The organism is Kitasatospora sp. GP82, assembly GCF_029892105.1.
Classification (GTDB): Bacteria; Actinomycetota; Actinomycetes; order Streptomycetales; family Streptomycetaceae; genus Kitasatospora.
In genome coordinates this window covers 57144-168657 of sequence record NZ_JARZAJ010000003.1, presented here as the reverse complement: position 1 = coordinate 168657, position 111514 = coordinate 57144, and the positions used below count along the sequence as shown (strand labels likewise).

Here is a 111514-nt window from a genome sequence, read left to right as displayed (position 1 = left end):
ACCGCTGCTGCGCCGACTGCGGCAGCCTGCGGTGATCGCCGAGATCCTCGCGGGTATCGCGCTGGGGCCCAGCCTCCTCGGGCTGCTTCCCTGGCACCTCCCGGATCGGCTGTTCCCGCAGGAGGCGCGCGCGGACCTGTCCGCCGTCGCCCAGGTGGGCATCCTGCTCTTCATGTTCCTCATCGGCTGGGAGGCTGACCTGGGACAGATCCGCACCAGGCGCACGGAGGTACTGGGAGTCTCGCTCTCGGCGATCACGGTTCCCTTCGGCGTCGGCGCCGTACTGGCGACCTGGCTCTTCACCCACCACGACCTCGTCGGGCAGCACCACATCTCCCGGACGGCGTTCGTGCTCTTCGTGGGCACCGCCATGGCGATCACCGCATTCCCGGTACTCGCCCGCATCATCGTCGACCACAACCTCCAGACGACGACGGTGGGAGTCCTGGCACTGGCGAGCGCCGCCGTCGGTGACCTCCTCGCCTGGTGCATGCTCGCGTTCGTATCGGTGGTGGCGGCATCGGCAGGCACCGGCCAACTGGTCTCGGTACTCGGCTACTCCCTCCTGTTCGCCGCGGTGCTCGCCTTCGTCGTACGTCCCCTCCTGCGGGTTCTGACCGCCCGGATGACGCGCAACGGCACCGTCTCCCCGTACCTCCTGCCGCTCATCGCGGCAGGGGTCTTCGCCGCGGGCTACACGACGAACCGGATCGGTCTCGACGCGATCTTCGGTGCGTTCGCCTTCGGGCTGATCACGCCGCGCGGTCCCAAAGAGCTCCTGTACGCCCGGGTGGCCGTACCGGTCAAGCACGTCACCGACCTGCTGATGCCGGTCTTCTTCATCACGACCGGCCTCTCCGTCGACGTCACCAGACTCGGCGGCACCGGCCTGGTGGAGCTGGTGGCCATCGTGGCCGTCGCCTGCTTCGGGAAACTGGCCGGGACGGTCGGGGCCGCACGTGTGTCGGGCATGTCCTGGCGCGACTCGTCGCTCCTGGGCTTCCTGATGAACACGCGCGGACTCACGGAACTCATCATTCTCAACGCCGGTATGAGCCTGGGCGTACTCGACACCCAGATGTTCACCATGATGGTGTGCATGGCCATCATCACCACCGGCATGGCCGGGTTCGTTCTTCCCCGCCAGGGCGTGCAACGTGCCGATCCGGGAGCCCCCGCTCTCCACGACCGGACCGTGGCGTCGGACGAGCAGGTCGCCGTCCCCGAGGTGATGAAGACGGAGCGACCGGTCGGTGCGGGCAAGCCGGACGCGGTCGTCAGCCGATAGCGTGATCGGAATCCAGGAGGAAGGCGTAGGAGAGCATGCGGGCGGCATCCGGCAAGACCACAGACCGTGACTTCCTCCAACGGGAGTTCGAGGCCCTCGGAGTGCACCAGGGCATGATCGTGATGGTGCATTCGTCCCTGTCGGCCTTCGGCAGGGTGGAGGGCGGAGCGCAGACCGTGGTGGGCGCACTCCGGCGCTGTGTCGGCGAGTCCGGGACGATCGTCGTGCCGGCCTACACCGGCCAGGTCGCCGACCCCTGCCCGCGGTCACGCGAGTTCGACGACCCGGAGGTGACGGCCGCCCGCCGGGGTGTGCCGGTGTTCCACGACGCGCTCCCGACCGCGATGGGGGCGATCCCCAACGCCGTCCTGGCCGATCCCGACCGGTTGCGCAGCAGTCACCCGCAAGCCTCCGTCGCGGCCCTGGGCGCCGGCGCACGGGAGATCACCGGCCATCAGCCCCTGGCGTACGCGCTCGGGACGGGATCGCCCTTCGAGAAGATGTACGAGCTGGGCGGGCACATCCTGCTGCTGGGTGTCGGCCACAACCGCAACTCCTTCCTCCACCACGCCGAGTCGCTGATCCCCAACCACCGGAAGAAGCTGCGACGCTTTCCCTATCTGGTCGAACGGCAACGGCTCTGGGTGGAGGCGGTCGACGTCGGGGATGACAACGACACCTACTTCCCGCGCATCGGCGAGGAGTTCGGCGAGAGCGGCCTGATCCGGAGCCGTACGATCGGATCGGCACGCTGCCTGCTCATGGAGAGCGTTCCGTTCATCGACTACGCGAAGGTGCGGCTGGAGGAGCTGCTGGCCGAGGCCGCGTCCCGGTAGCGGGCCGACCGGGCATCATTTCCAGGCCCGGTGGGTGCCGGTGGCCGGGCGAGGGGCGCCGCCCAGCATGTGCCGGTCGGCTCACCGGCCGTCGGCTGCCCGAAGGACGGCGGCGGCCAGACGGTCGTTCTCCGGCGAGCCGCCGCTCGGCGGGAAGGCGAAACGGCGACGGGTGTAGGCGTACGCGACGCCGCTGCGCGGGTCGGCGAAGGCCTGCGAGCCGGAGGCTCCGGCATGACCGAAGGCGTCCGGGCCGAGGAAGGGGTAGCGCACGCCCTGCATCTCGAAGCCGAGGCCGAAGTGGTCCTGCGCGGTGACGACCAGGTCGGGGCCCTTGGTGTGCAGGTGGGCGAACTCGGCGATGGTCTCGGGCCGCAGCAGCGGGGCCCGGCCGTCCAGCTCGCTGATGGCCGCCGCGTACATCGCCGCCACACCGCGCGCGTTCGCCACACCGCCCGCCGAGGCCTGGCCGAGGGCCCGCACCGCACGGGAGTTGGCGAACTCCACCAGGTCGGTCGGCGGGGTGGCGTTGAGGTTGAAGGCGACCGTGCGCAGAGCGTTCGGGGTCGCCCTGCTCGCCTCGAACTCGGCGAGCTGCTCCGGGGTGGGCAGCGCCGGCTGGACGTCCAGATAGCGCGGTTCGAGCGCCTCGGGCAGGCCGAGGTAGAAGTCCAGGCCGTACGGGGCCCTGATCCGCTGCTCGAACCACTCCTGGATCGACCGCCCGGTCGCGCGCCGGACCACCTCACCGGTGAGGGCGCCGATCACCAGGCCGTGGTAGCCGTAGGCCGTCCCCGGCTCCCAGTACGGCCGCCGGCCCGCCAGCCGTTCGGCGAGCAGGCGGTCGTCGGCCAGTTCCTCCGGGCTGAACCCGCCCTCCACGCCGATCACCCCGGAGCGGTGCGCGAGGAGCTCCCGCAGGGTGAGGGCCCCCTTGCCCTCGGCTGCGAACTCAGGCCAGTAGTGGGAGACCTCGCGGTCCAGGTCGAGAACGCCGTCCTGGACGAGCAGGGCGACGACCAGGTGTGCCGCGCCCTTGGTGACGGAGAAGACGCCGGTCAGGGAATCGCCTGCCAGACCGTCCCCGGCCCACAGATCGACCACCTGGCGTCCGTGCAGATATGCCGCGAGCTGGGCGCCCGGCTGGTGAAGCTCCTCGGCGAGTACGGCGGAGAACTCCTCCCGCACCCCCTCGAAGCCCTCCGCGACCGTCCCCCGCACGCTGACCCCGTTCGACATCTTCACTCCTATGGTGATCATTTGATACTCACCGGGGTCCAACCGGCCGACAGACCGTCACATTCCCTGCGGTGAAGGGATTCCACTGTCCGGCTGTCGGCGCGGTCCGGCATGCTGTCTCGTACGTACAAGGAGGAGGAAGAGGCATGCGCAAGAGGACATTGGGCAGTACGGGGCCGGAGGTCGGCGCGATCGGGCTCGGCTGCATGGGGATGACCTGGGCGTACGACCCGAACGGCCGCAACGACGAGGTGTCGGCCGATGTGGTGCGCTCGGCGCTGGACCTCGGGGTCACGCTGATCGACACCTCGGACATCTACGGTCCTTACGACAACGAGGAGTTGGTCGGACACGCGCTGGCCGGGCCGTACCGTGAGCGGGCGGTGCTGGCCACCAAGGTGGGCCTGGTGCCGGGGGTGGACGGGGCCCTGGTGGCCAACAACGGCCGGCCGCAGCACGTGCGGCAGGCGATCGACGACAGCCTGCGCCGCCTCGGTACCGACTACGTGGATCTGTACCAGCTGCACCGGGTGGATCCGGCCGTGCCGATCGAGGAGACCTGGGGTGCGCTGGCCGAGGTCGTCGCGGCGGGCAAGGCCCGGCGGATCGGCCTGTCCGAGGTGACGGTCGAGCAGATCAAGCGCGCCCAGGCGGTGCACCCGGTGGCCTCCGTGCAGAACGAGCTCTCGCTCTGGACGCGGGATTCGCTCGCCGAGGTGCTCCCGTACACCGAGGAGCAGGGCATCGCCTTCCTGCCGTTCTCGCCGCTCGGCCGGGGCTTCCTGACCGGCCGGATCTCCTCCACGGGCGACCTGCCTGCCGACGACTGGCGGTCGACGCTGCCGCGGTTCCAGGCGGAGGCGCTGGCGGCCAACCTTGCGCTGGTGGCGAAGGTCAAGGAGATCGCCGCCCGGGTCGGGGCCAGCCCGGCACAGGTGGCTCTCGCCTGGCTGCTGGCGCAGGGCCGCTACGTGGTGCCGATCCCGGGCACCAAGACGCCCAAGTACCTGGCGGACAACGCGGCTTCGGCGGAGATCGTACTGAGTGCCGAGGACTTGGCGGAGCTGGACGCCCTGCCCGCGCCGGTCGGCGGCAGGTACTAGGCGCATCAAACCACGGATCGACACCGCATCTGGTCCGCTCTGCTACGCCTCGAAGACCCCACCGCGTCCGTGTATCACGTCGAAGGCCGCGCCATCACGGTTTGACGACCTTTCGAACTCCTGCCCCCAGGCCTTGGTAGAGGTCCAATCCGCCCGGGGCGGGCCCGACATGAAAACGGCGGGCCGCCCAGGGGGATGGCAGGGCGTCAGCCGACGGGGCGTTCCTTGATCCAGATCAGTCTGCGTCCGGTCTCGGCCGGGGCGGTGGGCTCGAACTCCACCACCCGGTCGAGCCGGTAGCCGAGCTTGCGCGGGACGGCGGCGCTGGCCCGGTTGCCCGCGTCGCAGTGGATCTCCACCCGGGTGATGCGCGGCAGGGCGAGCGCGGCGTCGGACAGGGCCTCGGCGGCGGCGGTCGCCAGGCCCCGGCCGCAGTGATCGGCGGCGACCCAGTAGCCGATCTCCAGTGCACCCGCACCGATCCGCCCGTGCAGGCCGAACGCACCGATCACACTGCCCGGTCGGGCATCCGGGCCGAGCAGGTACATGAAGTCGGTGCCCGCCTCCCACGCTTCCACACCGGCCTGGGTCATCTCCCGGGTGTGGTCGAGGCTGGGCTCCGAGTCGGCCCACGCCATCCACGGCCTCAGGTGGTCGAGGTTGGCGATCACCGCCGCGTTCAGCCCCGGGGCGTCGGACGGCGCGCGGCGGCGCAGCGAGATCCCGCCCGCCAGCGGGAGCAGTTCGGGTGGGCGCTCGTCGGTGACGGCGAGGGCCTGGTGGGTGGGTTGGCTCATGACCGGATTATCGCCGCCGAGAACCGCTCCGAACAGCCGTTTTCTCGGGACACGTCAGGCTGGCAGGAGCTTTTGGGAGCGCGTTCGGGCGGCCCGCGCCGCAGCGCCGGCTGCGCCGTGGCGCCGGGTCTCGGGCCGGGTCTCGGGCCGGGCCTCAGAGCCGGACGAGGACGTCGTCCAGGCCCTTGCGGTGGAGGTCCGGCACGCGGGCGGCCTCGGCCGGGTAGCCGACCGGGATGACGTACGCGGCGCGTTCCTCGCTCGGCCGGTCGCACACCTCGTTGACGGGGACGGGGACCGAGCGTCGCGCCTACGGGCCTTCGTGATCCCGCCGCAGGCCGACGCCGGCTAGGTGGGGGAGGCCGGCCCGGGCCCGTCCTACCTTGACGCGGGCTCTGGTGGTCCTGAGAACGACTTCACCAACCGCAACACCACCTTCATGACCTGGAACCTTCTCCACCTGGCCCGGATGCTCAAGGACGCCGGTGGCATCCCCGCCCATGGCAACCAGCGGTCGGAATGGGATGCAGGCTGCCGCTTCGACTTCGAGAACCCCGAACACCGCTAGAAGGAAATGTCTGCGTAGAAACTGGAGTTGTGGCTCGGATCTCAAGCTGCGGTCGGCTCCGCTTCCAAGTGCCGGGGGCCGTCCCGGCATCGTCGAGGTCGCGCGGATCCGGCGGAGCGCCCGCGTCTTCGTCGGGCGGTGAGGACGGCGCCACGTCGGTTCGGTGTCACTCGGGGTTCCTGGACTGCGCGCGGGCGCACGGTTCCGCGCCGGATCACCGCGCTCAGGAGAGCACGGATGAGACGACTGACCGAGCGAGATGCGCGATGTCACCGTGCCAGCGGCTGAACGGCACGAGGCAAGGTAGAGCACGGTGCATCGTCCCTGCGGGGCCCACATCGGTTTTGCGCTGCCGTTGAGACCATGCGCACCGCACAATGCAGGTCAGGGTCGCTCCCGACCTGCACTGTGCTCACCGGCTCAGATCGAGACCTGGGCGCCCATGATGACGCAGCGGTCGCTGGGGAGCCCGAAGTACGCGACGGGGCTGCTCGTGTTGTTGGCGATGGTCAGGAAGAGCTTCTTGCGCCAGCGTCGCATGCCCGGCGCGTCGGTCCTGATGATCGTCATCCGGGACAGGAAGTAGGACACATCGTCCACCTGCAGCCCATGGATCTGGCCCGCGTCCGGGTGCTGCGAGGCAAGCCGTAGGACCTGCGGGATGTTCGGCTCGTCCATGAAGCCGAAGCGCGCGGTGAGGTGCGTGATGCCGTCGTCGCTGTGGCCGAGGTCGTCGAAGACGCAGCGCTCCGCCTCGGGGACGTGCGGCACCCGTTCCACCACGGCGGAGAGGATGACCACGTTCTTGTGCAGGGTGTGGTTGTGCTCGACGTTGGCGCGCAGTGCCAGCGGGGTGGTCTCGACGTTGGCGTTGAGGAACACCGCGGTGCCGTCGACCCGGTGGACGGGCGGGTCCATCGCGTCGACCTCGTCGACGAACGCACGCAGCGGGCCCTCCAGGGCCGTCCGGTTCGGGGTGACGATCTGCCGTCCCCGCTGCCAGGTGATGAGGAGCGTGAAGACCGAGAACGCGACCAGCAGCGGCAGCCAGCCGCCGTGCACGACCTTGGTGAGGTTCGCCGCGAAGAACGCGATCTCGCTGGTCAGGAAGATGGCGGCGCCGAGCACGATCATCCAGATCGGCTTGCCCATCATGATGCGGGCCACGGCCAGGAAGAGCACGGTGTTGAGCACGAAGGTGGCGGTGACCGCCACGCCGTACGCGGAGGCGAGCGCGGCGGACGAGCCGCAACCCAGCACCAGGGTCACGACCGCGCCGAACAGACCCCAGTTGATCATCGGCGCGTAGACCTGGCCGACCTCGTGCTCCGAGGTGTGCCGGATCGTCATGTGGGGTAGGACGCCGAGCTGCACCGCCTGGCGGGTGACGCTGAACGCACCGGAGATGACCGCCTGCGAGGCGATGACGGTGGCGACGGTCGCCAGGATCACCATCGGGAACTGCGACCAGCCGGGCATCAGGAGGAAGAACGGGTTCGCGATCGCCGACGGCGAGCGCAGGATCAGCGAGCCCTGGCCGAGGTAGTTGAGCGTCAGCGTCGGGAAGACCAGGAAGAACCAGGCACGGTGGATCGGCGCTCGGCCGAAATGGCCCATGTCCGCGTAGAGCGCTTCGGCACCGGTCACGGCAAGCACCACCGAGGCCAGCGCGACGAACGCGATCATCCCGTGGCCCACCATGAACTGCAGGCCGTACACCGGTGACAGTGCCTTGAGGATCGTGGGGTGGCTTGCCACCTCGACCGCGCCGGCTGCGCCGATGATGACGAACCAGACTGTCATGATCGGGCCGAACAGGTTGCCGACCAGATTGGTGCCGTAGCGCTGGAGCGCGAAGAGCAGCAGCAGCACCGCGATCGTCACCGGGATCACGAAGTCGCTCAGACCCGGTGCCGAGACCTTCAGCCCCTCGACCGCCGACAGCACCGAGATCGCCGGCGTGATCATCCCGTCGCCGTAGAACAGCGACGCGCCGAAGATCCCGAGCGCCACCAGGATCACCTTGGTGCGCACCGACTTGAAGGACAGCTTCTGGACGAGGGCGGTCAGCGCCATGATGCCGCCCTCGCCGCCGTTGTCGGCGCGCAGGATGAACGTCACATACTTGACCGAGACGATCAGGGTGATCGCCCAGAACACCAGCGAGATGACCCCGTACACCTGGTCCGGAGTCGTCCCGACCGCGCCGTTGTCGGCGGTGAAGACGGTCTGGATCGCATACAGCGGACTGGTGCCGATGTCACCGAAGACAACGCCCAGCGCGCCGAGGGTCAGGGCTGCCATGCCGGGGCGAAAGCGGTGGGGCCTGTTGCCGTCGGGCGCGCCACCGGGTTCGGGGGCAGTGGGACTGTCAGGCGCGCTCTTGGCGAGTTCTATACGCATAATGAGCGACGATGATACGCACGGCACGATCGGCGACCGAGCCTCGGCGCCCCCAGAACACAGCAGGAGCCGGTCGCCTTGAGACGGCTGTCGGACGTGGCGGAGACACCCGTCGACGCCGCTGGGACGCACGTCAGCTGCTAGGGGGCCAGTCGTCCCTTAGCGGTTGTGCCTCCCGGGCGACGTCGGGACGCCGGGGGACAGAGCCCAGCGGGAGTCGGCTGGCCCGTTATCCGTTAACGCTTCTCTAACTCTCTTTTGACGCTTCCTTGGCGGGTGGCGGTCCTTGTGTCGGGGAGGGCGCGCTCGGCTGGTCTACGAAAGGTAGTCAACCGATGACTCTCGGGTGCTTGGCGGAATCACTGCTGATCCGCACCAGCGACAAGGGCGAGCCCATGGGGAATGTCGATGCGAGTGGTCGGCTCGAGGACGGGACGCCCCCGCCGGAGCTGGTGGCCGCAGCGGTGGCGACCCCGGGGGATCAGTAGCGCTCGACATGGTCCTCGGCCACCCCGCCCGTCGTATGCCTCTGTCGCCCTTCGCCCCGACCTGCCGGCATGCGTGGAGCGGCCCGCCACGGCATGCCCTCGGGCCGCAGCACCCCGAACCGTGCCGTTCGTTCCTGTGCTCGTGCTCGGGACAGGACCGTGGACCGCTCTTGTTCCGATCGATCAGGAACGGAGAAGCCGGGCGGCGGCGCGGGACGTAGCGTGAATACGTCGCCGGGAGATCCGGCACCGGTGGTCTACTGCCGGACACCATCATCAGGAGGATCTGTGCCGTACACCGTCGACTTCGACAACGTTTCCACCATCGGCCTGGAATCGTCCCCGGTCGCGGAGGCGCTCGCAGGATTGCGCGCCAACGAGGCGCGCTACTACAAGAACAAGTACGACCACGCCTTCACCGTCCAGCCTGCGAGCGATGCGTCGGAGGTGCTCGCCTCGGTGACCCGCATCCTCTCCGAGGAGCGCGACATCGTCATCTCCGCCCGTCCGCTCGAGGTGACATCCTTTGAGGCGGGCGGATTCCGGATGGCATACGTGTTCTACGAGTCCGGCCTGTCGGTCAACGTGATGTACGGCATCGAGGATGGCACGAAGCGCGCGGTGGGGTTCAAGCTTTCAGAAGGCATGGACGTTCCCGAGGAACTGGCGTCGAGGTTCAAGTTCGCGCGCCAGAAGTCAAAGCTGGCCGGAGAGATCCGCGGCTCTTACTTCGTGATCAAGGGCGAGTACTGAGCCGTCCGCGTTCCTCGTGCAGCGCCGCGAGTGTGGGAATCGACGGGTGATCAGGATCTGTGACCGGAGCTCCTGATCGCCTTGATGAAGCCCTTCGACCCGTTGGGCCACCTCGGCCCGGCGTATGCGAGTCGGCTGTCGCCCTTTGCGCGTTGGTCATGATTATCCGGGGTCCGCGAGCGCCCGGCTTGCCGCTGGCGCTGCCGCCACGGCCGCTCCAGCACCAACACCAGGGCCGTCTGGGCATGCATCAGTCGCTGCACCATTCCCGAGGTGGATCTGCCGGAGTTGCCTGCCGGATACTTGCAGGTCAGGTATGGTGCCAGAGTGTTCCGCCGGTCTGGTGGAGGCCGGCCAGCAGTAGCCCGACGGCGATGCCGACCGACTCCTTGGTGTAGTACGGGCGCGGGGAATCCGGGCCCTTGTGCACCTCGAAGACCACGATCACGGCCGGGGCGTCCTCCAGGAAGGATTTGTGCCAGTCCGTTCCGATCGGTGCCAGGGGCGGCCAGCCACTCCTCGGAGGCGCGGTGGGCGTAGAACTCGCGCTCCTCGGCCTCGGCCGCCTCGCGCAGCCTCCGCTTGCGCTCCGGATCGGTGATCACCACGAACCGCCAGGGCTGGACGTGCGCCCCGCTGGGCGCGGTCGAGGCGGTGCGGACCGCCCACTCGATCACCTCCTCGGGGATCGGGCGGGTGGAGTAGTCGTGGACGGTGCGGCGCTGCGACATCACGTCGTAGAAGGCCCGGCTGCGGTCCACAGCCTCATGGGCGGGCACCGTCATGGGGCGGAGCGGCACGGTGGGGCAGGCGGCCGCTGCCGATGCACTGTCAACCATGGTGCACAGCACAGCACATGGCAGCGGCTCTACGGAAGGGCCCGCCCGCCGGTTTCGGCCCCTGTGGACCAGACCACTCGAATCCCGGCGTCAGTGGACCGGACCACTCGGCTCTCAGCGCTCGTGGACCAGACCACCGGAGACCTCGATCCGCCGGTTGACCGTCACCGCCTCCAGCATCCGCCGGTCGTGCGTCACCAGCAGCAGCGTCCCGGTGTACGAGCCGAGGGCGGACTCCAACTGCTCGATGGCGGGCAGGTCCAGGTGGTTGGTCGGCTCGTCCAGCACCAGCAGGTTGACCCCGCGCGCCTGGAGCAGCGCCAGGGCAGCCCTGGTCCGCTCGCCGGGGGACAGGGTGCCGGCGGGGCGCATCACATGCGCCGCCTTCAGCCCGAACTTGGCCAGCAGGGTGCGGACCTCCTCCGGCGAGAGCTCGGGCACGGCCGTCGCGAACGCCTCCGCCAGCGGCTCGGTGCCCAGGAAGAGGCCTCGCGCCTGGTCGACCTCGCCGACCACCACGCCCGAGCCCAGCGCGGCACTGCCGCCGTCCAGTTCGAGCCGCCCGAGCAGCGCGGCCAGCAGGGTGGACTTGCCCGCGCCGTTGGCGCCGGTGATGGCGACCCGGTCCGCCCAGTCGATCTGCAGGTCCACCGGGCCGAAGGCGAAGTCCCCGCGCTTGACCTCGGCCCCGCGCAGGGTGGCGACCACCGAGCCCGAGCGCGGGGCGGCGGCGATCTCCATCCGCAGCTCCCACTCCTTGCGCGGCTCCTCGACCACGTCGAGACGCTCGATCATGCGCTGGGTCTGCCGAGCCTTGGACGCCTGCTTCTCGGTGGACTCCTGCCGCATCGCGCGGCCCATCTTGTCGTTGTCGCCCGACTTGCGGCGGGCGTTGCGCACGCCGTGCTCCATCCAGCCGCGCTGCATCCGCGCCCGCGCCTCCAGGCCCGCCCTGGTGTCGGCGTACTCCTCGTACTGCTCGCGGGCGTGGCGCCGGGAGACCGCCCGCTCCTCCAGGTACGCCTCGTAGCCGCCGCCGTAGAGGTTGACCTGCTGCTGGGCGAGGTCGAGCTCCAGTACCCGGGTGACGGTACGGGCCAGGAACTCGCGGTCGTGGCTGACCAGGAGGGTGCCGGCGCGCAGGCCCTTGACGAAGGACTCCAGCCGCTCCAGGCCGTCCAGGTCCAGGTCGTTGGTGGGCTCGTCCAGCAGGAAGACGTCGTAGCGCGAGAGCAGCAGCGAGGCCAGCCCGGCGCGGGCGGCCTGGCCGCCGGAGAGCGCCGTCATCGGCAGATCGAGGCCGACCTTGAGGCCGAGCGAGTCGGCGACCTCCTCGGAGCGCTCCTCCAGGTCGGCACCGCCGAGGTCCAGCCAGCGGTCCAGGCTCACCGCGTACGCGTCGTCCGCACCAGGACGGCCCTCGACCAGCCCTTCGGTGGCCTCGTCCAGTGCCGCCTGCGCCGCCGCCACACCCGTGCGGCGGGCCAGGAAGTCGCGGATGGACTCGCCCGCGCGGCGTTCCGGCTCCTGCGGCAGGTGGCCCACATTGGCGCTCGGGGGGCTCAGCCTGATGGTGCCGCCCTCGGGAGTGGTGAGACCGGCCAGCAGCCGAAGCACAGTGGACTTGCCCGCGCCGTTGGCCCCGACCAGGCCGACCACGTCACCGGGGGCGACGACCAGGTCCAGGCCGGAGAAGAGGGTGCGGTCGCCGTGGCCGGCGCTGAGGTCATTGACTACGAGAGTGGCGCTCATGATGCCGCCGATTCTATCGGTGGCCGGGAAAGTCCCGATTGTGCGCACGAAAATCCCTTTGCGCGCACGGCGGCGGCCGCCCTACCGTTGATCCCGTTGCCGCCAGACGAGGAGAAGGCCGTTGCTCTACTGAGGTTGTGAGACACCGCCCCCACGCACCCTGATACGTGCGTGGCGTGAGCGTGCGACCTCGGTATCGAGTGGCCCTCGTGCACTCCCGGTTCCCCCGCACCCCAGCGGTGTCTCCCGTGTTGCTTCCCCCTTCCCGCAGCAAGCACACCGGAGGCCGACCATGGCACACCCGAGCACCTCCATCCTCTGCACCGATCTGGGCTTCGAATGGCCCGACGGCACCACCGTCCTCGACGGCTTCCATCTCGCAGTCGGCCCCGGCCGCACCGGTCTGATCGGCCTCAACGGGGCCGGAAAATCCACCCTGCTGCGCCTGATCGCGGGCGAGCTCACCCCGGCCGCCGGCACCGTTCGCATCAGCGGCGAACTCGGCTACCTGCCCCAGGGGCTCACCCTGGATGCCGGGCAGCGAGTGGACGAGGTCCTGGGCATCCGGGCCGCCCGCGAGGCACTGCACGCGATCGAGTCCGGTGACACCGCCGGCCGGCACTTCGCCGCGATCGGCGAGGACTGGGACGTCGAGGAGCGCGCCCGCGCCACCCTCGACAAGCTGGGCCTCGACCGCCTCGGCCTCGACCGCACCACCAGCGAACTCTCCGGCGGCGAAGCCGTGTTGCTGCACCTGGCCGCCCTCCTGCTGCGCCGCCCGGACGTCCTGCTGCTGGACGAGCCGACCAACAACCTCGACCGGCGAGCCCGCTCGCTCCTCTACGAGGCGGTCGCCGGCTGGCAAGGCGTGATGGTGATCGTCAGCCACGACCGCGAACTGCTCCGGTACGTCGACCAGATCGCCGACCTGCGCGACGGCACCGTCACCTGGTACGGCGGCAACTTCGCCGCCTACGAACGCACGCTCGCCGCCCAGCAGGAGACGGCCGAGCGGCTGGTGAGGGTCGCCGAGGCGGACGTCCAGCGGCAGAAGCGCGACCTGGTCGAGGCCAGGATCAAGCTGGACCGGAGTGCCAGTTACGGCAAGAAGCGCTCGGAGACCCGCAACGACCCGAAGATCTTCTCCGGCAAGCTCAAACGCCAGGGCCAGGAGACGGCGGGGCGAGTGCGCGGCCTGCACGCCGAGCGGCTCGCCGACGCCAGGGAGCGGCTGTCCGCAGCCGAGGAGGCCGTCCGCGACGACGCCGAGATCCGTATCGACCTGCCGCGCACCGCAGTCCCACCGGGCCGGACGGTGCTGCACCTCGACCGGGTCCGACTCCCGTACGGCACCTGGGCCGACCTGGAGCTGCGCGGAGCCGAGCGGGTCGCCCTGGTCGGCCCCAACGGCGCGGGCAAGACCACCCTGCTGCGCACTATTGCGGGCGAACTCGCCCCGCTCTCCGGCGAGATCACACTCCCCGTACCGCTGCGGCACCTGCCGCAGCGCCTGGACCTGCTGGACGACGGCCTGTCCGTTGCCGACAACGTCAAGGCGTACGCCCCCGGCGTCGGCGACAACGCGGTCCGGGCCCGGCTGGCCCGGTTCCAGTTCCGGGGCGCGCGGGCCGAACAGCTCGCCGGCACCCTCTCCGGCGGTGAGCGCTTCCGGGCGGCGCTGGCCGCGCTGCTGCTCGCCGATCCGCCGCCGCAGCTGCTGCTGCTGGACGAGCCGACCAACAACCTCGACCTCGCCAGCGTCCGCCAGCTCACCCAGGCACTCTCCGGGTACCAGGGCGCACTGATCGTCGCAAGCCACGACGTCCCGTTCCTGCGCGGGCTGGGAATCACCCGATGGCTGGAGCTGGACGGGGAGTTGAGGGCCATCGACGCCCTCTGACGGAGAACGGTCAGGAGGGGTGCCGACGTACGGCACCCCTCCGGTACCATCGCCGCATGCCAGCGCTCAACATTGAGTACACGGAGCTCGAACTCGCGGCGATCCGCGAGGCCGCCGCTGCGGACGGCAAGAGCGTCAAGGCGTATGTGCACGACCTGAGCGTCCGGGAGCAGAAGCGGCGCACCTTCGTGAGACACGCCGTGGCCTTCTGGAGAGCCCACGTCGAGGAGTTCGACGCGGCCTTCCCCGAGGACGCCCCGGAGGCCGGGAGCGCCGACGCCAGGTGCACCGATGTCAAGCGCACCGAGGCCAAGCGCGCCGACGCCCGGTGATGCTCCAGGTCGACCTCCGCTGGCTGCTCGACGTCCAGGAACTGGCCTCGCCGGAGGACCTCACCGTCCGCGACTACTCCGCCCTCCAGGCTGCCGTCGCCCGCCACCGGGTCAACACCGCGCAACTGGGCCACGATGCCGACCCGGCCTGGTGCGCCGCCGCACTGATGCACACGATCGTGCTGCTGCGCCCGCTCCCGGTCCGCAACAACCTCTATGCCTGTATGGCCACCGCCGCCTACATGGCCGCCGCCGAGGAGGGCATCGACCCGCCGTACGGCGCCCTGGTCGAACTGGCCCGCGACGTCGCCGACGGTACCTCGGACGTCTTCGCGGCCGCCGGGCGCATCCGGTCCTGGCGGATCTGACGGACAGTGGAACCCGCCCTGCCGGTGGGCCCTCCGGTGGAGCGCTCTACTGCGTCTCGGTGCCGGAAGGTGCGCCGAACCAGCGGTGGAGCGCGGTCGACAGGTGCGCGTCGTCGCTCCGGCCGACCCAGCAGACGTAGCCGTCCGGGCGGACCAGCACGGCCTGGGCGTCCGGGAAAGGGGTCGGCGCGCGGTCGACGCGGTCCGCCCAGGGGGCGAGGGCGGCGGTGAGCGACGGGTGGGCGGCGGATTCCAGCAGCAGGCCGCGGCCGGTGGGCAGTTCGATGCCCGGCAGGCGGGCGCCCAGCAGGGGGTGTGTGGGCGATCCGGGCATCTCGTAGCGGATGCCCAGGCCGGAGATCATGCCCGCGATCCGCCGATTGGCTTCCGGGAGCGTGAGCAGCTCGGCCATGGTGGCCCGCAGAGCGAGGACGTCCGGGTCGGTGACAAGGAGTACACCCTGGGCCCTGGTGTTCTCCAGCACCATCGCCCCCACCGGGTGGCGCTCGGCATGGTAGGTGTCCAACAGCCCTTCGGAGGCCCGGCCCTGGATCTGGGCGGCGAGCTTCCAGCCGAGGTTGAAGGCGTCCTGCATACCGAGGTTCAACCCCTGGCCACCGGCCGGGAGGTGGATATGGGCGGCGTCCCCGGCCAGCAGCACCCGGCCGTCACGGTAGCGCTCCGCCTGCCGCGAGGCGTCGGTGAAACGGGACGCCCAGCGCACCTCGCGCAGTCGGAGCCGGCCGCCGTGGTGCGGGCGCAGAGCGGCCCTGACCTCGTCCTCGGTGACCGGGGCGGACCGGTCGAGCTCCTGCTGCCGCGGTCCGCCGAAGAGCACCCGGTACACCCCGTCACCGAGCGACAGCAGGAAGAACAGGCCGTTGTCACCGGGTTCGAGGGACGGCAGCCGCCACTCGTCGGACAGCTCGGACGCGCCGTCGAGGACGATGTCCGCGACCACCATCGACACCCGGCCGTCCCGCCCGGGGAAGGCGGCCTTGAGCAGGTGCCGGACCGTGCTGCGGCCGCCGTCCGCGCCGACCAGGTAGCGGGCACGCAACCGCCGTTGCCCGGCGGGACCGGCCACGGTGGCTGTCACACCGTCCGAGTCCTGCTCGAAGTCCACCAGTTCGTGCCCGCGCAGGACCGGTACGCCTTCCTCGGCGAGGCGGTCCTCCAGGGACTCCTCGACCCTGGCCTGCGGGATGCCCACCTGGTAGGGGAACGGGGTGTCGAACACCCCGTAGTCCAGGGGGAGTCCGGCGAAGTGTCCGCCGGGGACGGTGGTCACCGCCCGGCTCATGACCCGCTCCAGCCAGCCCCGCAGCTGGAGGATCTCGGCCGTCCGCGGCTGGAGGTTCAACGCCTTGGACTGGCCCGTACGTTGGGGCAGTCGCTCCAGCACCAGGGCGCTGGCGCCCGCCAGTTGAAGCTCGTTGGCCAGCAGCAGTCCGGTGGGGCCCGCTCCGACGACGAGGACATCCATGTCCGCCTCCATACCCATGTCGATGCTCCTCAGACCTTCAGGCCGTGGCGGGTGATGTACCGGAAGTGGAAGAGGAACAGCCCTCCCAGCACCACCAGCCACTGCAGCGAGCTCACCAGCGGAACCGAGTCGACCGGGAGTGTGCAGGCGAGTACGACCCGGATGCCGGCGTCCAGCGTGAAGCCGGCTCCCCAGACGGCGGTGACCACCCGGATGTGCCGACGGAACTCGGGATCGTGGGTCCAGCGCTCCGCCCACTCCTGCGCGCCCGCCTCGCCGATCTTCGTCGCCACGACCGACCGTCCGGCGGTGAGCATGAACGGACGCCGGGTCGCCAGGGTGCCCAGCACCCACAGACCGAGCACGCCGAACAGCCAGCTGTCCCTGACGAGCAGCGTCCTCGGGTCTCCGGTGACCATCGACATCAGGACGCCGATGACCAGCAGGGTCAGCGTGAACACCGCCATCACCTCGACCCGGCGGAGCTTGACCGTCCCGTAGACGATCCACGGCACCACCAGCAGGCTGCTTACGAGCAGGGCCGCCCACTGGCTCATGCCGAGGCCGTGCAGCAGGTAGTAGCCGCCGAGCGGGATCGCCAGTTCGAAGACGAGCGATCGGATCAGCTGCCGGCGTGCGGCGGCCGTATTCGGTGCTGGTGCTGGTGCTGGTGCTGATGCCGGTGCGGTTGCCGGTTCTGCCGGTTCCTTCATGATGTCCCCCTCGGTGTCCAAGACGACGTCCTTCACGGCGTGCTCCCTCACGGCGTGCTACTCACGGTGTCCGGCGGGTGGCCCGGTCGAAGATGTCCGCCAACTCGCGTCCGCAGGCGGCCACATCGAGGTCGGGGTCGGTGACCGAGCGCACGACCACCCCGTCGATGGCTCCCCGCAGCGCTGTGACCATCACCCGGGCGTCGAAGTCCCTGAACTCCCCGGCGGCCTGGGCCTCGCGCATGCGCTGCTCCTGCACGTCCATGACCGACTTCACCGACTCGGTGAACCCGATCCGCTGCGGGTCGTCGCCCTTGAGGTTGGTGAGGACCTCGGTCAGCGCGGGGAGGTGCTTGGGATACACCACCAGCAGCTCGATGTTCGACTCGATGTACGCCCGCAGCCTGCCCCGGTAGCCTTCGGCCGCCCCGATCCTGGGCACCATGTACTCCCCGGCCACCCGCATCACTTCGGCGACGACCTCGTGCATCAGGTCGTCCTTGCCCTTGAAGTGGTACGAGATCATCCCGGTGCTGCTGAGCCCCGCCTGTTTGGCGATCTTCGCGAACGAGGTACTGGCGTAGCCGACGTCTGCGATGACCTCGATGGCGGCCTGCACGATCTGCGCCCGCCGTGCCGACTCGGTGAACGTCCGGCCGGCCCTGGCGCCTTTTTGCTCACCTGCGCTGCTCTTTGCTTGCATGAGCAAAACTGTAGGGCTTCTTGCCCGGCTGAGCAAGAGGTGGGGGGTCCGGTCGACGCGGAAATGCCGCAGGGCCGTTCACCTTCGAGGTGAACGGCCCTGCGGTCGGCGTGCGGTGCGGGTCAGGTGGTGGCCGGGCGGAGCTTGCGGCGCAGTGCGGTGCCGAGACGGTCCAGGCCGACCACGGCGGCGCCGAGGAGGATGAACTCGACCGTCAGCTGGGCGATCTGGCCGGCGACCCAGGCGTAGCCGTTCTGGGTGGGGTCGAGGAAGAAGTACGGGTACTTGTTGTCGAAGTGCGGGAAGAGCGCGGCGCGTAGCTCGGTCAGCCCGGCCCAGCACAGCGGGAAGGAGAGCCAGATCGGCAGGTCGCGCCAGTGCGAGACATTGCGGGGCCTGAGGCACAGCCAGTCGAGCACGACCATCACGGGCGTCACGTAGTGCAGGAAGAAGCTGGACCAGTGCTGGAGGCGGTCGGGCCCGGAGAACAGGCCCGGCAGCGGGTTCGCGCCGTGGTTGAGGATGATGTGCGCGACCAGGCCGGTGATGGTGATGTACAGCACGGCGGCGCCGCGCAGCCGGGGTGCGGGGGCGTCGGTGGTGCCGCGTTTGGCCATCCAGTACACGGCGCCCGCGAAGTAACCGAACACGATGACGTTGCTCTGGATGGTGAAGTAGACCAGTGAACCGGTGCCGAGAATCAGTCCGAGCCCGGCCGAGATCACGATGGCCAGGCGCCACCAGAGCGCGGGGCGGGTCCAGAGCGACATGCGTTCACCGGTTCTACTCGCAAGGTTCATCGGAACGCCGAACTCTACCCAGGGGTCACCGCGCGACGAAAGCCGCCGGGACCCCCGGATTCACGGCCGGCCGTGCATGCGGGATCGGCCGGGCCGCGCTTAGCGGGGCCGGACGAATCCCGACTCGTACGCGACGATCACCGCCTGTGTGCGATCCCGTACGCGGAGCTTGGCAAGCACGCTGCCGACATGCGTCTTGACGGTCTCCGGGCTCACTACCAGCCGTTCGGCGATCTCGCCGTTGGTCAGCCCGGCCGCCATCAGCCGCAGGATCTCGCCCTCGCGGTCGGTGAGCCGGGGCAGGGGGAGTGGCGCCTTGGTGCAGCGCTCGGCGTGGTGCAGGGCCAGCTCGCGCACGGCGGCGGGGAAGAGCAGCGAGTCTCCGTTCGCCACCAGCCGGACGGCCTGCACCATCTCCTCGGCGCGGGAGCGCTTCAGCAGGAAGCCGCTGGCCCCGGCCCGCAGTGCCTCGTAGACGTAGTCGTCGTTCTCGAAGGTGGTGACCACCAGGACCTTCGGCGGTGGCTGGACCGAGCCGAGAAGGTGCTCGGTGGCCCGGATGCCGTCCATGCCGGGCATCCGTACGTCCATCAGTACCACGTCCGGCCGCAGTTCGGCGGCGAGCGGTGCGACCTCGGTGCCGTCCGCGGCCTCGCCGACCACGGTCAGGTCCGGCTCGGCGTTCAGCACCACTCGCAGGCCCGTGCGCACCAGCCGTTCGTCGTCGGCGATCAGCACCTTGATCATGCTCGTCCCCCTTGGTGTTCCTCGAGTCCCTGTACGACTCTCTGTTCCCCGGGCTTGGATTCCCCGGGCGTGGATGCGTCCTTCGGTGCGGATTCGTCCGTCGGTGCGGATTCGGCCGGCAAGGCCGGGAGCGGGAGCCGGACGGAGAGCCGCCAGGTGCCGTCGGCCTGCGGGCCGGCCAGGAACCCGCCGCGCCGGGCCTCGACGCGTTCGGCGACCCCGCGCAGTCCGCGGCCGCCGCCGGGGCGGCTGGGCCGGTTGGCGCCGAGAGGGTTGGCGAGGTCGATCTCCAGCCGTCCGTCGCTCAGTTCGAGCCGCAGCCGGGCGCTGACCGGTCCGGCGTGCCGGAGCACATTGGTGAGGCCCTCCTGGACGATCCGGTACGCCTCCTGGGAGAGCTCGGAGGGCAGGTCGCCGAGTCCGGACCCGGCGTGGGACTCGACGCGTACTCCGGCGAGTCCCATCTGCCGTATGAGGGTGCCGAGTTCGTCCAGCGTCGGGCCGGTGCCGGCTCCGGCGCCGGTGGTTCCGGCGGTGGGTTCTTCGCGCAGCAGACCGAGGACGGTGTCGAGTTCGGCGACGGCCGCCCGCGTGGTCTCCTCGATCGCCCGCAGCGCCTGGGCCGCGAACTCCGGCTCCGAGTGCAGTACCTTCGCCGCCGCAGCCGCCTGGATGGTGACGGCGCTCAGCGCATGGCCGACCGAATCGTGCAACTCCCTTGCCAGGCGATTGCGTTGGGCGAGCTCGGCGGCGCGCCGCTCGACGGCGGCCAGCCGTTCGGCGGGTGTCGGGCCGAGCAGTACGGGTGCGCAGCGGGCCAGCAGGGCGCCGGAGCCGGCGTTCACCGCCAGCAGCAGGAGCAGCAGTGCGGGGCCGAGCAGCAGCCCGGACGGCAGCTGTCCGCCGAAGGCGCGGTGGATCGACTCCAGGCCGGGGTGGCCGAGCGCCTTGATCGAGGAGAGCGCCAGCAGCACGGCGGCCGGAGGCGTGGCGAGCGACATCCCGGCGACGATGCCGCCGAGGAGCAGATGGAGCACGAACCAGGCCGAGGTCCGCCGCCGCGCGGCCCAGGACTTGGCCAGCGTGACTGCCAACTCCCTTACCGCGCCCGTCCTTCCGGTGTCCGCCGCGCCCGCGCAGAGGGCACGCGCCGCCGTACCCTCAAGGACGCGCACCACCGGCACCAGGGCGGTGACCGCCGCCATGGGCAGGGAGACCGGGAGGGCCAGCAGTTGCAGCGCAAGCTGCCGGCCCGGGGCCCCGTTCCCGGCGACGGCATTCAGCAGCACCGACGAGAGCAACCAGTACGGCATCAGCAGCGCACCGCCGAGCACCAGATGGACCCAGCGCAGCGCGGCCCGGCGTCCGATCAGTGCACTCATCGCGCCGACTCTACGTCAGCGGTCGGGGCGGGTGGGGCCGGCGGAGCAGGTAGTGCAGGTAGTGCAGGTGGTGCGGGTGGTGCGGGTGGTGCGGGCAGTGCGGGCGGAGTGGCCGGCGGGAGGAGGTGCATGTGCCGACTGTCCCGGCCGGGCCCGGCCGTGCGCATCGGCCGGACCGACGATCCGGCTCCCCCCGGCGGGGGAGACCGCTCTCCTTCCGGCCTCCTGCTGGATCTGGACGCAGCGGATCGGTGTTGGGTTCAGAAGATCAGGTGGGCGCGTTCGTGGGTGCGGACCTCGATTCCGGAGGCGGCCTTGTCGATCAGTTCGTGCGCCAGGTTGGAGCAGGCGCGGGCGGCGGCCAGCTCCTCCCCGACGGTGGAGTCCGGGGTGTCGTCCGGGTTGCGCCGGGCGACCCCGAGGCCCCTGACACCGGGCGCGCTGAAGCCGCTCAGGGAGGCTGTGCAGGTGGTGCGGTTCTCGTCCTCTTCGAAGTTGAGGTCGACGATCCAGTGGTTGTGCATGGGGGCTCACTCCTTGGCTAGGTGAATGTGCTTCCTGGCGAGCTGGAGCGATCGTCAGCCCCAGAATCCGCCCGGTGACGGTGGTTGGCAAGGGGTGGCCGGGGCTGCGGGTGTTGGCCCGGGCGTCGGCCCCGGTGCTACGGCGCACCAGGTCGCGTCGCGATGCTGCGGACGTGCAGGGTGTTCGCGCACGCAGCTGATCGAGCAGAGCCGCGCGCGCCTGAGGGCGGTTGCCGTCTGCGGAACGCTTGTTACCGGCGGGTCGGATCCCTATCATCACGACTGTGACAGCCATACTGTCAAACACATCGAGCGGTGGAGGACGGCCCTTGTCGGAGCGCAGCGGCGGGCCACTGGCCGGAGTGCGGGTGGTGGAGCTCGCGGGCATCGGCCCGGGGCCGTTCGCCGCGATGCTGCTGGCCGACCTCGGTGCGGACGTCGTCCGGGTGGACCGCCCGGGCCCGGTTGCGCTCGGCCAGGACCCGGAGTACGACGTCACCAACCGCAACAAGCGCTCGGTGGTGATCGACCTCAAGTCCCCCGAGGGGCCTGATCTGGTACTCGACCTGGTCGAGCGGGCCCACCTGCTCATCGAGGGCTACCGCCCCGGTGTGGCCGAACGGCTCGGGGTCGGTCCGGAGCCCTGCCTCGCCCGCAATCCCGCACTGGTCTACGGGCGGATCACCGGCTGGGGCCAGGACGGGCCGCTCGCTCCCCGGGCCGGGCACGACATCGGCTATGCCGCCACGGCCGGAGTCCTCGGGCTGATCGGCGCGGCGGGTGAGGCGCCGGCCATCCCGGCCAACCTGCTCGGCGACTACGCGGGCGGCTCGCTCTACCTCGTCGTCGGCCTGTTGGCGGCCCTGCACCACGCCCGCGCCACCGGTGCCGGGCAGGTCGTGGACGCCGCCATCGTGGACGGCGCCGCCCACCTCACCTCCATCCTCTGGGGTCTGCTCGCCGCCGGAGGCTGGCAGGACCGGCGGGGTGTCAACCTCCTTGACGGCGGCGCACCCTGCTACTCGGTGTACCGCACCGCCGAGGGCGAGTACATGGCCGTCGGTGCGCTGGAACCGCAGTTCTACGCCGAGTTCACCAGGCTGCTGGAGCTCGGCCCGGACGCCCCTGGTCAGTTCGACCTCGCCCGCTGGCCGGAGCTGCGTGCGCGGATCGCCGCCCGCTTCGCCACCCGCACCCAGGCCGAGTGGACGGCCGTCTTCGAAGGCACCGACGCCTGCACCTCACCCGTTCTGACGCTCCGTCAGGCCGCCGTGCACGGACACCTCTCAGCGCGCGGCACGTACACCACGCATCAGGGCATCACCCAGCCGGCGCCCGCGCCGCGCTTCTCGGTGACCCCGGGGGAGCTGCGCCGCCCTCCTGCCGCACCGGGGGCGCACACCGCAGAGGTCGCCCGCGACTGGGACGTCTCCCGGCTGCTGCCCAAGTCCGACCGAGCCCCGTCCACCTGACCCCGATGGCCTTTGACCCCCGATCCCCAAGGAGGGTGCAGTGCAGCGCGAGATCTACGCCGAGGAGCACGAGGCGTTCCGGGAGACCGTCCGGGCGTTCCTCACCCGCGAGGTTCTCCCGCACAACGAACGCTGGGAGCAGGCGGGCATCGTGGACCGCTCCGCCTGGCTGGCCGCCGGCAAGCAGGGGCTGCTCGGCCTCGCCGTCCCCGAGGAGTTCGGCGGCGGTGGCACCACCGACTTCCGCTACCCGGCCGTGCTGGCCGAGGAGTTCGTCAAGGCCGGGGTCAGCGGACTGGCCATCGGCCTGCACAACGACATCATCGGCCCGTACCTCACCTCGCTGGCCACCGAGGAGCAGAAGCAGCGCTGGCTGCCCGGTTTCTGCAGCGGCGAACTGATCGGCGCCATCGCGATGACCGAGCCGGGCGCCGGTTCCGACCTCCAGGGCATCCGGACGAGCGCCGTCGACCAGGGCGACCACTATCTGCTGAACGGTGCCAAGACCTTCATCTCCAACGGGATCCTCGCCGACCTGGTGGTGGTCGTCGCGAAGACCACCCCCGAGGGCGGCGCGCACGGCCTCAGCCTGCTGGTGGTCGAGCGCGGCATGCCGGGATTCGAGCGAGGCCGCAACCTGGACAAGATCGGCCAGAAGGCCCAGGACACCGCCGAGTTGTTCTTCGACGACGTCCGTGTCCCCAAGGCCAACCTGCTCGGCGAGGAGAACCAGGGTTTCGTCCACCTGATGCGCAACCTCGCCCAGGAGCGCCTGGCGATCGCGGTCTCCGCCATCGCCGGGGCCGAGCACCTGGTCGAGCTCACCACCGCTTACGTCAAGGACCGGACCGCCTTCGGCCGTCCGCTGGCCAAGCTGCAGCATGTGCGGTTCGAGATCGCCGAGTTGGCCACGGAGTGCGCCGTCACCCGGACCTTCGTCGACCGCTGCATCACCGAGCACAACCGCTACGCGCTCACGCCGGTCGATGCCTCGATGGCCAAGTGGTGGGCCACCGAACTCCACAAGCGCACCGCTGACCGCTGCCTCCAACTCCACGGCGGCTACGGCTATATGGCCGAGTACCCGGTCGCCAAGGCGTTCACCGACGGCCGTATCCAGACCATCTACGGCGGCACCACCGAGATCATGAAAGAGATCATCGGCCGCTCCCTCCTCGGCTGAGACCTCCTCCTGCCCGGCTGAGATCCGGCTGGGAACCCTTCCGCCTCGGCTGACACTTCCTGAAAGGCATCCACCCGTGACCACCGAAGCGTACGTCTACGACGCGATCCGCACCCCGCGCGGCCGGGGCAAGGCCACCGGCTCGCTGCACGGCACCAAGCCGATCGACCTGGTGGTCGGCCTGATCCACGAGATCCGGGCCCGCTTCCCCGGGCTCGACCCCGCCGCCATCGACGACATCGTGCTGGGCGTCGTCAGCCCGCTCGGCGACCAGGGCTCCGACATCGCGCGGATCGCCGCCGTGGCCGCCGGGCTGCCGGACTCGGTGGCGGGCGTCCAGGAGAACCGCTTCTGCGCCTCCGGCCTGGAGGCCGTCAACCTGGCTGCGGCCAAGGTCCGTTCGGGCTGGGAGGACCTGATCCTGGCCGGCGGCGTGGAGTCGATGTCCCGCGTCCCGATGGGCTCGGACGGCGGCGCCTGGGCGATGGACCCGATGACCAGCTTCCAGGTCGGTTTCGCCCCGCAGGGCATCGGCGCCGACCTGATCGCCACCATCGAGGGCCTCTCCCGCACCGATGTGGACACCTTCGCCGCCGAGTCCCAGGCACGGGCCGCCAAGGCGTGGGCCGACGGCAAGTTCGACCGCTCGGTGGTGCCGGTCAAGGACCGCAACGGACTTGTGGTGCTCGACCGCGACGAGTTCTTCCGCCCCGGCACCACCGTGGAGACCCTGGCCCGCCTCAAGCCCTCCTTCGCGGCCATCGGCGAGGCGGGCGGCTTCGACGCGGTCGCACTGCAGAAGTACCACTGGGTCGAGTCCATCGACCACGTCCACACCGCCGGGAACTCCTCGGGCATCGTGGACGGCGCCGCGCTGGTCGCCATCGGCTCGGCCGAGATCGGCGAGCGGTACGGGCTGCGCCCGCGCGCCCGGATCGTCTCGGCCGCCGTCTCCGGCTCCGAACCGACCATCATGCTCACCGGGCCCGCCCCGGCCACCCGCAAGGCGCTGGCCAAGGCCGGGCTCACCGCCGAGGACATCGACCTGGTCGAGATCAACGAGGCGTTCGCCGCCGTCGCCCTGCGCTTCATGCGCGAACTCGGCTTCAGCCACGACAAGGTGAACGTCAACGGCGGCGCGATCGCCCTGGGCCACCCGCTCGGTGCGACGGGTGCGATGCTGATCGGCACCCTGATCGACGAACTGGAGCGCCGTGACCTGCGCTACGGCCTGGCCACCCTCTGCGTCGGCGGCGGCATGGGCATCGCCACCATCATCGAGCGCGTCTGAACACCCCTGACTCCCCGAGGACTTCCGACATGACTGAAGCAACCGCCATCCGCTGGGAGCAGGACGAGGAGGGCGTGGTCACCCTCGTCCTCGACGACCCGGCCCAGTCCGTCAACACCATGAACGCCGCCTTCACCGAGGCCTTCGTCGCCGTGGTCGAGCGCCTCAAGGCCACCGAGGACCTGCGCGGCGTCATCGTCACCTCCGCCAAGAAGACCTTCTTCGCCGGTGGCGACCTGCACATGCTCTCCGCCGTCCAGCCCGAGCGGGCAGGCGAGTTCTTCGAGAACACGCTGCGTCTCAAGCGGGCCATGCGCACCCTGGAGACGCTCGGCAAGCCCGTGGTCGCCGCCGTCAACGGTGCCGCCCTCGGCGGTGGACTGGAGATCGCCCTCGCCTGCCACCACCGCGTCGCGCTCGACGCCCCCGGCAGCAAGATCGGGCTGCCCGAGGTGACCCTCGGCCTGCTGCCCGGCGGGGGCGGTGTGGTCCGTACGGTGCGGATGCTCGGCATCACCGATGCCCTGCTCAAGGTGCTGCTCCAGGGCCGCCAGTACCGTCCGGCGCAGGCGCTGGAGATCGGCCTGGTGGACGAACTCGCCACCACCGCAGAGGAGATGCTCGCCAAGGCGCGCGCCTTCATCGCCGCCAACCCGGAGTCCGTGCAGCGCTGGGACGTCAAGGGCTACAAGATCCCCGGCGGTACCCCGTCCACCCCTGCCTTCGCCGCCAACCTCCCGGCCTTCCCGGCGAATCTGCGCAAGCAGCTGGCCGGTGCCCCCTACCCGGCTCCGCGCAACATCCTGGCCACCGCCGTGGAGAGCGCTCAGGTGGACGTGGACACCGCGCTGGTGATCGAGTCCAGGTACTTCACCGAGCTGGCCTGCGGGCAGACCGCCAAGAACATGATCCAGGCGTTCTTCTTCGACATGCAGGCCGTCAACTCCGGTGCGGGCAGGCCCAAGGACGTACCGGCGCGCGAGGTGCGCAAGGTCGCCGTCCTCGGCGCCGGGATGATGGGCGCGGGCATTGCGCACTCCTGCGCCAAGGCCGGGATGCAGGTGCTGCTCAAGGACGTCAGCCTGGAGGCCGCCGAGCGCGGAAAGGACTACTCCGCAGGGCTGCTGGACAAGGCGGTGGCGCGCGGGCGGACCACTGCGGCCGAGCGGGAGGAGTTCCTCGCCCGGATCACGCCGACCGCCGACGCCGCCGATCTGGCGGGCTGCGAGGCGGTGATCGAGGCCGTCTTCGAGAACCCGGAGCTCAAGCACAAGGTGTTCCGGGAGATCGAGGAGGTCGTCGCGCCCGACGCACTGCTCTGCTCCAACACCTCCACCCTCCCGATCGGTCTGCTCGCCGAAGGCGTCACCCGCAGCGCCGACTTCATCGGTCTGCACTTCTTCTCGCCGGTCGACAAGATGCCGCTGGTGGAGATCATCCGTGGCCCGGAGACCGGTGACGAGGCGCTGGCCCGCGCCTTCGACCTGGTGCGGCAGATCCGCAAGACGCCGATCGTGGTGAACGACTCGCGCGGCTTCTTCACCTCGCGCGTCATCGGCCAGTTCATTAACGAGGGCGTGGCGATGGTCGGCGAGGGAGCCGACCCGGTCTCCGTCGAACAGGCCGCCGCCCAGGCCGGGTACCCCGCCAAGGTGCTCTCGCTCCTGGACGAGCTGACCCTCACCCTGCCCCGCAAGATCCGCAACGAGGCCCGCCGCGCGATCGAGGAGGCGGGCGGCACCTGGACGGAGCACCCGGCCGACGCGGTGATGGACCGGATGCTCGACGACTTCGACCGCCCCGGCCGCAGTGGTGGCGGCGGCTTCTACGAGTACCAGGAGGGCCGCCGCACCCGCCTGTGGCCGGGCCTGCGGGAGGCCTTCGCTCGGCCGGAGGTGCAGATCCCGTTCGAGGACATGAAGGAGCGGATGCTCTTCGCGGAGGCGCTCGACTCGGTGCGCTGCCTGGAGGAGGGCGTACTGACCTCGGTCGCGGACGCCAACGTCGGCTCCGTCCTCGGCATCGGCTTCCCGGCGTGGACGGGTGGTGTGCTCCAGTACATCAACGGCTACCAGGGCGGCCCGGCCGGATTCACCGCCCGCGCAAAGGAGTTGGCGGCCGCGTACGGCGAACGCTTCTCCCCGCCCGCGCTGCTGGAGCGGATGGCGGCCGAAGGCGGCAGCTTCAAGGACTGACGGCGTCAGCCCGATCATCTTTCCGAGCACGCCGCGCCTGTCGGCTTCTTCTCGTCGCACTGCTGATATCACGGTGCGCTGTGCGGCCGCGCGCTCACTCCGGGCGCGCGGCCAGCTCGTCCGCGAGCGAGCGCTGGAAGGCCGTCACCAGGGCCTGAACCACCATCGGCTGGATCTGGTCGGTGAGCTCCTTCATCCGCTCCAGTTCCGCCGGTGGCGGATCGCTCTCCCGGTACGGCTTCCAGACCGTCTCGCGGAACAGGCGGTGCAGGTCGTGCGCCGTCGCCTGGCTGTGCAGCCGGACGACCGCGCGGGCGGCGACCAGGGTCTCCAGCGGGATGGGAACGTCCAACACCCTGACGCCGAGCGGCAGTAGACCAGGGTCGATCTTGAAGACCTCGGGGTCACCGGTGCGGTGCAGTGCCCCCATCGCGGCCAGCCGGTCCACATCGGTGTCCGAGAGCGCCCGCCCGGCCCGCCGCCCCAACTGCTCGCGGGTGGCCTCCTCGGCGGCCTCCGGAGTCCAGGACGCCACCAGAGCCCGGTGGATGGCCAGGTCCAAGGAGCTGATGTCCTCCGGCAGTTGTGCCAGATACCGCTCGATCGCCGCCAGCGTCAGCCCCTGCCGCTGCAACTCCTCGATCAGCTCCAGCCGTCCGAGGTGCTCGGGCCCGTACAGTCCGACCCGGCGCGGCCCCAACTCCGGTGGCGGCAGCAACCCCTTGGCGCTGTAGAACCGCAAGGTCCGCACCGTCACCCCGGCCCGGGCGGCCAGTTCGTCGACGGTGAGCCGCGGTGGCCCGGCCGGAGTCGTCGCTGTCATGGAAACGTAGACCTCACGCTGACCCGAGGGAACCTGATTCTGCTGCAGCAGCGCTGCTGTGACAGCGTCAGTGTGACACCGCCGCCCGGGCCCGGTCCACCGAGGGTGGGCTTGTACGTCACCCCCGGCGTGCGAAGTGGCGTGCTCGACGGCCTGCTCGACGGCCTGCTCGGCGGTCCAGTTGCGGCCCGACGCCGGCCTCGTGGAAGGCGTTGTATGACTTTGCTGAATTGGGTTTGTATGCTTCGCTCGATCTCTACAGGCTTGTAGAAGATCTCGGGGGCCGGTTCGCGCGCCTTGTTCGCCGTACTGGTCCATGAGTGGTTCGCGCCTCGGCAATCGTGACCGGCGCAATTTCGTGCCTCCGGGTGTCCCGGGGGCGGAGCGCGGCGCACGCGGTGGCCGAGTGGACAAGGGGTGTGTATGGCGGGGCAGCGGGCGAGTACGCCCTACGGCGGCGCAGAGCTGCGGCGCGAGGAGTCTGCTGTGCCCTCGCAGCGCGGGGGTGGGGCGGACGCCGACGGCGTGCGCGGCGACAGCGGGCCGGTGCGGGAGCGCGCGCGGCGCGCCGAGCCGTCCGGCAGCGGTCGACTGCCCGCAGCGCTTCCGGCGATCGGTCTGCCGGTACTGGGTGCGCTGGTGGACGAGGTGACCGGATCCGGAGTGGGCCCGGTCTTCGCCGTGTGCGCCGTGCTCGGCACCGCGCTGGCGGCGGCCGTCAGCAGCCGGGCCGGCTGGTGGTGGGTGACCGCTGCCGCGCCGGCGGTGGTGCTGGCGGTGGCCTCGGGCACCGAGTACCTCGTGCACGGGGACAAGTACCAGGGGAAGGCCCTGGCGACGGGTGCACTGCGCTGGGTGGTGCATGCCTTCCCGGTGATGGCGGCGGCCGTACCGGCCGCGCTGCTGGTGATCGTGGTCAGGAGCGTTCGGAGTGGAAGGGGCCGTCGTGGCTGAGAACAGGTCCGGCAGGCAGCGCGGCGGCAGGGTGGCCGGGTCGCGTACGTCGCCGATGGTGGTCGCGGGGCGGACGGCGGCCTGCGCCGTGTCGCTCGCGGTGCTCGGCGCCAGCGGTTTCACCTGGTACGAGGTCAAGAACCTCACCGACGGTATGACCACGTCCAACGCGCTGGGCGAGGCGAAGAAGGACGCGCCGCCGCACCTCGACAACGCGGTCAACCTGCTGCTGATCGGTCTGGACAGCCGCAAGGACATGAACGGCAACGACCTGCCCAAGCAGTTCGTCGAGGACGAACTGCACGCCGGCTCCAGCGACATCGGCGGCTACAACACCAACTCCCTGATCGTGTTGCACATTCCCCCGAGCGGGAAGGTGCAGGCGGTGTCCATCCCGCGCGACGACTGGGTGCAGACCTACGGAGCCGACGGCAGGATGCACAAGGTCAAGGAGGCCTACGGCATCGCGAAGAGCATGGCCGAGGACAAGCTCGGCAGCAAGGGGCTCTCCCAGGCGGACCTGGAGCACCAGAGCCGCGAGGCGGGCCGCTCGGCCACCATCCAGACCGTGCAGAAGCTCCTCAACATCCCGATCGACCACTTCGCCGAGGTCAACCTGCTCGGGTTCTACGACATCGCCAAGGCGGTGCAGCCGATCGAGGTCTGCCTCAACCACCCCGTGGACGACCCCATCGTGTCCAGGACGGCGACCCACGAGGGCGGTGGCACCGGTCTCAAGCTGCCCGCCGGTCACAGCCGGCTCGACGCGGCCCAGGCGCTCTCCTTCGTCCGTCAGCGGCACCACCTGCTCAACGGCGACCTGGACCGCACCCACCGGCAGCAGGCGTTCATCTCCTCCGTCGAGTACAAGCTCAAGCAGGACGGCGTCATCGGCGACCTCGGCAGGATGCAGAGCCTGTTCGACGTGGTGAAGAAGGACGTGGTCATCGACAACCAGTGGAACATCCTGGACTTCGCCCAGCAGGCGCCCAACCTCACCGGCGGCAACGTCGAGTTCAACACCCTGCCGATCGACAAGTTCGCGACCATCGGCGGCCAGGACGTCAACCAGGTCAGCCCCGACAAGCTGAAGCGGATCGTCCAGCAGCTGTTCGGCGGCCGGGAGCCCGCGCCCACCCCGGCTGCGACCGACGCGGCCACCGACCCGAACGCGGCCGCGGAGCCCTCCGCGCCCGCCGTGGTGGAGGCGGCGTTCAAGGAGCCGGAGACGGTGGACGTGTACAACGCCTCAGCGGTCACCAAGGCCGCCGCCAACGAGTCCAAGGCCCTGACCGACCTCGGGCTCAAGGCCGGAAAGACCGGCGAGGCCACCACCCGTCCCCGGACCACCACCGTCACCTACGGAACCGGCGCCAAGGACGGCGCCGAACAGGTCGCGGCCCGCTACGGGGTCACCGCGACGGCCTCCAGCGCCGTCCCCGCCGGACACATCCGGGTGATCCTCGGCACCGGCTACACCGTCCCCGCCGCCGATGGCGGAGCCCAGAGCAGCGGTGGCCAGGGCAGCGGTGGCGACAACGCCCCCGATCCCGCTGCCACGCTCCAGATGCAGGGCCCTGCCGTCCAGGCGGGCAACATCCCCTGTGTCGACTGACCGCCGCTGACCGCCACTGATTGCCGCGCCCCTGCAGCCGACCGCCGTCGGCTACAGGGGCGTCGCGGCCTTGAGCACGAGGAGGAGGGCGACGGCCGCATTGAGGGCGGAGAGCGCCGACGCCGCGGTGCCGGCGGCGGCGACCATCGCGGCGAGGCCGGCCGGGCTGTGCGCCGGGGGCCAGGTCTCGGGGAGCACCTCGGGGTTGAGCAGGGCGGCCACTCGCCGCGGGACGGGACCGGGGGCGGCGAAGGCGGCGAATCCCGGCGCGGGTAGATGGCGGGAGACCAGGGCGGCCCTGGCGACCGCGCGGGCGGTCACCCGGCGGTCGCCGACCACGTGCGCCGCCTCCTCGTCGGCCCAGCGCTCGGTGCTGTAGGCGACGGCCTGCTGGAGTGGACGCAGGAAGGGGTTGACGCAGCTGGCCAGCCGGGTCGCCATCAGGTAGCGGTGGTGGTGGTTGGCCAGGTGGGAGCGCTCGTGTGCGATCAGGGCCCGGCGCTCGTCGGCCGCAAGGCTGTCGATCATGCCGGTGGAGACGACGATCCGGCCCGGCGTCCCGGGTACCGCGTAGGCGTACGGGTTCTCGTCCGGCAGCACCGCGAGGTCGGTGTCGCGCGGCACGAACTCGAGCGCGTGCTGGGCGCGCACCCGGATCCGGAGGTGGCGTCGGAGGGTCGTCGAGCAGGTGGTGAGGACGGTGACGAGGACGATCACCGCCGCCGTGCCGACCTCCTCGTGGAAGGGCACCGCCGCGCGCACCTCGGGGTCGGACCAGTTGTCCGGCAGCGGGTTTCCCGGGATCTGCGCCGTGCCGACCACGAAGAGCAGCCCCAGGCAGAGCGTGCTGCACACCGCCATGATCACGCTGATCCAGGTCAGCAGCCGGACCGCGTTCCGCGGGTGGAGGTGGTGTTCGGCGAGACGCGCGATCGGCAGGGCCGTCAGGGGCAGGATGAGGGGGAGGAAGACGAAGACACCCATGGTTCAGCGCTCACGCCCGTCCGCCGCGCCGTCCAGCAGCGCGCGCAGCAGCTGCTCGTCCTCGGGGAGCAGTGCGCTGACGAAGCTGGCCAGTGCCGCACCGCGGTCGGCCTCGGTGTCGAGCAGTTTGCGCATCCGTATCGCGGTGAACCCGGCCGCGTCGGAGGCCGCCAGCCACAGGTACACCCGGCCCGAACGGCTGCGGGAGACCGCCTGTTTGACGAGCAGCCGGGAGAGGATGGTCATGACCGTGGTGTAGGCCAGCTCGCCGCTGAGGCGCTGCTGCACCCAGCTCGCGGTGACCGGCCCCGGGGCGCTCCTGAGTACCTCCAGGACCTGGCTTTCGAGTTCGCCCTGGCCGCGCTTGCGGGGGTGTCCGATGAGGCTGCCCCTGTCCTCGTCCATGGTGTCTCCCTTCCAGCAGGCTTGCCCATGCGCGCGACAGGCGCCCCCATCCTAGTGAGCCGACGGTTCCGATGAGCCAATGAGCCGATAATGCGGGCATCGCGCAGCCGAGGCCCGGCCTCCCCTCCGCCTTCGGCGGCCGCCCAAATCCTCTACACTGCTGTAGATTCAGTGCGCCGCGAAATGCAAACGTCTGGCCGAGTCCAGCGTGGGGAGCCGTTGGAGGGAGGCATGGGAGTCCCACCGGCCAAGGGCGCCGGCGCTTTGCCGGCCGACGAGGCGCTGCGACCGGGCGCGATGGCGACGAGCGGACCGAGGACACCCTCACCGCAGTGCCGCCCACTGCGGCGGCCACGGTTCTCGCGCCACCCAACGCATCGGGGGACAGCTATGGACGTAACTCCCCAGCTTCTGCAGCAGGACCGGGCCGACTTCGAGCGTGCGCTCGCCCAGGCACTGGCCGCCGACCGCATCCGCGAGGCGGTCGCGCGCAGCGCCGACGGCCCCGGCATCGAGGACCTCCGCACCCTGGCGAGGGCGGCCGCCGCCGAGATCGCGGCGACTGCGGCGGAGGAGTACGGCGAGTACGCGAGACTCCGCGCAGCCGCCGACCTGGCCGGCACGCTCGGCGGACGCCCGCAGGGCGGCCACGGCACCCGCCATGGTGGAGGTGGACTGATGGGCGCACTCGCGGTCTTCGCACCGGTTCTGACGGGCACCGCCGCGGTGGTGCTCTGCCTGCTCGGCTGCATCCTCAGACTTGCGGACTCCGAACGACGGCTGGCCGACTCGGTGGTGGAAGCCGCCTGGACCGCCGCGATAGTCGCCGCGGCCAGCGCCTTCGCCGGTGTGGGCGGGCTGCTCGTCACGGCGGCCCGCCAGCGCTCTGCCGCGCTGGCCGAGAATCCCGCCCCCGAGTCCACCCCGGACAGCCTTCTGCTGGCCCGCGAAGCGTGGCGGGTGGCTCTGCTCGAACGAGGCGTGGCTCCCTTCCTGCTCAGCTGCCTGGAGCCGAGCGGCAGCGGGGACTCCCCGGCGTAGCCCCGGGCGCCGGGGCGGGCGTTGCGCGGGGCCCGGGGCAAGTCGTCGCAGCAGCCCCGCCGGAGCGAGGACTGTCCACCTGCTCCGTCAGGTGCCCGTGACCGGGAGCAGGACCAGTTGCTCGGGGTCGAAGGGCATCCACTTCGGGGCCTCGCCGCTGCCGATGGTCCTGACGCGGCACCACGGTTGGCCACCGGCCGGATGCCACCACGCGTTGATCCTGCCGACTGCCCAGGTCCCGTCCTGGTGGTGGACCTCGACCGGCTGGTAGACCCGGCGCACCTCTTCCTCCGGGGGCTGCCACGGCGCGCCCCGGAGACGCGGAGTCGCACCGGAGTGTTCCTGTTGACGGTGTGCCATCTCTCTCCCTGGCTCGCGGGCAGCTGCTTCGCAGCCCGCGGCCACGGAAGCAGCGGCTTCCCATGTCACCAGAACTCTACAGACATGTAGAAGTTTCCCGGCGGGTTCGGCCGAGTACGACGGCCGAGTACGACGGCCGGGAGCGTCGGCGCCGTGCGGACGACGAGGGCTGCTGCACCAACTGCGGCGGGAAGCCCGGCTGGTTGCCTGATCCGCCGGTGAGCGGCCGTCGGGCTGCTCACCGGCGGATCGGAGCCGGAGTGCCGGGGAGGGTCAGGCCGCGGCGGTGGGGAGGAGGCCGGGGTGGTGGCGGCGGGTGACCTCGGGGTGGGCGCGGAGGTAGCCCTTGAGTTCGTTACTAAAGGGGACTACACTCCCCACCATGGCGACACCAGGGGCGGTAAGGGGCATGGCCACACACGCGGGAGTTTACACGCGGCAGTCCGAGCAGAGGGCGAATCAGTCCGAAGCATCGACCGAGGATCAGCGGGAGCGGTCCATTGAGCGGGCAAAAGCACTCGGTGCGGTAGCGATCGAATGCTACGACGAGGAGCTAGGCACGTCGGCATTTGACGGGAAAGTGCGCCCGGTCTTTGAGCGGATGCTCAACGACTGCCGCGCCGGTCGAATCAACATGATCGTGGTTTACTACGTCGCCCGCTTTTCTCGGATTGACCCGCTGGACGCTATCCCCGTGGTCTCCGAGTTGCTGAATCTCGGCGTAACCATTGTCAGTGTGAACGAGGGGCAGTTCCGCAAGGGCAACCTTATGGACCTCATCCACCTGATTATGCGGCTCGACGCCGCACACCAGGAAAGCCGAAACAAGAGCGTTGCCGTATCCGGCGCTAAGAAGCTGGCCCGGGAATTGGGCGGCTACACGGGCGGTAAAGCGCCGTACGGCTTCCGGCTGGAGCCGCACACTGTCACCCGTGAGAACGGCCGCCCTGTGGTCATCCAGAAGCTTGCGGTAGAGGAATCCGAAGCGGCCGTCATCCGGCAGATTGCCGAGGACATCACGGCCCAGCCTCTTGGCCAGGGTCAGTGGTTCAGCGGTGAAGGTGTGTCCATCACCAGCATTGCGGCCAAGCTGGACGCGCAAGGCATTCCGACGCGAGGACAGACAGTCGGAAAGAAGTTCAGCGATAGCCGGTGGGCCGCGCAGATGATCCGCCGAGTACTCAAAGATCCCCGCATCGCTGGCTACGCGGCAGAGCCGCAGTACGGCACCCGCAAGGACGGCACACCGGGAACAACCGTCGTCGGCTACAAGCTTGAGCGCGACCCGGAAACCATGAAGCCGATCACGGCGCACCCGCAGATCATCACGCCGGAAGCCTGGTACTCCATTCAGCAATGGCTAGAGACGCGCACCCGGACCGGTGAACGGATTGACCGGGGGCAGTCTCTGGTGACCGGCCTCGGTATCGCACTCTGCGAGTGTGGCGCGCTCTTGAAGACGCACGGCATGTCAAACCGACACGGTACCCATTACCGGCAGTACCGATGCTCTCGTGTCCACCCCGAACCGGGAAAGCATGCCGGGAACGTCTCAATCTCTCAGACGGCGCTGGACGACTATGTGGCGCGACGCGTGTTCGCGCTGATCCAGAACGCTGACGGCGACCCGGACACACACGACGTATTGCAGGAGGCGGCACGGCGGTTCGGGCGGGCCACTGAGCGGCCGGACAGGGCCGCCGAGCGGTCCCGCATCGTGGCCGAGCGGGCGGAGGTCGTGGCAGCGCTGGAGGAGCTGTACGACGAGCGCGACGAAGGCGGGTTCAGGACCTCTGTGGGCCGTGCAAGGTTCCTCCGGTCCGAGAAGACCCTTGAGGGCCGTCTGATGGCCGTTGAGGCCCGTCTAGCGGACCTTGAGGAGGCGGAGGCTCCGGCACTCCCGCTAGGTGAGTGGGTCGGGGACGACCCGGACGCCGACCCGATCGGCCCGGGGTCGTGGTGGCACGGTGCCAGCGTGATGGAGCGTCGCGCCTTCTTCAAGCTGTTCATCTCCCGAATCACGCTCTACAAGGCACCGCACCGTGGCGGACAGCCGCGCACGATGGAGGCGATGGCACAGCGCGTCCGGGTCGAATGGGTGCACACGCAGAAGGAGGCGGAGGAGGAGTGACCTCCGTCACCACTCAGTAACTTAGGTGACCCTAACCTAAAATCAGCCCCGGCGAACCCGTCGGGGCTTTTTCGCGTTCTCTGGCCAGCGAGGCGAGGCGCGAGCGCTCCATTTCGATATTTCTTGCCTCTCGGCATGACGGTATGACGGTTGAGACATTGATTCGTGATTCCACATAACATCTATAAGAGAAACCGAAACGGCATCCCCGAACGTCATACCGTCATGCGGCCCTCCGGCGGCCCTCCCCGCAGGAATTCCTCCCACCCCTTTATAGGTAGCGCCCCACCGACTACCGCGCACCCCTCCGCACAATGGGCGGTCTGAGTGTCGGTGCGGCGCATACAAGACTCCCGCGCGGCTCCCGGTTGACGCCCTCTCTCGTCCCGGTTTCGAGCGCGCGGGTCTCGGTTCCGTCGGCTAACGGCAGGCCGCCCGCGAGCGCGGGTAACCCCGGTTCGAATCCGGGCGGAACCCCTGTGGGGTAGCTCCCCTGTCTCGCTGCACCCGATGGCCATCGGTCACCAGCGAGTCGCCCTGTGGTGCAAATGGCTAGCACTCCACCCCTCCCGGTGGCAATGTCGGTTCAAATCCGGCCAGGGCCCTAGTCTCCCTCCACGACCACCGCCCGAATTCGGGCGGTGGCTTCTTTGCGTTCAAAAACGAAGGATGGTGACCATCCGTGTCCGCTTGCACTTCGTGCGGTGCTGCCGCCGTTGTCCAGTGGGTCCGTCGCCCTACGGTCGCCGAGATGGTCAGCATCACTGCCGCCGAGCAGGACCGCCGAGACCGGCTCACTGCACTAGCTGATCCGTCACTGCCGCCGCCTGTCTTTGGCCCCATGCCTACCGCCAGCGTCACCACTACGGCGCTGTTCGCGTGCGTGACTCACGCTATCTCGCTTGCGCAGGCTTCGCTTGTTCATGCCTCCACGTGCACCGCTCCGGTGACCGCATGCAACTGCACGCCTGAGCCTGCGCCAGCGCCGCAGTCAATCAATGCCGGTACGTCGCCGACTATGCCGGTTGGCTGGAGTGCCTAGGCGACCATGCTTGGTCTGCGGGAAGCTCACTTCCAACCCTTCTAGATGTGACCTCCACCAAGCCGAGTACCAGGCAATGCGCGATAGGCAGCGCGGTAGCGCCACCAAGCGTGGTTACGGCTCTGCCTGGCAGCGTCTATCACGCGCTGTGCTGGAGGGCCACCGGTCTATTTATGGTGAGTGGTGTCCTGGATACAGAGTGCCTGCGCACTCGTCCTCTGACCTCACTGTGGACCATGTAATCCCAAAGGCTCTCGGTGGTACTGATACCAGAGAGAACACTCAAGTCCTCTGCCGAGCTTGCAACGGTCGGAAGCGAGACAACAGAGCCTAGCGCTGGCCGCCCTACCTACCGTCACCTCAACGGCTTGGCCGCTACTAAGTGTGACTCTTGCATATATATGCGGGGGTAGGGGGGTGGGTGAATGTCTATGCATGATCGTCTTCCGGACCCGGCCCCCATGCCCGCGCGCACGGCCGCAGGTTAGCGGGTCGGTTTTTGTTGATCAAGGAAGCTCAGAGCGTGCATAAAAGGAGGCGTGCGCATGCCAGGCCCGCCCCCAATGCCAAACGAGAAGAAGCGCAAGCTCGGTAACCCTGGCAAGCGCTCGCTGCCTGAGCTGGCCTCTGTGACGCCGCTACCGGCTACCGGGGCCGACACCCCACCGGGCCTCTCGGAGGCCGGTATAGAGCTGTGGGGGGCCGTCACGGCCACCACCAAGGCTTGGTTGGCTCCGTCGGATCGCCACACGCTCACGATGCTGTGCGAGATGGCCGACCGGCGCGCGCTCATGATGGCCGCCGTTACCGAGTATGGCCTTCTGATCGAGCGTCCAGGGGACGGCCACCTTGTGGCAAACCCCGTGGTCGCCATGCTGTCCACGCTTGAGGTCCAGATGAACCGCGTAGCCGCTTCGCTCGGCCTCACGCCAGCGGACCGGACGCGTATGGGCCTCGCTGAGGTCAAGGCCCGGTCCGCCTTTGAACAGATGCTCGCCGACCGTGCTGGAAGGGTGACGAATTGACCCCCAAGCCTCTGTTCGTCACTCCGGTGAGCCTGGCGGAGATCGAGCGGGGGGACGGACCGGACTTCGGTTCCTTCTCTCAGTTCCTCAAGATCACCAAGGATTCCGTTGGTGGCCCCACGGGCGGCCCGATGGTCCTCCGGCCCTGGCAGGGCGACATGCTGGGCCGACTGTTCGCGCGACGCGCGGACGGCCGGTACAAGCACCGCCAGGCCCTCATAGGCATGCCTCGCAAGAACGGCAAGAGCGCACTCGGCGCAGGCATCGCGCTGTACGGCCTCGCCTTTGGTCCGCATGGCGGCGAGGTCTATTCCTGCGCTGCCGACAAGGAGCAGGCTCGGATTGTCTTCGGCACCGCCAAGAAGATGATCGACCTACAGCCGGAGTTTTCCGGCATGTTCAACGTCTACCGCGACGCCATCGAATTCCCTGCCACCGGCAGTGTCTACCGCGTGCTCTCGGCCGAAGCGTTCTCGAAAGAGGGCCTATCGGCCACGCTCGTTATGTTCGATGAGGTCCACGCGCAGCCAAACCGCGCGATGTGGGATGTTATGGCCCTCTCCACGGGTGCCCGCGCAGAGCCGCTGATGGTCGGCATTACCACGGCTGGCGTGAAGTCGGATTCCACCGGCCAGGACTCCCTGTGTTACGGCATGTACCAGTACGCCGAGCGCGTAGCCAGCGGGGAGGTCGTAGACCCGTCGTTCTACTGCGAATGGTGGGGCGCGCCGGAAGGCGCAGACCACACCGACCCCGCTGTCTGGGAGGCCGCTAACCCCGGTTACGGCGACATTGTGGCCGCCGAAGACTTCGAAGCGGCGGTGTTGCGTACTCCCGAGAACGAATTTCGGACGAAGCGCCTCAACCAGTGGACTTCCACCGCGCAGGCGTGGCTTCCAGCTGGCTCTTGGGAAGGCTGCGAAGACCAGTCCGTGACCATCCCGGACGGTTCCGAAGTCGTGCTGTCGTTTGACGGCTCATTCAACAACGACTCAACGGCCCTGGTGGTCGTTTCCTGCCCTCAGCACGAGGACGATAAGCCCCACATCGACGTTGTGGCCGCGTGGGAAAAGCCCACCGGAACCGGCAATGACTGGGCCGTCCCGATCATCGACGTTGAGGACGAAATCCGTAAGGCATGCCGCCGCTGGCAGGTTCGCGAAATCGTATGTGACCCTTTCCGCTGGGCCCGCTCCTACCAGGTGCTCGAATCCGAGGGCTTGCCCGTGGTCGAGTTCCCGCAGAGCCCCACGCGCATGGTTCCGGCCACACAGCGCTTTTATGAGAGCGTCATGAACCGCTCTCACACGCATTCCGGTGATCGCAGGCTGGCCCGCCACATCGGAAACGCTGTCATTCGCACCGATTCGCGCGGCTCCCGCCTCTCCAAGGATGCCAAGGGCTCTCCCCGAAAGATTGACCTAGCCGTTGCGGCCGTCATGGGCCTTGACCGTGCTTGCCAAGAGCCCGAGCGCGCGCCGGAGGCGCAGTTCTGGTCATGGAGCGACCTATAGACCCCACCGCCCGAATTCGGGCAGTGGTCCCCTGCACGTAGGAGGACGTGTGAATCACATACGCATCACACGCCGCGTGCTGTCCGAAGTCTCCGACGTGGCCGGTATCGGCTGTGTCGTTGGCGCTGTCTGGTCGTGGAACGTGGCCGCTGGCGTGCTACTGCTCGGCGTCGCCCTGATCCTGATTGGGTGGGTGATTGACCGGTGAGCATCTTCCGTCGGGCGGTAGAGAAGCGTCTCTACGCACCATCCGGCGGTGGTGACCCTTGGGCTATCCCGTCGAACGGCAGCCTCGCGGCTGTGGCCGCCTCTGGCGTGCCGGTCACCGAGGACACTGCAATGCAGCTCATTGCCGTGTCTGCCTGTGTGCGCATTCTTTCGGACGCCGTGGCTAATCTTCCCTTCGATGCCGTCCGCACGGATGGCGCGATTCGGAAGACCATCGAACCGCCGCCGCTGGTGGTCGCCGACCCGTTCGGCGGTGCGAACGACACCCGAATGCCGACGCGTCGTCTCGGCATCTCTCAGATCATGGTGTCTCTGCTGCTGCGTGGCAACGCGTACTGTCTCGTGCTTTCGCGCGACCATTTGAACCGCCCTAACCGCCTGCGCGTGCTCCATCCGGACCGCGTGGACTGTCAGTTCAACGACAAGGGCGAGCGCGAATACAAGATTGACCGGGTTCCGGTGGACGCATTCGATGTGGTCCACATCATGGGGATGACCTATCCGGAATCCCCAACCGGTATCAGCGTCATCACGCATGCCAAGCAGGCTATCGGCCTCGGGCTGGCCGCCGAGGAGTTCGGGGCCCGCTTCTTCGGGCAGGGCGCGCATATGTCCGGCATCATTCACGTGCCTGGCGACCTGGACAAGGAACGTGCGCGCGGCCTCAAGGAATCGTTTACCGCCTCGCATGGCGGGCTGAGCAATTCCCATACGGTCGGCGTGCTTTCGGGTGGCGCTGAGTGGAAACCCATTTCCGTGACCCCGGACGATGCCCAATTCCTCGGTACGCGTGCCGCGCAGAACCTGGACATGGCAATGTTGTTCGGAATTCCTCCGCACATGCTCGGCCAGGTGGACAAAACCACATCGTGGGGTACCGGTATTGAACAGCAGGGAATCGGATTCCTTGCCTACACGCTGTCCCCGTGGCTCGGTCGGATTGAGGACGCGTGGTCGGCCATGCTGGCCCGCCCGCACACCGCGAAGTTCAACGCTGACGCGCTTCTCCGCACGGACACCGCTGGCCGTTACGCCGTCTACGGCGCTGCCCGCTCCGCTGCCATCCTCACGACCAACGAAATTCGGGCGCTTGAGAACTACGGCCCCGTTGAGGGTGGCGACGACATCGCAGCCCCGCTCAATTCCAACGTCAAGCCAATGAAGGACACCGAGGCGTCGTCCTCCGCTCCCAAGGCGGACGCACTAGGGGCGGTTTTGTAATGAATGATCTTTCCGCACGCGCAGAGCGCCAGAACGTAGTTGAGACCCGCAGCGCTGCCTACCAGGGCATTGAGCTTCGGGCGCTGGACGACGGTTTTGGCGGTAAGACTCTGCGCTTCACCGGCTATGCCTCCGTCACTGAGTCGCCATACGAAATGAGCGATTGGCTCGGCGACTACAGCGAGGTAGTTCGTCGGGGTGCCTTCGCGCGCACCCTGGCCGCAGGGGCCGATGTGCCGTTCGTCGTCAATCACGGCGGGCTCACGCTCGCACGGACCAAGAGCGGCACTCTCCGCCTCGCTGAGGACTCCACCGGCCTCCACGTTGAGGCCGACCTTGACCCGCGCTCTCCGTCGGTCCTGGACCTCCAGGTGGCCATGGAGCGCGGCGACGTAGACGAGATGAGTTTCGGATTCCGCGTCACCGCTCAGGAATGGTCACCGGACTGGACTCAGCGCGATATCACGGAAGTTGACCTCAACAAGGGCGACGTAAGCGCCGTGAACTACGGCGCAAACCCAGCTACCGCTGGCGCGACTATGCGAGGCCGGGATATGGACGCGTTCCTTCGCTCCGTTCCCACTGACCGCCTGCGCCGGTACCTGGAGGAGCTGGAGGCCGAAGCGGCCCCTGCCCCCGAGGCGGCTCGTGCCGCTGACCTCTCCCTCTACAGCGCACGCCTTCGCGCGCTGAACATCTAATCCACCGCCCGAATTCGGGCGGTGCTCTCTCAAGGAGAAGTGCATGAACAAGCGCGAAGCCGTGGCCGACATTCTGGCCAAGCGTTCCGCCAAGAATGAGGAGCTGACTAAGCTTCTGGACGCCGCCAAGGGCGAGTCTCGGGGCCTCTCCGAGACCGAGTCGAGCACCTTCGATGCCCTGGAGACCGAGGTTCGCGAGCTGGACGCGCGTGCCAAGGAGCTGGACGAGCAGATTCGGGCGGACGACGCTGCCGCCGAGATGGCGAAGCGATACGCGCCGTCCCCGTCTGGCTTCCAGGTCACTGAGCCCGAGATCTACCGTTCCGGTCTCGGTGGCCGGTCGTACTTCCGTGACCTCCACATGGCCCGCAACAAGGGCGACCGCGACGCCATGGACCGGCTGGTCCGCAACGACCGGGGCCGAGCACTGGAGGCCCGTGCGCTTACCACCGTGAACGGCGCTGGTGGTGAGTTCGTCCCGCCTCGCTGGCTGGAGGACCAATTCGTCAAGCTGGCCCGCCCGGGTCGGATCACTGCGAACCTGACCCCGACTTTCCCGCTGCCGCCCGGCACCGACAGCATCAACATTCCGAAGATCAACACCGGTACTCAGGTGGCCACTCAGCAGACGCAGAACACTGGCGTCCAGCAGACCGACCTGACGACCACTTCGGTCAACTCCGGCATCACCACCGTGGCCGGTGGTCAGACGGTGTCTCTCCAGCTCATTGAGCAGAGCCCACTGAACATTGACGACGTGATCCTGTCGGACCTCGCTGCCGCCTATGCCGTTCAGCTCAACCAGCTTGTCCTGTCCGGCACTGGCTCCAACGGCCAGCCGACCGGTCTCCTGACCCTGGCGGGTACCAACGCCATTACGTTCACGTCCGCGTCGCCGACTCTGGGCCTGCTCTACAGCAAGCTTGCCGGTGCGATTCAGTCCGTGCACACCAACCGATACCTGCCGCCGGACACCATCATCATGCACCCCTCGCGGTGGGCGTGGTGCCTCGCCTCGCTGGACGGCCAGAACCGCCCGCTGGTGGTCCCGGACACTGCTGGCCCCATGAACGCCATGGCGAACGCTGGCGCGGTGGCCTCGCAGGGCTACGTGGGCCACATCATGGGTCTGCCGGTCTACGTGGACGCCACGATCCCGACCAACCTTGGTGCTGGCACCAACCAGGACGTGATCATTGTCGCCCGCATGGCGGATCTGATCCTGTGGGAGGGCAACGTCAAGGCGGAAGCCTTCGCCCAGACGTTCGCCAACCAGCTTTCGGTTTTCGTCCGGCTCTACAACTACATGTCGTTCCAGGCGGCCCGGTACCCGAAGTCCATCAGCACCATCAACGGGACCGGCCTGACCGCACCTTCGTTCTAGCCTGACCCGCCGAGTGGAGGTGTCCGCATTGATCACCCAATACGGGCACCTCCACCGGCACTTGCAGCGCGCACGCAAGACTCACACCGGCCACCGGCCGCACGCACACCAGCGCAAGCACAGTGCGCAGCACCACCTACGGCGAGCGAAGAGCGCGCACCGACGCAACGCGAAGCGCCACGCTAGCCACGCTCGCCACCGTTCCAAGGGCCTCCGGCACCTCAAGCCGTTGAGGCGACTCAAGGCGACGCGCCACCATGCGGCGCACAAGGTCAAGCGCCACCACCTGACGCACAAGCGGCACTTGACGCACAAGCGACACGTCCAGCGGCACGCAAAACACCTTGCGAAGCACCGCCGGAAGTCCGCGCATCGCCACACGCTCCGGCATCACCGGAAGCACCGCACGCACGTGCACCGGCATCACAACAGCCATGCTCGCCACCATGCCAAGCACCGTAAAGCGGCGCACCACCACCGCGCGGCGCAGCACCACCGCAGGCATGCCAGCGGGCACCATCGCCGGACCTCAAGCCACCGGCACCACCGCCGCTACCGATAGGGGGACGCATGGCTCAAGTCCTGTACTACACGGGCCAGGACGTAGGGCTGACCTCTCCCGCCGTTCTGGACGACTCGGGGAACGTCTCCACGGGGTCTCTGGCGGTCGTTCTCACGGTCACTGACCCAACGGGCCACACGACCACTCCAGCGACCGCTAGCGTGGGTTCAGGGGTCTACACGGGGGTTGTCTCATCCGTCGCGACTTCCGGTGTCTGGCTGGTCCGCTGGACGGCCACGGGGACGAATGTCGGGTGGGCCTACGAAGACCAGTTCACGGTTCGGCCTCTCGGTGTCGAGCAGTTCGTAGACCTGGTGTCGGTCAAGAAGCACCTCAACATCCGTCCGGCGGACACAACGCAGGACGACGAACTACAGAGCTTCATCCTGTCGGCTGCCGACCTCGCGCGCGATGTGTGCGGGCCCTTCCTCCCGGAGCAGCACACAGAGTTTTTCAACGGGGGAGTCACGACCATCAGCCCGGACTGGCTCCCGCTGGCCAGCGTCCAGAGCTGCACCGAGTATTACGGCTTGTCAGGCTTCGCGCTCACTGAGCAGGCACTTGGCACGCAGATGAACGCGTTTGCGTTCACGGTCGATTACCAGTCCGGGCAGATCACCCGCCGTACCTTCGGTGGCGGCCCCGCTCAGTTCGCCGTCGGCTCCAAAAACGTCAAGTTGGTCTACACGGCCGGACGTTCGGGTCAGATTCCCTTCACGGTGCGTCTTGGTGCGCTGGAGTTGATCCGCCACCTGTGGCAGCAGACGCAGCAGGGCGGACGGCCGAAGTTCGGCAACGCTGGCATGGACGGAGAGGCCATGGGCGTCTCTATGGGTTTTGCCCTGCCGGACCGCGTAGTTGAGCTGTGGGCCCCGTTCCGCCGAGCGCCAGGGATCGCCTAATGACCATTCCCACCATGACCCCGCCGAAGGCGCGCAAGTACCTTCACGACCAGTGCGCGGCACAACTCACGGCCGACCCGAGCGACCCCACGGCGGGCATTCTCGTCTGTTACGACGCCCCGGGCCCCGGCCAGCCGGACGACATTGTGGCCATCGGCAAGACGCACAACAAGATGGACCCTATGACCCTGGTGGGCGGGGGTGGCGCTGGCTGGCTCAGCGAGCGTTACACGGTCACCATCACCGTTGACGTATTCCGGGGTGGAGACGACCCGCAGTACGCCTATGAGCGCTGTAGCGCCATCTGTGACGCAATTTGCGCCATCGTCCGTAATGATCCCTCACTCGGCGGGCTGGTCCTCATTTCCCACCCGGCCGGTTGCGATATCGAGCCCGAGGAGGACCCCGGGCACATGGGCCGACGCGTCACGGCTGAGCTGGAAATTGAGTGCTTCAACCGCATCTAGCACCGCCCGAATTCGGGCGGTGGAGGGAGTGGCGCATGCCTGCCTTCACGTACACGGGTGAAACCGACCTGTATTACCCGTCCCTTGGGGTCCACGCGACGCCCGGCCTGGTGGCCGAGCTGGACGCCGCCCCGGATGCCCGCTGGGAGCCGACTCCCGGGGCCGTCCCGACCGTTCACGAGACCCTGCCCCTGGAGGGGATGTAACGCATGACTGGCATTCGCCCCACAGCACAGACGGTAATCGGTATCGCCAAGGAAGCCACTTGGGGAACTCCGGTCGCCGCTACCGCCTTCATTCCGGTGAGTCCGCCGACCCCCAAGGACGTTATCAAGCTGGCGCAGGACAAGGGTCTTCGCGGCAGCATGGTAGAGACCTACGGTGAGGTTCAGCTTACCAAGCACACGACTTTTGACTTCTCGGGCGACGTGTTCGCCGACACCATCGGCTTCCCGTTGGCTGGCGTGCTCGGCGATGTGACCGTGACCGGTGCCACCGCCCCGTACACGCACGCCATGGCCGTTTACAACTCGGCTGACGGCCAGCCCCCGAGCTACACCATCACCGACAACTACAGCCAGAACGTGCGCCAGTACCCCGGCTGCAAGTTCAGTGAGGTGGACCTCAAGTTCTCGGCTGATGGTCTACTCACTTACTCAGCCAAGGCCGTTGGCCTTCCGTCTGTCACGACCACGGCCCCAACTCCGGCATTCTCGAACCTCCAGCCGCTCGCGGCGTGGATTGGCGCTGTGTCTATCGGTGGCTCGGCGAACCTCACGGCGCTGGACGGCAATATCACCATCAAGCGGCCCGTTTCCGTCATCGACACCGTGGACGGAACGCAGGCCCCGCATGCGCTGTTCGCGGGCCCGGTCAGCGTCTCCGGCAAGCTCACGCTTGTGATGGAGGACGAGACGCAGATAACCAACTACCTGAGCAGCACTGGCGTTGCACTTGACGTGAACTTCCAGACCGGTTCGGGCGCTGCCCTCCAGCAGGTCAAGCTTCACATGTCGCAGGTCATCTACCAGACCGCTGACATTACGCGTGGCAAGGACTTCGTAGAGCTTCCGGTCGCATTCACCGCGATTGCCAACACTACCGACGTGGGCGCGTCCAACGGCTACAGCCCCGTCAAGGTCACCCTCCAGAACGCCAACCCGAGCGGAACGTACAAGTAACCATGACTCAGACCGTCACCCTGACTTCCGGCGCTGTGGCCACCCTTCGCGACGTGGCCGACATTACCGAGCGCCAGCGTCGCCCCATCAAGCGCATTCAGTCCAAGCTGGCCGCGCTCCCTACCTTCGTCGCTGCCGTCCAGGAAGCGGAGGCCGCACAGAAGGTGTCCGGCGGTTCTCTCACCACCGAGCAGCAGCTAAGCATTGCTGCGGGCATGGGCGAGGCGTTCGACCTTCTGGAGTCGCTGAATGACTTCCTGATCGTGGCCGTTGTCCGGGGCTGGACCTATGAATTCCCGGTAGACGTGGACCGTGTCCAGGATCTCCCGACCAAGGATGTGGACCAGCTCCGAGAGGTGTGCGCGCCGTTCCTCAAGGAACTGATGCCCAACTTCGAGCCGACCACTGACGCCGCTTCCCCTACCGAGCCCTCCGCCGCCTAAGCCAGCAGCTTGAGGGGATGTTTGAGCACGACGCGGGAGACCTCCCGCTAGATGAGTACCGGGCGTGGCGACTCTGCACAATGCTGCACTGCCGCCCGTCTGATCTCGAAAGCGAATCCGCCGTCAAGCTCGATTGGCTTCTAGCCGTTGACGACGCCGTGGAGCGTGCGCGCCGAAACAAGGAGGCCGCGCAAAATGGCTGACGATTGGGTCGGGGGACTGATCAAGGGTGGCGAGGCCACCAAGCTTGAACTCGACCGGATACAGCGCGACGTGGACAAGGCCACCAAGAAGGCGCTTAAGAGCGTCCAGGCGCTGACCAAGCGGTCCATTAAGGGCGGGATGCGTGGCCGCCCTCGCTGGGACCACCGTGGCGCGTCCAGTCGTACCGGCGAGGCCGTGAATCTGGACCTAAACCCCCACGTGGCCAAGAAGACCGGCGGCCCCGGCAAGTTCACCGGCAGCCTTTCCGGCTCCATTCGCGCGAGCAAGCGACCGCGCAAGAAGGGGATCGGGAATTACTCCGGCGTCGTAATGGCCGGTGGTAAGGGCGGTCCTCAGAACATCTATAAGGGCAAGGTCGAAGGCACATATCCGTACTTCAAACCGGGTGTGAAAAAGGCCGAGCCCAAGATGCCGGCCGTTTGGGAAATTGCGTGGGCTAAGGCCACAAAGACCAAGAAATAGGGGGTAATGCCGCATGGGTGCTCTGCCCCCGGTCTTTATCGAATTCCTCGGCAACGCAACCGGGTTTATGGCGACCAAGGCCGGTGTCATTTCCGGCATTAAGCAGGTTGAGGCCGAAGGAGGCGGTTCGCTCTCTAAGTTCGGTGCTGTCTCGCAGGCAGCGCTGATCGGCATTGGTGCTGCGGCCGTCGGTGCGGCCGTCAAGACAACCGAGATGGCTGCCAACTTCCAGACGGCCATGACTCGCGTTCAGACTGGCGCTGGTGAGTCCGCTTCCAACATGAAGATGGTGGGGGACGGCGTACTCTCCATGGCTGGCCAAGTCGGCCAGTCCACCGAGCAGTTGACCAAGGGTCTCTACATGGTGGAGTCCGCCGGTTATCACGGCAAGGATGCCCTGGACGTACTCAAGGTCAGCGCCATGGGTGCCAAGGTCGGCGCTGCCGAGCTAGGCACGGTCACGGACGCCGTGACCACGGCCATGAACGCGTACGGCCTCAAGGCCAAGGACACCACGTCAGTCATGAACGCGCTGGTGGCCACCGAGGGCCAGGGCAAGACCAACATGGAGGCCCTGGCCGGGAGCATGGCCAGCATCCTGCCCGTGGCCAGCGCGGCGCACGTGGGCCTTAATGAAGTGCTCGGCGCAATGGCCACCATGACCAGCCAGGGCACCTCTGCCGACGTGGCAGCAACCTACCTGCGGCAGACGATTGGTCAGCTCTCCAACCCGTCGGCCAAGGCCGCTCAGGAGATGCGCGGGCTGGGCCTGAACGCTACGCAGGTGGCACAGGATCTCGGAAGCAAGGGCCTAGCAGCCACGCTGACCGAGCTTACCGACGCAATCCAGGCCAAGATGGGGCCCTCTGGCACGGTCATGATTGAGACCCTGCGGAAGGCTTCGAGCAACACCACCGAGTTTCAGAAGGCACTGGCGAACCTCAAGCCTTCCGAGCAGACCTATATTGGCTCGCTGGCAACGATGGTCGGTGGCACCAAGTCCATGATGGGCGCGCTACAGCTCACCGGTCAGCACATGGACACCTTCAAGGACAACGTCAAAATCATTGGCGAGCACGTCAAGGAGGGTGGCAACAACGTTGAAGGCTGGTCAGCAGTCCAAGGCACCTTCAACCAGAAGCTGGCCGAAGCCAAGGGGGCCCTGGAGGCCGTAGGAATCGCTATCGGTCAGAAGATCCTGCCGTACGCCACGCGGTTCATTGGGTGGCTCTCCGAGGGTGTCACGTGGATGACCCGACACAAGACCGCTATGGCGGTCCTGGCTGGCGCTATCGGCGGCATCCTGGTGGTGGGCCTCGCTGCGGCTGCGGCAGCTGCGTGGACCTTCACAGCGGCCCTGCTGGCCAACCCGGTGACATGGGTAGTTGTCGGCGTCATGGCGCTGGCCGCAGGTCTCGTGTATTTGCTGACCCACTGGAAGCAGGTTTGGGGCTGGATAGAGCAGCACATCCCGTTTGTGGCGAATCTCTTCCGGACCGTCTGGGCCGGTTCGCTGGCTGCCTTCCACGCGATTTTCGACGGCACGATGAAGGCCGTGCACGTAATCGCGAAGTGGTTCGAAGACAACGTGATCAAGTGGATTCTCGACCGGGTCCGCGAGTTCATGAAGTTCTGGCACGACTACAACGGCGAGATCCACGCGGCGTGGAAACTGATCTGGGAGCAGATCAAGATTACGGCCGAAAACATCTGGGACTGGCTTAAGGTCGGATTCCAGCTACTCGCCGACACGCTGAAAGCAATTTGGGACGCCGTGGTCGGCATCCTGAAACTGGCATGGGACGTGATCAAGGACGTAGTCACCTTCGGAATCCACTTTGTCGAAAACATCATCAAGGTGGGCCTGGACCTGATCACCGGCCATTGGGGGCGTGCCCTCGGGGATATCTGGCACCTGATCACTCAGGCATTCGGTGATATCTGGCGGTTCCTGTCTGACCTCGGCGGGAATCTGTGGGACCTGGTGGTCAACGTCGGCTCGGACATTATCAACGGCATCGTAAACGGCATCGAAGGTGCAGCCGGAGCAATCGGCCGATCGCTGACGCGCATTGCCAAGGGTGCCCTGGACGACGTGAAGTCCTTCCTCGGCATCAACTCACCCTCGCGCGTGTTCGCTGACGAAGTCGGCCAGTGGATCTCTCACGGTGTCGCGTCCGGCATCGACCAGCACGCGGGAGTGGCCACCACGGCCGCCCGCAACATGGCCGGTGGCCTCTCCGGCCAGTTCGGTTCGATCGGCAGCCTTGAGCCCGCCTTCGCTGGCGGGGGAAGCACGACGTTCGGCAACGGCGCAGGCGCAGGCGGCGCAACGGTCGTCAACGTGACCGTGAACGGCTCTGTCCTCTCAGACCGGGACCTCACGGACACCATTCAGCGCGTGATGGGCCAGAACGGCGCGCGCAACCCGAACACCTACCAGCCTTACCGGCGCTAACAGTAGGGGGACCACTGCCCGAATTCGGGCGGTGGCCCCCTCGGAGGACCCATGGCACTTAACCCCAACTGGCCCGTACTGGATTACGCATGGGGGCCCGTATGGAACGCGAGCGGGGGCAGTGCGCCAGGCTGGGCGTACACCGCGCTGACCGGGCGCACCATGGGCAAGGTGGGCGTTGGGCGTGGCCGCCAGTACGAGACTGACCAGGTTCAGGCTGGCACCATGTCCGCCCGCTTTGCGAACAACGATGGCCAGCTTGACCCGATGAACGCGGCAAGCCCATGGAACGGCCGAATTAAGCCCTACACGCCTCTCCGTGTCCGTGTGCAGTACCCACCGACTCAGAACATGCTGACTCAGGGGGCCGCGACCGGTGGCGACGTGGCCGCGACGCTCGGCACGATGAACAGTCAGAATCCGTCGCTCTGGATTTCCTCGTCCACCGACAGCAATAACGGCAGTGTGGTGGCCAGTGGTTCGGCCTTCCAGGGCTCCAATGTCCTCCAGTTCAACATCCCTGCCAACACCTCGGCCTCACCGGTCTACAATGCGCGCATCTTCTATGCGCTGAACGGCTCGGTGGTTCCCGGGCAGACATACACCTTCCAGGCGCGGGTTCGGAACGTCACGGCCTCCGCGTCGCTGACCGTGGCCCCGTTCTTCGAGTGGTACGGGTGGAATGGAGGAAGCGCCGGTAACCTCACTGGCACCTACGTTGTAGGCTCCAATTCCACTCTGGCGGGCTCGACTTCGGCCGCATGGACTCAGGTAACCTTCACGGCTACCGCCCCGACCTCCGGCGGCGTGTACGGCATCGTTGCTGGTGTCGCCCTCACGGCCACGTCTCCCGCCTCGGCCGTGAGTCTCCAGGCGGACGCTCTCCAGCTCGAAAAGGGCTCCACTGCAACGGCCTTCACCGTCCCGGGCATCACGTACCCGCTCTACTCGGGTTTCGTGGAGCGCTGGCCGTCTAAGTGGGACTTCGGAGGGACGTACGGCGTCGTTGACCCGACGGTTGTGGACTCCTTCGCGCTTCTCTCTCAGCGCCAGCTCCGAGACCCGCTGACGCAGGAGATTTACAGCCATACGCCGAATTTCATTTACACGCTCGGCGACCCGCAGGGGACTTCGTATTTCGCTGACGCTACCGGCAACTATGGACCGGCCAGTATCGGTGTGTCCGCCTACGGCGCAGGCTCGGTAACGGCGGGCAACAAGATTCAATCCTCCAGTGCTGGCGGGACGTTCATGTCCACCAACACCGTTGTCACGGTCGCCAATGCCAATCCGGGGACCAACTACATTGGCGCGGCGTCGTTCGTCAGCCTTTCGGCCGGTGGCGTGAAGGGTCCGAAGGACCCTGCGGCGTGGACGCGCATTATCGCCTTCCGGTACACGGGCCCCGTCCCGTCTACCGGAAATGCGGTTCTGTGGACGGCCTTTGGCCCACAGGGTGGCGGTGGTGGATCTCGGATCGAGATCGGCATCAACAGCTCCAGCCAGCTCTACGCAACGGTCCAGGGCCCGACCGGCGCGCAGGTGTCCGGACACAACGGGCACGTGAACGTCTGTGACGGAAACTGGCACCTCGGGATCATCTCGTACTCGGGTACTACCGGGTTTGGCGTCGCATGTGACGGTGGCCTGATCGACTACTGGTCTGGCTATTCGGCATCGACCAACCCGACCGGGCTGATTTCGGACAGCGTGGGCGGGTGGGTGGACCCGAGCACGGGCAACGGCACTGCCTTTAACTACCAGGGCGACATTGCGTACGCCGCTGAGTTCTCGGGCTTCTTCTTCTCCAACGATGTGACCAATCTGTATTCCGCGTGGAAGAGCCAAGCGCAGGGAGATTCGACCGACCAGCGGTACGCGCGCATCCTGCGCTGGGCTGGCTATACCGGCGCATCCGATATTGGCACCGGCCAGACTACGAGCATGGGGCCCGCCAGCGTGGCCGGACAGGATGCCCTCTCGGCGCTGGCCAGCGTGGTGGAGACCGAGAACGGCCTTCACTACATCAACAGCGCTGGAACGATCGTGTTCCGTGGTCGTGGCACCCGCTACAACAACACAAGCCCGGTCTACACCTTCGGTGAGAACACGGGCGCGGGGGAGTGGCCGTATGACGAAGTCGAGTTGGATTTCGACTCAACCCACCTGGCCAATCAAGTCACGGTGACGCAGCCTGCCAACTCGACTCAGGCGAATGGCCAGAACTTCACGGCCGCAGACACTACTTCGCAGAACGACTACTTCCCGCGAACCATGTCCCGCACGGTGAACAGCACGAGCGATGCCGAGTGCCAGGATGCCGCGAACTACTTCCTCTCTCGATACAAGAACCCGCTCACGCGCGTTCAGTCAATCAAGCTGCACCCGTCGGCGAATCCGGCGCTGTGGCCTGTCTGCCTCTCGCTTGAGCTGAACATGCGCGTCCGCATCATGCGGCGGCCGTTCGGGGCCCCACCCATTCAGGTGGATTGCTTCGTTGAGCATATCCAGTGGGACCTTGACGACCAGAACGAAGCGTTCGTCACCCTCCAGTGCTCCCCGGTGGACCCGACCCCATACGGGCTATTCGGCGCATTCCGGACGACTATCTACGGCTCGACCACGCAGCCGATAGGAACGTCCGGCTTCCCGGTCGGTCCGATGAACGGCGACAACTCGCAGGCGCTCGCTGCAATCGTCGGACACGGTTCACAGATCACCATCGAACCGGGCACCTCCAATGCCGAAACGTTCACCGTGGACTACGTGACGGCCACCACCCCCGGTAGCTGGACTTACGGAAACATCGTGATGACCACGGCGTCCACCAAGGCCCACCCTGCCGGGGCCGTTGTCTGCGAGGCGTTGCCCTCGGGTGTGACGGACCCAACCAAGTACGACACCAGCGACAAGTTCGACAGCGCCGCATTCTCCTACTAGCCGGAGTCACCGCCCGAATTCGGGCGGTGGCCCTGTGCTGGCCACATGTGAGGACTCATGACCAATCTTCCCGTGCCCAATCCGGCGCAAGCCTCCCCGGGCAACTTCATCACTGGCGCGCTGTGGAACGCCAACGTCTACAACGGCCTTACCTTCCTGCTCAACCCGCCGGTGTTCGTCGGCACGCAGGCAACCGCGCAGTCCATCGCGAACACATCGTGGTGGACTATTTCTTTGGACTCGACCATCGTTGACACGTACGGCGGCCACAGCAACACAGTTAACAACTCCCGGTATACCGTGCAGGTTGCTGGCTGGTACACCATCGCTGGTGGCTTCGCGATGGTGCCGGTAAACGGAAGTCTGCGCGCCGTGGGTGTGTGGATTAACGGCAGCCAGGCTTTGGCGGGCACGGGCTACGCATTTGGCTGTGATGGCAACTTCGAAGGCTGGGCGGCTCTCCCGACGCGGGACTACTACCTCAACGTAGGTGACTACGTTCAGCTCGTGGGCTGGCAGGGGACCGGCGCGGCACAAAACACGTCCATGAACAGCGGCATCCGAAGCGTCCTCTATGTGCGCTTCTCACACGCGTAACGGAAGGAACTTCCTTGTCTCTCTTTGGTGTAGACGTTTCCAGCTACCAGCCGTCCGACTTTGACGTGTCGGGGCTCTCCTTCGCCTTTGTCAAGGCCACCGAGGGTACCGGCTACGTGAATCCCAAGTACTCGGCACAGCTTGCCACCGCGCGCAACGCTGGCCTGGTGGTCGGCCACTACCACTTCGCGCACCCGGGCAACGCCGACGCTCAGGTGCAGCACTTCCTCAATCGCGTAGACGTGCGCCAGGGGGAGATTCTGGCGTACGACTGGGAGGCCAGCGGCGTGAGCCAGGCCGACCGGGACGCATTCATGAAGTCCGTCAAGGCGCTCCGCCCGGACCTCAAGGTTGTTCTCTACTGCAACCGCGACTTCTGGCGGAACGTGGACACCGAGAGCTACGCGGGGGATGGTCTGTGGATCGCTGACCCGAACGCCCCCGCCGGTCGGCCGAACATCAGCTTCCCGTGGGTCTTCCATCAGTACAGTTGGACCGGCGGCATTGACCGCAACGTGGCCCGCTTCGGCTCCATCGGTGAGCTTCGCGCGTGGGCTGGCGAGATCGCTCCGGCCCCCGCTCCGGCCCCCGCTCCGGCCCCCGCTCCCGCTCCGGCCCGCCCGCAGGTTTCCCTCAATCATGTGGTTGAGGCCGCCCGCACCGACCCTGGCGCAGCGCAGGGCTACCAGTCCCACCCGGACGATGTGCGGCCGGTTGAGGCCGCCCTTGTCGCGGAAGGACTGCTTGCGGCGCAGTACGGCTATGACGGTTCGTTCGGCTCCACCAGCGTGGCCGCGTACGCCGAGTGGCAGCGTCGCTGTGGCTACACTGGAGCGTCGGCCAACGGCATCCCTGGTCATGCCTCGCTCGCACTGCTCGGCCAGCGCCACGGTTTTGAGGTGGTGGCCTAATGTCCGAGGCACAGAACGAAATTGGAGTGGTCACCATCACCGCCAAGGAAATCTACGAGGTGGTTGTAGGCGTCCGCGATGACGTGCGCTCGCTGGCGCAGGATCAGAAGACCGTGGCGGGCACGCTGGCCGACCATGAGTCCCGCCTGCGTGGCGTGGAGCGCTGGAAGTACGGCGTCCCAGTGGCCACCCTTTCGGGGGTAGTCGCCACCGTGGCCGCCGTGGCCAGCTACATCAAGTAAGGAAGGAATTCCTCCCACCCCTTTGATAGTGAAATGGTGGGTCACTGAGTGGCCACAGATCTACCCGAACCTAATTGCGCAGGTTATGTGGTCCGGCCCAATTTGGGCCTGGCACCACTGGCACCTTAAGCGCCTCATCGTGCGCGAGTTCCGCGCACTCACCGAAAGGGAGCCCGAGTGAGCTTCGGTCCAATTTCCGGCAAGGTGACCGCCGCCACGGTGGCCGCCGCTGGTACCACGATGGTGTGCAACATCCTCGGTCCGTACGTCTTTCACGGCCAGGTCCCGAACGACATTCAGGGTCTGATCGACTCGACCATTGCGGCTGCCGTTACCTTCGGTGCTGGCTACCTGGCCCGCCACGTCGTCCCCACGGTCGAGCATGAGGCCGAGAAGATCGTCAGCGCCTCTGCCGTCAAGGCCGTGGCTTCCGAGGTCACCAAGCTGGCGAACATCCCGGCTGCCACGGTCGGCGTCCCTTCGTCCGCCGTGGCTCAGGCTCCCATCCCGCCGGTTGGCGGCTAGCCGGTGCACATCGCTTTCATCGGTCGGGCGCGCAGCGGTAAGGACTCTGCTGCTGCTCGGCTGGTGGACCAGTGCGGGTATGCCCGCGTGGCGTTCGCCGACCCGCTGAAAGAGGCCGCTCTCAAGCTGGACCCCATCGTGTACACGTACGTGTCTCACGATGGGCACGAGGCCACGGAGGAACGACTCTCCGAAGTGGTCGGCTACTCCGGTTGGGAGCGTGCTAAGGCCGAAGTCCCGGAAGTGCGGCGCGTGTTGCAACACATGGGCCAAGGCGTGCGCGACCTGGACCCCGAGTTTTGGATTCGTCAGGCCGTGGCCCGGATCGAGTCCGCCCCCGGGCCGGTCGTGGTCACTGACTGCCGGTACCGCAATGAGGCCGCCGCACTCAAGCGCCTAGGTTTCCGGATCATCCGTGTTCAACGTCCCCCGCACGGTGGGGAGTTGACCGGCCCGCAGCACGTCAGCGAGACCGAGCTAGACGACTACCAAGCAGACGCAACCCTGTTCAACTTCGGTTCCCTGCAAGACCTTTGGGACCGTGTGGACCTACTCTGACCAGAGCCCCCTACTGCCAAACCGGCGGTAGGGGGCTCTCTGCGTACACCGCCCGAATTCGGGCGGTGGCAACACGCCGCTGACCAGCAAGTTTGACCTGACACCCCGACAGGTCTACTGTTGGCATCAACAGCGAGGCAACCCGCCAAGCATGACAGGGGAGATCCACATGGCCGCCAAGCAGAACACCGACACCATCGACCCGGCGAAGCTCACCGAGGAGGTTACGGCGCTGATCGAGCGCATCACCGCCGTTGCCATCGCCGGTGAGGACACCACGCCGCTCAAGGAGGAGGCGGAAGCGCTGATCAAGCAGCTTCCGACGAAGGACCGCACGAAGCTCCGGGCGCAGGTGCGCAAGGCAGCCGAGAGCAAGCCCGCTCCCGAGCCGTCCACGGAGGTGGCCGTTACCGTCCCGGCCAGCTACCACGACGTTGAGGGCCTGGACGAGCTGGTCCAGATGGGTGCCGCGAAGGTTCGCGAGGGTATTTCCTCGCTGGCCAAGGGTTCCGAGGTGGCCAAGGAGATTGGCAACGTCCTTCTGGACATGCGCCGCCGGATCGTCAACCCGAAGACCGAGCTTCCGGACCTCCGGGCGGACACCGACATGGCCAAGAAGGCGTCCAGCGACATGTTCCAGACGGTTGAGGCCGCCATGAAGGAGGCGGGGAACTTCAACCAGGAAGTCATGGACTCCTACAAGAAGAGCATCCGGACTCAGACCGCCCACATCGTTGTCCACTACGTGGCCGCGCTTGACCAGAACCCGGATGAGGCACAGCACTTCTTCGCCAAGGCGCTGGAGCGCAACCCCGACATGTCGCCGACGGAGGCCGTCCGCAAGGAGTGCAAGATCTCTGACAAGTCGGAGATCGACAAGGCCCGCGAGAGGGCGCAGGCCAAGAGCGCGCTTGCTGCCGCCAAGAAGGCACTGGAGGCTGGCGAGGAAGCCGAGATGGACGAGGACGAAGCTCGGGCCATCGTGGACGCCGCGACCATCGCGCCGATCGACAAGGCCATGGGAGAACTCAGCAAGGCTACGAAGGCGTTCGCTGCCGCTCTCAAGATGGCTGGCCAGCTCGGTGAAGATGACGTGGCGCTCCTCAAGGAGACCATGAGTAAGTGGCTGGAGGAGGCCACCGTAGCCAAGGCCAAGCTGTAACGACTCGGTAACGGCCCCTGCTCTACTTGGGCGGGGGCTCAGCCGCATGGAGGACAGCATGTACAGAGCGATTGCCCGCCGCCCCGACGGCCGCGTGTTGGGGGAGCGGACGGCCGAGACGGCCGAGTTGGCCGCCCGGCTGGTCTTAATCCTGGCCAAGGCGAACGGCTGGACCGGCGACGAGAACGAAGCGGTGGCCAGCCTCATGGTTGGCGAACCGATCGAACACAAGGGCTTCGTCTACGAGGTCCAGGAAAGCCCCTGAGCGGCCCGTAGCCGCTCGTTCAGCCCCCGCCTGGCCAACCGGTCGGGCGGGGCCCTCGGAGAGGAGCAGGGACGGCATGCCGAAGGCTGAATACGAATTCAAGATCGGAACCATCCGTGCGGAGCACGGCACGTCTACCAACCCCGTGATTGTTACCGGGTGGGTGGTGAACGGGCGGGACCACGACCGACCGCTCCGAATGGATGTGTCACCGGCCGACGCGCGCCGATTGGCAGCGCGGCTGATTGAGGCCGCAGAGACCTCGGAGCGGGCCGAGGTCACCACCGCATGCCTGGCCGACATGGAGAGTAACCCTGGCTGGCCGCATGAGCCTGGCACCGAGGCCGCCAAGCGGCAGGCTGAGGCGTACGAGCGGGAGCGGGCCAATGTGCAGCCCGCCCCCACCATGACCTACTCGGAGCACTGTGGACACGTGCTCGGGGTAGCGCCGCAGTACGACAAGGATCATGTCGTCCCCTGCGCTCAATGCGGGAGCGAGACGCACACCGCGTGCCAGCACGGAGATGAGGACCGCCACTGTTCTCGGTGCGGAATCGACCACACTCCGGAAGAGTGCGTTTACAAGGTCTAGCCGCCCCGTATCGGCGCTCTGAGCCCCCGTCTGGCCCCCTGGCCCGGCGGGGGCTTTGTCGTGCCCGTAGAGGGCCGTACAGGGCTTCCGTTACGCACCGTGGCAGCCGGCCTTCCGGAGCGTAATCAGCGCAGGTGAGGGGCGGTGCCCATGACGGTATGACGGTTCTAGTTGTTCTTCTGGATAAGCCATAAGACCTCTAAGAGAAACCTAAACAGCCCTCCACTTCGTCATACCGTCATGCCGACCCCGGGCCGACGGCCGGAATCCCTCCCACCCCTTGAGAGGTAGTGATCCGACTACCCGAGGGAGGCCCGCCGCATGGCTGGCGTTCGCACAATTCAGCGCGGTGGCTCGCGCTTCTACATCGACCCGGACGACACGGCCGTCAAGGTCCCGGGCGTTACCTCCGTCATCGGCATGTTGCCGAAGCCGTTCCTCACGTTCTGGGCAGCGAAGCTGACCGCAGAGCTGGCGGTTGATTCCCTGCCGTTCGTTCAGCAGATGGCCGAGAGGGACCGCCAGGGGGCCGTTGACTACCTCAAGGGCGCGTCCCGCAGGTACACCAAGGTTCGGGCTGAAATCGGCTCCATGGCTCACGACGCCTTCGAGCGGCTGGCCCGTGGTGAGGCCGTCGGCCACGTCCACCCGGACATTCAGGCGCACGTCCGCCACTTCCGTGAGTTCCTGGCCGCTGTGAACCCGGAGCTGGTCCGTGCGGAAGACGTGGCCTGGTCCGACGAACACGAATACGCGGGGTCCTTCGATGCCATCCTGAGAATCTGGGTGGACGACGAACACCAGGTGACCCCGGACCGCTCCGGCCGCCCCATGCTGATCATGGCCGACTGGAAGACCTCCAAGGACGTACACGCCGAGGTGGCCCTACAGATGGCCGCGTACGCCAACGCTGACCGGATCGTCTCGCCGGACGGAACGAGCACGCCTATGCCGCACTTCGATGGGGCGGCCGTCCTCCACGTCACAGAGGATCAGTGGTCCTTCTACCCGGTCCGCATCGACGCCGACGTGTTCGAGTTCTTTCTCAGCCTGCGGCATGTCTTCAACTGGGACCGAGAGGCCAACAAGACCGTGATCGGCCGGAAGCTGGCCGCCTCCACGGCCAAGCTGGTGACCGGCACTCAGCGGCGCGCGCGCTAACTACCCGAGGGAGAGAAATGGTTGACTTCGTAGAGTGGCCGAAGACCCCACGCCTGTTCCGAGAGATCTGCATTACCGAGAAGATCGACGGGACGAACGCAGCACTCCACATCGTGGAGAACCCGGACCTCCCGGGGACCTACTCCATCACTGCCCAGTCCCGGAAGCGCATCGTCACCCCGGACAGTGACAACTACGGCTTTGCCCGCTGGGCTCACGCCAATGCGTCCGAGCTGATCGAACTTCTCGGCCCCGGGCTCCACTTCGGCGAGTGGTGGGGGCGCAGCATTCAGCGCACCTACGGCACCGACAAGCGCGCCTTCTCGCTGTTCAACGTGGACCGGCACAAGGACACCAAGGCCGTCATCGACGGCGTGTACGTCCAGCCCGTACCAGTCATGTACCAGGGTCCGTTCTCGGACGCTCCGGTCCGTGCGTGCCTTACCTTCCTCAAGACCCATGGCTCACTGGCTGTCCCGGGCTTCGGTGACCCCGAGGGCATCTGCGTCTGGCACAGCCAGTCCAGGAAGGTCTACAAGGTCACGCTGGACAACAGCGACGCTGGCAAGTGGGAGAACCCTGCCGCCGTAGCGATGCCCAAGGAGACCCGCCCGGCCAACTAATCCACCGCCCGAATTCGGGCGGTACCCCACCCCGACTACTCCCGGGGTGGGGCCCTTCCCATGCCCAGAAAGGGGTATGTATGCCTGGCCTTAACGCCATGCTCACCGAGGCTCGCAAGTGGGTTGACGCCGCTTACAAGGAGGGCCCCAACAACGAGACCCCGTTTGGCCGTTGGTACGGCGACGATAACGAGCCCTGGTGTGACCAGTTCGTCAGCTATGTGGGCGACGCCAGCGGGAACGGCGACGCCGTGGGGCGCTTCGAGTACTGCCCGAGCCACGTGGAGTGGTTTAAGAATCAGGGCCGCTTCGGCTCGGACCCGATACCCGGCGCGCTGGTCTTCTACTCGTGGAACGGCGACGGCGTGGCCGACCATGTCGGCATCGTCGTGGGCATCTCGGACTCAGAGATCACCACGTACGAAGGCAACACGTCCTCTGGCCAGGCTGGCAGCCAGGGCAACGGGGATGGTGCCTACGAGCGCACCCGCCCGCGCAACTGGCAGATCCTCGGGTACGGCTACCCGAACTACCCCGCAGACGCGGTCAGTCCGGCACCGGCACCACCGGTCCCCGCTCCGTCCGGCCCGTCCGCCCCGCCGTTCCCGGGGGAGTACCTGCGTCTCCGCTCTCCGATGATGCACGATGACAATGTGCGCGCGTGGCAGCAGCGCATGAGTGACCGAGGCTGGCACATCTCCGTGGATGGCTGGTTCGGTTCCGCATCGCGGGACGTGGCCGTTGCCTTCCAGAACGACAGCACCGCGAACGGCTGGCCGCTGGACGCTGACGGCATCGTTGGCCCGGCCACGTGGCGCGCCGCTTGGGAGCGTCCGGTTTCCTAGGAATCCCTCCCACCCCTTCGGTAGTAGCAGCACCGCTACTACCGAAGGAGAGGCCGTGGCCTACAAGTTCTCGGATGATCAGGTTCTCGAAACCCTGCGCGAAGTCGTGGCCGAGCGGCCCGAGTTGGTCTACGAGGCCCCGACCCACCAGCGCGACGACGCCGACCCGGGCATGTGCTTCTACGTCCACTACGACGCCGACGGCGAGAACCCGACGGCCGGATGCCTCATTGGAACGGTCTACAACCGGCTCGGTGTCCCGCTGGAGGAGCTGGCCCGGTACGAGGGCCGTCCGGCCAACGCGCTGGGCTCGGGTGGGCTGGTCCAGGTCAGTCGGGCCATGACCACTCTGTTGGTTTGGGTCCAGGAGGACCAGGACCAGGGTCGGACGTGGGCCGAGGCGCTGGGCCGGAACGAGCGCTTCGCGCCAACTGCCTTGGTCTGACCTCTTGTTGCCCCCGATGGCTTCGGCTGTCGGGGGCAACTGCGTTTCTGGGCACGGGAATTGCTCCCACCCCTTAATAACCAGAGAGAGGGAAAGCCTCCCAAACACGAAGGAGTGAGCGCGTGGCACTGCGTATCTTCGACACCGACCCCGACGCCAAGCCGAAGCCCCGCTTCTCGGATGACGCGGTGGGTCGCCTCCACTCCGGCAAGGCGGTGGACGGCGTCCCCCTGGCCCTCTCGGAGTGGCGGTTCTCGACCGGTGACCCGGAGGTTGCGGACGCCGTTCGCCAGCTCTTCGGCGGCACCGTGGAGGAGCTGGAGACCGACAAGGAGAACTTCATCTCCGTGGAGACCACATCTCCTACCATCCTGGTGGTTCTGGACGGCCCCAAGGCCGTCTACGCGGACATGAAGTTGTGGAACCGCAACAAGCTGGTCCACCACTGCGACGGCGTGGAGTTCCTGAGCCCCGACGAGAAGAAGGGCGTCCCGTGCGGCTGCCCGTCCCTGTTCGCGGAGCGCAAGCAGGCCGCCAAGGACTACGTTGGCCCGGCCCCGTCCATCTCGGTGACCTTCCGCCTGGCCGATGACTACGAACTCGGCAAGTTCCGCTTTCAGACCGGCTCTTGGTCCATGGCCGAGGTTCTGCACGAGTACGACGCCGCGCTGTCCCGCTTTGACGGCGAAGTCCTGGCAGAGCTGACCATCGAAGAGGTCTCGTACACCACCAAGAAGGGCCGGAACGTCAACTACTTCAAGCCCGTGATCAAGGTCCTGAAGTCCTACAGCGACGCCGTGGCCGAAGCCCCGTTCTAGTCCACCCCGCACCTCCCCAACAAACCAACCAAACAGGAGAGTTCACACCATGGCGTTCTACCTTGTCACCCGCACTGACGCTACCGACCTTGGCGAGTATGACGCGCTGATCGTGCGCGCCAAGGGCAAGCGGCAGGCGCTCAACCTGGTTACCCGCGCTGCCGCCGATGAGCCGTTCGCAGGCTTCAAGAAGGACGGTAGCAACGCCCGGGTGGAGCGACTGACCGACGGCCGGGACCACGACAACTCCGTTCTGCTGGCGTCCTACTTCGGTGCCTGATGGAGCGCTGCACGAAGTGTGAGCCCCGGAGCGAGATTCGTCCGCTCCGGGGTCTCCCCGATGACGAGATCAAACGGCCGCTCTGGGAGTGGCCCGCCTCGCAGGCGCGTGAGGTAATCCGCGAACGGCGTAGGCGCTTTGGTTGGGACGACGACGCAGAGGAGAGGGACCTTGGCTAAGGCCGAGATGCGCAGCGAAGTAATCACGATCAAGAAGGACACTGTCCGGCTGGAGCTGTCGCCCGCCGAGGCGGAGGCGCTGGCCGCCGTGATCAACCTGGTACAGGGGAGCCCGACCAACAGCCCGCGCAAGCTGGTCCTGGCCGTCAAGGACGCCCTGGCTGCCGCTGGCGTTCGCTCGGCGGCCATGACCACGCACGCCTACCGGCACAGCCTCAACGGGTTCACCTCGGTAACCCTTGGCGCTGCCACCCGCCACGCTGCCGAGTTGCTGACCGATACCAGCCGGGTGGCGTTCCGGGAGTACACGACCGTGTGGAGCAAGGCCGAGCGCGGAGAGGACAACTGACATGGGCAAGCGGGGAGTAGTCACCGACTACGCAGGCGAGGAGCTTTACGCGGGTGACTTGGTCGCCTACTCGGTCCGGCAGGGCAACCGGGTGCGCATGTCGGACGCTGTGGTTCTCAAGGTGACCGCCGTTCTGGAGGGTGGCCGCCTGCGTCCCATGCTGCATGTGCAGCCCACAGGCGTGGAGAGCGGGTTCACCAAGCGCCGGTCACTGCGGACGGAGTGGATCAGCGCGGAACACGTCCGGCTGGTCCGCGCGCAGGCGGACCGACACTGAGCCCACGGGGCCGGTCGTACCAACTCGGTGCGTCCGGCCCCTCTTTGCTGTACCAGCGCCCGAATTCGGGCGGTGAGGGAGAGACATGCACGGGCGGATTACCGCCACGTCGGCCACGGCCCTCGGGGACGTTCAGAAACTCAAGCAAGGGGACGTGCTCCACGTCCAGCGCGGTGCCGAGACGCGCCGTGACTTCGATCGGTATTGGGACGCTATGCGCACCGCTTGGTGGCGTGGCGCTGAAATCCATTGGGAGGACTGATGTTTGGCGCATTGCTTGCGCTGGTGTCCATGGGTTCATTCTTCCTCGGTGTGGCTCTGGCCAACGTCGGGGAGTGGCTTCGGGAGCAACAGGGTAGGCACCGTGGCTAACCCCAACAAGGCTAAGGGGACGGCGTGGGAATCCGCCGTCCGTGACTACCTCAACCGTGATCTAGGGCTGGCACACTCGGACGGGACGCCGCGTGACCCGTTCTCGCCGCTGAACGTCCGCCGTCCGGCGCAGGAGGGCGTCAAGGACGTGGGCGACGTGCACGCCGTGCCGTTCATCCTGGAGTGTAAGGACTGCAAGTCGTCTGCCATTCCAACTTGGCTTCGCCAGACCCGAGTTGAAGCCAAGAACGCAGGCTTTCCCTTCGGTGTGGCGGTGGTCAAGCTCCGGCGGCACGGTGTCCACTCCGGCAGTGTCCACTTCGATGTGCGCACCTGGACGCGCGTACGGCTGGCGCTCGGTCTCAAGTCGGCCGACATGTACGCCCGTTACGGCTTCAAGCTCTCCATGCGCGGGCTCGACACGTCCCGCTGGTACTTCACCAGTGACGTGTACTTCTTCTCTCGGATTCTGGCCGACGTACGGAAGGTGCTGGCATGAGACACCCGAACGACGAAAACGAAGCCTTCGTGGTGGCCCTGTTCGGCCTCTCGATGGCGTGGTTGCTCGTGCTGGCGCTCCTGTCTGGGAGGTAGGAATTCCTCCCACCCCTTTGAGACCGAGAGAAGGAGAAAACCGTGAAGTTCGCTGACGTACTCGGTCGATTCGCGCAGGTGGGTGAGGAGTCCGACGGTGGGTACTCGGCGCTGTGCCCCGCACACGCCGACTCCCGCCCGTCCCTTCGTATTTGGCGCGGGGATGACAACAAGGTCCGGATCACGTGCCGTGCCGGTTGCTCAACTGAGAGCGTAGTCAAGGCCGTTGGCCTCACGTGGTCTGCGCTGTTCGATGCCACCGGGGAGGGGCTGACCGTGCCGAAGGAGCGTCCCGCGCTGGTCGGCCCCGGGCCGGTGGCCGCGCTGGCCATGTACGTGGACCAGACCAGCGCCGCTCTGTGGGACTTCTCAGACCCGGATTCGCAGGAAGCCCGGACCTACCTGGAAGACCGCTTCGGCCTGGACGCCGACTTGACCACTGAGTTGGGTCTCGGATACTCCGGCACGGTGGGCATGGCGTACCTAACTCGGGCGTTCACCCTGTACCCGCGCCTTACGGTCCCTCTGCGGGACTTCAAGGGCGTGGCGCGTGGCCTCCAGGGCCGTGACCTCTCAGGCCACTGCACCGGCCGGTGGGTTGGCCTGCGTAACCCGGAGGGCCAGCGCTGGAGTGCCTACGGCGTGTTTCGCGGGCAGGGTGGCTACGGGGTCACCCTGGTTACCGAAGGGCCCGGGGATGCGCTCACAGCGGTTTCTGTGGGGTACGACGCCGTGGCCGTCCGGGGGGCCTCGCTGGCTGGCTCACCTGAGCTGGTGGCCGAGCTGGCCGCTGGCCTCAAGGGGTCGCAAGTCATCGTGGCCGGAGACAATGACACGGCGGGCCAGAGCTTCACTCGGCGTCTGGCTGATGGCCTAGCAGAGCACGGGATCGACGTGTACACCCTGGCCATCCCGACGGCCGGTGATGACCTCACGGACTGGCGCAGGCGCGACCCTGCCGCCTTCCCTGCCAAGCTGCACGCGGCCGTCAAGGCTGCACGGCCCGTCCAGCAGCAGCACGAAGCGCAGGCCGCCGCACTGGCCGCCGACTTGGACGACCGTACCGGCGCTGACGTGGTCAGCAGCGCGCAGGGGCGCGAGGCCGCTCGTGTGCTGGCTGGTCTGGTCGGGCGGTATGGCGAGTCGGACGCGATGAACGCTCACGCGCTGGTCGCGTGGGCGGACGGGCGTATCAAGTACGCACCGGGACTTGGCTTTTACGTGTGGAACGGCCTTGTCTGGGAGCGCTCAGAGGTCAAGGTCCGGCAGGAGATCCACCGCATGGGGGCCGCGCTGGTCCTGGTCGGCGACACCCAAAAGGCCCGTGGCTTCACCATGACCACGCGCATTGACGCGCTGATGACCGAACTTCGGTCCGTGCCAACGGTCCACGTGGACGCGTCCGACTTTGACGACCGGCCCGACCTACTCAGCTTCCGCAACGGAACCGTGGACCTACGCACCGGCCAGCTTCGGCCACACGACAAGCGCGACATGCTGACGTACTGCCTGGACCTGAATTTCCGGGAGGACGCCGAGTGTCCGCGCTGGGATAGCTTCCTCCGGGAGATCTTCCCTGAGAACCCGGACCTCCCGGGGTACATGCAACGGCTGATCGGCTACGGAATCACCGGGCACACCAGCGAGCAGTGTTTCGCTGTGCTGTGGGGAAAGGGTGCCAACGGCAAGAGCGTTCTCACGGACACGCTTACGGCGGTCTTCCGCAACGTGAGCAAGACAACCCCGTTCGCCACCTTCGAAGAGAAATCGTCCGGCGGCATCCCCAACGACGTTGCAGCGTTGCGCGGTTCGCGTCTCGTCATGGCATCCGAGGGCGAGTCAGGTAAGCCCATGTCCGAGGCGGTACTTAAGCGGGTGACCGGCAAAGACATGATCGCTGCCCGCTTCCTTCGGCAAGAGTTCTTCGAGTTCAAGCCGACGTTTCTCCTCATGTTGGCTACCAATCACAAGCCGAAGTTTCGCGGCCAGGATGAGGGGCTGTGGCGTCGCGTCAAGATGATTCCGTTTCAGCGGTACTTCGCTCCGAACGAGCGGGATTACGGCTTGGACCGGAAGCTTCTCGCCGAGGCCGAGGGCATCGCCGCGTGGGCCGTCCGTGGGGCCGTCCAGTGGCGCGCTGACGGGCTGGGAGACCCGGAGGTCATCACCAGTGCCAGCAAGGAGTATCGAGAGACCTCGGACGCACTGGCGGGCTTCCTGCCGGGAACGCTGGAGCGCTGCGACGGAAACCAAATGAGTGGGGCTGACGCTTTCAACAAGTACCTGGAGTGGTGCGAGGCAGAGAACTTGCCCTCTAGGGAGCGATGGACGCGCCGCACCTTCTATGACGCCATGGAGGAGCGCGGGATCACGCGCAAGAAGACCATGCACGGCATTGCACTGATCGGCGTACGCGACGCGAGCAAGAGTCCTGCGGCTGCCGCTGGCCCGGGGATCTTCACTAGCTGAGTAGCAGCAACTAACAGAGGCACTGCCCGAATTCGGGCGGTGCCTCTCTGTGTAGGGAGAGGCAATGCAGCGATACACACACCACGTAGCAGGCGAGTTGGTCACGGTGTACGTGCCCGAGGACCGGACCGACCTGGACGTGTTCCTTGAATGGGCCCGCGCTTCCGCCATGGCCGGTCCGCTGGCGCTCGACACCGAGACCACGGGCCTGGATATCTTCTCGCCCGGCTACCGCCTGCGGACGGTCCAGTTCGGCACTCGGGACACCGCGTACGTTATCCATTGGGAGCGCGGCGGGCACTTCCGCCAGGCCGCGCTAACCGTGCTTCGCAACGCGCACAAGTTCACCATCCACAACGCGCCGTTTGACTGGCTGGTGCTGGACACGCACGCGGGCATCACGCTGGAGGAGCTGGCCCCGAAGACCATAGACACGAAGATCCTCGCCGCGCTGGTGGACCCGCGCCAAGCGATGGAGGGCGGCATAGGGACCGGCCTTAAGCCTCTGTCCGGCTACTACATCGACCCGTCCGCCCCGGACACGCAAGGGGACCTTACGGCGGTCTTCCGGTCCATGGGTCTGACCAAGGCAACCGGGTGGGCCCGTATCCCGCTCGACCACCCAATCTACAATCTCTACGCGGGACTTGACGTTATTCTCGGCTCGCGCATCCTGCCCATTCTGGTGTCTGAGCTTGACCGCCTCGGGGTGCGTGACGCGCTCCGGCAGTACGAGCACGAGATAGCGCGCATCTGCGCTGTGATGCAGCGAACGGGCATGGTGCTGGACCCCGAGTACACACGCACCCTGGACGACGCGCTACGTACGGAGGCCGAGGAGTTCGCGGCCGTGGCCGCCCGGTACGGCGTGGAGAACATCAACGCCACCCGGCAGGTCTCCGAGGCGCTGCTAGGCATGGGGGAGACCCTGACCGAGCGGACCGCCAGCGGTGCCGTGAAGGTGGACAAGGCCGTTCTGTTGGCACTGGCCGATCGGAATATGCAGTGGGAACCACTCGGCTCCCGCACGCCAAACCCTCTGGCGGAGGCGGTAGTTCGAAGCAAGCGCGCGGGCAAGTGGCGCAGCGCGTACGCGTCCACCTTCCTGGACACCGTGGACGCCAACGGCCGTGTCCACCCGATGATTAACGCCCTCCAGGCCCGGACCGGGCGCATGTCCGTGACTGGCCCGGCACTCCAGACTCTCCCGTCATCGGACTTCATGATCCGGCGCTGCCTGCTGGCCGACGAGGGTCACGTCATGGTGTCTACGGACTTCGCGGCCGTGGAGATGCGCGTACTAGCCGCGCTGGCCGACGTGAAGCGCATGAAGGAAGCCATCTCGCGGGGCATCGACCTTCACGACTTCACGGCGGGGCTGGTCTACGGGGAGGGCTTCACCAAGAAGCACCGAAAGATCTGTAAGGGCGTTGGCTTCGGCACGGTCTACGGTGGCGGACCGGTCACCATCGCTCGGCAGACTGGCGCGCCGGAGGACGACGTTCGGTACGCGCAGGGCCGATACCACCGCGTGTACCCGGAGATCAAGCGAACGGCGTCCCGCTGGCAGCGCGAGGCGTTCGCGGACGGCATGGTCACCGTGTCCATCACTGGCCGACGGCTCCCGCTCGACCGAGACCGCACGTATGCCGTGGTGAACTACCAGGTTCAGAGTGCAGCGCGTGACTGCCTCGGGCAAGCCATGCTTCACATGGAGGAGTCGGGTCTTCTGCCCTACCTCCGGCTCCCGATTCACGATGAAGTTTTGGCGTCAGTTCCGGCCGGTGAGGCCGAGGAGCTAGCCCGTGAGATTGAGAAGTGCATGACGTTCGACCTGATGGGCGTCCCCATCGCTGCCGAAGCGGAGATCGGGGGACGCTCTTGGGGCTCTCTATATGGGGCCGACTACTGACCGTGCAGGTGGTCCACCACTCTCCGTGTGCGGGTGGGCCACCGCCCGAATTCGGGCGGTGAAGAGTTGGCAAAGAGTGGACGCGTGCGTTCCGCGTGGGCGCGCTCGGTCTACGCGTGTGTAGACGGATGGTTTCGAAGGTTGCAGGACGGCCGACGCCTTAGACCTCAAGGCGGAGGCCGGCCTCGGCCTTCAAGTCACCTGTTGATCTACCTGTTATCTGACGAAGTGTCAGGGAAATACAAGATTGAACTTGTCAGTGGGGAGGCATATGTTCGACGACGCAGCAACACACACAGCCGTCACATGTGTGACTGTCAGTGGTGGGGTGTACGTTCGGCATGCGCGGGGGGCCTCCATGGGAAGCCCGTCCAGGGCAGGAATTCCTCCCACCCCTTAGGGGGTAGGAACCAAGAAGGGGAGCATTTCCATGGTGGCTTACCGCAACATCGCTGACCTGCCCTTTGAGACCATCGTGGCCGCCAAGGCCAGCGACCTGGACGCCGTGTCGGAAGTCATCGCGGCGACGGAGTTTCACATCAGCTTCCGCGCTGGCCAGCACGCCACGATCAATGGCCGCTACGACGCCGAGCTTGCCGAAGACCTCGCGCAGGTTGGACGCGTCGCGGTCTGGACCAATCTTGCCAACTTCGAAGGCACCACGTCCGTTGAGTTCTCCGGCTACATGGACCGTCACATTGACCGGGCCATGGCTCGGGAGCGTCGCCAGGAGACTGCCGTAGGCGTCTCGCACGAGATCGCCCGCCGCTTCGAAGATGCGCTCACCAAGGCTGGTGGCGACCAGTTCGAAGCCGAGCGCATCGCCGCTGACAAGACCATCAGCGGTAAGTACGCGATGACCCCGCAGACCGCCTACGCCGCGCGGCTGGCCTGGCGTGGCTCCGTCTCCCTGGACGCACCGGTTGGCGAGGACGGGAGCAGCCTCGGGGACCTGATCGCCAGCGAGATGGGCATACCGGGGGACATGGTGACCTCCCGGGACGTGGAGAACTACAAGCGCGCAGAGACCAAGAAGGCCGTTCACGCAACGCTCGACAAGCTCTCGGACCGCATGGCCGGTGTCCTCAAGCGTGACTACGGCTTCTCGGGCGTGCAGTCCTACGGCGACGTTATCGGGGCCGACGATGCCGACATGGCCGCCGACATGGGCCTGACCCCCTACCAGGTCCAGCAGGCGCGCACCAAGGGCAAGGATCGCTTCCGGAATCTGTACGTCGTCGGTGCCTTCGGCGACATGGGGACTGCGTGACAGACATACACACCACAATGGCGCTGTACTACCGCAATCGCCGTACACCGCCCGCGAATTACTCGCGTAGATCAATACTCTCTCGCTGGCCCGGATGCGCTTACTGCACCGGGCCGGTTGAGGTTCTGGACCACGTCCACCCGATTTCAAAGGGTGGGGCCGACGCGGAACACAACATCGTCGGATGCTGCACCGCTTGCAACTCCGCCAAGTCTGCACTCACCCTCGCTGAGTGGGCACTCATCCCATAGGGGGACCAATGCGCTACACCACCGCCGATGGCAGCACTGTGACCGTTACCCCGATCTCCAGCTGCCTGATTGACGTTCACGTGCAGAACGCTGCCGGTGAGTCCGTCGCAACCGTCCGCAGGCCGCGTGTCGAGATCATGACCATTCTTCGGGCTGGCCAGAGCCTCGGTAACGTCACCCGCTGACTCACCCCCAAGGTGTAGGACCACTGCCCAAATTCGGGCGGTGGTCCTTTCTTGTGACCGAAGGAGAGATATGGACCGAGAGACGCATTACGGCGTGGTCTTCACGGATGGCCGGGCCGCTCCGACTCAAGACCCCAAGGGCCGACCTACCATCCTGGTGTCCGGCACCTACCACAACTACGGCTCATCCCAAACCAACACCATCCACCTTAACTACAAGGCGGCGCAGGAACTGTACCGCCAGCTAGGAGAGATCCTGTGATCAGACTCCGCCGTTTCGCGTTGGCCGTCGTGGCCATGCTGCTGGTCATCATCGGCGTAGACGCGTGTGACCCGGGCCCCAAGTGTCTGGACTACGAGACCGCCACGGCGTACCACTTCGACGCCAAGGGGCGTATGTCCACGTCAGTCATGGTCTACTGCGCGAAGTACGAAAACACGCCCTCCAGGTAGTTGCGCGTGGGCGCGCGGACTGCTTTAGTTGTCTCAGTGCCGGATGGACCGGCCGAGGGAGAGGGAGAGACTAATGAAGGCAGCAACGCAGCAGGACACTTGGGACGCCATCTTCGGCTCGGGCTGCACCGGTTACAGCTGGTGGCGGGGGGTCGCCGCTTCGTTCGACATGCGGGAGGATGCGCCCGAGGGCTGGTCCGCCGTGGTGAGGGTGGACAACCCCGACGGCCCCGGCGTGCTGGAGTTCACTGTTACGCACAAGGACCTCATGCGCGCCGCTCGTAAGATCGCCAGCGGCAAGACCGAGTGGCCGCAGTATCAGGGCCCCGGCAAGGAAACCGTCCGTGAGGCGCGGAACCTGGTCTTCAACGTGGATGATGCGGACCTGGACGCCGACAGCGCGGACCAGGTTCCCCAGGTGGCCACGCTCGGCCGCGTGATCTACGGCTGACAAGTCGAAACGCTCTCCGGGCCAACCGGCTCGGAGAGCGTCTGACCGGGGATCGCCTCCCGGCACTGATGAGACAGGCGACAGGGGAGAGGGAACGGCCATGCCCATCACGATGGACCCGCAGACGGACGCCGAAGCCCTGGACGTGTTCCACGCCTTTCGGGACCACACCAGTTGCCCGGACTGTCGTGGTGGCTACTGCGACGAGTACCGCGCGCTGGCTGGCTCCATGAAGTCGGCTGCCGATCGGGGACTGTCACCTTACGTCGTCCGCATGGATAACGGTGTCCTTCGTGGTGCATGGGACCAGGTAACGGCCGACAGCTTTGTCCGTCGGTTCGGTGGTGATATTGTCAAGGCACCTTCGATTGCAAGGAGAAGCGGCATGCTGGAGCACAGGGAAGTCATTGCTGCCGGTGGTGTAGACAACGCATGGATCAGCATTGAGGACGGGGAGGGCTGGCTGAACATCCGCGTGTACACCGAGAGTGCAGTTTGCAAGGTGTACCGCTTCCGGGCGGATGACGCGCGCTGGCTCCGGGCTTGCGTCGTCACTGCAATGGCCCCGGTCATGCGTGAGCTGGAGGCCCGGGAGGACCGCGAGGCCCGAGAGAAGGACCGGGAGGACCGGAACAGCTAGGCAGGCCGCAGCCAGGACCACCGCCCGAATTCGGGCGGTGGTTTTTGGTTTCAGGGGTTGTGCGCGAACGCGCGCACTGCGTAGAGTCTTCGACGTCAGCCAAAACAGCGAACGGAGCAAGCCGTGAACGACTTCCGCGAGACCATCCTCACCCTGTCTGGTGAGCGCATCGTGATCCGCACCGAGCGCACCGGCCGCATGACCGTTGCCAAGCTGGAGGCGGACCACACCAAGGCAGTCAAGGCACGCGTTGCCGTATGGCGGGCGAGCGTGGGCAAGCCGAAGGCATTCCCGAACCACTCCCGCGACATTTACCAGTACGACACCATCCGCAAGCCGTTCCCGGCCGTCCGTTACACCAGCGTTGACCCTGACGCGCTGGTGGCCGACTGGGCGGACGTTGAGCACAAGTACATCGACCCGAACGCACCCGTGGTTGAGCCTGCGCCCGTCGTCGCGCACGTTCAGACCGGCGCTGGCTTCCTGGCTTCTCTCTTGGCCAACGTCGCAGCCTAAGCCCCAAGAAGACCACTGCCCGAATTCGGGCGGTGGTCTTCTCTTTTGCCCTCAATCTACTTAGTTAGCGAAACTAAATAGTCCAAGTTGTCACTTGCATGACGTATCGTGCGCGTCGTACGTATAACTGACCGTTTGAGGAGTGGTAAGGCCGTGCACTGCTACGAGCGCCCAACGGTGCAACTGGCGCTTGAAGTGCCGCGTGAGCGTGGGGTGGGGGACTGGGAGTGGTCGCCGTGCCAGGTGGTCAAACCAGTGGAGGAGTACGCATACACCGGCCAGGAGATATGTCGGTTGCTGCTGGTCTACGGGGGGCTGATAGCCGACTCGGCCAACGCTGCGGACCCGGTGGACTACCCGCAGATACGGCTCATGGCGCGGGGCCTGTACACGGGCCGGACGCTCGGCAGCCTGTACTTCGAGCGCGACGCGGTCACGGGCCTGTACGCGCCGGTAGGTGACCCCATGGTTGCCCTGCCGCCCATGTACACGTGGCCGGACGAAGTGATCCGGGGCTGGGCCGTGATGACCGGCCGGACCGGGGGCAAGCCGTGCGGCTCGTGCCCGTCCCGAGGCCCTGAGCGGCCGTCTGACGCCTGCCGACCAGTACCCCCGGGCCCTCGGTCCGGCGAGGCCGCCAGAGGCCGCCAGGGGGCCGCGTAGGACTTCGGCAAGGGGGCGCACGACCGGCGGTAGCGCGGAGCGCCCGCTCTCGCCCTGACGGGTGATCAACTTACGTACTGCGTGGACCAATGGCTTGAACGGGTCTACGCTGGGTCTCCCAATCGGTGCCGTGAGTGATCACTCACGCGACGAGAGCGGAAAAACTCCAAATGACCCAAGCGGACCGTACGCAGCTGCCAGCTGCGGGACGGGGAAGGCCGCTTGACTCGCCCACTGCGGGCGGTCGAGCGGGTTCCCCGGAGGAAAGAAACCCGAAACGATCGCCCGTTTCTGTTGGGCGGCCCAAGAGCGAGCGCGCGAGCCAGGCCGACATGGACGCCATGCGGGCCGACTACCTCAAGGGTGAGACGGAGCGGCGCGCCAAGGGCTACCGCTACGTGTGTTCTGGCTGCCCCTCGCATGCGGGGGAGGTGCGTAGTCATGGCGTCGCCTGAAACTACCGCCACGGAGAACAACCCCCCTGGTGTGCCGGGGAACGGCTGCCCGTCCTGCGCTGGCTTCGACGCCGTGGCCGCGCAGTACCCGGAGAACCGGACGATCCTCAACATGGTCTCCAAGTGGCGCGCCCAGCACGCCGATTGGGACGAGTGCACCAACCCGCGCGGGGGTACCAGTGGCTGATTTCCGGCCCGAGCTGACGCCCGCTGAGCTGCCGGGCGTTGAGGCCCTGCAACGCCGAACCATGATCCTTCGATCCGAGCTGCGCCAAAGGCGCGGAAGGGTGCTGAACGTGCCGCACAACCCCCACCGAGCGCAGTCCGGCATGTTCGACAGCCACGGGGACGGGCACCCGCCCCGGTCGGCCTACCTGCCCGCGCACACGGGCTGTGAGCCGGTCTCTGAGCCCCTGGGGGACGACGTGGCGGCCGACAACACCACGGACGCTGAGGAGGTGGCGGAGTGACCGTCAGGCAGCAATTTCGCTTCCGGGCGTACCACGTCAAGCACAACCCGGAGACGGCCCCGGTCGGCATCGCCCGGTGCACCGATGGTGAGGGGCTGTGCATGTGGAGCACCGACGGCGCTCCGGCGAGCATGGACGACCTGACTAAGGCTGTCTCTGCGCACACCGCAGAGTCGGGCCACACGGCCTTTCTGCGGACCGTCACGGACGCTGTGACCGTGGTACCCGGCAAGTGGGACGGCGAGTAGCTGTCCGCCCCTGAACGGCCCCGTCCATGCGTTGCCCCCGTGGCGCATGGGCGGGGCTTTCACGTGGGATGCTCCCGGCATGAACCTTGAGCCCGGAACCGTTGTCAGGTGGCATTTCCGCTTTGGCGGTCAGACAAGCGTGGTGGTCCCCCTGCGGGTCGTTAAGGAGACCGCAGAGGGTCTTTACCTCTGGGTGGCTGGTAACTCGCCAGCGTGGCGCGCAGAGCTTCCCAAGGGGGCGCACCTGCGGGACATAGACCCTGCCGACCGGCCGACCGGTGGCTACCCGTTGAAGCCAGGGACTTGGTTCCCCGATAGCGCGCTGATCTACCAACCGCACGGAGTTGGGGGAGTGGGCCACGCCGTGTGGTGGCGGTTCGACCTAGAGCACCGATTCACGGGGTGGTACGTGAACCTTGAGCACCGGTCCCGAATCGGCGCAGATATCCACGTGACCGACCTTGAGCTAGATCTGACGGTCCGACCGGATGGGGGGTGGGAGTGGAAGGACGAAGCGTCATTCATTGCCAAGATCGGCCACCCTGCCTATTGGACAGTCGAACAGGCTGCCGCAATCCGGGGGGAAGGTGAGCGGCTGGTCAAGCTCGCGACGGAGCGGGCTTTCCCGTTCGATGGAACGCACATCGAATTTCGGCCCCCGGCTGAATGGGCCGTGCCGAACCTGCCCGAACTCCCCGGGCCGGTCGATAGGTTGTCCGCATGACTGGCGACTGGGCGGACCGGCTGAGCGTGGCGTGGGACGGCGACAAGGCCACGGTAACCATGCTCCGTACCGACGGAGAGCCGGACGTAATCGGGGTGATCTACAGGGGTCCGGGCGGGGCGCTGGCCGTGAGTTCCACCCGCAGCCCTGGGCCGTGGGTGGTGACCTCTGAGGGGGCCGCGAAGGCACTCCTGTGGGGCTTCGTGCTCGGTGCGTCATGGGCCCTGTCGGACACGACGAAGCCCCGCGCACAGCAACGTGGGCGGGGCTTCGTGCAGCCCTAGTTGGGCTTAGTGATGACTACGATCGGGCGTCCTTGCAGGTCAGTGGCCATCTTGTGGGTGGGTACACTTCGCAGGTAACCTTTCAACTCGTTCCGGCCGTACTCGGCGAAGAGAGGGTTGTCCGGGTCCTGGGTGGCGCCCGGGGCGTGCTGGGCGCTCGGGAAGTCGAGCGGCTTGATGTGGGCGTCGAGGCGGGGGTTGTAGAAGAACGGCACGGAGAACCGCTCGCGGGCCCCGGGCGGGCTGACCACGCGGTGGCTGGTGGCCTTCAGGTAGCCGTCGGTGGCGACTTCGAGCAGCTCGCCGAGGTTGACCACGAAGGCGCCGGGCATCGGCGGCACCTCCAAGTAGGAGCCGTCCGGGCGCTCCACCTGGAGTCCGCCGACCTGGTCCTGGAGCAGCAGCGTGATGAACCCGTAGTCCTTGTGCGAGCCGACGCCCTGCCCGGCACCGTCCGGTGCGGTGCCCGGGTAGCGGACCAGCTTCAGGCGCAGGTGCGGGTGTCCGGCGAAGGCGTAGTCGTAGAAGTCCGGCTCGGCGCCGATCGCGGCGAGGAGTTCGTGCAGCAGTCGCTCGGCCACGGTGCCCAGCCGGTCGATCCAGCCGAGTGCGGCGGTGCGCAGTTCGGGCAGCACCTCGGGCCACTGGTTGGGGCCTTCCAGCCACCAGTAGGGCGGTTCGCCCGGGTCCGGGATGTGCGGGGGCAGCTCGGCGCCGATGTCCAGCTGGTCGCGCCAGTCCTGGCTGCCGCCGGTGAGCTCGTCGCCGGTGCGGGTGTAGCCGCGGAAGTGCGGGGAGTTGAGGTTGCTCACGGAGAGCCGGTCGGCCTCGGGGAGCGCGAAGAAGGCCCGCATGGCGTCGGTGAGGGAGGCCGTCTCGGCCGGGGTTATGCCGTGGCCGGTGAGCTGGAAGAAGCCGACGTCCGTGGCGGCCGTGCGCAGGGCGCTGTGGAGGCGGGCGCGGTTCTCGCCGCCGCCGTCGGCGAGCGACAGGTCGATCACGGGGAGGGCGGTGAGGGTGCTGGGGGTGTTCGGGTGCGACTGCTGCGTCATGGATGACATCCGCTGAGGTCGGTGCCCCGGCTGGGTCCGGCGGTCGCCGGAATGCTGGCTGCCGCGCGCGCATGGGTGGGGGCGGTGCAGCTGTGCCGAGGGCGGGTGGTGCCCGCAAGGGCGAGGAGGGAATGAGGTCAGCTGGAGCGTCGACAGGACATGCTCGTGACGCGGAGCAGGTCCACGTGGCGACGGCTGACGAGAATAAGCACGTCACCAGGTTAGATGACCGCGTGGGCGGCGGTCGAACACGTTGCGGTAACCGTTCCCGGCGCACGGTCGCTCGTGGCGGTGTCACTACTGGACGTCCTGGGCCGCCAGCTCGCGCAGTTCGGTCTTGCGGACCTTGCCGCTCACCGTCATCGGGAACGCCTCCACCACCCGCACGTGGCGCGGCGTCTTGTAGTGCGCCAACCGTCCGTGGCAGTACGTGGCCACGTCCTCGGCGCAGAGCCTGCCGGCCGGGTCGTGCAGGACGACGAAGGCGAAGATCTCCTCCCCGTACCGGCCGTCCGGCACCCCGACCACCTGGACGTCCGCGATCGCCGGGTGGGTGTGCAGGAACTCCTCGATCTCGCGCGGGTAGACGTTCTCCCCGCCACGGATGATCATGTCCTTGATCCGCCCGACCACGGACAGGTACCCGTCCTCGCGCATGGTCGCGAGGTCGCCCGTGTGCATCCAGCCCTCGCGGTCGACCGCCTCGGCCGTCCGCTCGGGCTCGTCCCAGTAGCCGAGCATCACCGAGTACCCCCGGGTGCACAGCTCGCCGGGCTCGCCGCGCGGCACCGGCTCCCCGCTCACCGGGTCCGCGACCTTGACCTCCACGTGCGGCACCACCCGGCCCACCGTCTCCGTCCGGTGCGCCAGGTCGTCCTCCCGGCGGGTGAGGGTTGAGACCGGCGAGGTCTCGGTCATCCCGTACGCGATGGCCACCTCGGCCATGTGCATGTCCGACTGGACCCGCTTCATCACCTCGACCGGGCACGGTGAGCCGCCCATCAGGCCGGTGCGCAGCGAGGAGAGGTCGTACGAGTCGAAGTCCGGCAGGCCGAGCTCGGCGATGAACATGGTCGGTACCCCGTACAGCGAGGTGGCCCGTTCGGCGGCGACCGCGCGCAGCGCGGCGGCCGGGTCGAAGCCGAGCGAGGGGATCACCACGCAGGCGGCGTGGCTGAGTGCCGCCAGATTGCCGAGCACCATGCCGAAGCAGTGGTAGAAGGGCACCGGCACGCAGATGCGGTCCTGCTCGGTGTAGCCGAGCAACTCGCCCACGGTATGGGCGTTGTTGAGGATGTTGCGGTGCGAGAGGGTGGCTCCCTTGGGGAAGCCGGTGGTGCCGGAGGTGTACTGGATGTTGATCGGCTCGTCGCAGTGAAGCCCGGGGAGATCGAGAGGGCCGTCGGGGCTCTCCCCGGCAGCCGACCGCTGCCACGCCGGGTCGCCGATCCAGAGCGTCTCGCGCAGGGCGGGACAGCCGTCCTCGGCCTCGGCGGCCATCGTTCGGTAGTCGCTGCTGCGGTACTCGGGCTGTGCGACCAGCAGGCTGACACCGGAGTGGTTCAGCGCGTAGGCCAACTCATGACTGCGGTACGCCGGGTTGATGTTCACCAGGATCGCCCCGAGCCGGGCGGTGGCGTACTGCACCAGTACCCACTCCGGGCAGTTGAGCGCCCAGATGCCCACCCGGTCGCCCTTGGCCACGCCGTGCGCCGCCAGAGTGCCGGCCAACCGGTCGACGTCCCTCGCCAGTTCGGCATACGTCCACCGCCGGCCACTCGGCACGTCCACCAGTGCCTCCCGGTCGGGGAAGGCGGTGACCACCTGGTCGAGGCGCTCGCCGATCGTGCAGGACAGCAGCGGGATCCGGGTGCTGCCACGGGTGAAGGACGCCTGCTCGGTCACCGTTGACCTCCGGCTCTGGGCGGGTGGGCGTTGGCGTACTGCGCTGTCGTGCTGTGTCCAGCTGTCGTGCCGTGTCCTGTGCGGTGTTGCTCTGTGTTGCGCCGCGTTGCTCTGTGCTGCGGGTGTGCCCGACCAGGCTTGGTCAACAACGGCGGATTCGTCAAGACACCTCGCCCCGTCGGTGTCGCCGGCGCTCGGCCGTCGCCGATGGTTCCCGGCCGGTCACCAACGGTGTCGGGCGGTGGAATGGGTGGAATCGGGGTGAAATAGCCCGGTCCTGGCTCTTGACCTGCGCCGAATACGGAGGAAACTGGTCATTACACCGGAATACCGGACAGAGCCACGAAGTTCGATGGAGACGTCTGTCGAGTGGAGTGACCATCCAGGCTCTGGCTAAGCCCCCGGCACGTTCGCCCGACACCGGAACACTCGGCGACGACTGAGGTTCACGGATCGAGAACGGGACTACCGGGGACTGTCATGTCCGGACGCTGCACCCTGCGCGGCCGTGTCGGTGGTGTCGATGTCGAGGGTGCTCGTGCCGTGCGGGAAGGGGCAGCCGCCACCCCCGCTCTCCTCGAAAGTACCCAGCTCGCTGATCCGGTAGCCGTTCGGGTAGCACCTGACCTGGCGGCCGTCGCGGGCGAGCCAGGGCTTGCGGCGCGGCGGCAGCAGTCGGACGACTCGCCCGCGCATCCGCATCCCGGCCCGAACCGCCTTCTGCAGCAGCGCGGGTGGCCTGGGGTAGCCGAAGGCCTCGCGCAGCGGGTCGTCCAGCAGGCAGATCGAGGATGTGCGCATCGCCTTGCCCAGCGGCTTCGGATACCAGCCGGCGGTCAGGTCGAGAGTGGCGTCGGAGACGTCCCGGCCGCCCTGGTCGAAGGAGAAGTTGGCCCGTTCGTAGTCGTCCAGCAGCCGCTCGAACTCCTCGTACGTCTCCGGGACGTCCTTGAGGCCCATATGGCGGCCGAGTCGGCGGTAGTAGTTGACGGAGGCCCGCACCTCGTGCGGCGAGTAGGGCCGCCAGCCGTACTCGTCCAGCCAGCGCTTGGGCACCACCACGAAGGTGGAGAGCACGTAGACGTAGTCCTCGTTGGAGATGTCGTAGCGCCGGTGCATCTGGTTCATCCGGCGGATCGCCTCGCGGCCCGGCGCGGACTCGAAGCCGTGCTCGACCACCGCCTCCAGGATCAACACCGTGTCGTCGTAACGCTTCTGCGTTCGCTCGGTGAACTCACCGGTCTTTGCGAGCAGTTGGCCGATGCTCGGCACGGCATACGTACGGTAGAGGGCGAAGCCGAGCGACTGGTTGGTGTCCCAGGGGAACTCGTACTGGCTGCTGATCCGGTAGATCTCGGTGAAGTCGGTCTCGGGGTCGAGCTGCTGAATCCGGTCCAACCACGCGTGACGCTTCATCGGGATCCTTCGGCGGCCGGGCCGGCTGGCAGCCCGGTGTTACTGAACGGTCACCCGGACTCTACGGCCTGACGGGATGTCGGCGCGAGCAGTAGTTCGGATCAGTGGCGGCGGGGTTCGCCCCGGTAGGTGCCGAAGGACCAGTGGTTGCCCTCGGGGTCGCGGACGGTGAAGTCGCGGGAGCCGTAGTCGGTGTCGTGCGGCGCGGAGAGGACCTCGGCCCCGGCGGCGACCGCGCGGGCGAACAGGGCGTCCGGCTGGTCGGTGACCACGTATGCGCCGAAGGTGCCGGGGCGCAGCGGCCAGGGATCCTCGGTGTCGTCCTGTTCGCGTGCCGAGCCGAGCATGATCCCGCCGCCGGGTGGCCAGGAGAGCTGGGCGTGGTGGACGTGGATGTCGTCGGCGTAGACGACGGTCTCCTCGAAGCCGAAGGCGTCGACCAGGAAGCGGATGAGCGCGCGGGCGTCGTGGGCGCGCAGGCTGGGCCAGACCTGGGGCGGTGGGGGTGGCGGGGGCGGCGGGGGAGTCTTGGGCATGCCGGTCAGGGTAGGGGAGACCGGGGCCTGGCGGGGTGTCGGCGTCCCGGAGTGTTCGAATATATCGACCGAGTGCGGAGTGTGATCGAACGATTTCGTAATTCGGCATCTCTGCAGGTCAGAGATTTTCTGTTACTCCATCAGATAACCGGACTTGAATATCTATGAACATATGTTCGATCCTGAAGTGTGCCAACTTTCGATTCCGAGCTCCTCCGCCCGGCCGCCCTCGCGACGGCCGAGGGAGAACTGCTGCCCGTCCTCCCGGCGCTGGCGCCGCTCCTGCCCGGCGGCGGGTTGCGGCGCGGCGCGGCGGTGTCGGTGCAGAGCGACACCGGTCTGCTGCTGGCCCTGGCCGCCGGTGCGGCGGCGGTGGAGGGCATCTGGTCGGCGGCCGTGGGACTGCCCGACCTCGGGCTGGCGGCCGCCGCCGGATACGGGTTCGACCTGCGTCGGCTGCTGCTCGTGGACGACCCCGGACCGCACTGGCCGGAGGTCGTCGCCGCCCTGGCCGGGGCGGTCGGGCTGATCCTGCTGCGCCCGGACGGCCCGGTGCCCGCGCAGCTGGCGGCCAGGCTCACGGCCGTGCTGCGGCGCGGCGGCTGTGCGCTGCTGGTGGCCGGACCCTGGCCGGGGGCCGGACTGCGGCTGCGGGTGAACTCCGCCCGCTGGTTCGGGCTCGGAGAGGGCTGCGGACAACTGCTGGGGCGGCAGGCCGAGGTCGCGGCGGAGGGCCGTGGGGCAGGCGCCCGCGTCCGCACGGCGCACCTGTGGCTGCCGGACGAGCACGGCACGGCACGGACGGTCGAACCTGCGGAGTCGGCCGGGGCCACGCCCGTTCGAACAGAGATCTGGGGGATCGGGGAATCTGCGGGGGTTTCGGTGGGTCCAGTGGCGTGAGTGGTACGGCGGTGCGAGATGGCGGTGACGGTGACGGTGGAGTCGGATACGGGCGCGGCCCGGGTGCTGGTGGTGTGGTGCCCGGACTGGCCGGTCGTGGCCACGGCGCCGGAGGCCGCCGGTACGGACCGCGCGGTGGCGGTGCTGGAGTCGGGACGGGTGCTGGCCTGTTCGGACGAGGCCCGCGCCGCAGGCGTACGCCGAGGGCAGCGCCTGCGGCTGGCCCAGCGACTCTGCCCGGAACTGGAACTCCGGGAGCGCGACCCGGAGGCCGAGACCCGGCTGTTCGAACCGGTGATCGCCGCGGTGGAGGCGTTCACGCCCCGGGTGGAGGTACTGCGCCCAGGGATGTGCGCCATCCCTGTCAAGGGCCCCGGCCGCTACTTCGGAGGCGAGGAGGCGCTGGCCGCCCAGGTGCATGCGGCGGTGGCCGAGGCCCTCGGGCGAGGCGCACCGCAACCCGCCTCGGCCGGCCCGGCCGACGTATCCCCGCCGTCGCCGGCCAGGGGCCGGGTTGACGAGGGGGCGGTAGCGGGTGTCGGGGGCGGGCGGTTGGCGCAGGTGCGGCCGCTTCCTGTGCACGCGGGGGAGGGGCGGTCGGAGGAGGACCGAGCTGCTTGCGCGGTCACGCCACTGCACGGTGCAGGGTCCCGCGCCCCGGACAGTGCATGGTCACCGCCTGCGGAAAGACCGGCCGGACCGGTCCCGGCGGTCCCGGCAACGTCGGCAACCTCTGCGGCCTCGGCAAGCCCTGTGGCCTCGTTGCCGGGGGAGCCGTCGAAGGTCGGGCCGCGTTGCCGGGTCGGCGTGGCCGACGGGTTGTTCGCGGCGGTGCTCGCGGCCCGCGCCGGGGTGCTCGTACCGGAGGGGCGTACGGGGGAGTTCCTCGCTCCCTACCCGGTGGCCGCGCTCGGCGACGAGCCGTTGGCCGAGCTGCTGGTCAGACTCGGCGTGCACACCGTGGGCGACTTTGCCGCGCTCTCCGGACGGGCGGTCGCCGATCGGTTCGGCCCGACCGGGACCGCCGCGCTCCGCCGTGCCCGGGGCTTGCAGTCACGTCCGCTGGTCCCTCGCTCCGAGGGCCTCGACCTGACGGTGGAACACCGCTTCGACCCGCCGGAACCGCTCGCCGAACCGCTGATCTTCGTCGCCCGTACGCTCGCCGAACAGCTGCACGTCCGGCTCGCCTCGGCCGGTCTGACCTGCCAGCGGGTCGCCGTCGAGGTGAGCTGCGCCGACGGCCGCACGGCCTCCCGCCTCTGGCGGCACGAGGGCGGGCTCGGGGCCTCCGCGCTTGCCGAACGCGCCCGCTGGCAGCTCCAGGCCTGGCAGTCCGCCGGCGCCTTCGCCACTGCCCCGTCGGGTGACCCTGACGACCCCTCCTCCACCGGCACCGCCGGATTCACCGCGCTGCGCCTGGCCCCGGACGACCTGGTGCCCGACCAGGGGCGGCAGTTGGCGCTCTGGGGCCAGGCCGTGGCCGAGGACCGGGTCGAACGCGCCGTGGCCCGGGTGCAGGCCGTGCTCGGGCATGCCGGGCTGCGCAGGATCGAGCCTGCGGGAGGCCGTGGCCCGGCCGAGCAACTGGCGCGCGTTCCTTGGGGGGAGGCGTACGAGGCACCCGTGCCCGCTCCCTGGCCGGGCCGGTTGCAGGATCCGGCACCCAGCGTGGTGCCCCGCAGCCCGCTCCCGGTCGCCGTCCTGGATTCCGGTGGGCTGCCCGTCACCGTCAGCGGACGGGCCGAGGTGTCCGCCCCACCGGCCCGACTCGCCCTGGACGGAGGGCTGTTCGAGATCACCGGCTGGACCGGCCCCTGGCCCGCCGTCGAGTACTGGTGGGATCCGGAGCGCCGCCGCCGCCGGGCCCGCTTCCAGATCACGGTGGCCGACGACCGGGCCCTAGTACTCACCGTCGAGGGCGGCCGCTGGTCGGTGGAGGCCGCCTATGCCTGACGAGAGCACCGCCCGAGGGGCACCCCGGTAGAGCACCGGTACCACCCACCCCGCACCACCCTGACGGAGCACGACCGCGATGGGATTCACCAGCCACCCCTCTCTCCCCTGGAGCGAGTTGCGCCGCCGGATGGCCGGCCGACCGGGCGAGGCCGACCGGCCCGTGGGCGAGGTCGTACCGTTGCGCCGCAGTCCGTCCCCGCGTACGCCGCCCCCGCCCCCACCCGGCATCGCCGTCCCGTGGGCGGAGCTGCACACCCACTCGGCATTCAGCTTCCTCGACGGCGCGAGCGACCCCGAGGTCCTGGCCGAGGAGGCCGTCCGGCTCGGTATCGAGACCGTCGGACTCACCGACCACGACGGCCTGTACGGGGTGGTCCGATTTGCCGATTCTGCAAAGGAGTTGGGACTGCGGACCGTCTTCGGTGCCGAGCTCACACTGAGCTCCGAGCAGCATCTGCTGGTCCTGGCCCGCAACCCGGCGGGCTACCGCCGTCTGTCCGCCGAGATCAGCGCGGCCCAGATGGCGGGCGGCGCCAAGAACCGCCCGGCGTACGACTTCGCGCGGCTCACCGCTGCGCACCACGGGCAGTGGGCGGTGCTCACCGGCTGCCGCAAGGGCAGCGTTCCGGCTGCTCTGGCCACCGGTGGACCCGAGGCAGCCGAACGCGAACTCCTGTTCCTCGTCGAGGCGTTCGGCCGGGAGAACGTCTTCGTCGAACTGATCGACCAGCGCCTGCCCGGCGACGACCTGCGCAACGACCGCCTGGCTGCCCTCGCGGCCGGGCTCGGTCTGGCTGCGGTCGCCTCCAACAACGTGCACCACGCCACCCCGGCCGAGGCCCGGCTGGCCCAGGGGCTTGCCGCGCTGCACGAACGCCGCACTGTCGAGCAGTCGGCGGGCTGGACCATGGCCGCAGGGACGGCCCATCTGCGGTCCGGCCGTGAGATGGCCGCGCGGCTGGCCCGCTACCCGGGAGTCCAGCAGGCCACCGTGGACCTGGCCCGGGCCTGCGCCTTCGACTTCGGCGGGCTGGATCCCCGACTCCCCGGCTTCCCCGTACCCGAGGGCCACAGCGAGATCAGCCATCTGCGGGCCCTGGTCGCCGAAGCCGGACCGGTCCGCTTCGGTGCGGACAACGAACCCGCCCTGCGCCAGCTCGCCCGCGAACTCGACGTCATCGAACAGCTGCACCTGGCCGGGTACTTCCTCATCGTCCACGACATCGTCGACTTCTGCCGGGAACAGGACATCTGGTGCCAGGGCCGGGGATCCGCCGCCAACTCCGCCGTCTGCTACGCCCTGGGCATCACCGCCGTGGACCCGATCAGCTACCGGCTGCTCTTCGAGCGCTTCCTCAGCGTCGAACGCGACGGCCCGCCCGACATCGACCTCGACATCGAGAACCGCCGCCGCGAGGAGGTCATCCAGTACGTCTACCGCCGCTACGGGCGCGAGCACGCCGCCCAGGTCGCCAACGTCATCACCTACCGGCCCCGGCTGGCGCTGCGCGACGCCGCCCGGGTGCTCGGCTACCCGAGCGGCCAGGTCGAGGCATTCACCCGGCAGGCCGACTTCCGCAGCCCGCCCGGTGCGGATGCGGTGATCCCCGCCGACGTGCTCGACCTCGGGCGTCAACTCCACGGACTGCCGAGGCATCTGGGCATCCACTCGGGCGGCATGGTGCTCACCGGGGAACCGATCGGCGAGATCTGCCCCACCGAGTGGGCCCGGATGCCGGGACGTTCCGTGCTGCAGTGGGACAAGGACTCCATCGCCGGAGCCGGGCTGGTCAAGATCGACCTGCTCGGTCTCGGCATGCTCTCGGCCCTGCACGACGCCTGCGACCTGATCGCCGAGCACCATGGCATCCGCCTCGGTCTGGCCGACATCCCGGCGGACGACGCGGACGTCTACGCGATGCTCTGCCGGGCCGACACGGTCGGGGTCTTCCAGGTCGAGTCGCGAGCCCAGATGGCCACCCTGCCGAGGCTGAAGCCGCGCGAGTTCTACGACCTGGTGGTCGAGGTCGCACTGATCCGTCCCGGACCGATCCAGGGCGGGTCCGTGCACCCGTATCTGCGCCGCCGTGCCGGGGCCGAACCGGCGCACTGCCCGCACCCGCTGATGGAGAACGCCCTGAGCAAGACCCTCGGGGTGCCGCTGTTCCAGGAGCAGATGATGCAACTGGCCGTCGACTGCGCCGGGTTCAGCCCGGCCGAGGCCGACCGGCTGCGGCAGGCGATGGGCGCCAAGCGGTCCCATCGGCGCGTCACCGAGCTGCGTCAGCGCCTGCTGGACGGGATGGCCGAGCGCGGTATCCCCACCGACGTCGCCGAGGACGTCTACACCAAGATCGAGGCGTTCTCCAACTACGGCTTTCCGGAGAGCCATGCGATCAGTTTCGCCTACCTGGTGTATGCCAGCTCCTGGCTCAAGCACCACTACCCGGCCGCCTTCACCTGTGCTCTGCTGGCCAACCAGCCCATGGGCTTCTACTCGCCGCTGAGCCTGGTTGCCGACGTACGGCGACACGGCGTCCAGGTCCGTGGTGTGGACGTCAACGCCAGCGGCCCCGGGCCGACCCTGGAGCCCTCGGGCCGCAGCCGTGCTCCGCGAAACGGCAGCCGTATCCCGCAGCCCGCGATCCGGCTCGGCCTCACCACCGTCCGAGGGCTCGGCGCCTCGCAGGCCGAGGCGATCGCCGCCGGGCAGCCGTACCCGGATCTGGAGGACTTCGCCCGCCGCACTGCCCTGCCCGCCCCCGTCCTGGAGGCACTGGCCACGGCCGGGGCCTTCGGCTGCTTCGGGCTGACCAGGCGTCAGGCACTCTGGTCGGCCGGGGTGTACGCGGCCGTCTCGCCGGACACCCTGCCGGGAACGGCCCCCGGTGCGGACGCGCCACCGCTGCCCGCCATGACCCCGGTCGAGGAGACCATCGCCGACCTCTGGGCCACCGGGACCTCGGCCACCAGCCACCCGATGCAGCACCTGCGCCCGGCTCTGCGGCGGGGCGGCGCCCTCCCGGCCTCCGCCCTTCCCGGGGTCGAGCCCGGCACCGCCGTCCTGGTGGGCGGCCTGGTGACACACCGTCAACGGCCGCCCACGGCGGGCGGTGTCCTCTTCCTCAGCCTGGAGGACGAGACCGGTCTGATCAACGTCATCTGCAGCCGCCCGGTCTGGGAGCCCAGCCGCCGCACCGCCCTCGACCGCGCCGGTCTCCTTGTCCACGGCCGTATCGAACGCGACCACGGCGCCACCAATCTGGTCGCCACCCGCCTGACCGCTCTCCGTATCGGGGTCTGACGCCGGACATCGGCGCCGCCCGGCGGTCGGATTGCTCAGCGGTCGGGCTGCTCAGCGGCCGGCGTCGTCGGCGAGTGCAGGCCGCCCAGCTGTTCTCCGGTCAGTTCGTTCAGCAGACGGTAGTACTCCGCCGTGGATTCCCGGCTCACTCCGCCGAGCAGGCCGATGGTCTTCATCGGTCGACCCTCGCATGCCCGGCGATCCGGTGGTGGAGCGGCCGAGCCGGCGGACTCCGGCCGCCCCGGTTTCGCATTACCACTCGGAGCTGGTCGATGAGGCCCCCGCGAGGAGCGGGGTCACGCGGTCATTTCCGGACTCCCTTCAGCGGGGCGACTTGTGCGAGGCCTGGCGGTACGCGTGGCGATGGGTGTCCTTGCCCGCGGTGAGCTGGCGTACCAGCTGGTGCAGGGAGACGACCGCGGTGATCGGGGGGAGCCCTGCGACGATCACGTTGGGAACCGTCTGCGAGACGTCGGCGATGCAGAGTCCCGTCGCGACGCTGGAGAACAGGACCACCACCACCCAGGAGTGCAGGGGCCGGCGTCCGTCCAGGGCGGCGCGCAGCACCGACAGGCAGCCCACGATCCACGGCCCGTAGACGATGAGCGGCCACAGCTGGGACAGCCCGTGCGGTGCCCGGGACAGGGCCAGGTCCTGGAGCGGGTCGTAGGAGAGCGTCCAGCCCAGCAGGCACATGGCGGTGACTGTCACGGCGGTGAGCACCCCGAACAGGGAACTGATGACCTGCGACCACGTCACCACGGGCGGATGTGCCCGCCGTCGATGACGAGGAACCTGCGGAACGGTGGAGTTGGCAGTGAGCGGTGCGAACTCGTCGGCAGGAACCCGGGGATGGGGAATGAAGACGCCTTCGGGATCCCAGGTGCCCAATGCCTCGACGGTCGGGAACGAAGGCCATGCGCTGCCGGGCGTGGCACTCCCGTCGTACCAGCCGTTCTGTTCGTAGGGCGCAGCCCGCGGGTGATCCTCCGGGGGGCAGTACACCGTAGCCCCGTACGGGGGGAAGAACTCGCCTATCGGGTCATACATGACGGTACCCTCCATACCTTGGCCAACCGGCCGTTTTGCCGACTTCCGGAGCTCGCCCGGCGGAAGTCACACACCGGCCATTACGGGGTCGGCGCCGCAACGCGCGGCGAAGTCCTCCTCGAGCTGACGGATCGTCCGCAAGAAGTCGGCCAGAAGACGGGAGCAGTGCTGCAGGACGACCCGCTCGCCGTTGCACGACAGGTAGCCGACCCGCACGTCGCCCGCGAAATTCCTCCGGTCAGGGACGAAGAGCCACTTTCCGAGACTCGTCACCGGATCCTGTGGCAGGGGCGGTGAAGAAATCTGCTGACGCATTGAACTCATGCCCCATCAACGAACGGCGTCCGGTCGGGGATGTACGGCAGACGGGCGTCCTTCCATATTCAGCATCTCCGATGCTCATCCAAATTACCCGGAGCGGTGTGCGGATATTTCTCGATTCGATCTCCATAGCCCGGCTGCCTGGAGATTCTTCCGTGAATCTCCGCCGGAGGTGCTCGTTGAAATTTCCCAGGGGTGGCGCGACCCTCTGGTGTAGTGATCGTCAGGGGGTGAAGCGCTGCGGTCCGGGATTGCAGGCCGGTATATATTAATTTCTGGCGATGCTCTCCGAGACTCCCCAGTGGCGCGGGGGTGGCGCAATCCCTTCCGAGGGAGCAGTGCTCACTGAAATTCCCCAGAGTGCGCGGGGGTGGGCGGGTGCTTTCTTCTATTCGATCTCTCCGTCATCGTGTAACGTTTGCCGCCGCGTGGGGTTCGTCGGCAATTAAGAGCCCGCATGTGGACGGAGTCAGGGTTGTGAGGGGCAACGGATGCTCACCAAGGAGGAATACACGGATGTGTGGGAACTGCGTCGTCAGGGGTGGTCCATCTCGGCGATCGCCCGGCACCTGGGGCGTGACCGCAAGACGGTGAGGTCCTACCTCGGCGGGGATCGGATCGCGGGGGTCCGCAGTCCCGTCCAGGACGGGTTCTCGCGGTTTCTGCCGTACTGCCGGCAACGCCTGGCGGACGATCCGCACCTGGCGGCGTCCGTGCTGTTCGACGAGGTCGTCGAGCTGGGCTATCCGGGTGGCTACTCGACCTTCACCCGCGCCCTGCGCAAGCGCGAGGTCAGGCCGCCCTGCGGGCTCTGCCACCCCAACAGGAGCACCGCCTCCCCGCGCCGGACGGACGAGGAAGTCCGGTTCGAGTGGCTGGAGCTTCCCGATCCGCCCGCGAAGTGGGACTGCGGGAGCCATGCCCGCCTGCTGCTGGGCTCGCTGTCACGCTCGGGCCGCTGGCGCGGAGTGCTGGCCGAGAGCGAGGAGCTCCCCGAACTCGTCGAAGCCATGGACCAGGTGATGAGGCGTCTGGGCGGCACCGCCGGACGCTGGCGGTTCGACCGGACACCGGCCGTCTGCTGCCCGACCACCGGCAGGGTGACGCAGGCATTCGCGGAGGTGGCCAAGTACTACGGCGTCGGGGTCGATATCCGCCCGCCCGTTCGATCCGGCCGAGAAGGCGTGGCGGACGAGGCCAAGCACCGTGCCCTCCGGCGCTGGTGGCGCGTGATGCCGAAGGAGATCGGCCTCTGGGCCGCGCAGGAGAGCCTCGACCGGCTCGCCTGCCGGATGGACGGTCCCCGTGGACCGGTCGCCGCGGAGGCACTGATGGACCTGCCGGACTTGCCTTTCCCGGCCCGGATCAGTGCCAGCCGCACCGTCACTTCCGAGGGACGGGTGTCCTTCCGCGGCAACTTCTACATGGTCCCGTCCGACCTGTCGGGCGCCGTGGTGCAGGTCTGTCGGCGCCTTGGCGAACCGTTCCTGTCGATCGCCGCCGGGAGCGGAGCGGTCATTGCCCGCCACGCGCTGGCGTCGCAGGGGGCGGGGCTGACGCTGGCCGGTCGAGGCGACGCCATCGTCCTGGAGCGCCCTGCCCGCACGGTCCGCAGCGACGCTCGGCCCTGCCCGCGCGGCAGAGGCCCTCGTCCACTGTCCCGGGAGGCGTTGGCCGAGGCCGAGGCCTTGCGCGGGCGCGTTCCGACGCAGGGGCGTGGCGAATCGCAGGGATGAACCGAACCGAGCCACCCGGCTCTCGCCGCCGGCATCGAGCGGGGTGGGCAGGAGCGGGCTCGATCCGCCTCGACGGACATCGGAGATCCGGGCTCACCCCCGCCTCTCCGATCTCCGTCACGGTGGGCACGGGCAAGTACGTCGCCCGGGTGGGCGGTTCCCGCCAAGAGCCTCGCGCCCCTGGACAGTGCAACCGACTCCGGTGAGTGCCTACCCGCGGGCCCCTATTGCCGGTCGGTCTGACTCGACTCCCTCGAAGGCCGTCCCCCTCCGGGAGGACCGGCGAAGGCCTGGGCGATCGGCAGCCAGGCCGACGCCGTTGCGCCCTCGGCGCGCAGCGCAAGGTCGTCCCGGTGCCGCCGCTGGGTCACCAGCAGGCAGAAGTCCAGTGCGGGCCCGCTCACCCGGTCCGCCGCGTCCTGTGGTCCCCACGTCCAGAGCTCGCCGGCAGGAGCGGTCAGCTCCACCCGCACGGGCTGCTCCGGCGACGGCGACGGAAGTCCGTGCAGCGCGAACGCGAACCCCATGGTCCGCACACCGAGATGGGCCACCTGCCGCAGTCGGGCCGTCGGCTTGCGGTCGACGCCGAGTGCGTCCGCGACGTCCTGCCCGTGTGCCCAGGTCTCCATCAGCCGGGCGGTGGCCATGGTGGCCGGTTTCATCGGCGGACCGAACCACGGCAGCCGGAGCCCCGCAGCCTCGGCCGTGCGCAGGGCGGCGAGCAACTCGTCCCGCCCGGTGCGCCAGCGGGCCAGCAGTGCGACGGGCTCCTCGCCGACGCCCTCCGCCGCACCCGCCTCGACGGGATCCGCGCCGGAGGTGAACTCCCGTTCGGCGGCGGCCTGGAAGCCCTCCGGGTCGCGAGCTGCCAGCAGTGACCAGCGGTCCGTCCAGGCGAGGTGGGAGAGCTGGTGTGCGATGGTCCACCCGGCGGCCGGCGTGGGAGTGGTGAGGCCGTCCAGGTCCAGCCCGGCGACCAGGTCGTCCAGGTCGGTGCTCTCGGCCCGTAGGTCGTCGAGAAGTGCGGTCAGATCTGCCATCGTGGGCCTTCCGTCGAGGGCGTCGGTGGGGCGGGCAACATCGGTGGTTCCTGGCGCCGGCCCGGAGGCGACGGCTCTGCCGGTCCGGCCCGCAGGGCCTGGGCCCTGCGGCTCCGGGGACGGTGGCGCGGTTGCCCTGGCGGGCCCTGCGGTGTCCGCAGCGTAACGGCCCCGGCGGGCCCTGCGGAACGGGTCCGGTCGGAACGCTCCCGGACGCGGGGCGATCATGTGAGAATCGCTCGGTGACGAGGGCAGTACCGACCCGTGAACCGGGTGGTGACAGCGGCGCACGGCTCGGTATCGACGCACGGGCCGCAGAGCTGGTGCGGTCCGCCGTCCTGAGCGACCTGGCCCGCCGGGTGGTCGCCGACTGCGGGGCCGATGTCGGCCTTGTCGGTGTCCCGGACCGGCCGGAGCGTCCGGGGCGGATGGTGCTGCGGTACTGGGCGGGGACCCGTGCCGACCTGTTGCACGACCTGGAGGTCCCGTCGGGCACCGGACTCGGCGGCCGGGCGCTCGCCGAGCGCTCGCCCACCTGGGTGTCCGACTACCGTGCAGCGACGACCATTTCCCACCACTACGACGCTGCCGTCGACGCCGAGGACCTGTACGCGATGCTGACCGTCCCGTTGCTCCACCAGGGCGCGGTGTACGGGGTGGTGTACGCCTCGCTGCGCGCGGTGGTGTCCTTCGGTGATGTGCGGATCCGCAAGGTGACCGACTTGGTGGCCACCGCGACCAGGGCGATCGCGGGTGCCGCTGCCTGGTCGGTGGCCGGCGGCGCCAACTGGGCGGTCCCCGCGCCGGGTTCTTCGAGCCGGCTGACGCCCCGGGAGCACGAGGTGCTCCGCTGGGCGGCGACCGGCCGGACCAATCCGGAGATCGCCTCCCAGCTCGGCCTCACCCGCAACACCGTCACCGGCTACCTGAAGAGCGCCATGCGCAAGCTCGGTGTCCGCAACCGGGTGGAACTGACCCTGGTCGCACTGGAGTTCGGTCTGATCGACTGAAAGCCGTCGCCCGTCGCCCGCCACCCACCGCTCAGTTGACCTTGCGGACCTTTCCCTCCCAGTAGGGTGCGCGCAGCCGGAACTTCTGCAGCTTGCCGGTGGTGGTCCGGGGCAGTTCGTCCCGGAACTCCACCGAGGTCGGCGACTTGTACCCGGCCAGTCGCTGCTTGCAGTGTGCGATCAGCTCGGCCTCGTCGGTGCTGTGGCCCTCCTTGAGCACCACCAGCGCCTTGACCGTCTCGCCCCACCTGGTGTCCGGCACGCCGATCACCGCGACCTCGGAGACCGCCGGGTGGCGGTAGAGGCAGTCCTCCACCTCGATCGAGGAGACGTTCTCGCCACCGGAGATGATGACGTCCTTCTTCCGGTCGGAGATGGCGAGGTAGCCGTCGGTGAGGGCGCCGCCGTCACCGGTGTGGAACCAGCCGTCCTTCAACGCCGCTGAAGTCTCCTCGGGCTGCTGCCAGTAGCCTTCGAGCACCACGTTGGAGCGGACCAGTACTTCACCCTGCTCGTCCACCTTCAGCTGCGAGCCCAGGGCGGGAGCACCTGCCTGCACCAGCTTCTCGGCCCGCTCGCCCGAGGGGAGCTCGTCCCACTCGGCACGGCTGCGGTTGACGGTGACGACGGGAGAGGTCTCGGTCAGGCCGTAGATCTGCATGAACTCCCAGCCCAGCTCGTCCTCGAAGCGCTGCACGAGGGAGGTGGGCGGGGGTGCGCCAGCGATGACCATGCGTACCCGGTCCCGCCCGGGGATGGGGCCGTCCCAGTCGGCGGCGGCCTCGAGGACCATGGCGGCGACGGCGGGTGCGCCGCACAGGAAGGTGACCCCGTGCTGCTCGACCCGGCGCAGGATCTCGGTTCCGTCCACCTTCCGCAGTACCACGTGCCGAGCGCCGAGGCCGGTCAGCCCGAAGGGCATGCCCCAGCCGTTCGCGTGGAACATCGGCAGCGTGTGCAGGTACACGTCCCGGTCGCCGGCGCCGAAGTGCAGGGCCATCAGCACCGCGTTGAGCCACAGGTTGCGGTGGGTGAGCTGAACGCCCTTGGGGCGGGCGGTGGTTCCGCTGGTGTAGTTGATGGTGGCGGTCTGCGACTCGGAGATCCGGTACCGGACGGGTTCGTTGGCGAAGTCGTACAGCAACTCGTCGCTCTCGGCACCGAGTACGAAGCGGTGCTTGACCGGAACCCCGGCGAGCGCCTCGTCCAGCTCCGGATCCACCAGCAGGACGGACGCGCCGCTCTGCTCGACGATGTACGCCACCTCCTCCGCCCTCAGGCGGAAGTTGACCGGCACGAGTACCCGGCCGTGGCCGCTCACCCCGTACAACGAGGTCATCAGCCGGGCCGAGTTGTGCGAGACGACGGCGACCCGCTCGCCGGGGCCGACACCGAGCCGGTCCAGGCCCGCCGCCTGGGCGCGGGCCAGTTCGGCCATCCGGCGATACGTCACCTCGCCCCAGGAGGCGGCAGGTTGAACCGGCTCGTCGATCAGGCCGACGCGGTCTCCGTAGACCAGCTCGGCCCGGTCGAGGAAGTCCATCACGGTGAGTGGAGTCTGCATGCCGCCACTGTGCCGGGCCCGGTGCGCTCCCGCATACCCCCGATCGGGGGTGCTACCTGATCGGGCGAGCGATGGTGATATCGGCGGACAGGGCGAGACCGCCCTGCTTCCGCAGGTGGCTGCGGTCTCGGCCGGCGTCGGCCGACGGCGAGCATCCGGGCGCCCGGGGTCGAACGCGGGTTTGATCCGCGCTCGCTCGGCCCTACCGGTGGATCTCGTCGTCCGGCAGGGTGGTTTGGGTGCGTCAGGATTCTCGGCCGCGCCGGGCGGTGCCGAAGATCGTGGCGTCCCGTCACCAACTCGGTCACGTACCAATTTCTGAGGACTCATGCGCATTTCGATCGCCAGGATCACCGCTGCTGCGGCCATTGCCGGCATCGCCCTCGTCGGCGGCGTCGGTGTGGCCTCGGCCCAGGACGCGGGGACGCATCCGAACGGTGCCCTCGCCGTCGGCGGTGACGCGACCGCCAGCGGTACCGGCGGCATCGCTTTCGCGGTCGGCGGCGACGCCACCGCCGGCTGACCGCAGGAATCGGAGGTTCGGCCAAGGGCCGACCGGGTGCTCAACGGGCTTACCCGGTCGGCCCTTGGCCGTGGGTGAGATCTTGCGCCGTTGCCGTTGCCGTTGCCGTTGCCGTTGCCGTTGCCGTTGCCGTTGCCGTTGCCGTTGCCGTTGCCGTTGCCGTTGCCGGTGGTCGGCGGGTGGCAGGTGGCGGGTGGCGGGTGGAAGCCGCTCAGCCCAGTTGGATGGAGCGCTTGGCGAGGCCCATCCAGAAGCCGTCGATCACGCTGCGCTGCGAGCCGAGCTCGGCCCCGGGAACATCTCCACCAGCGGTACGTAGGCGCCGTGGTCGAGGTCCCGGTCGGGAATGTCCTGCACGGGGGTGCCGGGGGCGCGCAGCAGTTTGCGCACGCTCTTGGCGAGCTCCGGCGCACCTGGCGCGGCGTACTGGACCCGGTAGTAGTGCTCCGGGAAGCCCCAGAAGTCGTGGACGAGCGGCACGGTGGTGGTGGCGCCGATGGCCAGTGGTGCCTCCTCCCAGTGCGCGGAGATCATCAGGATCGCCGCGGGCCTGGGCAGGTCGGCCGACCAGGCCGCCAGCTCGCCGCGCCAGATCGGGTCGTCGGCCAGCGGCGGTGCGCCGTGGGAGAGATGGAGGGCGGGCATGCGCTCGGCGGCGGCAGTGCTCATGGTCGACTTCCTCGCCTCGACTGCCGATCGGGGCCGGCAGTGGAATTGGTAGTTCAAATTTGAACCTGCGTCTTCGACCGTACACCTTCGTTCGAATTTGAACGACAGAGTAGGATGTCCCCATGGACGAACCCCGTTGGCTGGACGAGCGCGAGATGGCCGCGTGGCGGGGCTTCGTCGCCGCCAGCAACCTGGTCGCACGGCGCCTGGAGCATCAGCTCAAGGAGAACGCCGGGCTCTCCCACACGCAGTACGAGATCCTGGTGCAGCTCTCCGCCGCGCCCGACGGCTCGCTGCGGATGACTGACCTCGCCGACCGGCTGGTCACCTCCAAGAGTGGTCTGACCTACCAGGTCACCCAGATGGAGAAGGCCGGAATGGTCCGCCGCCGCTCCTGCCCCAGTGATGTGCGCGGGGTCTTCGCCGAACTGACGGACGAGGGCTGGCGGGTGCTCCGGGCGGCCGCGCCCGGGCATGTCGCCACCGTCCGCGAGGTGCTGATCGACCTCCTCACTCCGGAGCAGCTCACCGTTCTGGGCGAGGGCCTCGGGGAGGTCAGCGAGCGCCTGCGCGCGGCCGAGCGCGGTGCGGCGGGTCGCTGAGCAGCAGCCGTACCGGGGTGCGGGGTTCCGGTCAGCGGGGCGAGGGGGCGCAGAGCAGGGCCGCCCGCAGGTCGATGCGGTCCTCCAGCCGGGCCAGGCTGCGCCCCGTGAGCTCCTCGATCCGGCGGATTCGGTAGTGCACGGTGTTCACATGAATGTGAAGGGCTTCGGCGGTCCGCGCCCATGAGCCGTCGTGCTCCAGGAAAGTGCTCAGCGTGCCGAGCAGCGAGACGGTGTTCTCGCGGTCGTGCTCGGTCACCGGGGCCAGCAGTCTTCGATGGAACGCGGCGGTGACCTCGGTCGGGATGCCCTTCAACAGCGCTGCCAGTGAACCGAGTTCACCGCTGCTGCCGACCCCTGCGGTCCGGCTCCCCGCCGCCCGGACGCTGTCGGTGCCGCTCACGCCGGTGTCCAGCGCGTACGCGGCCTGTACCAGTGCCCCGCGCAGCAGTTCGGCGGTCGGCGCCGTGGACGGCCCGACCCCGGCCCGGAGCGACCGGCGGCCGGTCAGCCTGCCCTGAAGCGCGGGCCAGGCGTCGCGCAGCACGGCCGTCACCGTCGTGGCGGGTGCGGCGACCAGGCCGACGGCTCCGCCGCGCCCGTCGGTCCCGGCGGAGAACGGTGCGCCGGCTCGGTGCAGCGCCTCGGCCAGCGCGGACACCGCCCAGGCGGCGGCCCGTGGTTCCGCCGCGTCGCCGGCCAGCCGGACGGTGACCGGCACGAGCGGAGCACCAGGCGGCAGGCCGCAGCTGGAGAGGGTGTCGAGGAGCTCGGGCTCCGGACCGTCCTGGGTCAGCAACTCGACTGCCCTGGCGGCCGACTGGCGCTGCGCGGCGGCAGTGGCCCGCGCTCGGGCCGCGAGCGGCCCGAGCAGCTCGGCGAGCCCCGGCAGCAGCCCGGCCGCCCATGGCTCGGGAACGGTGTGCGGCAGTAGCAGCCAGCCGTCGAACGGCGAATCGCCCTGCGGCCCGACCGGCACGGACCCGCGTCCGCCCCGCCCCGCCGGGGTGCGCTGCGCCGACGGAAGGCCGGCCGAGGCGCCGGTCGCCGTATCGCCGGCCGCCTTGTCGCCCGCCGCCGTCGAGGAGGCGATGACGCGCCCGCTCGCGGTGACCACCGAGCAGTCCGGCAGCCCGAGCCGGGCCACCGCGCACGCCAGCACCTCGTCCAGCCGGGTCTCGGTGTGCAGCAGGCCGAGCAGTTCGCGCCGCGCGGCCTCCGGGAGCGCGGCGACGCCGTGCGAGCGCGTCTGGAGGTCGCCCCAGAGTCGCAGGTAGACCCGGTCGGTGACGGCGCGGAAGCTGGTGCCGGGCGGTACCGAGAGCAGTGGGATGCCGTGGGTGCGGCAGGCTTCGACCAGGCTCTCGGGCACGGTCCCGTGGGTGCCCTCGCCGGCCAGCAGGGCGGCCACCCTGGCGCTGCGCAGCGAGGTGGTGAAGCGCAGCGCGGCCGTCGTCTGGTCGGGCCGCCACCAGACCAGGCCGCTGAGCACCAGTTCGCCGGGCTGGAGGTACCGGGCCGGGTCCTGGAGGTCGGTGGAGGTCACTCCGGTGACCTGGCGGCCCAGCAGGTCGGGTGTTCCCCAGGCCAGCCCGATGTGCAGGTCGTCCAGCTCCAGCAGGTCCCCGACGATCATTCCTCGCTCCTTGTGCTCCGCGCCGATCCTGCATCTCGCTTCAGCGAGGGCAAGGTGCGCACGGGCATCGTAAATGCAAGAGGAAGGTGCGTGATCCCCTCTTGTTGGATCAACCACAGGAGACCACCCCGCCCGGTGTCCGACACCAGTCGTCCGCCCAGTTGCGCGGTCGCTTCAATTGGTCAGCAAGCCTATGAAGGCGGTGCGGGGAGACCCGGTCGGTGAGCCGAGCGCAGAGCGAGCCGAGCGCGCAGCGAGCCGAGTGGCGGAGGGAGAGAGACGGATCTCAACACGGTGGCCGAGTCCGGCCCGGCCCGCTTCGGCGAGCCCTGGCGGCGCGGCGACGCCTGGCTGGGCGGCGGCACGTACCTGTTCTCCGGGCCGCAGACGCACCTGCGGCGACTGCGCACTGGAGGCGGAGGCCGTCCCGGGGAACGGAGCCGCCGGGGACCGGAGCGGATCAGGCGGCGGCCAGGGAGACCTCGGTCGCCTTGATCAGGGCGACGACCGGTGAACCGGCCTTGAGGTCGAGTTCGGTGGCGGCGTCGGCCGTGATCGCGGCGGTCAGTTCGCTGCCGCCGACGGCGACCTTGACCCCGGCCATCGCGCCGCCCCTGGTGACCTCGGAGACGGTACCGGGGAGCTGGTTGCGGATGCTCAGCCCGGCGACAGGGCCGGTGGCCAGGGCGACTTCGGTGGCCTTCACCAGGGCGCGGACCTCGCTGCCCGTGTGCAGGCCGAGCTCCTGGAGGGCATCCAGGGTGACGGCGGCGGTGAGCTCCTGACCACCCGCCAGGCCGACTTTGACACTGGCCATGACCTCGCCCCTGGCGATGGCGGTGACCGTACCGGGGAGTTGGTTGCGAATGCTCAGGCTCATGAGATGACCTCTGTTTCATATCGTGGGACTGTTGGTCCCGGGGCAGACCCCCGTTACAGGTACCGGCACCTGCGATCTCAGGGCAGCATCGCCGCCCGGACGCAGAGCACGTCCGGCAGATGCGAGGTGAGCAGCGACCAGCTGTCGCCGTCGTCCGCACTGCCGTAGACCTCGCCGTTGCGGTTGCCGAAGTACACCCCGGCCGGTTCGCCGTCGTCGGTGCAGAGGGCGTCGCGCAGTACCACGCCGTAGTGGTCCTCCTCCGGCAGGCCGTGGGAGAGCGGCTGCCAGGTGGCGCCCGCGTCCTGGGTGCGGAAGACGCGGCAGCGGCGGGCGACCGGGAGCCGCGCGTAGTCCGCGTCGAGGGGGAAGAGGTACGCGGTGCCGGATTGCCGGGGGTGGGCGGCGACGCTGAAGCCGAAGGTGGCGGGGAGGCCGCCGCCGACGTCCTGCCAGTGTGCGCCGTCGTCGTCGCTGCGGTAGACCCCGCCGTGGTTCTGCAGATAGAGGCGGTTGCGGTCGACCGGATCGACGGCGACCTTGTGGACGCACTGACCGAACTCGGGGTATTCGTCCGGCAGGAAGGAGGCCCGGATGCCGGTGTTGGAGGGGTTCCAGTGCTGCCCGCCGTCCGCCGTGCGGTAGACGCCGCCGGCGGAGACCGCGACCGTCACCGAGCGCGCGTCACGAGGGTCGGTGATGATCGTGTGCAGCCCCTGGCCGCCGAACCCGGCTGCCCAGTCCTTGCGTTGCGGGTGTGCCCAGAGCGCCTCGTCCAGTGTGAAGCTCTCGCCGCCGTCGTCCGAGCGGAACAGGGCGGCGGGTTGTGTCCCCGCGTACACCACGCCGGGGGCTTCCGCGCCCGCGGGCTGCAGCTGCCAGACCCGCTCCAGCGAAGTCCCGGTGTGCTCGGGAAAGCAAACGGCGGGGCGCGACGGCTCCCGCCAGTTGGCCCCCAGGTCGTCGGACCACCAGACGGACGGCCCCCAGTGACTGCTGTCGGCCCCGGCCAGCAGCCGCACCCGCCCGTCGCGCCGGTCGATCCCGATCGAGTAGATCGCGTTCATCTGGAAGTGCGGTCCGGTGAACTCCCACGTCGCCCGGTCGGGGCTGCGCCCCAGGAAGAGGCCCTTCTGCGTGCCGACGGCCAACAGTGTCTCGCTCATGACGTACCACCCGGGCGGTGAGGTGCGGCCCCCGCCCGCCAGTCTGCTCTCGACCGCCAGAGGTTGCACGCCACCGTGCCGAGTGTTTCCGCAACCGGAAGACCTCGTTCTGCTCAGGGGGCGCGGGGAGGCATCCGCTGCACTCGGCTACGGGACGGTGCAGACCACATAGACGTACAGGCTCTCCGTCTCGCTGCCGGTGTTCGTGCCTCCGACTTGCCAGCCGCGGAAGCCACCGTTTCGGAATGCGGGGGAAGGAGGTGCTCAGAGCGAAGGCAAGGGTTGGTCCTTCGCCGGTGGACGCGAAGCCGCCTCCCCCGGTAGCCACCTCGTTGTCCGCGCAGAACGCCGTGGCGAAGCCGCCCTGCCCTGTCGCGATGGTGCGGGGGCTTCTGCATTCCCCACGCACCCGCGGCCCTCCTTCGCAGCCCTCCGTGCGGCTCAGGCAGAATCGCTTCCCTCCCCCGAAGAGGAGGTACCGCCGTAGCCGTAGCCGACAGCCCCGCCCGGCAATCCTCCGGACGGGGCATCGGCCCTACACGGCTCCGTCCGGCCGTTCGTCCCGGCAGCTTTCCAGCAGGCGCAGCCACACTTCGCTGATGGTCGGGAACGCGGGCACCGCGTGCCAGAGCCGGTCGATCGGCACCTCGCCGACCACCGCGACGGTCGCCGAGTGCAGCAGCTCCGCGACCGCAGGGCCGACGAAGGTCGCGCCGACGATCACGTTGCGGTCGAGGTCGAGCACGATCCTGGCCCGGCCCCGGTATCCGTCCGCATAGAGGGCGGCGCCGGAGACCTGGCCGAGGTCGTGGTCGATGGCCCGGACCCGCAGGCCCGCGCGCTCGGCCTGGTCGAAGGTGCGGCCGACGGCTGCCGCCTCCGGTTCGGTGAACACCACCTGCGGCGGCCCTGCGGTGTCGGCCGAGGCGGCGTACGGGCTCCAGCGCACGGCGTCGGGCTGTTCGCCCCGGGCGCGGGCGGCGATCGCGGCACCGGCGATCCTGGCCTGGTACTTTCCCTGGTGGGTGAGCAGATTGCGGTGGTTGACGTCGCCGACGGCGTACAGCCAACCGCCCTGCACCTCCGTGGCAAGGCAACTGTCGTCCACCGACAGCCAGTTGCCGGGGGAGAGGCCGATGGTCTCCAGACCGATGTCGTCGGTGCGGGGCGCCCTGCCGGTGGCATACAGGACCTGATCGGCGGTCAGCTCCCCGTCGTTGCCCAGGGTGAGCGTCACCGGTCCGTGGTGGTGCAGCGCAGTGACCTCGGTGTGGAACCGTACGTCCACCCCGGCCGCCGCCAGTCCTTCGGCGACCAGCTCGCCGGCGAAGGACTCCATCCGCTCCAGCAGTCGCCCGCCGCGCACCAGGAGGGTGACCTCCGAGCCCAGCGAGCGCCAGGCGGCTGCCATCTCGACGGCGACCACTCCGCCGCCGACCACCGCCAGCCGGGGCGGCACGATCGCGGAGCTGGTGGCGTCGCGGCTGGTCCACGGGTGGGCCTCGGCCAGGCCCGGCACGTGCGGCAGGGCGGGGCGGCTGCCGGTGCACACCACGACGGCGTGACGGGCGGTCAACAAGCGCTCGCCGTCGACCAGTACGGCGCGTTCACCGGCCAGCCGGCCGTGTCCGCGCACCAGCTCGACCCCGACCGAGCGGAGCCACTCCACCTGGCCGTCGTCGTGCCAGTGCGAGGTGAACTCGTCGCGGTGCGCCAGCACGGCGGCCGTGTCCAGGCTGCCGTTGACGGCCTGCTTGGCGCCGGGCAGCGCCCGGGCGTGGGCCAGCGCGGAGCCCGGCCGCAGCAGCGCCTTGCTCGGGATGCAGGCCCAGTACGAGCACTCGCCGCCGACCAACTGGCTCTCGACGATGACGGTGCTCAGCCCGGCGGCGGGGGGGGGGGGGGGGGGGGGGGGGGGGGCCCCCCCCCCCCCCGCCCCCGCCGAGGACCACCACGTCGTACTGCTCGGGTTGAGGGGTCATCTCTCTCGCTCTCGCTATGCGCTGCGGCTGTGCGCTGCCAGGTCCTGTTGCGCAGACGGTGGCCATGCGCTGTCCGGGGGCCGGGCTCCGTCCGATCGGCTGCCCGTGCGAGCAAGCGTGCACCTCCGTGGCAGAGGATCGGTCGCATGCGCGGTTGGTCAAGCAGAGCCCAGCACCCCCGGGATGCCGCATGGCTGACGGCATGCCGGACGGGACGGGACCATCCTGCGACGGTCCCGCCCCGCCCGGTAGATGTGCACTCGGCGTGTCGCAGGGCGAGAGCGACGGCGGGGGCGAGTGACGCGGTCAGAGCACGGCGGGTGCCAGCTCGTCGGTGCCCGTGTGCTCGGGGGCGGGCCCGCGCATCAGGCGCTGCGGCCGGCGGGCGATCAGGTAGCCGACGCCGATCACGGTGACCGGGCCGACGCCGAGCAGGGCGGCCCACACCTGGTGCCAGGGCGCACCGGGCGGGGCGAGGATGGTGCGCGGCCAGCAGATGTTGACCACCTCCAAGCCGGTCCAGAGCACCGCCAGTGCGTTCAGTGGGGTGCCCCAGCGGCCGAAGGAGACCTGCCCGGCCGGGCGCCAGCCGCCGCGCAGCCGGGCGATCAGGGAGGCCAGGGTGAGCAGGAAGGTGGCAGCGCTGCCGAAGGTGATCAGGCTGCCGATCGCGGTGCTCTTCAGCCCGAGCGGGAGTGCGGCGCAGCTGACCAGGGTGGCGGCGACGAGGCCGCCGATCGGGGCCTTGTGCTTGTTGATCTTCCGGACCTGCGGGGAGATCGGGAAGACGCCGTCCCTGGCGAGCGAGTAGAGGCCGCGTGCCGCACCGCCCCGGGAGGCCATCAGGCAGGCGGTGAAGCCGACCGGCACGACCACCACGAACGGCTTGGCGGACCAGTCGCCGAACCCGGAGGTGACGGCGGTGGTGACCGGGTCGAGGTCCTGCCCGGAGACCACGGCGGCCGGACCGGTGGCGCTCACGCACCCGGACATGCCGCCTGCACGGCCCCGTACTTGCCTCGGTTGCTGCCTACGCGTGAGGCTTCCCGTCCACCTGCTGCCGCTTCAGCCCGGCGCGGACCTCGTCCATGTCCAGCGCCCGGGCCTTGCCGATCAAGTCCTCCAGCACGGGCTCCGGCAGCGCCCCTGCCTGTGAGAACACCAGCACCCCGTCGCGGATGATCGCGAGGGTGGGAATCGAGCGGATCTCGAACGCGGCCGCCAGCTCCTGCTGCGCCTCGGTGTCCACCTTGGCGAAGACCAAGTCCGAGTGGCGCTGGGACGCCTTCTCGTAGACCGGCGCGAACTGCCGGCAGGGCCCGCACCAGCTCGCCCAGAAGTCGATGAAGACGAAGCCCTTGCCATCCGGACCCTGGACGACCTCGTCAAAGTTGTCCGTGGTCAGCTCGACGGTGCTCATATCGGACTACCTGCCCTTCCGGTTCAGTCGGTGGCCGTACGACCCGCACCAACCAAGCGCTGCCGCCCGCTATTCCAGTGGAACCGGGCGCCCGGGCAGCGCTGGGCCGGTCGGCACGTATTCGAACTCCGGGGGGCGCCCCCGGGTCCGAACCTGCCTCCCGGTCGGGCTGCCCATGTGTCTCGTGGTCCGTACGGGCGAATTCGGTGACCCATCCGGTCTCCGGGCCGGGGAGGATGGGTGCAGGAAGATCACCCGGCGCCCTAGGTTGTGGCTCGGCCGGGCGAGACGCCGTGCCCGGTTGCGCGCGCCGTCGAACCTTCCCCGCCCCGCAGTCCTGGAGGGCCGCTGTGTCCGGACCCGTCGCTCCCCCTCGCCGACGGCGCACCGTCCCGATCGCGGCCGCCGCTTCTCCGGGAGAAGCCGTACCGACCGGCCGTCCGTCCAGAAACTGTCTTATACACAAGCAAGTTGATGATTCGTCAGGAACGTACGGTACCTACACCGCTGTTGGCCCGGACGGCGGGGAATGAGCGGGCGGGCGCCCGGCGCACCGGAGGCCGACGGCCACCCGGGCAAGGCCCCGCGGATCGACCCGTACTTCTCGCCGTGCCGCGCCGAGAAGGCCAAGACGCTGTTGGGAGAGGGACGTTGATGGTGCTGATCCGGGCTCTGGTGTGGGCGGCGAATGCCTGTGCGGCACTCTGGGTGGCGCCGCTCGGGGCCGTCCTGCGGGCCGGACGAGCGCTGCTGAGGATGGGTCGGTGACGGCGGCCGCGCAGGAGAACGGCGGCCGGATCGAGGACCCGGCCGCCGCGCACATCCTTTGGACCGGTCAGCCGCCGTTCGCGAGCCGGCACAGCGTACGGCCGCAGCGGCGGGCGTAGTACAGCTGCAGGCGGGGGATGACCGGCCCCGCCAGGCGGGTGTACCAGCGGCCCGGGCGGCTGAAGGCGGTCACGGTGAACCAGACCGCCTTCCGGCTGTCCATCTCGACCACGAAGGACTCCTCGCCGCACTCGGGATGCCCACCCAGGGTGCCGTACGCGAAACCGATCCGGTCCGGCTCGTAGCTGCTCCAGACCACCTCGCAGGGTGCGGCGATCCGCAGTGGGCCGATGCCGATGGCGCACTCGACCCCGACCCCGGGCTCGGCCCGGTCCGCCGTGGACCGCACCTTGACCCCGGCGGCCCGGTGCATCCGCCAGGTGGTGACCGCCGCCCCCGCCGCCTCCAGGACGTCCCGGCCGTGGCCGAGCAGGACCCGGTGGTGGAGGTGGTGGTAACCGGCGGGGAGGGCGCGGCCGGGAACGGTGGTGAGCCCCACCTCGGGGTAGTTGAGCGTGCTGGTCACGGGTGGAGCTCCTCGAGTCGGCGCCAGGCGAGCAGTGAGCAGAGCGCGAAGCCGAGCGCGTTGCCGAGGCCGTGGGTGGCGGCCATCCAGGTCAGTGTGGGGTGTGGGAATCCGGCGGCCCGACCGAGGGCCCACCAGAGGGCGAGCAGCATGGTGGCGGCCAGGACGGTGGAGGAGACGGCGAACAGTCCGCCGGTGAGCCGGTCCCGGGTCAGGGTGCGCAACTCCCGCCAGGTGAGCAGGCCGACGAGCCACATTCCGGTGGTCAGCACGAGTGCGCCGAGGAGCTGGGTCCAGTTGCCGATGAAGTATCCGGCGAGGACGAGCAGGGTGCCGACCGGGACGCTGAGCGCTGCCGCACGGGCGGCGGGCCGGTCGGGTGCGGCGCGGCAGACCAGGGCGGCGATCAGCGCGGCGGTGAACCCGGCGAAGTGGAAGTGCGGCACGGTGAGCGCCAGGATCTTGAGGTCGAAGCCGAACAGCCGGTGCCCCGAGCGTTCGGCGACCAGGGCGATGCCCGCCACCGAGGGGGCCACGAGCGCGGTCAGCACGGCGATCTCGGCGGGACCTGTGAGGCAGGACCTGGCGCGGCGCAGGCGCAGCGGGGCCAGTGCGGCGAGTACCAGGGTGGCGCAGGCGTACGCGGTGGCCAGGGCGGTGGCGAGGGCACCGCGCGGCAGCCAGAGCGAGAGTGCGCCGGGTACGGCGGCGAGCGGCCAGAGCCGGGCCGCCGATGCGGTGCCGGGCCCGCCGATCAGTGTGAGCCCGATCGGTATCACGGCGAACATACCGAGCATGACGATGAGGTCGACAAGTGCGGTCACGGCCCCCACCCTTCACTTGAACGCGTTCAAAACGGTGTCGCAGCAGACTCTACGCCAAAACTGAACGCGTTCAACAAGGCCCCCTGGTGGCCGGGGGAAGGGTGAGCGCACACTGAGGACGAGGAGGGCCACACCCACTCGGCGCCCGTCCTTCGCTCCTGCCCCCACCCCTGGCCGCCGAGATCACGGTGTGGACACCGTCATGTCCCGAATACCGCTGATCTGCCCACGCTGCGGTCACCTTCAGCGCGTCGTCCCCTGCACCGAGGACCGCCCCGCCCGAGTGGTCCACGCCGAGACCGGCCAGGAGGCCTGTGAGCCCGACGACCGCTCCGACAGCGGCCCGCCGCCCCGGGGCTCCGGTTCGTGCTGAGGCTTGCGGGCAGGTGGCGAGTGCCTGCCGCCCGGCGCACGCTGGAAGCGGAACCCCTGGAGGTGGCGATCATGATGCACACGCTCGTCGGTTGGCACATCGAGCTGGAATTCCAGGAAGAGGGGGACCGCACCAAGGCGGTCGCCATGGTCCGGCTCCCGGACGGCATGGAGGTCCGTTCCCACGGCTACAGCACCCGGCACCACGCCGACGCGCCGCAGCCGAGGGTCGGTGAGGAGGTCGCCGGAGCCCGGGCACTCAACGACCTTGCGATGCAGCTGCTGACCAAGGCGCACGACGAACTCAAGTGACACCCTCGTCCGGCACCCTCCTCGCCCCGAACGCGCGACCGGACCGGTTGCTTCACTGAGGCTTGCCGATCCGGTCGAGTGGTGTGTCCGGATCGGCAAGGGCGTCCGGATCGACCGGGCGGCCCGAGCGGACGAGGTCGCGGATCGGGTCGGTCACGTCCCAGATGTTGACGTTCATCCCGGCCAGCACCCGGTTGCCGGAGAGCCAGAAGGCGATGAACTCCCGCCCCGGCACATCGCCGCGGAACACCACCCGGTCGTAGCCGCCGGGCTCGACATAGCCGCTGTACTCCATACCGAGCTCGTACTGGTCGGTGAAGAAGTACGGCACCCGCTCGTGCACGGCCTCCTCGCCGAGCATCGACCGCGCCGCCGTCCTCGGCTGGTGGAGGGCGTTGGCCCAGTGCTCGACCCGGATATGCCTGCCGTACAGCGGATGGAAGGCGTTGACCACGTCACCGGCCGCGAAGACATCGGGGTGCGAGCTCTGCAGATGCTGGTCGGTGAGCACGCCGTTGTCCACCGTCAGCCCGGCTGCGGTGGCGAGTCGGGTGTTCGGCGCGACGCCGACGCCGACGATCACTGCATCCGCCTCGATCAGCGTGCCGTCGCCCAGCCGGACGCCGTGCCCGGTGATCTCGGTGACCTGGACGCCGAAGCGCAGGTCCACACCGTGGTCGCGGTGCAGCTCGGCGAAGACCCGCGCCGCCTCCCGTCCCAGTACGTGCAGCAGTGGCAGCTCCGCCACCTCCAGCACCGTCACCTCGGCGCCGGCCTCACGTGCGGCGGAGGCCGTCTCGAGGCCGATCCACCCGGCGCCGATCACGGCTATCCGCACACCGGGCCGGAGCAGAGCCCGGATCCGGTCGCTGTCCTCGATGCGGCGCAGGTAGTACACGCTCTCGGCGTCCGCGCCCGGCACCGGCAGTCGGCGCGGGCTCGCGCCGGTGGTCAGCAGCAGCCTGCCGAAGCCGAGGCTGCTGCCGTCGGCGAGGGTCACGCGGTGCGCGGCCGGGTCGATGGCGGTGACGACGGTGCTTAGGCGTAGGTCGATGGAGTGCTCCTCGTACCACTCGGGGGAGTGGACGTAGATCTTCTCCCGCGCCGTCTTGCCCATCAGATAGCCCTTGGAGAGCGGCGGGCGCTCGTACGGGCGCTCGTGCTCGTCGCCGATCAGGACGAGCGGACCGTCGAAACCCTCCTCGCGCAGGGTTTCGGCAGCCTTGGCACCGGCCAGACTCGCTCCCACGATCACGTATGCGCTGTCCATCCCCAGCTCCTCACGTTCGCCCGCCCGCGGACCCCCATCACACCTTCTTCTCCGCGCGGCCGAGGGGCCAATCGTGATTGTCCGGGGTGGCTTTCCGGGCGGGTCCCGGGCGTGCGAACGGGTGATGTCGAGGGGCGGCCGCGATCGCGGGGCCGGACGTGCGGGCGAGGCCGGGAGGGCGCGGCGGCTACTCGGCGCGGGGCGCCGCGAGCGGCAGCCGGATCGTGAACGTCGTGCCGAAGGTGGTGTCGGAGGCGCTGTCGGCCAGGTTCCGCAGCAGGCGGTGCAGCGCGAGACGTCGGCCGCGGACCAGGACGGGCCCGGGTGCGTCCAGCTCCACCGACCTGTTCCGGCGGCAGCGGGACGACATGGCTGTGGGCCCCGACCAGCCGCTCAGGAACACGGCCACCGTCGAGGCCGGCTCAAGGTCACCGCCGGCAACTTCACCGTGGGTTCCCGGGGTTGGCTCAGGGACCAGAGCGGGCGGGACTGCGCCGACTGGCGTCCGAAGGAGTACTGGCGACCCGGAACCACCGCCACCCTCGACGCCGACCTCGACGGCATCCACACCGGCGACGGCCGCTACCTGGTCCGCTCCTACGCCACCTCCTTCACCATCGGCCGCAGCCGGACAGCCAGGGTCGACCTCGACGCCTACACGCTCACCCTCGTGCGTGACGGCGAGGTGGTGAGGTGGTGAGGCAACTCCCGGTCGGCGGTGGCGATTCCAGGAACGAGACGTGGAATGACACACCAGCCACGGGTGCCTCGGGATGAAGACCGCGGACTCCACCTGGTTCTACGGGCAGGCCCGGATCGGTGACGTCTTCGAGGTCACCGGCGGCGGGGAGACGCTCGCGCCCGGCAACGGTTTCGGCGACCGGAACCGCTCCTGGTCCGACCGGCAGCGCAGGTCCGCCCTGAGCTGACCGCGCCCGTGACAGGTTCGGGCGCGCGTCCAGGTGCGCCGCGAGGCGGATCGCGCCGCAGCCCGGCGCTGCGCCTAGGCTGAGACCCTGCCCGAGGGGCCAAGCGCTGCCGGCGCCGGAAGGAGTACCGCCGAATGAGCGAGCAGACCGTCAGTGTGCGTTGCGTACCGGCCACCCCCTGCTGGGTCAGCCTGATGGCACACGACCTCAGGATCGCGCGGGCCTTCTACGGACCGCTGCTCGGCTGGACCTTCGAACCGGGTCCCGACCGCTGGGGCCCGTATCTGCGCGCGGTGGTGGACGGTGTGGAGGTCGCCGGGATCGGCGTGGTCGCGGGGGACTGGCAGCCACCGGTCGCCTGGACCACGTTCTTCGGTATCGAGGACGCCGACCAGGCCGCCGCCCGGATCCGCGAGCGCAGCGCCACCGTCGCGGTCGGCCCGCTGGCCTTCGACGCGGGTCGGATCGCCCTGGCCGCCGATCCGACCGGTGCGACCTTCGGCCTCTGGGAGGGGGACCTGGGCTGCGGCACCTGGGTGCGCTCGCCCGGCGCCGCCGTCTGGATCGAGCTGCGTACGGCGGACCCGTTCGCGGCCGCGTTCTTCTACGGCGAGGTCTTCCTCTGGGACGGCCGTGACCCGGCGCACTTCGAGGTGCGGTACGAGCACGAGCGCGTGGTGCTGCGCTCGGAGGGCCACAGCGTCGCCGCACTGCGCATGGCCACCGACGTGGCCCCGCACTGGGAGGTCTTCTTCTCGGTGGTCGACACCGATGCGGCGGTGCACCACGCGGTCACCCTCGGCGGGGCGGTCGTGGATGCGCCCAGTGAATCTCCGTACGGCCGGGTGGCCCGGCTGCGCGACGCCGAAGGCGGCCTCTTCTCGGTGATCGGCCCCGCGTAGTCGCCCGTCGGCGTCCGCCCGCCGGTGTCCGCCGGTGTCGAGCCGTCAGTGCCCGAGGTGGCCGAAGAGCCGGTGCATGGCCTCGGGCAGCTGCTCGGGGCCGGCGGCGGCCGAGCCGGCTGTGCTCAGACCGTGGCGCCCAGCATCCGCAGTACCAGCACGCCGTAGCGGCGGCCCAGTTCCTCCGGGCTCTCGGTGCTGCGCTCGCTGTACCAGCGGGAGACGTCGATGCCGAGCGAGGTGACAGCGCGGGCGGCGGTGCGGACGTCCGGTACGGCGAAGGCACCCGAGGTCACCCCGGCCTCGATGATGCGGCGGACGGTCTCCTCGATCCGGCGGCGCAGCTCGGCGACGACGGCGAAGTCCTCCTCCGGCAGGGCGTGCAGCTCGTGGTTGACGATCCGCCCGACGGTGTGTCCGCGAGCGTGCCAGATGGTGAACTCCTCTACCAGAAGCCGCATTTGGGCCATCGGATCGTCGGAGCTCGCGGCGGCCCGCTCGACCAGGTCCAGGGTCGCCCGGTGGCCCGTACGGCTGATCTCGGAGAGCAGTGCGGCCTTCGAGGGGTAGTGGATGTAGAGGGCGGCCGGGCTCATCCCGGCGGCGGTGGCGATGTCGCGGGTGGTGGTGGCGTGGTAGCCGCGCCGGGCGAAGGAGTCGACGGCGGCCAGCAGCAGCCGCCGGGCGGCCTCGTTGCGCTCGGATCGTCCACCGGGACGCCCGTCGCTGCGCTCGCCGGTGGCGTCCGAAGGCCAGAGATCGGCGGTTGCCTGGTCGGTCATGGCGTCATCCTCGCAGATGGGCCCGGTCGGCTCCGGGGGCCGGGGTGGTTCTGGCACTCTCCCCATGGTTGACAGTGTCGCCCGTCCCCAACATGCTAAGCAAGCGCTTAGTCAGACAGGCATGTGCTGCCGCTGTCGAGAGGATTGGCGATGACTCCTTCGTTCAAGGGCCGGGTGGCCGTGGTCACCGGAGCCAGCCGGGGCATCGGCCTCGGCATCGCACGGGCGCTGGTCGAGCGCGGTGCCAGGGTCTGCATCACCGCCCGCAGCCCCGAGCCGCTCGCCGAAGCCGTCCGCGACCTCGGCGGCCCCGACCATGCGATCGCCGTCGCCGGAAAGACGGACGACGCCGCGCACCGACAGGAGGCGGTCAACCGCACCGTCGAGACCTTCGGACGGCTCGACTACCTGGTCAACAACACCGGTATCAACCCCGTGTACGGCCCGATCCTGGACGTGGACCCGGCCGCCGCAGCCAAGATCCTCGGCGCCAATGTGCTCGCTCCGCTCGCCTGGACCCGGCTCGCCCACGAGGCCTGGATGGGCGAGCACGGCGGCGCGGTTGTCAACGTCGCCTCGATCGCGGGCATCCGCGCCTCCGCCGGGATCGGCATGTACGGCGTCAGCAAGGCCGCCCTGATCCGCCTCACCACCGAACTGGCCGCCGAACTCGGCTCCGGCATCAGGGTGAACGCCGTCGCCCCCGCCATCGTCAAGACCCAGTTCGCCGAGGCGCTGTACGAGGGCCGCGAGGAGAAGGTCGCCCGCGCCTACCCGCTCGGGCGGCTCGGCGTGCCCGAGGACGTCGCCGGAGCCGTCGCCTTCCTGCTCTCCGACGACGCCGGGTGGATCACCGGGCAGACCCTGGTGGTCGACGGCGGTGTGACACTGGGCGGCGGGCTGTGAGCACTCCGCTCGCCGGTCAGGGCGTGGTGGTCACCGGAGCCGGACACGGCATCGGCGCCGCCCTCGCCGAAGCCTTCGCCGCCGAGGGCGCCCGCGTGGTGGTCAACGACCTCGACGCCGAGGCCGCCGAACGGGTCGCCGCCCGGATCGGGGGCATCCCCGCACCGGGCGACGCTGCCGGAGCCGAGGGCGTTGCCGCGCTGATCGCCGCCGCTCGCACGGCACTTGGCCGGATCGACGTCTACTGCGCCAACGCCGGGATCGCCCCGGGCGGCGGCGCCGACGCAGGCCCGAGCGCCTGGGCCGCCGCCTGGGACGTCAATGTGATGGCCCACGTCCGGGCCGCCGAACTGCTGCTCCCGGACTGGCTGGAGCGCGGCGAGGGACGCTTCGTCGCCACCGTCTCCGCCGCCGGGCTGCTCACCATGCTCGGCTCCGCCCCGTACGCCGTCAGCAAGCACGGCGCCCTGGCCTTCGCCGAATGGCTCGCCGCCAGCTACCGACACCGGGGCCTGCGGGTGCACGCCGTCTGCCCGCAGGGCGTACGGACCAGGATGCTCGCCGACTCCGGGCCCGCCGGGCAGGCGCTGCTGGCGGCTGAGGCACTCGAACCGGCGGACGTGGCAGCAGCGTTGCTGCACGGCATCGAGTCGGAGACCTTCCTGATCCTCCCGCACCCGCAGGTGGCCGACTACTACGCGGCCCGCGCCGCCGCGCCGGACCGCTGGCTCGATGCCATGAACCACCTCCAGCAGAACGTCGAGAAGCGCAACGTCGAGAAGCGCAGCGTCGAGAAGCGCAGCGTCGAGAAGCACATCGAGCCGCACCTCGGTGAGAAGGGATGAACCGGATGAGGGCATGGCAGGTCGGCGCGCTCGGTGAGCCGCGCGAGGCGATGACGCTTCACCCGGACGTACCGCAACCCGAGCCGGCGGCCGGTCAGTTGCTGGTCAAGGTACGGGCGGCCGCGGTGAACTTCCCGGACGCGCTGATGTGCCGGGGTCACTACCAGGTGCGCCCGCCGCTGCCGTTCACGCCCGGCGTGGAACTCTGCGGTGAGGTGGTCGGTGGCGAACGCGCCGGGGAGCGGGTGATCGGGACGCCGCTGCTGCCCGCCGGGGCCTTCGCGGAGTATGCGCTGATGGCCGCCGACGGCGCCTTTGCGGCGCCCGCGACGCTGGACGACGCGGAGGCTGCGGCGCTCCACATCGGCTACCAGACCGCGTGGTTCGGCCTGCACCGCCGGGCCGGACTGCGCACGGGCGAGACGCTGCTGGTGCACGCGGCGGCGGGCGGCGTCGGCAGCGCGGCCGTGCAGCTCGGCAAGGCGGCCGGTGCCACCGTGATCGGCGTTGTCGGCGGAAGCGAAAAGGCGCGAAAAGCCCGGGAGCTGGGCGTGGACCTGGTGATCGACCGGCGGGCCGAGGACTTCGTCGCGGTGGTCAGGGAGGTCACCGGTGGGCGCGGTGTGGACGTGGTCTTCGACCCGGTCGGCGGGGACGCCTACACCGGCTCGACCAAGTGCATCGCCTTCGAGGGCCGGATCCTGGTGGTCGGCTTCGCCAGTGGCGGCATCCCGTCCCCGGGGCTCAACCACGCGCTGGTGAAGAACTACTCGATCCTCGGCCTGCACTGGGGCCTCTACAACACCCAGGACCCGCACGCGGTCCGGGTCGCACACGCCGAGCTCACCGAACTCGCCGCCAAGGGCGTGGTACGGCCACTGGTCAGCGAACGGCTCCCCTTCGAACGCGCCGCCGAGGGCGTCCAGCGGGTCGCCGACGGGGACTCCACCGGCCGCATCGCCATCCTCACCTGAGACCGACGACCCGCCCCGTCCGGGCCCGGACCACGTGGCCGGGCCCGGACGCGCACTTCTGCCGCTCTCCGCACGGCTCGCCCGTGCCACCCCAGTGCGCATTCCTCACGGGCGCGGGGAACTGCGCCGGCCACCCCTCGCCACCGTAGAGGGCCGATACCGCAGTTCCCCGCGCCCCGCTGCCGCGTACGTTCAGCCGACCGGGCCCGGGAGATCCACCGCTCCGGCAAGCGCATTGCGGTGGAACCCCGGTGTGCCGAGGGCGAGTTGGTCCGCCTTGGCGCGCTTGAGGTAGAGGTGCGCCGGGTGCTCCCAGGTCATCCCGATGCCGCCGTGGAGCTGGATGCACTCCTCCGCCGCCCGTACCGCCAGCGCCCCGCAGTGCGCCTGGGCGACGGCCACCGCGACGGCCGTGTCCGGACTGCCGGAGGCCAGCGCATCGGCGGCGTACCGGGCCGCAGCCCTGGCCTGGACCGTCTCCAGCCACAGGTCGGCCAGCCGGTGCTTCAGTGCCTGGAACGAGCCAAGGGTCCGCCCGAACTGCCGACGCTCCTTCAGATACGCCACCGTCGTGGCCAGGCACCACTCGGCGATGCCGAGCTGCTCCGAGGCCAGCAGACCGGCCCCGGTCAGCAGTGCGCGATCCAGCACGGCGGCCGCCGTCCCCGGCCCCGCCAACCGCCTTACCACAGGCACGTCCTGGAGAGTCACATCGGCCAGCTGCCGGGTGAGGTCCAGCGAAGTCCGCCGGACGACCGTGAGCCCGGCCGCCTCCACCTCCACCGCGTACAGTCCCGGGCCGTCCCCGCCCACGGCAGGCACCAGCAGCAGCGAAGCCGGCAGCGCATCGGCGACGGAGGTCACCCGTCCGCTCAACGAGCCGTCCCCGCCCACCCGGACACCCGTCGGGAACCCCGTTCCCGGCGCGGTCGAGAACGGGACCGCCAGCACCGCCACCCGGCCGTCCTCCGCCAACGCGGGCAGCAGCTCACCCGCCCCGCACTCCACCAGCACCGTCGTCGCCAGTACCGCGCTGCCGAGGAACGGCACCGGGGCCGCACTACGCCCCAACTCCTCCAGCACCACGGCGGTTTCGCGCAGCGAGGCGCCCGCCCCGCCGAACTCCTCGGGTACCTGCAAGGCGGCGGCTCCCAGCTCCACCGCCAGGCTGCGCCACAGCCCGGGGTCGTACGGCTCACTTCCCTCGCAGCGTGCCAGGACGGCACTCGGCGGACAGTGGTCGGCGAGTAGGCTCCGGACGCTCGACCGGAGTTCCTCCTCGATCTCGGAGTAGAGCAGGTCCGGTGCGCTCATCGTGCGAGCTCCTTCCAGGGCAGGTCCTTGTCGGTGCGCGGCTCGG

Annotated in this window: 112 protein-coding genes, 2 tRNA genes, 1 other RNA gene and 7 pseudogenes (2 of these 122 only partly in view); 81 read left to right on the top strand and 41 right to left on the bottom strand. The window is 68.8% G+C overall.

Going from position 1 to position 111514, the window contains the following annotated elements; translation table 11 throughout:
* Positions 1 to 1288, top strand: partial view of a cation:proton antiporter gene (locus P3T39_RS04135; RefSeq protein ID WP_280695917.1) — the 3' portion only. The gene continues 68 nt to the left of window position 1, outside the view; the window shows 1288 of its 1356 coding nt (coding positions 69–1356); the start codon falls outside the window, past its left edge; it ends in the stop codon at positions 1286 to 1288.
* A 35-nt stretch (positions 1289 to 1323) separates the two neighbouring features.
* Positions 1324 to 2124, top strand: a complete 801-nt coding sequence (locus tag P3T39_RS04130) for an AAC(3) family N-acetyltransferase (protein ID WP_280695915.1) — start codon at positions 1324 to 1326, stop codon at positions 2122 to 2124.
* A gap of 81 nt (positions 2125 to 2205) precedes the next feature.
* Here the strand turns inward: P3T39_RS04130 and P3T39_RS04125 are convergent, their stop codons facing one another.
* Positions 2206 to 3363, bottom strand: coding sequence for a serine hydrolase domain-containing protein (locus tag P3T39_RS04125; protein WP_280695914.1), 1158 nt, complete (start codon positions 3361 to 3363; stop codon positions 2206 to 2208).
* A gap of 146 nt (positions 3364 to 3509) precedes the next feature.
* Between P3T39_RS04125 and P3T39_RS04120 the strand changes: the two genes are divergently transcribed.
* Positions 3510 to 4466: an aldo/keto reductase gene (locus P3T39_RS04120; RefSeq protein WP_280695913.1), complete on the top strand. Its 957-nt coding sequence runs from the start codon at positions 3510 to 3512 to the stop codon at positions 4464 to 4466.
* A 206-nt stretch (positions 4467 to 4672) separates the two neighbouring features.
* Here P3T39_RS04120 and P3T39_RS04115 read toward each other — a convergent pair whose 3' ends face one another.
* Together P3T39_RS04115 and P3T39_RS04110 are read right to left on the bottom strand one after the other, a co-directional pair.
* Positions 4673 to 5263: a GNAT family N-acetyltransferase gene (locus P3T39_RS04115; protein WP_280695912.1), complete on the bottom strand. Its 591-nt coding sequence runs from the start codon at positions 5261 to 5263 to the stop codon at positions 4673 to 4675.
* A gap of 154 nt (positions 5264 to 5417) precedes the next feature.
* A pseudogene (locus P3T39_RS04110) lies at positions 5418 to 5549 on the bottom strand (nitroreductase family protein); the annotation flags it as partial.
* A gap of 39 nt (positions 5550 to 5588) precedes the next feature.
* On the opposite strand from P3T39_RS04110, the pseudogene P3T39_RS04105 reads away from it, so the two are divergent.
* Positions 5589 to 5831: pseudogene (locus P3T39_RS04105) on the top strand (flavodoxin family protein); the annotation flags it as partial.
* Positions 5832 to 6251: 420 nt separating this feature from the next.
* On the opposite strand, the gene P3T39_RS04100 reads toward P3T39_RS04105, so the two are convergent.
* Entirely contained in the window at positions 6252 to 8135 is a 1884-nt protein-coding gene (locus P3T39_RS04100) for a potassium transporter Kup (RefSeq protein WP_280695911.1), read from the bottom strand.
* A gap of 449 nt (positions 8136 to 8584) precedes the next feature.
* Here P3T39_RS04100 and P3T39_RS04095 point away from each other — a divergent pair, with 449 nt between their 5' ends.
* Both P3T39_RS04095 and P3T39_RS04090 read left to right on the top strand, forming a co-directional pair.
* Positions 8585 to 8722, top strand: coding sequence for a hypothetical protein (locus P3T39_RS04095; protein WP_280695910.1), 138 nt, complete (start codon positions 8585 to 8587; stop codon positions 8720 to 8722).
* A 288-nt stretch (positions 8723 to 9010) separates the two neighbouring features.
* Positions 9011 to 9475 (top strand): hypothetical protein, encoded by a 465-nt coding sequence (locus tag P3T39_RS04090; RefSeq protein WP_280695908.1) that lies wholly within the window; start codon positions 9011 to 9013, stop codon positions 9473 to 9475.
* A 340-nt stretch (positions 9476 to 9815) separates the two neighbouring features.
* Here the strand turns inward: P3T39_RS04090 and P3T39_RS04085 are convergent.
* Both P3T39_RS04085 and P3T39_RS04080 read right to left on the bottom strand, forming a co-directional pair.
* Positions 9816 to 10314, bottom strand: a pseudogene (locus P3T39_RS04085) (nitroreductase family protein); the annotation flags it as partial.
* A 114-nt stretch (positions 10315 to 10428) separates the two neighbouring features.
* A complete protein-coding gene (locus P3T39_RS04080; RefSeq protein WP_280695907.1) occupies positions 10429 to 12066 on the bottom strand; it encodes an ABC-F family ATP-binding cassette domain-containing protein in 1638 nt (545 codons plus the stop codon).
* 292 nt (positions 12067 to 12358) lie between these two features.
* Here P3T39_RS04080 and P3T39_RS04075 point away from each other — a divergent pair, with 292 nt between their 5' ends.
* Genes P3T39_RS04075 through P3T39_RS04065 form a run of 3 tightly spaced genes read left to right on the top strand, consistent with a single transcriptional unit; the run spans position 12359 to position 14666 of the window.
* Positions 12359 to 13966 carry an ATP-binding cassette domain-containing protein gene (locus P3T39_RS04075; protein ID WP_280695906.1) on the top strand — a complete coding sequence of 536 codons (1608 nt, stop codon included), beginning with the start codon at positions 12359 to 12361 and terminating at the stop codon, positions 13964 to 13966.
* 56 nt (positions 13967 to 14022) lie between these two features.
* A complete protein-coding gene (locus tag P3T39_RS04070; protein WP_280695905.1) occupies positions 14023 to 14298 on the top strand; it encodes a hypothetical protein in 276 nt (91 codons plus the stop codon).
* The gene (locus P3T39_RS04065; RefSeq protein WP_280695904.1) at positions 14298 to 14666 is read left to right on the top strand and encodes a toxin Doc; all 369 of its coding nucleotides are present in this window, start codon (positions 14298 to 14300) and stop codon (positions 14664 to 14666) included. The genes P3T39_RS04070 and P3T39_RS04065 overlap by 1 nt, the downstream gene beginning before the upstream one ends.
* 46 nt (positions 14667 to 14712) lie before the next feature.
* Here the strand turns inward: P3T39_RS04065 and P3T39_RS04060 are convergent, their stop codons facing one another.
* The 7 genes from P3T39_RS04060 to P3T39_RS04030 all read right to left on the bottom strand — a co-directional run bounded on the left by P3T39_RS04060 (position 14713) and on the right by P3T39_RS04030 (position 21021).
* Positions 14713 to 16170, bottom strand: a complete 1458-nt coding sequence (locus P3T39_RS04060) for an FAD-dependent monooxygenase (protein WP_348534304.1) — start codon at positions 16168 to 16170, stop codon at positions 14713 to 14715.
* A gap of 11 nt (positions 16171 to 16181) precedes the next feature.
* On the bottom strand, positions 16182 to 16901 hold the full coding sequence (locus P3T39_RS04055; protein ID WP_280695903.1) for a VC0807 family protein: 720 nt from the start codon (positions 16899 to 16901) through the stop codon (positions 16182 to 16184).
* A 25-nt stretch (positions 16902 to 16926) separates the two neighbouring features.
* On the bottom strand, positions 16927 to 17568 hold the full coding sequence (locus P3T39_RS04050; protein ID WP_280695902.1) for a TetR/AcrR family transcriptional regulator: 642 nt from the start codon (positions 17566 to 17568) through the stop codon (positions 16927 to 16929).
* A gap of 122 nt (positions 17569 to 17690) precedes the next feature.
* Entirely contained in the window at positions 17691 to 18338 is a 648-nt protein-coding gene (locus P3T39_RS04045) for a Pr6Pr family membrane protein (protein WP_280695901.1), read from the bottom strand.
* Positions 18339 to 18467: 129 nt separating this feature from the next.
* On the bottom strand, positions 18468 to 19115 hold the full coding sequence (locus P3T39_RS04040) for a response regulator transcription factor (protein ID WP_280695900.1): 648 nt from the start codon (positions 19113 to 19115) through the stop codon (positions 18468 to 18470).
* Positions 19112 to 20497, bottom strand: coding sequence for a histidine kinase (locus P3T39_RS04035; protein WP_280695899.1), 1386 nt, complete (start codon positions 20495 to 20497; stop codon positions 19112 to 19114). The genes P3T39_RS04040 and P3T39_RS04035 overlap by 4 nt, the downstream gene beginning before the upstream one ends.
* Positions 20498 to 20757: 260 nt before the next feature.
* Positions 20758 to 21021, bottom strand: coding sequence for a DUF1876 domain-containing protein (locus P3T39_RS04030; RefSeq protein ID WP_280695898.1), 264 nt, complete (start codon positions 21019 to 21021; stop codon positions 20758 to 20760).
* A gap of 329 nt (positions 21022 to 21350) precedes the next feature.
* Between P3T39_RS04030 and P3T39_RS04025 the strand changes: the two genes are divergently transcribed.
* From P3T39_RS04025 to P3T39_RS04010, 4 genes are all read left to right on the top strand, one after another.
* Positions 21351 to 22493: a CaiB/BaiF CoA-transferase family protein gene (locus tag P3T39_RS04025; RefSeq protein WP_280695897.1), complete on the top strand. Its 1143-nt coding sequence runs from the start codon at positions 21351 to 21353 to the stop codon at positions 22491 to 22493.
* 40 nt (positions 22494 to 22533) lie between these two features.
* Positions 22534 to 23676, top strand: coding sequence for an acyl-CoA dehydrogenase family protein (locus P3T39_RS04020; RefSeq protein ID WP_280695896.1), 1143 nt, complete (start codon positions 22534 to 22536; stop codon positions 23674 to 23676).
* 76 nt (positions 23677 to 23752) lie between these two features.
* Positions 23753 to 24967 (top strand): acetyl-CoA C-acetyltransferase, encoded by a 1215-nt coding sequence (locus P3T39_RS04015; protein ID WP_280695895.1) that lies wholly within the window; start codon positions 23753 to 23755, stop codon positions 24965 to 24967.
* 29 nt (positions 24968 to 24996) lie between these two features.
* Positions 24997 to 27162 (top strand): 3-hydroxyacyl-CoA dehydrogenase NAD-binding domain-containing protein, encoded by a 2166-nt coding sequence (locus tag P3T39_RS04010; RefSeq protein ID WP_280695894.1) that lies wholly within the window; start codon positions 24997 to 24999, stop codon positions 27160 to 27162.
* A 94-nt stretch (positions 27163 to 27256) separates the two neighbouring features.
* Here the strand turns inward: P3T39_RS04010 and P3T39_RS04005 are convergent, their stop codons facing one another.
* Positions 27257 to 27985, bottom strand: coding sequence for a MerR family transcriptional regulator (locus tag P3T39_RS04005; RefSeq protein ID WP_280695893.1), 729 nt, complete (start codon positions 27983 to 27985; stop codon positions 27257 to 27259).
* 423 nt (positions 27986 to 28408) lie between these two features.
* On the opposite strand from P3T39_RS04005, the gene P3T39_RS04000 reads away from it, so the two are divergent.
* Entirely contained in the window at positions 28409 to 28939 is a 531-nt protein-coding gene (locus P3T39_RS04000; protein WP_280695891.1) for a DUF6542 domain-containing protein, read from the top strand.
* Positions 28932 to 30554, top strand: a complete 1623-nt coding sequence (locus P3T39_RS03995; protein ID WP_280695890.1) for an LCP family protein — start codon at positions 28932 to 28934, stop codon at positions 30552 to 30554. The genes P3T39_RS04000 and P3T39_RS03995 overlap by 8 nt, the downstream gene beginning before the upstream one ends.
* Before the next feature lie 51 nt (positions 30555 to 30605).
* On the opposite strand, the gene P3T39_RS03990 is transcribed toward P3T39_RS03995, so the two are convergent.
* The gene (locus P3T39_RS03990) at positions 30606 to 31538 is read right to left on the bottom strand and encodes a M56 family metallopeptidase (RefSeq protein ID WP_280695889.1); all 933 of its coding nucleotides are present in this window, start codon (positions 31536 to 31538) and stop codon (positions 30606 to 30608) included.
* A 3-nt stretch (positions 31539 to 31541) separates the two neighbouring features.
* Positions 31542 to 31943, bottom strand: coding sequence for a BlaI/MecI/CopY family transcriptional regulator (locus P3T39_RS03985; protein WP_280695888.1), 402 nt, complete (start codon positions 31941 to 31943; stop codon positions 31542 to 31544).
* 390 nt (positions 31944 to 32333) lie between these two features.
* Here P3T39_RS03985 and P3T39_RS03980 point away from each other — a divergent pair, with 390 nt between their 5' ends.
* The gene (locus P3T39_RS03980; RefSeq protein WP_280695887.1) at positions 32334 to 32984 is read left to right on the top strand and encodes a hypothetical protein; all 651 of its coding nucleotides are present in this window, start codon (positions 32334 to 32336) and stop codon (positions 32982 to 32984) included.
* 87 nt (positions 32985 to 33071) lie between these two features.
* Here the strand turns inward: P3T39_RS03980 and P3T39_RS03975 are convergent, their stop codons facing one another.
* Complete coding sequence (locus P3T39_RS03975) at positions 33072 to 33344, bottom strand: hypothetical protein (RefSeq protein ID WP_280695886.1); 273 nt, start codon at positions 33342 to 33344, stop codon at positions 33072 to 33074.
* A 409-nt stretch (positions 33345 to 33753) separates the two neighbouring features.
* Between P3T39_RS03975 and P3T39_RS03970 the strand changes: the two genes are divergently transcribed.
* The 10 genes from P3T39_RS03970 to P3T39_RS03925 all read left to right on the top strand — a co-directional run bounded on the left by P3T39_RS03970 (position 33754) and on the right by P3T39_RS03925 (position 42590).
* The gene (locus P3T39_RS03970; protein WP_280695885.1) at positions 33754 to 35475 is read left to right on the top strand and encodes a recombinase family protein; all 1722 of its coding nucleotides are present in this window, start codon (positions 33754 to 33756) and stop codon (positions 35473 to 35475) included.
* Between the two features lie 409 nt (positions 35476 to 35884).
* Positions 35885 to 35952: transfer RNA gene (locus P3T39_RS03965), tRNA-OTHER, on the top strand.
* 57 nt (positions 35953 to 36009) lie between these two features.
* Positions 36010 to 36080: transfer RNA gene (locus tag P3T39_RS03960), tRNA-OTHER, on the top strand.
* A 393-nt stretch (positions 36081 to 36473) separates the two neighbouring features.
* Positions 36474 to 36851, top strand: a complete 378-nt coding sequence (locus P3T39_RS03955; RefSeq protein ID WP_348534303.1) for an HNH endonuclease — start codon at positions 36474 to 36476, stop codon at positions 36849 to 36851.
* 229 nt (positions 36852 to 37080) lie between these two features.
* Entirely contained in the window at positions 37081 to 37542 is a 462-nt protein-coding gene (locus P3T39_RS03950; protein ID WP_280695883.1) for a phage terminase small subunit P27 family, read from the top strand.
* A complete protein-coding gene (locus P3T39_RS03945; RefSeq protein ID WP_280695882.1) occupies positions 37539 to 39056 on the top strand; it encodes a terminase large subunit in 1518 nt (505 codons plus the stop codon). Before P3T39_RS03950 ends, P3T39_RS03945 begins: the two co-directional genes overlap by 4 nt.
* A gap of 49 nt (positions 39057 to 39105) precedes the next feature.
* On the top strand, positions 39106 to 39264 hold the full coding sequence (locus P3T39_RS03940; RefSeq protein WP_280695881.1) for a DUF1056 family protein: 159 nt from the start codon (positions 39106 to 39108) through the stop codon (positions 39262 to 39264).
* Complete coding sequence (locus P3T39_RS03935) at positions 39261 to 40505, top strand: phage portal protein (RefSeq protein ID WP_280695879.1); 1245 nt, start codon at positions 39261 to 39263, stop codon at positions 40503 to 40505. Before P3T39_RS03940 ends, P3T39_RS03935 begins: the two co-directional genes overlap by 4 nt.
* The gene (locus tag P3T39_RS03930; RefSeq protein ID WP_280695878.1) at positions 40505 to 41206 is read left to right on the top strand and encodes an HK97 family phage prohead protease; all 702 of its coding nucleotides are present in this window, start codon (positions 40505 to 40507) and stop codon (positions 41204 to 41206) included. The genes P3T39_RS03935 and P3T39_RS03930 overlap by 1 nt, the downstream gene beginning before the upstream one ends.
* A gap of 43 nt (positions 41207 to 41249) precedes the next feature.
* Complete coding sequence (locus tag P3T39_RS03925) at positions 41250 to 42590, top strand: phage major capsid protein (protein ID WP_280695877.1); 1341 nt, start codon at positions 41250 to 41252, stop codon at positions 42588 to 42590.
* Between the two features lie 136 nt (positions 42591 to 42726).
* On the opposite strand, the gene P3T39_RS03920 is transcribed toward P3T39_RS03925, so the two are convergent.
* Positions 42727 to 43095 (bottom strand): hypothetical protein, encoded by a 369-nt coding sequence (locus tag P3T39_RS03920; RefSeq protein WP_280695875.1) that lies wholly within the window; start codon positions 43093 to 43095, stop codon positions 42727 to 42729.
* A 371-nt stretch (positions 43096 to 43466) separates the two neighbouring features.
* Here P3T39_RS03920 and P3T39_RS03915 point away from each other — a divergent pair, with 371 nt between their 5' ends.
* The 39 genes from P3T39_RS03915 to P3T39_RS03725 all read left to right on the top strand — a co-directional run bounded on the left by P3T39_RS03915 (position 43467) and on the right by P3T39_RS03725 (position 73732).
* Entirely contained in the window at positions 43467 to 44054 is a 588-nt protein-coding gene (locus tag P3T39_RS03915; RefSeq protein ID WP_280695874.1) for a hypothetical protein, read from the top strand.
* The gene (locus P3T39_RS03910) at positions 44054 to 44521 is read left to right on the top strand and encodes a hypothetical protein (RefSeq protein ID WP_280695873.1); all 468 of its coding nucleotides are present in this window, start codon (positions 44054 to 44056) and stop codon (positions 44519 to 44521) included. Before P3T39_RS03915 ends, P3T39_RS03910 begins: the two co-directional genes overlap by 1 nt.
* Positions 44522 to 44556: 35 nt before the next feature.
* Positions 44557 to 44727 carry a hypothetical protein gene (locus tag P3T39_RS03905; protein WP_280695872.1) on the top strand — a complete coding sequence of 57 codons (171 nt, stop codon included), beginning with the start codon at positions 44557 to 44559 and terminating at the stop codon, positions 44725 to 44727.
* Positions 44728 to 44730: 3 nt separating this feature from the next.
* Positions 44731 to 45702, top strand: a complete 972-nt coding sequence (locus P3T39_RS03900) for a phage tail tube protein (protein WP_280695871.1) — start codon at positions 44731 to 44733, stop codon at positions 45700 to 45702.
* 2 nt (positions 45703 to 45704) lie between these two features.
* A complete protein-coding gene (locus tag P3T39_RS03895; RefSeq protein ID WP_280695870.1) occupies positions 45705 to 46145 on the top strand; it encodes a hypothetical protein in 441 nt (146 codons plus the stop codon).
* Between the two features lie 195 nt (positions 46146 to 46340).
* Positions 46341 to 46832, top strand: coding sequence for a hypothetical protein (locus P3T39_RS03890; RefSeq protein WP_280695869.1), 492 nt, complete (start codon positions 46341 to 46343; stop codon positions 46830 to 46832).
* 13 nt (positions 46833 to 46845) lie between these two features.
* Positions 46846 to 49290, top strand: a complete 2445-nt coding sequence (locus P3T39_RS03885) for a phage tail tape measure protein (protein ID WP_280695868.1) — start codon at positions 46846 to 46848, stop codon at positions 49288 to 49290.
* 51 nt (positions 49291 to 49341) lie between these two features.
* Positions 49342 to 52230 (top strand): hypothetical protein, encoded by a 2889-nt coding sequence (locus P3T39_RS03880; protein ID WP_280695867.1) that lies wholly within the window; start codon positions 49342 to 49344, stop codon positions 52228 to 52230.
* Between the two features lie 57 nt (positions 52231 to 52287).
* The gene (locus P3T39_RS03875) at positions 52288 to 52827 is read left to right on the top strand and encodes a hypothetical protein (RefSeq protein ID WP_280695866.1); all 540 of its coding nucleotides are present in this window, start codon (positions 52288 to 52290) and stop codon (positions 52825 to 52827) included.
* 14 nt (positions 52828 to 52841) lie between these two features.
* On the top strand, positions 52842 to 53738 hold the full coding sequence (locus P3T39_RS37510; RefSeq protein ID WP_348532804.1) for a GH25 family lysozyme: 897 nt from the start codon (positions 52842 to 52844) through the stop codon (positions 53736 to 53738).
* Positions 53738 to 53980: a hypothetical protein gene (locus P3T39_RS03865; protein ID WP_280695865.1), complete on the top strand. Its 243-nt coding sequence runs from the start codon at positions 53738 to 53740 to the stop codon at positions 53978 to 53980. The genes P3T39_RS37510 and P3T39_RS03865 overlap by 1 nt, the downstream gene beginning before the upstream one ends.
* A gap of 204 nt (positions 53981 to 54184) precedes the next feature.
* The gene (locus P3T39_RS03860) at positions 54185 to 54505 is read left to right on the top strand and encodes a hypothetical protein (protein WP_280695864.1); all 321 of its coding nucleotides are present in this window, start codon (positions 54185 to 54187) and stop codon (positions 54503 to 54505) included.
* 3 nt (positions 54506 to 54508) lie between these two features.
* Complete coding sequence (locus tag P3T39_RS03855) at positions 54509 to 55063, top strand: hypothetical protein (protein WP_280695863.1); 555 nt, start codon at positions 54509 to 54511, stop codon at positions 55061 to 55063.
* A 169-nt stretch (positions 55064 to 55232) separates the two neighbouring features.
* Complete coding sequence (locus tag P3T39_RS03850; protein WP_280695862.1) at positions 55233 to 56225, top strand: hypothetical protein; 993 nt, start codon at positions 55233 to 55235, stop codon at positions 56223 to 56225.
* Positions 56226 to 56283: 58 nt separating this feature from the next.
* Positions 56284 to 56490 carry a hypothetical protein gene (locus P3T39_RS03845; RefSeq protein WP_280695861.1) on the top strand — a complete coding sequence of 69 codons (207 nt, stop codon included), beginning with the start codon at positions 56284 to 56286 and terminating at the stop codon, positions 56488 to 56490.
* 76 nt (positions 56491 to 56566) lie between these two features.
* Positions 56567 to 57082: a hypothetical protein gene (locus P3T39_RS03840; RefSeq protein ID WP_280695860.1), complete on the top strand. Its 516-nt coding sequence runs from the start codon at positions 56567 to 56569 to the stop codon at positions 57080 to 57082.
* 321 nt (positions 57083 to 57403) lie between these two features.
* Complete coding sequence (locus tag P3T39_RS03835; protein WP_280695859.1) at positions 57404 to 58243, top strand: hypothetical protein; 840 nt, start codon at positions 57404 to 57406, stop codon at positions 58241 to 58243.
* A gap of 17 nt (positions 58244 to 58260) precedes the next feature.
* A complete protein-coding gene (locus P3T39_RS03830) occupies positions 58261 to 58866 on the top strand; it encodes an RNA ligase family protein (RefSeq protein ID WP_280695858.1) in 606 nt (201 codons plus the stop codon).
* A gap of 98 nt (positions 58867 to 58964) precedes the next feature.
* The gene (locus P3T39_RS03825) at positions 58965 to 59711 is read left to right on the top strand and encodes a CHAP domain-containing protein (protein WP_280695857.1); all 747 of its coding nucleotides are present in this window, start codon (positions 58965 to 58967) and stop codon (positions 59709 to 59711) included.
* Positions 59712 to 59766: 55 nt separating this feature from the next.
* Complete coding sequence (locus P3T39_RS03820; protein WP_280695856.1) at positions 59767 to 60156, top strand: hypothetical protein; 390 nt, start codon at positions 59767 to 59769, stop codon at positions 60154 to 60156.
* 122 nt (positions 60157 to 60278) lie between these two features.
* Positions 60279 to 60974 carry a hypothetical protein gene (locus P3T39_RS03815; protein WP_280695855.1) on the top strand — a complete coding sequence of 232 codons (696 nt, stop codon included), beginning with the start codon at positions 60279 to 60281 and terminating at the stop codon, positions 60972 to 60974.
* A gap of 49 nt (positions 60975 to 61023) precedes the next feature.
* Positions 61024 to 61254 (top strand): hypothetical protein, encoded by a 231-nt coding sequence (locus P3T39_RS03810; protein WP_280695854.1) that lies wholly within the window; start codon positions 61024 to 61026, stop codon positions 61252 to 61254.
* Positions 61255 to 61425: 171 nt separating this feature from the next.
* A complete protein-coding gene (locus P3T39_RS03805) occupies positions 61426 to 61782 on the top strand; it encodes a hypothetical protein (RefSeq protein ID WP_280695853.1) in 357 nt (118 codons plus the stop codon).
* 1 nt (position 61783) lies between these two features.
* Positions 61784 to 62059 (top strand): hypothetical protein, encoded by a 276-nt coding sequence (locus P3T39_RS03800; protein WP_280695852.1) that lies wholly within the window; start codon positions 61784 to 61786, stop codon positions 62057 to 62059.
* Positions 62060 to 62423: 364 nt separating this feature from the next.
* Complete coding sequence (locus P3T39_RS03795) at positions 62424 to 62930, top strand: hypothetical protein (RefSeq protein WP_280695851.1); 507 nt, start codon at positions 62424 to 62426, stop codon at positions 62928 to 62930.
* A 137-nt stretch (positions 62931 to 63067) separates the two neighbouring features.
* Positions 63068 to 65494: a phage/plasmid primase, P4 family gene (locus tag P3T39_RS03790; RefSeq protein ID WP_280695850.1), complete on the top strand. Its 2427-nt coding sequence runs from the start codon at positions 63068 to 63070 to the stop codon at positions 65492 to 65494.
* A gap of 64 nt (positions 65495 to 65558) precedes the next feature.
* On the top strand, positions 65559 to 67406 hold the full coding sequence (locus tag P3T39_RS03785) for a DNA polymerase (RefSeq protein ID WP_280695849.1): 1848 nt from the start codon (positions 65559 to 65561) through the stop codon (positions 67404 to 67406).
* Between the two features lie 430 nt (positions 67407 to 67836).
* Positions 67837 to 68676: a sigma factor gene (locus P3T39_RS03780; protein WP_280695848.1), complete on the top strand. Its 840-nt coding sequence runs from the start codon at positions 67837 to 67839 to the stop codon at positions 68674 to 68676.
* A 259-nt stretch (positions 68677 to 68935) separates the two neighbouring features.
* The gene (locus tag P3T39_RS03775) at positions 68936 to 69112 is read left to right on the top strand and encodes a hypothetical protein (protein WP_280695847.1); all 177 of its coding nucleotides are present in this window, start codon (positions 68936 to 68938) and stop codon (positions 69110 to 69112) included.
* A 70-nt stretch (positions 69113 to 69182) separates the two neighbouring features.
* Positions 69183 to 69374 carry a hypothetical protein gene (locus P3T39_RS03770; protein WP_280695846.1) on the top strand — a complete coding sequence of 64 codons (192 nt, stop codon included), beginning with the start codon at positions 69183 to 69185 and terminating at the stop codon, positions 69372 to 69374.
* The gene (locus tag P3T39_RS03765) at positions 69371 to 69565 is read left to right on the top strand and encodes a hypothetical protein (RefSeq protein WP_280695845.1); all 195 of its coding nucleotides are present in this window, start codon (positions 69371 to 69373) and stop codon (positions 69563 to 69565) included. The genes P3T39_RS03770 and P3T39_RS03765 overlap by 4 nt, the downstream gene beginning before the upstream one ends.
* A gap of 73 nt (positions 69566 to 69638) precedes the next feature.
* The gene (locus tag P3T39_RS03760; protein WP_280695844.1) at positions 69639 to 70016 is read left to right on the top strand and encodes a hypothetical protein; all 378 of its coding nucleotides are present in this window, start codon (positions 69639 to 69641) and stop codon (positions 70014 to 70016) included.
* Positions 70017 to 70018: 2 nt separating this feature from the next.
* An RNA gene (locus P3T39_RS03755) (hammerhead ribozyme type II) lies at positions 70019 to 70099 on the top strand.
* A 17-nt stretch (positions 70100 to 70116) separates the two neighbouring features.
* On the top strand, positions 70117 to 70656 hold the full coding sequence (locus P3T39_RS03750) for a hypothetical protein (RefSeq protein WP_280695843.1): 540 nt from the start codon (positions 70117 to 70119) through the stop codon (positions 70654 to 70656).
* Positions 70657 to 70779: 123 nt separating this feature from the next.
* Positions 70780 to 71172, top strand: coding sequence for a hypothetical protein (locus P3T39_RS03745; RefSeq protein WP_280695842.1), 393 nt, complete (start codon positions 70780 to 70782; stop codon positions 71170 to 71172).
* A gap of 1104 nt (positions 71173 to 72276) precedes the next feature.
* Positions 72277 to 72477, top strand: coding sequence for a hypothetical protein (locus P3T39_RS03740; RefSeq protein WP_280695841.1), 201 nt, complete (start codon positions 72277 to 72279; stop codon positions 72475 to 72477).
* Positions 72478 to 72586: 109 nt separating this feature from the next.
* Positions 72587 to 72760, top strand: a complete 174-nt coding sequence (locus P3T39_RS03735; RefSeq protein WP_280695840.1) for a hypothetical protein — start codon at positions 72587 to 72589, stop codon at positions 72758 to 72760.
* A complete protein-coding gene (locus P3T39_RS03730) occupies positions 72757 to 73008 on the top strand; it encodes a hypothetical protein (protein ID WP_280695839.1) in 252 nt (83 codons plus the stop codon). Before P3T39_RS03735 ends, P3T39_RS03730 begins: the two co-directional genes overlap by 4 nt.
* 79 nt (positions 73009 to 73087) lie before the next feature.
* Entirely contained in the window at positions 73088 to 73732 is a 645-nt protein-coding gene (locus P3T39_RS03725; RefSeq protein WP_280695838.1) for a DUF402 domain-containing protein, read from the top strand.
* A gap of 280 nt (positions 73733 to 74012) precedes the next feature.
* Here P3T39_RS03725 and P3T39_RS03720 read toward each other — a convergent pair whose 3' ends face one another.
* From P3T39_RS03720 to P3T39_RS03705, 4 genes are all read right to left on the bottom strand, one after another.
* Positions 74013 to 75068, bottom strand: a complete 1056-nt coding sequence (locus P3T39_RS03720) for a 2-oxoglutarate and iron-dependent oxygenase domain-containing protein (protein WP_280695837.1) — start codon at positions 75066 to 75068, stop codon at positions 74013 to 74015.
* Positions 75069 to 75365: 297 nt separating this feature from the next.
* Positions 75366 to 76973: an AMP-binding protein gene (locus tag P3T39_RS03715; protein WP_280695836.1), complete on the bottom strand. Its 1608-nt coding sequence runs from the start codon at positions 76971 to 76973 to the stop codon at positions 75366 to 75368.
* 465 nt (positions 76974 to 77438) lie between these two features.
* Positions 77439 to 78389 (bottom strand): oxygenase MpaB family protein, encoded by a 951-nt coding sequence (locus P3T39_RS03710; RefSeq protein WP_280695835.1) that lies wholly within the window; start codon positions 78387 to 78389, stop codon positions 77439 to 77441.
* Between the two features lie 101 nt (positions 78390 to 78490).
* Positions 78491 to 78925: a VOC family protein gene (locus tag P3T39_RS03705; RefSeq protein WP_280695834.1), complete on the bottom strand. Its 435-nt coding sequence runs from the start codon at positions 78923 to 78925 to the stop codon at positions 78491 to 78493.
* Positions 78926 to 79114: 189 nt separating this feature from the next.
* Between P3T39_RS03705 and P3T39_RS03700 the strand changes: the two genes are divergently transcribed.
* The 3 genes from P3T39_RS03700 to P3T39_RS03690 all read left to right on the top strand — a co-directional run bounded on the left by P3T39_RS03700 (position 79115) and on the right by P3T39_RS03690 (position 85085).
* A complete protein-coding gene (locus tag P3T39_RS03700) occupies positions 79115 to 79825 on the top strand; it encodes a hypothetical protein (RefSeq protein ID WP_280695833.1) in 711 nt (236 codons plus the stop codon).
* An 18-nt stretch (positions 79826 to 79843) separates the two neighbouring features.
* Positions 79844 to 81778, top strand: coding sequence for a DNA polymerase Y family protein (locus tag P3T39_RS03695; protein ID WP_280695832.1), 1935 nt, complete (start codon positions 79844 to 79846; stop codon positions 81776 to 81778).
* Between the two features lie 79 nt (positions 81779 to 81857).
* Positions 81858 to 85085 carry an error-prone DNA polymerase gene (locus P3T39_RS03690; protein ID WP_280695831.1) on the top strand — a complete coding sequence of 1076 codons (3228 nt, stop codon included), beginning with the start codon at positions 81858 to 81860 and terminating at the stop codon, positions 85083 to 85085.
* A gap of 71 nt (positions 85086 to 85156) precedes the next feature.
* Here the strand turns inward: P3T39_RS03690 and P3T39_RS03685 are convergent.
* The 3 genes and pseudogenes from P3T39_RS03685 to P3T39_RS03675 form a co-directional block, all read right to left on the bottom strand.
* Positions 85157 to 85261: pseudogene (locus tag P3T39_RS03685) on the bottom strand (aspartate/glutamate racemase); the annotation flags it as partial.
* Positions 85262 to 85406: 145 nt separating this feature from the next.
* Entirely contained in the window at positions 85407 to 86135 is a 729-nt protein-coding gene (locus tag P3T39_RS03680) for a DUF2637 domain-containing protein (RefSeq protein ID WP_280695830.1), read from the bottom strand.
* Between the two features lie 66 nt (positions 86136 to 86201).
* The gene (locus tag P3T39_RS03675) at positions 86202 to 86450 is read right to left on the bottom strand and encodes a hypothetical protein (RefSeq protein WP_280695829.1); all 249 of its coding nucleotides are present in this window, start codon (positions 86448 to 86450) and stop codon (positions 86202 to 86204) included.
* Between the two features lie 497 nt (positions 86451 to 86947).
* Here P3T39_RS03675 and P3T39_RS03670 point away from each other — a divergent pair, with 497 nt between their 5' ends.
* Entirely contained in the window at positions 86948 to 88192 is a 1245-nt protein-coding gene (locus P3T39_RS03670) for an IS21 family transposase (protein ID WP_280695828.1), read from the top strand.
* A 224-nt stretch (positions 88193 to 88416) separates the two neighbouring features.
* On the opposite strand, the gene P3T39_RS03665 is transcribed toward P3T39_RS03670, so the two are convergent.
* The gene (locus P3T39_RS03665) at positions 88417 to 89232 is read right to left on the bottom strand and encodes a TIGR03084 family metal-binding protein (protein ID WP_280695827.1); all 816 of its coding nucleotides are present in this window, start codon (positions 89230 to 89232) and stop codon (positions 88417 to 88419) included.
* 242 nt (positions 89233 to 89474) lie between these two features.
* Between P3T39_RS03665 and P3T39_RS03660 the strand changes: the two genes are divergently transcribed.
* Positions 89475 to 90242: a LuxR C-terminal-related transcriptional regulator gene (locus tag P3T39_RS03660; protein ID WP_280695826.1), complete on the top strand. Its 768-nt coding sequence runs from the start codon at positions 89475 to 89477 to the stop codon at positions 90240 to 90242.
* Between the two features lie 31 nt (positions 90243 to 90273).
* Here the strand turns inward: P3T39_RS03660 and P3T39_RS03655 are convergent, their stop codons facing one another.
* Positions 90274 to 91806, bottom strand: a complete 1533-nt coding sequence (locus P3T39_RS03655; protein ID WP_280695825.1) for an AMP-binding protein — start codon at positions 91804 to 91806, stop codon at positions 90274 to 90276.
* A gap of 328 nt (positions 91807 to 92134) precedes the next feature.
* On the opposite strand from P3T39_RS03655, the gene P3T39_RS03650 reads away from it, so the two are divergent.
* Complete coding sequence (locus P3T39_RS03650; protein WP_280695824.1) at positions 92135 to 92329, top strand: hypothetical protein; 195 nt, start codon at positions 92135 to 92137, stop codon at positions 92327 to 92329.
* Positions 92330 to 92620: 291 nt separating this feature from the next.
* On the opposite strand, the pseudogene P3T39_RS03645 reads toward P3T39_RS03650, so the two are convergent.
* A pseudogene (locus tag P3T39_RS03645) lies at positions 92621 to 92998 on the bottom strand (class III extradiol ring-cleavage dioxygenase); the annotation flags it as partial.
* Between the two features lie 122 nt (positions 92999 to 93120).
* On the opposite strand from P3T39_RS03645, the gene P3T39_RS03640 reads away from it, so the two are divergent.
* Positions 93121 to 93600 carry a MarR family transcriptional regulator gene (locus tag P3T39_RS03640; protein WP_280695823.1) on the top strand — a complete coding sequence of 160 codons (480 nt, stop codon included), beginning with the start codon at positions 93121 to 93123 and terminating at the stop codon, positions 93598 to 93600.
* A 31-nt stretch (positions 93601 to 93631) separates the two neighbouring features.
* Here the strand turns inward: P3T39_RS03640 and P3T39_RS03635 are convergent, their stop codons facing one another.
* Entirely contained in the window at positions 93632 to 95236 is a 1605-nt protein-coding gene (locus P3T39_RS03635; protein WP_280695822.1) for a PucR family transcriptional regulator, read from the bottom strand.
* Positions 95237 to 95530: 294 nt separating this feature from the next.
* On the opposite strand from P3T39_RS03635, the pseudogene P3T39_RS03630 reads away from it, so the two are divergent.
* Positions 95531 to 95641 (top strand): annotated as a pseudogene (locus tag P3T39_RS03630) (FAD-binding molybdopterin dehydrogenase); the annotation flags it as partial.
* Between the two features lie 55 nt (positions 95642 to 95696).
* On the opposite strand, the gene P3T39_RS03625 reads toward P3T39_RS03630, so the two are convergent.
* The 5 genes and pseudogenes from P3T39_RS03625 to P3T39_RS03605 form a co-directional block, all read right to left on the bottom strand.
* Positions 95697 to 96116 carry a TOBE domain-containing protein gene (locus P3T39_RS03625; protein WP_280695821.1) on the bottom strand — a complete coding sequence of 140 codons (420 nt, stop codon included), beginning with the start codon at positions 96114 to 96116 and terminating at the stop codon, positions 95697 to 95699.
* 77 nt (positions 96117 to 96193) lie between these two features.
* Positions 96194 to 97282: an exo-alpha-sialidase gene (locus tag P3T39_RS03620; RefSeq protein ID WP_280695820.1), complete on the bottom strand. Its 1089-nt coding sequence runs from the start codon at positions 97280 to 97282 to the stop codon at positions 96194 to 96196.
* A 535-nt stretch (positions 97283 to 97817) separates the two neighbouring features.
* Positions 97818 to 99173: pseudogene (locus tag P3T39_RS03615) on the bottom strand (NAD(P)/FAD-dependent oxidoreductase); the annotation flags it as partial.
* A gap of 397 nt (positions 99174 to 99570) precedes the next feature.
* Positions 99571 to 100245 carry an amino acid permease gene (locus tag P3T39_RS03610; protein ID WP_280695818.1) on the bottom strand — a complete coding sequence of 225 codons (675 nt, stop codon included), beginning with the start codon at positions 100243 to 100245 and terminating at the stop codon, positions 99571 to 99573.
* Positions 100246 to 100294: 49 nt separating this feature from the next.
* Positions 100295 to 100684 carry a thioredoxin domain-containing protein gene (locus tag P3T39_RS03605; RefSeq protein WP_280695817.1) on the bottom strand — a complete coding sequence of 130 codons (390 nt, stop codon included), beginning with the start codon at positions 100682 to 100684 and terminating at the stop codon, positions 100295 to 100297.
* A 529-nt stretch (positions 100685 to 101213) separates the two neighbouring features.
* Between P3T39_RS03605 and P3T39_RS03600 the strand changes: the two genes are divergently transcribed.
* Positions 101214 to 101339, top strand: coding sequence for a hypothetical protein (locus P3T39_RS03600; RefSeq protein WP_280695816.1), 126 nt, complete (start codon positions 101214 to 101216; stop codon positions 101337 to 101339).
* Positions 101340 to 101519: 180 nt separating this feature from the next.
* Here the strand turns inward: P3T39_RS03600 and P3T39_RS03595 are convergent, their stop codons facing one another.
* Both P3T39_RS03595 and P3T39_RS03590 read right to left on the bottom strand, forming a co-directional pair.
* Positions 101520 to 102038 (bottom strand): DUF1990 domain-containing protein, encoded by a 519-nt coding sequence (locus P3T39_RS03595; RefSeq protein ID WP_280695815.1) that lies wholly within the window; start codon positions 102036 to 102038, stop codon positions 101520 to 101522.
* Complete coding sequence (locus P3T39_RS03590) at positions 102035 to 102862, bottom strand: YndJ family protein (RefSeq protein WP_280695814.1); 828 nt, start codon at positions 102860 to 102862, stop codon at positions 102035 to 102037. The genes P3T39_RS03595 and P3T39_RS03590 overlap by 4 nt, the downstream gene beginning before the upstream one ends.
* A 444-nt stretch (positions 102863 to 103306) precedes the next feature.
* Here P3T39_RS03590 and P3T39_RS03585 point away from each other — a divergent pair, with 444 nt between their 5' ends.
* Positions 103307 to 103546, top strand: a complete 240-nt coding sequence (locus tag P3T39_RS03585) for a DUF1876 domain-containing protein (RefSeq protein ID WP_280695813.1) — start codon at positions 103307 to 103309, stop codon at positions 103544 to 103546.
* A gap of 52 nt (positions 103547 to 103598) precedes the next feature.
* On the opposite strand, the gene P3T39_RS03580 is transcribed toward P3T39_RS03585, so the two are convergent.
* On the bottom strand, positions 103599 to 104816 hold the full coding sequence (locus P3T39_RS03580; RefSeq protein WP_280695811.1) for an FAD-dependent oxidoreductase: 1218 nt from the start codon (positions 104814 to 104816) through the stop codon (positions 103599 to 103601).
* Positions 104817 to 105003: 187 nt separating this feature from the next.
* Positions 105004 to 105156, bottom strand: a complete 153-nt coding sequence (locus tag P3T39_RS03575; RefSeq protein WP_280696098.1) for a hypothetical protein — start codon at positions 105154 to 105156, stop codon at positions 105004 to 105006.
* Here P3T39_RS03575 and P3T39_RS03570 point away from each other — a divergent pair.
* The 3 genes from P3T39_RS03570 (at position 105100) to P3T39_RS03560 (ending at position 106647) form a co-directional block, all read left to right on the top strand.
* Entirely contained in the window at positions 105100 to 105516 is a 417-nt protein-coding gene (locus P3T39_RS03570; protein WP_280695810.1) for an Ig-like domain-containing protein, read from the top strand. The two genes, P3T39_RS03575 and P3T39_RS03570, sit on opposite strands and share 57 nt — an antisense overlap.
* A gap of 73 nt (positions 105517 to 105589) precedes the next feature.
* The gene (locus P3T39_RS03565; protein WP_280695809.1) at positions 105590 to 105745 is read left to right on the top strand and encodes a hypothetical protein; all 156 of its coding nucleotides are present in this window, start codon (positions 105590 to 105592) and stop codon (positions 105743 to 105745) included.
* Positions 105746 to 105879: 134 nt separating this feature from the next.
* Positions 105880 to 106647: a VOC family protein gene (locus P3T39_RS03560; protein ID WP_280695808.1), complete on the top strand. Its 768-nt coding sequence runs from the start codon at positions 105880 to 105882 to the stop codon at positions 106645 to 106647.
* A gap of 125 nt (positions 106648 to 106772) precedes the next feature.
* Here P3T39_RS03560 and P3T39_RS03555 read toward each other — a convergent pair whose 3' ends face one another.
* Positions 106773 to 107429 (bottom strand): TetR/AcrR family transcriptional regulator, encoded by a 657-nt coding sequence (locus P3T39_RS03555; protein WP_280695807.1) that lies wholly within the window; start codon positions 107427 to 107429, stop codon positions 106773 to 106775.
* Positions 107430 to 107579: 150 nt separating this feature from the next.
* Between P3T39_RS03555 and P3T39_RS03550 the strand changes: the two genes are divergently transcribed.
* From P3T39_RS03550 to P3T39_RS03540, 3 genes are read left to right on the top strand one after another with little or no spacing between them, the layout of a single operon-like run.
* The gene (locus tag P3T39_RS03550; RefSeq protein ID WP_280695806.1) at positions 107580 to 108335 is read left to right on the top strand and encodes an SDR family oxidoreductase; all 756 of its coding nucleotides are present in this window, start codon (positions 107580 to 107582) and stop codon (positions 108333 to 108335) included.
* Positions 108332 to 109180, top strand: coding sequence for an SDR family oxidoreductase (locus tag P3T39_RS03545; protein WP_280695805.1), 849 nt, complete (start codon positions 108332 to 108334; stop codon positions 109178 to 109180). Before P3T39_RS03550 ends, P3T39_RS03545 begins: the two co-directional genes overlap by 4 nt.
* 5 nt (positions 109181 to 109185) lie before the next feature.
* On the top strand, positions 109186 to 110154 hold the full coding sequence (locus P3T39_RS03540; RefSeq protein WP_280695804.1) for an NADPH:quinone oxidoreductase family protein: 969 nt from the start codon (positions 109186 to 109188) through the stop codon (positions 110152 to 110154).
* Between the two features lie 192 nt (positions 110155 to 110346).
* Here P3T39_RS03540 and P3T39_RS03535 read toward each other — a convergent pair whose 3' ends face one another.
* Together P3T39_RS03535 and P3T39_RS03530 are read right to left on the bottom strand one after the other, a co-directional pair.
* Positions 110347 to 111468, bottom strand: coding sequence for an acyl-CoA dehydrogenase family protein (locus P3T39_RS03535; protein WP_280695802.1), 1122 nt, complete (start codon positions 111466 to 111468; stop codon positions 110347 to 110349).
* Positions 111465 to 111514 carry the end of an acyl-CoA dehydrogenase family protein gene (locus P3T39_RS03530; protein ID WP_280695801.1) on the bottom strand. It continues 1138 nt past the right edge of the window, so 50 of the gene's 1188 nt are visible here — the last part of the coding sequence; its start codon lies beyond the right edge, outside the window; the stop codon is at positions 111465 to 111467. The genes P3T39_RS03535 and P3T39_RS03530 overlap by 4 nt, the downstream gene beginning before the upstream one ends.

Bases quoted from the DNA above. Each gene is read 5' to 3' on its own strand.
- P3T39_RS04115 (WP_280695912.1), bottom strand. From the start codon at position 5,263: ATGAGCCAACCCACCCACCAGGCCCTCGCCGTCACCGACGAGCGCCCA.
- P3T39_RS03900 (WP_280695871.1), top strand. From the start codon at position 44,731: ATGACTGGCATTCGCCCCACAGCACAGACGGTAATCGGTATCGCCAAG.
- P3T39_RS03720 (WP_280695837.1), bottom strand. From the start codon at position 75,068: ATGACGCAGCAGTCGCACCCGAACACCCCCAGCACCCTCACCGCCCTC.
- P3T39_RS03980 (WP_280695887.1), top strand. From the start codon at position 32,334: ATGGACGTAACTCCCCAGCTTCTGCAGCAGGACCGGGCCGACTTCGAG.
- P3T39_RS03990 (WP_280695889.1), bottom strand. From the start codon at position 31,538: ATGGGTGTCTTCGTCTTCCTCCCCCTCATCCTGCCCCTGACGGCCCTG.
- P3T39_RS03925 (WP_280695877.1), top strand. From the start codon at position 41,250: ATGAACAAGCGCGAAGCCGTGGCCGACATTCTGGCCAAGCGTTCCGCC.
- P3T39_RS04070 (WP_280695905.1), top strand. From the start codon at position 14,023: ATGCCAGCGCTCAACATTGAGTACACGGAGCTCGAACTCGCGGCGATC.
- P3T39_RS03930 (WP_280695878.1), top strand. From the start codon at position 40,505: ATGAATGATCTTTCCGCACGCGCAGAGCGCCAGAACGTAGTTGAGACC.
- P3T39_RS03890 (WP_280695869.1), top strand. From the start codon at position 46,341: ATGGCTGACGATTGGGTCGGGGGACTGATCAAGGGTGGCGAGGCCACC.
- P3T39_RS04005 (WP_280695893.1), bottom strand. From the start codon at position 27,985: ATGACAGCGACGACTCCGGCCGGGCCACCGCGGCTCACCGTCGACGAA.
- P3T39_RS03690 (WP_280695831.1), top strand. From the start codon at position 81,858: ATGGGATTCACCAGCCACCCCTCTCTCCCCTGGAGCGAGTTGCGCCGC.
- P3T39_RS03845 (WP_280695861.1), top strand. From the start codon at position 56,284: ATGTACAGAGCGATTGCCCGCCGCCCCGACGGCCGCGTGTTGGGGGAG.
- P3T39_RS03895 (WP_280695870.1), top strand. From the start codon at position 45,705: ATGACTCAGACCGTCACCCTGACTTCCGGCGCTGTGGCCACCCTTCGC.
- P3T39_RS03540 (WP_280695804.1), top strand. From the start codon at position 109,186: ATGAGGGCATGGCAGGTCGGCGCGCTCGGTGAGCCGCGCGAGGCGATG.
- P3T39_RS03865 (WP_280695865.1), top strand. From the start codon at position 53,738: ATGTCCGAGGCACAGAACGAAATTGGAGTGGTCACCATCACCGCCAAG.
- P3T39_RS04130 (WP_280695915.1), top strand. From the start codon at position 1,324: ATGCGGGCGGCATCCGGCAAGACCACAGACCGTGACTTCCTCCAACGG.
- P3T39_RS04075 (WP_280695906.1), top strand. From the start codon at position 12,359: ATGGCACACCCGAGCACCTCCATCCTCTGCACCGATCTGGGCTTCGAA.
- P3T39_RS03920 (WP_280695875.1), bottom strand. From the start codon at position 43,095: ATGCCTGCGGTGGTGCTGCGCCGCGCGGTGGTGGTGCGCCGCTTTACG.
- P3T39_RS03555 (WP_280695807.1), bottom strand. From the start codon at position 107,429: ATGACCGACCAGGCAACCGCCGATCTCTGGCCTTCGGACGCCACCGGC.
- P3T39_RS04035 (WP_280695899.1), bottom strand. From the start codon at position 20,497: ATGAGTGCACTGATCGGACGCCGGGCCGCGCTGCGCTGGGTCCATCTG.
- P3T39_RS03905 (WP_280695872.1), top strand. From the start codon at position 44,557: ATGCCTGCCTTCACGTACACGGGTGAAACCGACCTGTATTACCCGTCC.
- P3T39_RS03840 (WP_280695860.1), top strand. From the start codon at position 56,567: ATGCCGAAGGCTGAATACGAATTCAAGATCGGAACCATCCGTGCGGAG.
- P3T39_RS03580 (WP_280695811.1), bottom strand. From the start codon at position 104,816: ATGGACAGCGCATACGTGATCGTGGGAGCGAGTCTGGCCGGTGCCAAG.
- P3T39_RS03725 (WP_280695838.1), top strand. From the start codon at position 73,088: ATGAACCTTGAGCCCGGAACCGTTGTCAGGTGGCATTTCCGCTTTGGC.
- P3T39_RS03585 (WP_280695813.1), top strand. From the start codon at position 103,307: ATGATGCACACGCTCGTCGGTTGGCACATCGAGCTGGAATTCCAGGAA.
- P3T39_RS03970 (WP_280695885.1), top strand. From the start codon at position 33,754: ATGGCCACACACGCGGGAGTTTACACGCGGCAGTCCGAGCAGAGGGCG.
- P3T39_RS03760 (WP_280695844.1), top strand. From the start codon at position 69,639: ATGAAGGCAGCAACGCAGCAGGACACTTGGGACGCCATCTTCGGCTCG.
- P3T39_RS03640 (WP_280695823.1), top strand. From the start codon at position 93,121: ATGGACGAACCCCGTTGGCTGGACGAGCGCGAGATGGCCGCGTGGCGG.
- P3T39_RS04080 (WP_280695907.1), bottom strand. From the start codon at position 12,066: ATGAGCGCCACTCTCGTAGTCAATGACCTCAGCGCCGGCCACGGCGAC.
- P3T39_RS04050 (WP_280695902.1), bottom strand. From the start codon at position 17,568: ATGCAAGCAAAGAGCAGCGCAGGTGAGCAAAAAGGCGCCAGGGCCGGC.
- P3T39_RS04120 (WP_280695913.1), top strand. From the start codon at position 3,510: ATGCGCAAGAGGACATTGGGCAGTACGGGGCCGGAGGTCGGCGCGATC.
- P3T39_RS03830 (WP_280695858.1), top strand. From the start codon at position 58,261: ATGGTTGACTTCGTAGAGTGGCCGAAGACCCCACGCCTGTTCCGAGAG.
- P3T39_RS03825 (WP_280695857.1), top strand. From the start codon at position 58,965: ATGCTCACCGAGGCTCGCAAGTGGGTTGACGCCGCTTACAAGGAGGGC.
- P3T39_RS04030 (WP_280695898.1), bottom strand. From the start codon at position 21,021: ATGCACAACCACTGGATCGTCGACCTCAACTTCGAAGAGGACGAGAAC.
- P3T39_RS03665 (WP_280695827.1), bottom strand. From the start codon at position 89,232: ATGGCAGATCTGACCGCACTTCTCGACGACCTACGGGCCGAGAGCACC.
- P3T39_RS03550 (WP_280695806.1), top strand. From the start codon at position 107,580: ATGACTCCTTCGTTCAAGGGCCGGGTGGCCGTGGTCACCGGAGCCAGC.
- P3T39_RS04100 (WP_280695911.1), bottom strand. From the start codon at position 8,135: ATGGCAGCCCTGACCCTCGGCGCGCTGGGCGTTGTCTTCGGTGACATC.
- P3T39_RS04125 (WP_280695914.1), bottom strand. From the start codon at position 3,363: ATGTCGAACGGGGTCAGCGTGCGGGGGACGGTCGCGGAGGGCTTCGAG.
- P3T39_RS03675 (WP_280695829.1), bottom strand. From the start codon at position 86,450: ATGCGTCAGCAGATTTCTTCACCGCCCCTGCCACAGGATCCGGTGACG.
- P3T39_RS03650 (WP_280695824.1), top strand. From the start codon at position 92,135: ATGCGCATTTCGATCGCCAGGATCACCGCTGCTGCGGCCATTGCCGGC.
- P3T39_RS04000 (WP_280695891.1), top strand. From the start codon at position 28,409: ATGGCGGGGCAGCGGGCGAGTACGCCCTACGGCGGCGCAGAGCTGCGG.
- P3T39_RS03625 (WP_280695821.1), bottom strand. From the start codon at position 96,116: ATGAGCCTGAGCATTCGCAACCAACTCCCCGGTACGGTCACCGCCATC.
- P3T39_RS03885 (WP_280695868.1), top strand. From the start codon at position 46,846: ATGGGTGCTCTGCCCCCGGTCTTTATCGAATTCCTCGGCAACGCAACC.
- P3T39_RS03705 (WP_280695834.1), bottom strand. From the start codon at position 78,925: ATGCCCAAGACTCCCCCGCCGCCCCCGCCACCCCCACCGCCCCAGGTC.
- P3T39_RS03680 (WP_280695830.1), bottom strand. From the start codon at position 86,135: ATGTATGACCCGATAGGCGAGTTCTTCCCCCCGTACGGGGCTACGGTG.
- P3T39_RS03560 (WP_280695808.1), top strand. From the start codon at position 105,880: ATGAGCGAGCAGACCGTCAGTGTGCGTTGCGTACCGGCCACCCCCTGC.
- P3T39_RS03875 (WP_280695866.1), top strand. From the start codon at position 52,288: ATGACCAATCTTCCCGTGCCCAATCCGGCGCAAGCCTCCCCGGGCAAC.
- P3T39_RS03950 (WP_280695883.1), top strand. From the start codon at position 37,081: ATGCCAAACGAGAAGAAGCGCAAGCTCGGTAACCCTGGCAAGCGCTCG.
- P3T39_RS04060 (WP_348534304.1), bottom strand. From the start codon at position 16,170: ATGGGTATGGAGGCGGACATGGATGTCCTCGTCGTCGGAGCGGGCCCC.
- P3T39_RS04040 (WP_280695900.1), bottom strand. From the start codon at position 19,115: ATGATCAAGGTGCTGATCGCCGACGACGAACGGCTGGTGCGCACGGGC.
- P3T39_RS03695 (WP_280695832.1), top strand. From the start codon at position 79,844: ATGGCGGTGACGGTGACGGTGGAGTCGGATACGGGCGCGGCCCGGGTG.
- P3T39_RS03710 (WP_280695835.1), bottom strand. From the start codon at position 78,389: ATGAAGCGTCACGCGTGGTTGGACCGGATTCAGCAGCTCGACCCCGAG.
- P3T39_RS03565 (WP_280695809.1), top strand. From the start codon at position 105,590: ATGAAGACCGCGGACTCCACCTGGTTCTACGGGCAGGCCCGGATCGGT.
- P3T39_RS03750 (WP_280695843.1), top strand. From the start codon at position 70,117: ATGCCCATCACGATGGACCCGCAGACGGACGCCGAAGCCCTGGACGTG.
- P3T39_RS03985 (WP_280695888.1), bottom strand. From the start codon at position 31,943: ATGGACGAGGACAGGGGCAGCCTCATCGGACACCCCCGCAAGCGCGGC.
- P3T39_RS03670 (WP_280695828.1), top strand. From the start codon at position 86,948: ATGCTCACCAAGGAGGAATACACGGATGTGTGGGAACTGCGTCGTCAG.
- P3T39_RS03775 (WP_280695847.1), top strand. From the start codon at position 68,936: ATGCGCTACACCACCGCCGATGGCAGCACTGTGACCGTTACCCCGATC.
- P3T39_RS03975 (WP_280695886.1), bottom strand. From the start codon at position 33,344: ATGGCACACCGTCAACAGGAACACTCCGGTGCGACTCCGCGTCTCCGG.
- P3T39_RS03620 (WP_280695820.1), bottom strand. From the start codon at position 97,282: ATGAGCGAGACACTGTTGGCCGTCGGCACGCAGAAGGGCCTCTTCCTG.
- P3T39_RS04045 (WP_280695901.1), bottom strand. From the start codon at position 18,338: ATGTCGCTCTGGACCCGCCCCGCGCTCTGGTGGCGCCTGGCCATCGTG.
- P3T39_RS03880 (WP_280695867.1), top strand. From the start codon at position 49,342: ATGGCACTTAACCCCAACTGGCCCGTACTGGATTACGCATGGGGGCCC.
- P3T39_RS03770 (WP_280695846.1), top strand. From the start codon at position 69,183: ATGGACCGAGAGACGCATTACGGCGTGGTCTTCACGGATGGCCGGGCC.
- P3T39_RS03800 (WP_280695852.1), top strand. From the start codon at position 61,784: ATGGGCAAGCGGGGAGTAGTCACCGACTACGCAGGCGAGGAGCTTTAC.
- P3T39_RS03810 (WP_280695854.1), top strand. From the start codon at position 61,024: ATGGCGTTCTACCTTGTCACCCGCACTGACGCTACCGACCTTGGCGAG.
- P3T39_RS03955 (WP_348534303.1), top strand. From the start codon at position 36,474: ATGCCGGTACGTCGCCGACTATGCCGGTTGGCTGGAGTGCCTAGGCGA.
- P3T39_RS03780 (WP_280695848.1), top strand. From the start codon at position 67,837: ATGGTGGCTTACCGCAACATCGCTGACCTGCCCTTTGAGACCATCGTG.
- P3T39_RS03535 (WP_280695802.1), bottom strand. From the start codon at position 111,468: ATGAGCGCACCGGACCTGCTCTACTCCGAGATCGAGGAGGAACTCCGG.
- P3T39_RS04010 (WP_280695894.1), top strand. From the start codon at position 24,997: ATGACTGAAGCAACCGCCATCCGCTGGGAGCAGGACGAGGAGGGCGTG.
- P3T39_RS03740 (WP_280695841.1), top strand. From the start codon at position 72,277: ATGGCGTCGCCTGAAACTACCGCCACGGAGAACAACCCCCCTGGTGTG.
- P3T39_RS03600 (WP_280695816.1), top strand. From the start codon at position 101,214: ATGAGCGGGCGGGCGCCCGGCGCACCGGAGGCCGACGGCCACCCGGGC.
- P3T39_RS03635 (WP_280695822.1), bottom strand. From the start codon at position 95,236: ATGATCGTCGGGGACCTGCTGGAGCTGGACGACCTGCACATCGGGCTG.
- P3T39_RS04065 (WP_280695904.1), top strand. From the start codon at position 14,298: ATGCTCCAGGTCGACCTCCGCTGGCTGCTCGACGTCCAGGAACTGGCC.
- P3T39_RS03835 (WP_280695859.1), top strand. From the start codon at position 57,404: ATGGCTGGCGTTCGCACAATTCAGCGCGGTGGCTCGCGCTTCTACATC.
- P3T39_RS03910 (WP_280695873.1), top strand. From the start codon at position 44,054: ATGACCATTCCCACCATGACCCCGCCGAAGGCGCGCAAGTACCTTCAC.
- P3T39_RS03605 (WP_280695817.1), bottom strand. From the start codon at position 100,684: ATGAGCACCGTCGAGCTGACCACGGACAACTTTGACGAGGTCGTCCAG.
- P3T39_RS03655 (WP_280695825.1), bottom strand. From the start codon at position 91,806: ATGCAGACTCCACTCACCGTGATGGACTTCCTCGACCGGGCCGAGCTG.
- P3T39_RS03785 (WP_280695849.1), top strand. From the start codon at position 65,559: ATGCAGCGATACACACACCACGTAGCAGGCGAGTTGGTCACGGTGTAC.
- P3T39_RS03850 (WP_280695862.1), top strand. From the start codon at position 55,233: ATGGCCGCCAAGCAGAACACCGACACCATCGACCCGGCGAAGCTCACC.